The organism is Pseudoalteromonas sp. R86517 (genome assembly GCF_042466295.1).
GTDB classification, from domain to species: domain Bacteria; phylum Pseudomonadota; class Gammaproteobacteria; order Enterobacterales; family Alteromonadaceae; genus Pseudoalteromonas; species Pseudoalteromonas atlantica.
This window is the reverse complement of the sequence record NZ_JAXHCB010000001.1, coordinates 1,795,141-1,887,500: the sequence shown is the minus strand read 5'-3', so window position 1 is coordinate 1,887,500 and position 92,360 is coordinate 1,795,141. Positions and strand designations below refer to the sequence as shown.

Below are 92,360 nucleotides of genomic sequence, written 5' to 3'. Positions count from 1 at the left end.
AGGTGGCTGGGACTGTTTATTAAAAACACAGCACTGTGCAAAATCGCAAGATGACGTATACGGTGTGACACCTGCCCGGTGCCGGAAGGTTAATTGATGGGGTTAGTTTTCGGACGAAGCTCTTGATCGAAGCCCCGGTAAACGGCGGCCGTAACTATAACGGTCCTAAGGTAGCGAAATTCCTTGTCGGGTAAGTTCCGACCTGCACGAATGGTGTAACCATGGCCACGCTGTCTCCACCCGAGACTCAGTGAAATTGAAATCGCAGTGAAGATGCTGTGTACCCGCGGCTAGACGGAAAGACCCCGTGAACCTTTACTACAGCTTGGCACTGAACATTGAACCTACATGTGTAGGATAGGTGGGAGACTTTGAAGCAGCGACGCTAGTTGTTGTGGAGTCGTCCTTGAAATACCACCCTTGTAGTTTTGATGTTCTAACGTTGGCCCCTGAATCGGGGTTACGGACAGTGCCTGGTGGGTAGTTTGACTGGGGCGGTCTCCTCCCAAAGAGTAACGGAGGAGCACGAAGGTTGGCTAAGTACGGTCGGACATCGTACGGTTAGTGTAATGGTAGAAGCCAGCTTAACTGCGAGACAGACACGTCGAGCAGGTACGAAAGTAGGTCATAGTGATCCGGTGGTTCTGAATGGAAGGGCCATCGCTCAACGGATAAAAGGTACTCCGGGGATAACAGGCTGATACCGCCCAAGAGTTCATATCGACGGCGGTGTTTGGCACCTCGATGTCGGCTCATCACATCCTGGGGCTGAAGTCGGTCCCAAGGGTATGGCTGTTCGCCATTTAAAGTGGTACGCGAGCTGGGTTTAGAACGTCGTGAGACAGTTCGGTCCCTATCTGCCGTGGGCGTTTGAGAATTGAGAGGGGTTGCTCCTAGTACGAGAGGACCGGAGTGAACGAACCGCTGGTGTTCGGGTTGTCATGCCAATGGCATTGCCCGGTAGCTACGTTCGGAACTGATAAGCGCTGAAAGCATCTAAGCGCGAAGCAGGCCTCGAGATGATTTCTCACTAGACTTTTAAAGTCTCTGAAGGGCCGTTGAAGACTACAACGTTGATAGGCAAGATGTGGAAGTGGTGTGAGCCATTAAGCTAACTTGTACTAATTACCCGTGAGGCTTAACCATACAACGCCAAACGCGTTTTGTGACAGAAACAAGCGACAGAAGTTAATAGCTAAAGTAGATAAATACTTAGACTTAAAAAATATTATCAGAATTTTCCAAATTTATGAGGTGACTCTTAGCGCGTAGCGTTAACATTGAGGCACCTTGCGCAAAGGAAAAAGAAGCACTACGTGCTTGTCCTTACTCCTTTGCACCTAATTTGCTTGGTAACCATAGCGTTTTGGACCCACCTGACCCCATGCCGAACTCAGTAGTGAAACGAAACAGCGCCGATGATAGTGTAGCATTTGCTATGTGAAAGTAGGACATTGCCAGGCTCCAAATTCAGTCGAAGGACTTAAAGCTTAATAAATAAAAATAAGAAAATTGAACAGAATTTTCTTGGTAACCATAGCGTTTTGGACCCACCTGACCCCATGCCGAACTCAGTAGTGAAACGAAACAGCGCCGATGATAGTGTAGCATTTGCTATGTGAAAGTAGGACATTGCCAGGCTCCAAATACAAGAAAGCCCGACTCGAAAGAGCCGGGCTTTTTTACGTCTGCAGAAAAGTGAAATGCGGACAATTAATGCACACTCATCTACTTCTAGAATGTAGGTCGGGCGAGCGTAGCGACTCCCGGCTCAATGATAATGTGCATTTGCTATGTGACTCTCTACCGCTGTGGGCACTACGACATCGCCAGGTTCAAAATACAAGAAAGCCCGACTAGCAATAGTCGGGCTTTTTTACGTCCGCAGACAAGTTAAATACATGTCTTTACGTAATATCACCACCTCCGTAGTGTGGGTTGAGTATCACGAAACCAGCGGATAAGGCTCGCCTCACCAATAACAATCCATTTTACATATAGCTAAGTAGCAGTTTGTTTCTGTATTTAAGCTTTAAGATAAACAATATTTATTCAACATAGCTAGATTACAAATATAATTTTGCTTTGTTACTGGCTTTGATTTAGGATCAAAATAGTTTAAAACCAAGAACTAATAGCCAGTGTATAGATTATTAATTAGTGCCATATCATTTATATTTTGTTTCTCTGTGTCGGCAGTTGAAGTAACTGATCTGTATCAAGATATATTAAAAGTCGATGATAAAAGTCGAGACACGCGTTTAGCCGCTAGCCGCAAAGCATTACTCAATGTTTTAGTAAAGGTAAGCGGGGATGAATCTGCTGATCAAAATAAGCTTGCTCAAAAACGCACCAAAAACATTTCAGATTACATGCTCAAGTTTGAATACGACGAAAAAGCAAATGGACAGCTTAATCTAGTTGTTAAATTTGAAGCGCGTAAAATAAATGAATTAATTAAAGAATTAAATTTACCCCTTTGGGGCGTCCAGCGCCCATTAGTTGCTATTTGGTTAGGTATTGAAGATAACTGGCGTAGAGAGCTTGTTACACAAGAAAGCTATCCTCAGTTAGAGCAGCTTATATATGACAAAGCGGGTCGACGTGGTTTACCCGTTGTAGTGCCACTATTAGATTTACAAGACAGACGTTTGGTTGGCATTCCTGAAGTATGGGGTAATTTTTCAGAGCCTGTTGAAGAGGCGTCGCGCCGTTATAGTGCAGAGCGAAGCATTACAGCAAGAATGTATCAAGAACCCGACAGTGAAACCTGGATTTTAGACTGGCGTTTTACTAATGACGATTTATTTGATTCAAACCGCCTTGAAGGTGATAAACAACAAATAGTAGGCCAGATGATAGACAGCTTAGCGTTGGGATTAGCCAATGAATACGCTATCGACCCTAACGCGTATTATGAACAGGCTGCGGCTACGCTCACCTTAAAAGGCACTCAAAGCTTTGTCGATATTGAACTTGCAAAGCGTCGTCTACAAAGTTTGAGTGTAGTGACGCAAGCAACAATAATGCGCAAAACCCCAGAATTTGTTGAGTTTAAGCTTAACCACACCGGCAGTGTGGGCGATCTTAAAAAAGGCCTTGGCCTTGATAGTGCCTTTAGAGATTATGTTGACCCTCGCGCATTTTACCATGTTGTAGACAAAAACAGTCTTGAGTATCAGTGGGTCGGTGAGTAATGCTAAGTGCTGAGCCAATGCAAATGGCACTACCAGTCACCTTACCTGACGATGAAACATTTGCTTCTTATTTTGGTGGGGAAGACTCTTTAGAGGTAAACCACCTTAAAGCGAGCTTTTCAAAGCTTGCCAACAAATTTCAGTACACTTATTTGTGCGGCTTAGGCGATTCTGGTAAATCCCATTTATTGTACGCAACCTGCATACAAGCCCAAGAGCGTGGGTTGTCAAACATGCTGTTGTCTATGCGTGAAGTTATCGACTTTGGCCCTATGGTTTTAGATGGTTTAGAAGCACTTGATGTATTATGTATTGATGATGTGCACTTAGTCGCTGGCAATGACGCATGGGAAAAAGCCCTTTTTAACTTTTTCAATCGCTTTAACGAGCCCGGAAAAATGTTAGTGGTTACGGCCGATTTGCTCCCTGACATGCTTAATATCACCTTGCCCGACTTAGAGTCTCGGCTAAAGTGGGGGACCACCTTTCAAATTCGATCAATGAGTGATGATGATAAAGCACAAGCACTGGTTAAGCGAGCGCATATGCGTGGGCTTGAACTAAGCGATGAATGCGCGCGCTTTTTATTGACTCGCTTGAGTCGTGATATGCGTGCTTTATTAGACGTATTAGACAAATTAGATCACGCATCAATGGCCGCTCAACGAAAATTAACAATTCCCTTCATAAAATCAACGTTAAAGCTGTAGTAGGTCTAGAATCTAGACCCTGCTTTCAGTTATCATTAGTCAACAAAATTGTAATCACCTTCTGTGAAAGATCAGGTATCGAATGAACTTAGAAAATATTTTAGCGCAAGCACTTGAGGCAGTTGCCAGTGCCAGTGAAATCGCGCAACTAGAAGAGATCAGGGTTAATTACCTTGGTAAAAAAGGCGAAATCACAAGCTTACTTAAAACACTGGGTAAAATTGCTCCTGAAGAACGCAAAGAAGCAGGCCAAGTAATTAACCAAGCTAAGCAAGATGTACAAGCTGCCATTAACGAAAAGCGTGAGCTTTTAGCAAGTAAAGCGCTTGAAGAAAAGCTAGCAGCTGAAACAATTGATGTAACTTTACCAGGGCGCGTAATGCCTACAGGTGGCCTTCATCCGGTAACACGCACAATCGAGCGTATAGAAAGCTTTTTTGGCGAGCTAGGTTTTGAAGTTAAATCAGGCCCAGAAGTAGAAGATGATTTTCATAACTTTGATGCGCTAAATATTCCTGAGCATCACCCAGCGCGTGCTGATCACGATACCTTTTATTTTAATCCTAAGTTAGTACTGCGTACCCAAACAAGTGGTGTGCAAATTCGTACTATGGAAACAGAGCAACCGCCACTGCGAATTATTTCGCCAGGTCGAGTATATCGTAACGACTACGACCAAACGCATACTCCGATGTTTCATCAGGTAGAAGGTTTAATGGTTGATACTGATGTAAGCTTCACAGAGCTTAAGGGTATTTTACACGACTTCTTACGTAACTTTTTTGAAGAAGACATGGAAATTCGTTTCCGTCCTTCATTCTTCCCATTTACAGAGCCTTCAGCTGAAGTAGATGTTATGGGTAAAGACGGTAAATGGCTTGAAGTATTAGGTTGTGGCATGGTTCACCCTAACGTACTTAAGTCAGTAGGTATTGACCCAGAAAAATACACCGGTTTTGCTTTTGGTATGGGCGTAGAGCGCTTAACCATGCTGCGCTATGGCGTAAATGACTTACGTGCATTTTTTGAAAATGACTTAAAATTCCTAAACCAGTTCCGTTAAGAGTGAAAATATAAAATGAAATTTAGTGAAAAGTGGTTAAGAGAGTGGGTAAATCCTGCTATTGATACGCAAGCTCTTTCGGAACAGCTTTCTATGGCTGGCCTTGAGGTTGACGCAGTTGAGAGCGCGGCAGCGGATTTTAACGGCGTAGTGGTTGGTGAAGTTGTGGAATGCGCACAGCACCCAGATGCAGATAAACTTCGCGTTACTAAAATCAATGTAGGTGGCGATGAGCTACTTGATATTGTGTGTGGTGCGCCAAACTGTCGCCAAGGCATTAAAGTCGCTGTTGCAACAGTGGGCGCTGTTTTACCGGGCGACTTTAAAATTAAAAAAGCCAAATTACGCGGTCAGCCATCACACGGTATGCTGTGTGCCTTTGTTGAGCTAGGTATTAGCGAAGAAGGCGACGGCATCATGGAATTGCCAAGCGATGCGCCAATTGGTACAGACCTGCGCGAATACTTAGGCCTTGATGACAACATAATTGATGTTGACTTAACCCCAAACCGTGGTGATTGCTTGGGTATAAAAGGCCTTGCACGCGAAGTAGGTGTATTAAACAGCGTTGATGTAAACGAGCTACAAATTCCAGCTGTTAGCGGCACTATTGACGATGAAGTATCTATTGAACTTGTTAATTCTGACGCGTGTCCGCGTTACTTAGCGCGTGTAATCAAAGGCATTAGCCTTGATGCAGAAACACCGCTTTGGATGGTTGAAAAGCTTCGCCGTAGTGGTATTCGCTCAATTGACCCTGTTGTTGATGTTACTAACTATGTATTACTAGAACTTGGCCACCCAATGCATGCATTTGATTTAAATGCAATTGAAGGCGGCATTAAGGTTCGCAGCGCCAATGCAGGCGAAGAGTTAGTATTGCTTGATGGCAATACTGCAAAACTGAACGAATCAACACTTGTGATAGCCGATCATAATAAAGCACTTGCGATTGCCGGTATTTTTGGCGGTGAGCAATCAGGTGTAACAGAAAAAACGTCTGATATTTTATTAGAAAGCGCGTTTTTTAACCCAGTCGCAATTGCAGGTCAAGCCCGTAGTTACGGCTTACATACCGATGCATCACATCGTTATGAGCGTGGCGTAGATTTTACCCTGCAACACGATGCAATGGAGCGCGCAACCGCTTTATTACTTGATATTGTTGGCGGTGAAGCAGGCCCTGTTGTAGAAGCTGTGGCTGCTGATAAACTACCAAAAGTGACAGAAGTACGCCTACGTCGTGCGCGTTTAGACCGTGTAATTGGTCATCATATTGACGATGAGAAAGTGACTGATATTCTGACTCGTTTAGGGTTAGACGTTAAGTTTGAAAACGACAGCTGGAGCGCTGACATTCCAAGCTACCGCTTTGATATTCGTATTGAAGAAGACTTAATTGAAGAAGTTGCTCGTGTTTATGGGTACAACAGTATTCCAAATGTTGCGCCAACCGCAAAGTTAAAAATGACTACACATGACGAGTCAACAATTGCGCTAAGTAAGTTTCGCAATACGTTAGTGACACGTGGCTACCAAGAAGCAATTACATACAGCTTTGTAGACCCTAAAGCACAAGCTATTATACACCCACAAAGTACTCCGCTTATACTGCCGCACCCAATTTCAATTGAAATGTCGGCTATGCGTGTAAGCTTAATGCCAGGGCTTTTAGCATCGGTTGCGTATAATCAAAACCGTCAACAACCACGTATTCGTTTATTTGAGCATGGTCTTAAATTTATCAGCGACGACAGCGCAGAAAATGGCCTGCAGCAAGTCCCTGTCATTGGCGGTGTGATCACTGGCCTTGCACACGGCGAGCATTGGGTTGAGCAAAAACGCAACGTTGATTTTTACGACCTAAAAGGTGATGTTGAAGCCTTATTAGCAATCACCAACGATACAAGCCGTTTTGAAATTAAAGCAGAGCAGTCAGACGGTTTACACCCAGGCCAATCAGCAGTTATTTATGTTGAAGGTAAAAAGGTAGGATTTTTTGGTGCTCTTCATCCTCAAGTGCAAAAATCGTTAGATATCAATAACGCAACTTTTGTATTTGAAATAGAAATGTCTGCAATAGAAAAAAGAAATTTACCGCAAGCTGTAGGGGTTTCAAAATTCCCTTCAAATCGCCGCGACATCGCGATTTTAGTGGCTGACAGCGTTAATTCAGGTGATATTTTAAGCACAATAGAAAAAGTTGGCGGAAATCAATTGGTTGACCTAAACTTATTCGATGTGTATAAGGGCAAAGGTATTGAGCCAAATTATAAGAGTTTGGCGATTGCTCTAACACTGCAGGCGGTTGATAGAACACTCGAAGAGAAAGATATCAATCTGGTAGTTGATAACGTGGTGGCCACATTGGCCGAAAAGTTTAATGCATCGTTGAGGGACTAGATATGGCGCTTACTAAAGCCGACATAGCTGAACACCTATTTGAAAAGCTCGGGATCAATAAAAAAGATGCCAAAGATTTAGTTGAAGCGTTTTTTGAAGAAATCCGCTCAGCGCTTGAAAAAGGCGAGCAGGTTAAGCTCTCTGGATTTGGTAACTTTGATCTTCGTGATAAAAAAGAAAGACCAGGCCGTAACCCGAAAACAGGAGAAGACATTCCTATTTCGGCGCGCCGCGTGGTGACCTTTAGACCAGGTCAAAAGCTTAAAACCCGTGTAGAAGTGGGCACAAGCAAAGCAAAATAAAAAAGGGCAGCGTAAGCTGCCTTTTTTATTTAAAAAACCATCTGGCATCATGTTTTAAAACACATTTATTGCCAGCAGGTTTTGCTTACCTAAAATTCTCGCGGCGATACAAACTCACCGTTTTGTATTTGCTCATACGTTTGTTGAGCAAGGGCATCGAGCGCATCTAAATTTTTACCATCGCTCATCAGTTGGTGCTCAATGGGTAGTAAATCTATATTCTCAATGCCAGCGCTTCGCGCCACTTTCGAAAAAATGTAAGCGTGCTTATATTTATCATGTTTATAAAACAAGCTGATTAACGAGGTATACACTTCAGGATTTGGCTGTTGGCCTTGTTTATTTAGCTCAAGCGTTTTATATAGCAAATCAATTGTTTTTTCGTCATCAAACTTAATGTAATAAGAGGCTAGATAAAACTGCATTTCTGCACTATTGGTTACGCTTTCATCATTTTCCATTGCAAGTAAACGAGTCAGCGCACTTTGCTCATTGTTACGTGACCAATGATAGTAAAGCAAACCTGGGTGGTTAGTGTTTTTTGTGTCTTGATAAAGTCGGGTCATCTCTTTAATGCTAGTAAGCTGACCTTCAATACGCGATGTTGTTTTAGACTTTAGTTTAATATGTTCTATTTTTGCGGCTAAAGTAATACATTGATTATACGACTCAAATCCCTTAAGCAATTGGTATTTGTTTTCATCTGTGGGTTTTTTATATTCTATATAGCGTTTTAAAATAACCTCTGAGCGCTCATTTTTACAATGGCTATCTTTATTTAAATCACTACAAAAGCCAGGTGTTTCTTTACATACCTGAGCGAGAGTCAGTGGTTCTTCGCATCCTGTTAACGCTAGCATTGTTAGTATTGCGCTTGCTCTTAAAACCATCCCTTAACCTCAAATGAATATATACATTACTATTCTAGCGCAATCATTTGTGCGCTAACAGTAGAGAATAACTTTAGATTAACTTAGAATAGCCCTGCCTGAAGTGCATTACTCTCAAAATCTAATGCATTTTTAAAGGCTATCCGTTCAAAATGATTAAATTAGGTAAATAAAATGACCTCATCTCACGAATTAGAATATACAAATAGTTGGCAAGAACGCCAAGATTACGCTGAAAGCATGCAACCTATCATTGGTAAGCTTTATCGTAACCGTGGCATAGAAATCGCTGTATATGGCCGTCCTCTCGTTAATGCCAGTACTATCGATATTATCAAATCACACAAAACTGTAGCGCAATTTGAAGGCACTAAATTACGTTTACGCGAGAGCTTTCCGTTTTTAGAAGCCATTAGTAAAATGGAGCTAAACTCAGCACGTATTGATATTGGTAAACTTGCTTATAGCTATTTGTACAGCGATGCTGCTAATGGCCGCACAGTTGATGAATTTGTTAAAGACGAATTAGCCGAAATTGCAGACTCACCAGCCAAAGAGCCGCGTGATGTTGTATTGTATGGCTTTGGTCGTATAGGGCGTTTGTTAGCACGTTTACTAATCGAAAAATCAGGCCCATATGCCGACTTACGTTTACGCGCAATTGTGGTACGTGGCGGTAAAGAAGGCGACCTTGAGAAACGTGCAAGCTTACTGCGTCGGGATTCAATTCATGGTCCATTTAATGGCTCAATCACAATTGATACGCAGCGTAATGCAATTAAAGCGAATGGCAGCTACATCCAAGTGATTTATGCTAACTCGCCAAGTGAAGTTGATTACACCGCTTACGGTATCGAAAATGCACTCGTAGTCGATAACACTGGTATTTGGAAAGACGAAGCAGGCCTTGGTCAGCACTTAGAGTCTAAAGGGGCTGCAAAAGTACTATTAACAGCACCGGCTAAAGGCAACATTAAAAACATTGTTTATGGTGTAAATAACCAAGACATTAAGCCTGAAGATAAAATCGTGTGTGCAGCAAGCTGTACCACTAATGCGATTACGCCAACCCTTAAAGCATTAAACGATAAGTTTGGTATTAATAACGGCCACGTAGAAACCGTACACTCATACACAAACGATCAAAACCTTATTGATAACTATCACAAAGCAGAGCGTCGTGGACGTGCTGCTGCACTTAATATGGTAATTACCGAAACAGGCGCAGCTAAAGCGGTATCTAAAGCGCTTCCTGAGCTTGAAGGTAAGCTAACAGGTAATGCGATTCGTGTGCCTACACCTAATGTATCGCTTGCTATATTAAACTTAAACCTTAATAGCAGCACGTCTGTTGAAGAGCTAAATGCGTTTTTACGCGAAACAGCACTGCATTCAGAGCTGCGCGACCAAATTGACTACACCGCATCAACCGAAATCGTATCTACCGATTTAGTCGGTAGCCGCTACGCAGGTGTTGTAGACTCGCAAGCAACAATTGTTGAAGGTAACCGCGTTGTTTTATACGTATGGTACGACAATGAATTTGGCTACAGCTGCCAAGTAGTTCGTTGTATGCGTGATATGGCTGAAGTTGCTTTCCCAAGCTTACCTCGCTAATTTAAACGCAATTATACTAAGCCAGCTTTTTTGCTGGCTTTTTTAGTCGCGTTATATTTTTAAAGTGTACCCTGTGTGGTAGGCTTTAATTATTGAAATGCTTATTTGATTTCGTTCAATAATGCATTTTACTATTTAACCTGCAATCTGCTTGAGATAGCTTAATCATCCACAGTACAGGTTTTAAATAGTGTCAGTTCTGCACTTTTAGGCCGCTCTTTTTTGTAATTTAGTAACCAAAAATAGAGTCAATTTAATCCAAAATATCAACGTGCCTAACAAAGCAGATAAACTTATTCTACCTTAAGGTTTTTTCATGAAAATCAGCAGCAATTTTGATAGTGGTAACATAAAGGTTATCGAAGCCAACGATCCGTTGAATATTCAATTAGAGATAAACAACGATCACCAGTCTGAATTTTACCAGTGGTTTCACTTTCGTCTAGAAACAACGCCTTATCAACTGCATAAGTTAAACATTAATAATTTAGAAAACTCTGCCTACCCAGATGGATGGGAAGGCTACCAGGCTGTTGCCTCATACGACCGTCAAACATGGTTCCGTGTACCTTCAAATTACGAAAATGGCACGCTTACCTTTGAACTAGAGCCTGAATGCCCCAGTGTATATTTTGCTTACTTTGCGCCATATAGCTACGACCGTCATTTAGATTTATTAGCCTGGGCGCAAAGCGAAGAGCTTTGCCAATTACAAACATTGGGTGAAACACTTGATGGCCGTGATATGAGCGTGCTTAAAATTGGTCAGCCTAGTGAAGATAAAAAAACAATCTGGATCACCGCGCGCCAACACCCAGGCGAAACTATGGCAGAATGGTTTGTAGAAGGGCTATTACACAAACTACTAGATGATGAAGACCCGCATGCCGCTGCTCTTTTATCAAAAGCTGTATTTTATGTAGTACCAAACATGAACCCAGATGGCAGCGTACGTGGTCACCTTCGTACTAACGCAAAAGGCGTTAACTTAAACCGTGAATGGCAAACGCCTAGCATGGAAAATAGCCCGGAAGTGTATTTAGTACTGAATAAAATGCGCGAAACTGGCCTCGATATGCATTTAGATATACACGGTGATGAAGCTATTCCTTATAACTTTGTGGCAGGCAGTGAAGGTATTCCAAGCTACGATGACCGCTTAAAAGACTTAGAAGATAGCTTTAAAGCAGCGCTACTTACTATAACGCCAGAGTTTCAAGATGAGCACGGTTACGATAAAGACGAGCCGGGCAAAGCTAATTTAACAGTTGGCTCATCTGCAACGGCAGAAGAATTTAAAGCACTTACTTACACAATTGAGATGCCTTTTAAAGACAATAACGACTTACCAGACCCAGATTACGGCTGGTCAGACCGCCGCTCGTATCAATTTGGTCAAGATACTTTAGCGGCAATCGTAAATGTCGTTGATAAATTAAGATAAATTAGTATAAGGTAAGGGCAACATTAAAATGTTGCCCTTTTTTATTACAAAATTAACAAATAATAAAAGTGCGCAATAGCTTAGTTATCGTATTACCTAGCTCTGAGTAAGTAATAAACAATCAACAGTCTCAAATAAAATAATAAGAGGTATTTAGCGTGGATGCATTCGGACAACTTTTAGATAGCCTAGATGGCATGTTAGGGGGCGCAGTTTGGTTTCCCTATGTGCTGCTAGGAGTCGGTCTATTTTTTACTATTTATTTAAAGTTCCCACAAATTCGTTATTTCAAACATGCGTGTAAAGTAGTTACAGGCAAATTTGATAAAAAAGGCACTGAGGGTGACACAACTCATTTTCAAGCACTGGCTACTGCGCTCTCTGGTACGGTAGGTACAGGTAACATTGGTGGGGTAGCCTTGGCTATTTCTATTGGTGGCCCCGCGGCATTATTTTGGATGTGGATGACGGCATTTTTTGGTATGACCACCAAATTTGTAGAAGTTACGCTTTCACATAAATACCGCGAAAAAACCCAAGATGGCACCATGGCGGGTGGCCCTATGTATTACATGGATAAACGCCTAAACATGAAGTGGCTTGCTATTTTATTTGCCGTTGCCACTGTAATTAGCTCTTTTGGTACGGGCAGTTTGCCACAAATTAATAACATAGCGCAGGGTATGGAAGCCACATTTGGTTTTGCACCTATGGCAACCGGCGCTGTGTTATCTATTTTACTTGCGTTGGTTATTTTAGGTGGTATTCGTCGTATTGCTGCTATTACATCACGCGTTGTGCCCATTATGGCCGTGATTTATATCATAGGTGCGTTAGGTGTTATTTTTTATAACATTGAAAACATCGGCCCTTCGTTTGCGTCAATATTTGTTGATGCATTTACAGGCTCTGCTGCAGCCGGTGGCTTTTTAGGTGCCTCTTTTGCGTATGCATTTAACAGAGGTGTAAACCGTGGCTTGTTCTCAAATGAGGCCGGTCAAGGTTCTGCACCCATTGCCCACGCATCGGCAAAAGCTGATGAACCTGTGTCTGAAGGAATGGTTTCAATTTTAGAGCCGTTTATCGATACCATTATTATTTGTACATTAACAGGCTTAGTTATTTTATCGTCGGGTGTGTGGAATGAAAAATTCGAAACACATTTTGAACGATCGTCAATGAGCATTATTAAAGGTGACTACTCTGAAACCAACGAAGCGCAGCGCCAAGAGCTATACAATTACCTAAACGGTAATGATAGCAAGGTAGAGCTATTCAACGGCAACATTGATGTAGTTAATGGCGAGCCAACAAGTAATGGCTTTACCGTATTACATTCACGCTCAATTGGTGAAGACATACGTTTTGGTATTACCGACAAACATAAGTACACAGGGATTGTTGAAGTTAAAAACGGTATGCCAACCGACGACAGCATTAGTTTAATAGGTAAATCGTTAGTGCACTCAGCAGAGCTGACAACTAAAGCGTTTACCCGAGGCTTTTTTGGCGATAGCGGCCAATACATAGTATCGATAGGCTTATTGTTATTCGCGTTTTCTACTGCCATTGCGTGGTCGTACTACGGTGACCGTGCCATGATTTACTTACTTGGTAATCGCTCAGTTATGCCGTATCGCGTATTTTATGTTGCTGCGTTCTTTTGGGCTTCGTTTGCCGATACCACTTTAGTATGGAAATTAGCAGCCGTTGCAATTGTCGTTATGACCTTGCCTAACTTATTTGGCATTATGTTATTGCGCAAAGAAATGAAACAATCCGTAGATGACTACTGGGTTAAATTCAAAAAAGACAACGAGCAATAAAACAAGTACAATAAAAGGCGCCGCAAGGCGCTTTTTTTATGCGTAGTATGGAGAGTAGTATGGCGATTATTCATTGCCCCAAATGTGCAAAATCAATTTCAGATAAACATCAGCAGTGTCCGCATTGCAATAGTAACATTGGCGCGCTTAACTCTGAGCAGGTACAACAGCTTCAGCGCGAACAGCGAATTAAAAAACAGCAAATGTTTATGAACCATTCTTTCTTGGCGCTCATACTATTTTTAGGTAGCTTTTTTTGTTTATACTTTTTACAACCCGCAAAAGAAACCCTGCAATGGTACGCGTATACAGTAGCGATTGGTGTCGGCTGTATTTGGTACTTAGTAAACCGCGTTATTTTAGTGACTCTAAAAAAGAAAAGATGACATGAATATTGACAACCTTGTACAAAATATAACCCCAGAATTATTTGAGCGTTTACAGTACGGTGCTTCAACCGGTAAATGGCCCGATGGCACGCCGCTCTCTGATGAGCAAAAGCAACAAACGGTGCAACTTGTTATGCTTTACCAAGCTAAAATAGCGCAATCAAACGAGCAATTTACCATTGGCGCTAATGGCGAAATGATCCAAAAGACAAAAGCACAACTACAAAAAGAATTTAAATCAGAAAACGAAATAGCTAGGTTTAGTGAACATGATCTTTAAACACCTTTTTACACCTAAGTGGAAACACCCAAAGCAGCAAGTTCGTCTAGACGCAATTGAAAAACTTGATGTAGAGCGCGACGCATCAATTTTAAGCACATTAGCGCTGGAAGATAACTCAGCCGAAATACGCCGCAAAGCATTACAAAAAGTAAATAACTTACCACTGTGGTGGAAAGCCTATAAACAAGATCACGCGCTAAAAGATGTAGCCGAAATACAAATTTCAAACGCAGTGTTAAACAACGAAAGCGCACTGAGCACGCAAATTAAAAGTGAGTATATAGACCGTTTTGCACCGGTTAAAACACTAGAAAAACTCGCCTTTGCAGAGAAAGAACTGCAAGTACGCGTTAAACTTTTAAAGCGCTTAGCTAATCCTAAATTAATTGAAAAAGCGTTTAAAGAGGGCAGCGAAGAGCTTCAAAGCCAACTTGTAGAGCTCGTTATAACGCATCAACTTATTAAGCCATTAGTAAAGCACGCTAAAGGCGATGCTAAGCAGCAGCTTGAGCAACACATTGAAAACGAACGCTTAGCGATTGAAATGCCCGCTCAGGTAGAGAGCGCAACACGCGTTATTTTAGCTAAGCTAAATGCCCTGCGAGATAAAAACGATTACGCCATAGTAAACCCACAAGCCGGCGAATTAATGGCGCAGTGGCAAGCACTTGAACTTAAATGGTTAAGCGAAGAGCACGTTAAAGAGCTAGATAAAAAATACATCAGCATTACTGATAAACTCGATGCGCATATTGCTACGTTAAAAGCTCAGCACGAGCAACAACAGCAGCGTTTAGCCGAGCAACAACGCCAATTATTAGCCCTGGCAACACTTGAGGCATTGAGCGAAGAAATAGAAAACGCGTTGCAATTAGGCTTAGAAACCCCAGAGCAAATTCAGCAAGATTGGTTAGAGGCTAAAGTAGCGCAAGCTAAGCAAACGTTAACCGATGCCCAACACGGCGATAACGCACAAACTAAGCAAGTTATTACAAAGCTTGAAAAACTATTCAATCAGGTGGCTAAACTACCAGAGCTTAGTAGCGCAATTGCACAGTATAAAATTGCTTTTGAACAGCTTAAAGCAATTGAGCCTGCGCAGCAGCTAGCTGATTACGATGATGTTTTAACTCGTTTTAATAACGCATTTAAACAAACTCGTAGCCATTTAAATGTGGTTGATGGGGCATTGCAGCAAAACTTTAAATCGCAATTAAATACGCATAAAAAGCAGTTTTTAGCGCAAATGAGTGAGCTGACAAAACCGCTTGAAAAAAACCAAAGCACAGCCAAACGTAAAGCACGCGATGTAAAACGCCTTATTGAGCAAGGCCGCTTTAATGTTGCTTTTGGTGTATTTAAAGGCTTTGAAGAGTTGTTTGATAAGTTAACACCGCAATTTCAGCAGCCACTAGTAAATTTAAAAGCCGATTTAGAAGCACAACTTGCAGAAGCAAAAGATTGGCAAAAATACGCAGCCGCGCCAAAACGCGAAGCCTTACTTGAAGAAGTGGCCGGGTTAGTCGACCAGCCGTGTGACGACCCACAACAGCGTGCTGAGCAAGTTAAAGCCTTTCGTAAGCGTTGGAACGAGCTTGGCCGTTTAGATACAGAGCAAGAAAAGCAACAAGGTGAGCAGTTTGATAGCAACATAGAGCTGTTGTTTGCACCGTGTCGTAGTTACTTTGCCGAGCAAGAAGTGGCGCGCGAAGCTGCAAAAGCCCAGCGTGAAGTACTGATAAACGATATGCAAGCACTAAGCGAGCAAGACACCGCTATTGAAAGCTTTGATTGGAAGCAGTTTGAAAGCCAATACAACCGTTTAAATAAAGCGTGGCGTAGCGTGGGTAAAGTTGACCCTAAAACATACCGCGTATTAAACGAAAGCTTTAAAACACAGCAGCAGAGCGTACTTGCTATATTAAATGCATACCATAAAGGTAACGCAGCACAAAAAAATGCCTTAGTGGAGCGCGCCTCAGCGCTTTCGCAAAGTGAAGATTTAGCTGCAGCATGCCAAGAGTTAAAGCAATTACAACAGCAATGGCAAAGTATAGGTTTTGCAGGTTTAAAAGCCGAAAATGCGCTGTGGCAAAAGTTTCGCCAATATAACGATGAAACCTTTAGCAAACGTAGCAGTGAGTTTGAGCAGCAAAAGCTGGCTCAAAACGAAACAGATAAACAAGCTGCAATAGAACTGGCTGAGCTAGAAAGTGCCCTTGAGCAAGTAAATCAAAAAGCCCAATTGCACGACCTAGAAACCAAAGTAAAAGGCTACGCGCAATATAAATCGCTTGCGTCAAAAGTGGCAGCATTACTAAGTGCTATTGACGAAAAGCTAGCTTTACTTACAAGCCAAGCGCAGCATGCGCAATTTGAAGCGCTGATCACTGCACTTGAAAACAACGATGTAGTGCCAAGCCAATTTCAAGCTCCGTTAGCGACGTCGCTTAGTAGTGAACAGCTTATTACAAGAATGGAAATTCTTGCCAATGTAAGCTCGCAAAATGCAGCGCTTAGAATGGCAGAGCAAGTCGCCATGCTTGATGATAAACACCGTGGTGAGCATGCTGATTTAAACTATTATTTAAAGCAGCTATTAGCGCTCAGTAAGGGTTCAGTTGAGCCTGACACACTAGCTAAAATTAAAACTATTTTTACAGCATAATATGTAATTAACTTGTATTAAATACAGGTATTGCATAATAAAAGCCGCTGTTTAAGCGGCTTTTTTATAATTACAACGAGGATAAAGGTTAGCATGAGAATTTTATTACTGTTTTTAACCACACTATTTTTAAGCGCATGTAATTCTACACAAGGCGTGTCTGTTTACTCATTTACCAGCTCAGAAGTAGAAAGTGTGCTAGGTAAACAGTTGCCTAAGTTAAGCGAAAAGGTGAGCTTAATGGGGCTGCCAGTGCAGTTTGATGTAAACGATTTAAGTGTAAATATTGGTCCAGATAGCCGTGATGTAGTAGTACTTGGTGCAGACTCAAGTGCAGAAATAAATGCATTTGCATTAAAATACCCAGTACGCTTAAAGCTGCAAATTGAAGGTAGCCCGTTTTACGACAGTGAAAAAAAAGCCGTGTTTTTACGCAATGTTAAACTACTAGATTCGAGTGTGGATGCAGGTGGCTTTAAAGGTAATTTAGCGGCGCTTGATAATGAAGCGATGGAAGTAATTAATGCTTTTTTAGCCCTCAACCCTGTTTATACGTTAAATATGGATGACCCTAAAATGATGCTGCTAAGCAAATTACCCCTTGATATGAAAGTGGTTGAAGGGGCAATTAAATTAGTACCGCGCCTTTAATGTACAGCACACTGCTTACGCTAGTTTTATTACCAAAACGTTTGGTTAATTAGATCGAGCCCAGTAAAATATACGTATTAATTAGCCTGTTTCTCAGGCTAATTAGGTTTTTATAATGGCAGCTTCGCGCAGCATACCTACCTCAAGACTCTCTCGATTTGCAAAGCTTGGCTCCTTAGCCAGTGGTGTTGCAACCAACATGCTTATAGATGGCACTAAAAGTGCGCTCTCGGGTAATGGTTGGAATAATAAAGCTTTACTCTTACAACCTAAAAACATAGAAAAACTAGCTGTTCAGCTAGCACACCTTCGTGGTGCTGCCATGAAACTAGGGCAATTACTGTCTATGGATGCTGGCGAGCTATTAAGCCCTGAACTTACTCAATTACTCGCATTGCTTCGCGCAGATGCAAACCCAATGCCGCACAATCAATTAGTTAAGGTACTTAAAAGTGAATGGGGTGAAGACTGGCTTAATCGTTTTTCGCATATTGAACTTAGGCCATTTGCAGCGGCGTCTATTGGCCAAGTGCACTTAGCTTATCAAGAAAATGGTGAAAAGCTGGCGGTAAAAATTCAATACCCAGGTATAGCGCAAAGTGTACATAGCGATGTAGACAATGTTATTGCACTATTAAACATTGCGCGGTTAATCCCTAAAGAGCTTGATATACAGCCACTAATAAATGAGGCTAAAGCGCAGCTACTTGCCGAGGCTGATTATGAACGCGAGGCACATTACCTTAACAGATACGGTGAGTTGCTAAGCCAGCACGTTAATTTTAAAGTGCCTAAAGTATATGGCGTTCACAACACTAAACGCATTTTGGCAATGGAGTATGTACAAGCAACGCCTATAGAAGCGCTTAGCAATTTACCTCAAGGTGAGCAAAATAACATTGCAGCTAGGCTCATAGATTTATTTTTTAAAGAAATGTTTGAGTTTAAGCTAATTCAAACCGATCCTAACTTTGCTAATTTTCATTATCAGACTCAGAGTAAGCAAATTGTGTTATTTGACTTTGGGGCAACCCGAGAGATCTCGAGTAAATTGAGCAAGGCTTACCTGTCACTATTTATTGCAGGCACTGAAAACAATAGGGCGGGCGTGTTAAGCGCAGCACGAGAAATAGGTTATTTTAAAGATACCCTACTAGATTCTTACAAAAGCCATGTTATTGATTTGTTTCTAATGGCGTGTGAGCCGCTAAGAACCACTGGCGAGTTTGATTTTAAAAACAGCCCCTTAGCAACGAATATTAAAAATGCAGGGTTAGAGCTAAGCGCACAGTCGCAGCAATGGCATACACCGCCCGTTGATGCGTTGTTTATACATCGTAAGCTAGCTGGGCTTTATTTAATTGCGGCAAAGTTAAATGCAAAAATAGATATTAACGCTTTATTTAAGCCTTATATTAAAGGCCACTTTATTTAACTGTTTAGCGCGTCACTTTATGGCATAATAATCGTGATATTTCGCGAGGATGATGCAATGATAAAACAATTTTTAAATGACCCCAAACTTTTACTTAATGCAGTAGGAGAGGGCATTTACGGCTTTGATTTATCGGGCAATGCGGTGTTTGTTAATCCAGCCGCTGAACGTATGACAGGCTGGAAAGCCCAAGAATTGTTGGGCAAAAAAATACACCAATATCATCATCACAGCCACGCCGACGGCTCTCCTTATCCAGCCGATGAATGCCAAATATATTGCACCATGTTTGATGGCAAACGCCGCGAGGTTAAAAACGAAGTATTTTGGCGCAAAGACGGCACCTCGTTTGCAGTAGAATACACATCAACCCCCGTTTACAGGCAAGGTGAGTTAATTGGTGCGGTCGCGGTATTTCGCGATATATCGGCGCAGCAGCAAACCCAAAACGAACTTAAGCAAGCGCTTGAGCAAGTTAAGCATTTAAGTGAGCAGCTGCAAGATGAAAATAACTACCTAATTGCAGAGCTTAACGAAGACTGGCAAGACTCAGGTTTAGTTGGCCAAAGCCATGTTTTTCAAGCTATGTTGGCGCAAATTAAACTCGTTAGCGAAACCGACAGCACAGTATTAATTTTAGGTGAAAATGGAACAGGCAAAGAGCTGGTGGCGCGTAACTTACACCGGTTAAGTAAACGCAGTAATCAAGCTTTTATAAAAGTGAACTGCGCAGCGTTTACGCCAAGCTTGTTAGAGTCTGAATTATTTGGCCACGAGCGCGGTGCGTTTACCGGTGCAAACGAGCGACGTAAAGGCCGCTTTGAACTGGCCGACAAAGGCACGCTGTTTTTAGACGAAGTTGCTGAGCTGCCATTAGAAGCGCAAAGTAAATTGCTACGGGTATTACAAGAGCAAGAGTTTGAACGGGTTGGCGGTAGTACTACGCTTAAGGTAAATATTAGAGTATTGGCAGCAACCAATCGCGATTTATGGCAAATGGTGCAAAAAGGCACCTTTCGAATTGATTTATATTACCGCCTTAATGTGTTTCCTATTAAAGTGCCTGCGCTTAAAGAGCGCAAAGAAGACATTCCTTATTTATGCACCAATTTAATTACTCAACTAAATAAACGCTTAGCAAAGCAAATAAAAGGGGTGAGTAAAAAAGCGATTAGCCAACTACAAGCTTATGATTGGCCTGGTAATATTCGCGAGTTACAAAACGTACTAGAGCGCGAAGCTATTTTAACTAAACATACTGTCCTTAAACTGAGTCAGCCATTGCATGGCGATGCAAGCACGGCTGTAAATACATCACTTACGCTTGCAGAGGCGCAAAAACAGCACATTATTGCGGTGCTTGAATTATCACAGTGGCAAATATCTGGCGATAAAGGCGCTGCTTGCAAATTAGGCCTGCCCGAGAGCACTTTGCGCTCAAAAATGCGCAAACTAGGAATAAGCAAAAATACGTGATATATCGCGGTATTCGTTAAATATCGCGAATGAATTTTATTGCTAATTTATAAATTTATTTAATATCAATTACTTAATTAAAGTTTCAGCTTGGTCTGAAAGTTGCAAAAGTAGCATTAATACCGTCACTATTAAGTAGCTACTATGAAGTTTGATATTAAAGAAGAAGATATGATCATCAAGCCCTATAACACACCAGGGCCTATTTATATTCGTGAGCAAAAAGGCTTTTACCAACAAATACGCCGTAACCTTGGTTGGTTACTTATGCTTATGTTTATTGCCATTCCTTGGATTCAATACAAAGGTGAGCAAGCCGTACTACTTGATGTAGCCACGCAAAAGTTTACTATTTTTGGTTTAACCTTACTGCCGCAAGACTTTATGATTTTAGCGCTGCTATTTATGGTAGGCGCGTTTGCTTTGTTTTTTGTCACGAATTGGCTTGGCCGCGTGTGGTGTGGTTATACCTGCCCCCAAACAATCTGGATGTTAATGTTTAGTTGGGTTGAGCAACGTATAGAAGGTACTCGTAATCAGCGTATAAAGTTAGATAAATCACCATGGAGTGCATTAAAGTGGCGTAAAAAAATAACCAAACATGCTGCGTGGCTTGTTATATCGCTGCTTACTGCAACGTCGTTTATGGCGTATTTTATACCCGCTAAAAGTTTATACCTTGAAATGTTTACCTTACAGTGGTCGGGCATTACCAGCTTTTGGGTGTTTTTATTTGCATTTTGTACTTATGGAAATGCCGGCTTTTTACGCGAAAAAATGTGTAACGTGGCGTGTCCGTATTCTCGCTTTCAATCGGTGATGTTTGATAAAGATACATTGGTAGTGAGCTACGATGCAAAGCGCGGCGAAAACCGAGGCCCTCGTAAACGCAAAGCTGATCCTAAAGCCCTTAATTTAGGCGACTGCGTTGATTGTAATTTATGTGTAGAGGTATGCCCCGCGGGCATAGATATACGTAATGGCTTGCAATACGAGTGTATAAATTGTGGCTTATGTATAGATGCCTGTGACGACACTATGGATAAATTTGGCTATCAAAAAGGGTTAATTAAATACGCCAGCGAAAAACAGCTAGAAGGTAAAAAAACCAATCCATTTAGGCTTAAATTAGTGGGGTATGGTTTATTAACAGGGGTATTAATTATTTCTATGGTTGCGTGGGTATTGCAACGTACGCCAATAGAGGCATCGGTACTGCGCGACAGAAACGCTTTATACCGTGTAAATTATGAAGGCTTGGTAGAAAACCCATACACACTCACTATTATCAATAAAACCCAGCAGCCATTGCACTACGGCGTAGCCATTGAAGGCCTACCTGTGGCCACACTTAGTGCGCCAAGCTCTATTTTGGTATTGCCAGGAGTGATGAAAAAAATTCCGGTTACAGTCACCGCCGATGGCTACGACATAGCAACAAAAGTGACCCCAGTTAGCTTTGTTATTACCGCTGTAGAAAACCCTGATATAGCGATTACTAAAACAAGCCAGTTTTATAAAAACTAGCAATGGCTTGGGCTAAAATTAGCTCACGCCATTATTTAATTGCGATGAAATAAAACGTTTTGCAGCATCTAGGTTATCAAATAAACATTGGTTAAAATCTACATCGCGTTTAGCGTTTTGCATTATTCGCTGCATTTGGCTTATAGCAATAGGGGAGGTGAGGACAAATGCACTTATCAAGCAGTTAGTGTGCTGCATATGTGTGCTTATGGCGACCATTTCTTGCTCTGCATCGGGCGTAGCTGCAAGTACACACGATGAGTCGCTTATGTAACCCCATTGCTTACCTTCAAATTCAGCCACTGTATCAAAAAGGGCAGTTTTAAAGTTGGCCAATAGCTCTAGGTCTAAATTTCCGCTAAATTTGGCAATAACTATATTGCCCTCAACGGATAAAGTTACCTCAGCATGCTTATTTTTATACTTCATCGTAGGTTCCTAATTTCAATTAGTTTATAACTTATACCAATTTGCATAATTAAGTTAGCTATCTTGAGGCTAGAAAAACGTGTTGATAGCTTGTCAAAAAATCCGCTATTCAGTTGTTCTTGGCAATTGCTCCTGCATTGCTCTCCCTTCTGCATCCATGCAGTCTTAAATGAAAGTTTTTTAACGAAGGTAGCGACACGTTTAGCCCCAAAAAATGATTACGTATTATTGCACATGGGTATTTAAAGCCCCTAAAGCGACTTTAAATAATCTAACGCGCCGGTAATAACAGCAACTTGCGCTTGAGTACACTGCTCATCTGAGGCAGTTGGGCTATCTGGGTATACTTCGGTTGTCGTTACATAAGGGGCATTGGTAAAGCCCATGCATAAGCCCAATTCGCGTGCTGCGTAATTGATAACGCCAAATTGTTCCTGCGGTACACCAATTAATTGATTGTTTTCATCACTGGGGGCAATGTGCGTCACCTTCTCAACACTATTTAAAATGGCTTTTTGAAACTCAGGTGCTGGTTTTTTGCTATCAGCCACTAAATAAAAACCATCTGGTATGTTCCAGTTGGTGTTAATTTTACCATCGCGAGCCGCCAAAGCAGGTCTAAATTCACTGTTGTCTGTGTCTGTGGTTTCGTGCAGATCAATATGCGCAACTAACTCAGTGTTTAGCGAGGCTACATATTTCATAATAGCTGCAGATTCTTGAGCAGGGCTGTTATCGTAAAAAGAGCGATTTGGATCAATAGCTTCTGGGTTCCAGCGGTTTATGGTTTCAAAACCCCACGGGCTAATACAAGGTGCTATAATAAAGTTAAAACGCGTTGTATAAGGTGCAACAGCGGTTTGAGCAAATGCCAGCGCACCCATAACGCCACTTGTTTCGTAGCCGTGCACACCCCCAGTAATTAACACGGTAGGGCGATCACTTTGCCAATTTTTACTTTTAAATAAATAAAGTGCAAAGCTAAGCGGCGAATAATTTAATTCGCCGTACTGCTCAACATCTAAAAACTCATTAGGCTGGGTAATTTTACTTACTACGAGCTGGTTATAATCGCGCTTTTTTTGTTGAAGTTGTAACCATGCTGCTTTATCACTGTCGTTCCATGGTTTATTAGGGGTACCAATTGGGTATAAAGTGTCGCTCATTGTGTGCCTTTAACTTGTCGCTTTATAAAGGCGTTAGCTTATCGCTGCAATTAACGGCCTGCAACTAGAAATGCTCAGTTACACCTGCCGTGTTTTCGTACAAGGTGGCGTTTTCACGTTTATGTTTTTCAAATAAATACTCACGTAATGCCTCTTTACCACTTTTGATACTGACAATTTTTGCGGCATAGCCTAAATTAGTTTTACGGACTAAATCTATAAGCAGAGTGACTTTTTTCTTATTGGGTAGTTTAAACGTAATATGTTGCGCGTGGGTAAGGCTATAGCGATGATCGCGCGGCTTTAATAGCACGCCACTGCTTGAGAGCGAAAGCACATAAAAGCGCTCGCTTTGTAAATGCAGGTCTGAATAACGCCAGCTTCTGTCTACACCTTCGGTATCAATTACCTCAGGCGCACTCAGTACGGGGTTCAAGTAGCCGTCATCGTTGAGCTTAAACTCAAGCGGAAGCCACAACTGATAATGGCCCACCTCAGCTAACATGGTTAATTTAGCGTGAGACAACAAACCTTTTAGTGTATCTGGCAAAGCCGTTTTTAAGCTAAGCTGCGAGTTATCGTTTGTATTGTCCTTGTTACTGCCTACAACAGACGAAATAAAACTTAACTCTTCCTTAGTTAAATCCATATTATTTCTCGTTTAATAAAAGCTTCACATTAAACTAATAGTGCAATTTGTTCAATATTCAAACGTAAAGTTTAAGCAAGTTTAAACACCTGTTTAGAGTAAATACTTAAGGCCTGTTGATTGTTTTAGGAGGAGTTTACCGCAGTTTAAACACCCAATGTACACAGCCTTTGGGCTATTTATGAGGCCTGCTTGTACATGCTTTGGTTAACCAGGCTGCCACTTTTAAGGCGCGGCGCGCCTTGGCGTTTAAACTGTGATAAAATTTATTTTTAATTTTAGTTTATTCAAGGTTTTATGGCGCAGTTTATTGCCACTCCAAGCTGGTTAGGACGTTTTTTTACGCGTATTAGCACCGTTACTATTAAGCAAAGTTCACTCGTTATACATTTTAAAAATAATACTTCACGCGCCTATTTAATTAGCGACTTTACTAATTTTACCCAATTTAAAAAAGGCCTGTTTAGCGCGAAAATAACCCTCAACCATAATAAAAAAACGGTAATTAGCTTTTTAAATAAACAGCAGGCTCAAACGCTTAGTGAGCAGCTAAACAGTGTTTTTGCCAATCACCTAGAAGAAAAAGTGAATACAGCAAAAACGCTTGTAAAACGTTATGCAACAAACGAGTATCTTCGCGACTCAAACGTGCCGTTATTAAAATCGGCGGTGTTTTCACTGGCACAGCAGTACGGCGCAATACCTGCACTATGGCAGCAGCATTTATCGGCCATTAATATTAAGTTTTTAACTATTTTAAGTAGCTCACCAACAGTAGCGCATGCCACAGAGCAGCTACGTAAAAGTTATGAGCAAAAAACACTAACGGCAAGAGCCGACTTTTATAATGTGGTTGAATCACACCCGCTTACACACGAGCAACGCCTTGCTGTTATACGCAATAACGACAAAAATTTAGTGCTAGCGGCCGCAGGCACTGGCAAGACCTCAGTAATGGTTGCAAAGGCACTGGATTTAATTGCTCATGGTGGTGTAAAACCCGAGCAAATATTGATACTTGCTTATAATAAAAATGCAGCAAACGAATTAAATCAACGCTTTAATTTAAGGGCGCAACAAGCAAACTTAAACGTTACGCCGCCTACTATTTTAACCTTTCATGCGCTGGGGCTTAAGTTACTGCAAAGCGCTAATAAAACACGTAGTTTATCGCCTTTTGCAAACGATGCTATGGCGCTTAATAAATGGTTTACACAGTGGCTTGGTAATACCCTAAAAACAGACTCACGTTTTTGTAAAACTTTTGTTGAGACCCTGTATGAACCTACTGATAGCCTCAATACGGTAACTAAAACCGCAACTAAAACCGCAACTAAAACCGCAATAAAAGCACAAACCTATCACACCCTATCGGGGCTAAAAGTAAGCAGTTATCAGCTCTTATTAATTGCCAACTGGCTTTATATGTATGGTATTGAACACACTTACCAAAATGATGACACTGCCGATTTTTACTTGCCACAGCACCAGGTTTACTTGGCACATTTTGTGACAGATAGGCAAGGTAATTCAGTGCAGCATGCACCTAACTTGCACAATAGCGAGCATATAAAATATGTACGCGCGCACCATAAAAAACATGGCCATGCGTTGGTGCAAACATTTCACTACAATTGGCAAGAAGCTCAGCTTGAGCAGCGTTTAAAAGCACAACTACAAAAACATAAAGTGAACATTAACCCCTTAGATAACCAGGCAGTGTACGAGCGTTTATCTGCAACAGGGCTGTTAAAGCAAAATATAAACAAATACTTAAACTGCCTAAGCGCAATACGGGGTGAGCAACTATCTAACGCTCAAATTGCAGCGCGAATAGCTAAAAGTGGCATTATAAATCATAAAAGTTATGCAACATTATTGGTGGCAATGCAGCGTGCATACTACGAAAAATTAAAAGAGCAAGATGCTATTGATTTTGACGACATGATTGCAAGCGCAGCTCAGGCGGTTAAATCGGGGGAGGTAAGTGTACCTTGGCGCCACATTTTAGTTGATGAGTTTCAAGATATTTCATGCGCACGCATGGCGTTTTTAAATACATTAATAAAGAGTGGCCCGCAACCTTGTTTTACTGCGGTTGGCGATGATTGGCAGGCTATTTATCGGTTTTCAGGCGGTAATTTGGCGCTCACCACGCAGTTTAACGATTTAATAGGCAGTCACTCACTCACGTTATTGCAAAAAACGTTTAGATATAACAACAGTATTAGTGAGGTAGCGGGGCGCTTTGTAATGCAAAACCCTGAACAATATAAAAAGCACATCACCACACATACGCAAGTAAGCACCCCTCAAGTTGTGTTACTTGACGACTTAAACCAAGGTAAAAAGTCAGTAGCACTAAAAGTGCAGCAAATCATAGCCACAATTAATAAAAATAATAGCACGGCCAGTATTGCCGTATTGAGCCGCTATCGGTTTATGCTTAGTGAGGTAGAGCAGCATTTAGCAGGTAACAACGTTGCTAACCCACTGCACTTTTGGACACTGCATGGCTCAAAAGGACTCGAAGCCGATTACTGTATTATTATAGGTTTTGAGCAGGGCAAGTTAGGTTTTCCAAGCGATAACTCTGGTAATTTACTTGTTGAGGCATTATTGCCCGCACAAGATACCTTTAATCATTCAGAGGAGCGACGTTTATTGTACGTAGGGATAACGCGCGCTAAGCATAAAAGCTATTTAATTGCTCCGCCATCTGCGTGTTCTGAATTTATTAGCGAGCTAATAAATGATAATTACCCTATTGATATAGCCTCTAATTTGTTTGTAAAACAGAGTAAGCCTAATAAGTAAGGTTAATGATTAAATGTAAGAGTATTGGCTGCGTAAAACGCACATCGCGCTTTTGTAACTAGCTTTATACACTAATGCCATGTGTCGCAAACATTGACGATTTACATTTACTATTTAGCCTGCCATTACATGCTGTTAAACTTAACGCCTATTTAGATCATTTTTGAGAGCGTTATGCGTACCCGTGCTTTTTTTACTAAGCGAGTGAGCTTTATATTCGTTTTATTTACTTTTTTTTCATTTAAAGGGGCTGCCCAGCAGCAAGAGCAAACCCTTATTTTAGCCGGTAGTACAATTAATAGTTGCAGTGCTAATGCGGCGCAAAGTTGCAATACGCAAAATAACTCAAATTCACAAAGCGTGTTTAAGGTAACCAATACTAATATTGAGCAAATAAAATTAAATTGGCCGACTAACAATACAAATAACCAAGCAAATGTTTTAAATACCTTACGTGCGCTTAGTAGCAAAAATGCAAACGCAGTCTCTAAAAGTGAGCTGCTTTGGCAATGGCGCGATATAAACAACGAGCAACTTAATAGCCTAACAAAGCAAGAGTTTAACTTTGTGTTTGATATGCTTGAACAACCTCATGCAAACACCACCCCAAAAGCTGAGCCACCAAGCAACGGCATATTGCAATTTATAGCGGGGAGCTTAAAGGTTGCTAACCCAACACCCTCCTTATTAATTATTAGCGCAGCCCAGCGCGACCCATACGCACAGGTAGAGGCGCTTAAAGCGCTTTTACCAAAAGGTGTAACCAGCCAATGGTTGCCGCTTACACCAGCACTTGCTAAAGCAATTACTAACAATACCTGTAGTGATTTACCGGCGCTGCGTCACTCACAAATGAACCTGTATAATCGCAGTAATGTATACCCCGAGCTCACAAAGGCTGAGCAAACACTTTGTAATAATGGGGTTGAGGCGTTAGTTAATTTAATAAACACCAGTACCGGTGTTTTATTTAGCGACGGCAAGGCTAAAAATGCTTTAAAAGCACTGTATGATGAAAATAATACTGCCTACCCCTGGACGAATGCGCTTAAAACTCGCCAAGTTATTGTAGGGCTAGGTGCAGGAAGCAAAATACAAAGTGAAAACGTCTATCTCTCACAGCACCAAAGCGAAGCGGTATTAAAAGCAAAGCTTGCTCCACAGGCTACTTCACTTAACGGGTTAAACACGTTTACCTATGGCCCACTGAGCACCCGCTTTAGTGAGCAAAATCAAACGTTAAACCTAGCGGGTACATTAAATACCGCAAAGCAAAAAAACGGTGATATTAAGCACGGTTTTGGTATTGATGAAAACACAGCCCTCGTTGTTATTAAATCCAACAAAGGAAATTTAATGACCGTAATAGGGCAAAGTGGCGTTGCGTATTTAAGTACGCAGCAAAAAGCAAGTAGCTATAACTACTCGTACTGGCCTGCTCGCAGTGTAATAGATATTACTAATACCGGGTTTGAACTTAGCGAGCGCACCATTAGCCAAGCATTAGCGCCTGTTAAAATACCGCCTTTACCGGTGCAGCGTTTTGCCAATATTTTAACCGATTCAAAACTACGCTCGCTTACGCAAGCTATGTGCCTAAGCCAAGAGCAAAGTGCGGTAGGGCAACAAGATGACCTTTTAATAAATTTAACTGCCACAAAAAATACGGATTATTACCGCATTAATACCCAGCCGTATGGTTGCGCATTAAGTAATTTGTCACTGAATGTAGAGCGCTTTTAACCTTAAGCGCTAGTACTAAATATACTTAATAACCCGATACAAAGGTTTATGTTTATTTTAATGGGCTTTAAAATAGCGCCCAAGAAATTTATACCTATTCACTTAATTTAGTGGTTACGTTTTGCGAATAGGCATTAACCAAGCAGATTTACAGAGAGCAGTTTATGAATAATGAGCACGACATAATCGACAACCTAGCAGAGCTAGAGAACTTTTTAGTTATGGTAGAAAACGGCGGCTTAGGCTTAAAAGGTGTATCGGGTGTAGGTATGGCTACAAGCAATAAAGACGGCAGCCATTTTGTTGCAGTATTTGACGACAAACAACAGTTATTACTGGCGCGTGGCATAACAGCCGAAGTATTTGAAAATGGCAAAGACATGGTGCGTAACGGCGTAGGGCGTACACACTAATAAAAACTTTAAAAGCGCCGTATGGCGCTTTTAACTGCTTCAAACTAACTCTAATATATTTAAAGCCTGGCGACTTGTTTTGAACTAATACTGGTCACAATATTATTTTCAAAACGGAACAATACAATGTACATCCCACCAATCGAGCCTTTTAGTTTATAAGTAAACTCTTCTGTTTTAACTAATTTGTCGCCATTACCAATATCAACAGCTTCATTAAGCACATCTTTATAAAGTGGTGCGCCCACTACAGCTACAATGTCAGATTTAGTTTTACCCACACTTAATAGATTTCCGTTTTTAAGTCGAAAACTACCTTGGGCAAACGCAAAGCTTGAAATAAAAAGAGATAAAAGCAGGGGAAACACAATACGCTTTTTCATAAGTCATCCTTAAACACACAGTATTTAATGCTAGGTATACAAGGTAATACAGAAAAATGACAGTGAAAAAGAAATAAAGAGGAGGTTAAATGGTCGGTATGGCAGGATTTGAACCTGCGACCCCTGACACCCCATGACAGTGCGCTACCAAGCTGCGCTACATACCGACGTTGTTTGCAATAGTACGTATATTTTATTAAAAATCAATAAGTGATTGTTTGTTTGCGTGTTTATTGTGCAAATGAGCTGAAAAACTTTAAGCTAAGGGCGTATCGCCCTTAGTAAGCACATGCCGTGCAGCGCATGTTAAGCCACCAAACAACACGCCCTAATCTTTATTTAGCCATTGATTGATCGAGTCGTACATTTCATCGCGTATCAGCGGTTGTGCTTCTTTATTTGGATGTAATTGATCTCTTTGCATTAAGTTTGGCTTATCTGCCACATTAAGCATAAAAAAGTTAAGTAAATGAGCATTTGTTTTTTCACTTACTTGTGTAAAACTGTCAGTGAACATTTTACTGTAACGCGGCCCGTAATTAGGGGGAATATAAATTTCCATTAACGCGACCATGGCATTTTCAGCTTGGCTTTTTTCGATTAAATCCGTTAAGTTGGCCTGCATTTTTGTTACCGGAAAACCACGTAAACCATCATTAGCACCAAGCTCAATAAGTACATGGCTTGGTTGGTATTGCGCCAGTAAGGCATCTAGCCTGCGTAAAGCGCCACCGGTAGTCTCGCCACTAATACTGGCATTAATTAGCTCTATATTACGCTGCTCTGCATCGTATTTATCTTGTAACAATTTAACCCAGCCTTGCTCTTGTTTAAGCCCATAGGCTGCACTTAAACTGTCTCCAAGTATTAAAATCGTGTTGTCGGCCGCCGCACTAAGTGGTTTGATAACTAAAAATAAAACGAATACAAAACGTAGGATTGAATGAGTCATATGTCAGCGCTTTCTCAATTAAATATTATTCAAGTAAATGGTTTGTCTAAAGTAGTTTCTACCTTCGAAGGTGAGTTGCCCATCCTCAGCGACATCAGCTTTAATGTCAAGCATGGCGAGTCAGTTGCTATTGTTGGCACCTCTGGCTCAGGAAAATCCACGTTATTAAGTTTATTAGCGGGGCTAGATACCGCCAGCAGTGGTGAAATTACCCTTGATGGCGAGCCGCTACATAAATTAGATGAAGAGCAACGCGCGGCATTGCGTGCTGAAAAAGTAGGTTTTGTATTTCAATCTTTTATGTTGGTACAAAGCTTAACCGCACTTGAAAACGTGATGCTGCCGGCAGAGCTTGCTGGCGAAAGCGATGCCAAAGAGCAAGCTCTAGCCCTATTAGAAAAAGTGGGGCTGAGCCATCGTATTGACCATTACCCATCGCAACTTTCTGGTGGTGAGCAGCAACGTGTAGCCATTGCCCGCGCTTTTATTGGCACACCTAAAATTTTATTTGCCGATGAGCCTTCTGCAAATTTAGACAGTAAAAACGGCAAAATGGTGGAGTCACTATTATTTGATTTAAACCAGCAGCACGGCACAACGCTAATTTTAGTAACTCACGATGAAGCACTCGCGCAAAAGTGCCAGCATATTGTACAAATTGAAGCGGGCTGCTTAGTTAAAAACTCAAAAGAGGACGTAGCGAATGTGGGCTAAGTTAGCGCTTAAATTATTTGCGCGTGAATTTCGCCGCGGCGAACTTACGGTAATTAGTGCCGCCATTGCGCTGGCGGTGTTAACGGTGCTTACACTGTCTATGGTCACTGAGCGAATAGCACAAAGCATAGCGCAAAAAAGTAGCGCGTTTATTGCCGCAGATAGAGTATTGGCAAGCGCCCATGAGCTAGATACGGCGTTTATTAGCAAAGCCAAACAAGAAAACTTACGAACTGCGCAAATGATCTACTTTGACACCATGTTATTTGCCAACGACGAGATGCAATTTACCTCGGTAAAAGCGGCGTCTAACGAATACCCGTTAAAAGGCGAGTTAAAAGTAAAATCATCATTGCTTGGCGAAACACAAGTAGCGCAAGGCGGCCCGAAGCCTGGCAATGTGTGGCTAAGCGAATCAGTTTTTTACAGCTTAAATATTGATATTGGCAGCCAAGTAGAGCTAGGCGCAGCAGTATTTAATGTAGAAAAAGTGGTGGTTGAAGAGCCAGATGCGCCGTTTAATGTATTTTCGAGCAGCCGCAGAGTGCTTATAAATATTGCTGATGTAGCAAAAACTGAGGTTATTCAACCTGGCAGCCGCGTAAATTACCGCCAACTCTACGCAGGCGATGAATCAGATATAACCCGGTTTTATGAATGGTTAAAGCCGCAAATGGCTGAAAACCAACGTTGGTATGGCGTAAAAGATAGGCAGTCGCCCATATCAAATAGCTTAAACCGTGCCGAAAGCTTTTTATTACTGGCCGGTTTGCTGGGCATTATTTTGGCTACGGTTGCTATTGCTGTGTCGGCAAAGCGTTATTGTGAGCGCCAATACGACCCCGTAGCAATGATGAAAACACTTGGCGGAAGCCGTGCATTAATTCGTAAAATATATTTTATGCACTTACTCATGGTGTGTGCTTTAGCGGTTATTGTGGGTTTAGCCATAGGCTACGGTTTACAAGAAATAGCCACTGGTTATTTAGCAAAAAGCATGGATATGAGCTTACCTGCCGCCGGGTTTAAACCTTGGCTGGTGGCCATTAGCACAGGGGTTATATGTGCAGTTATGTTCTCTATTAAGCCACTGCTTGATTTATTTGATATTCCACCGCTTAGAGTATTGCGCCGTAATTTAGGCGACAGACTAGCGGTAAGCCGTGTGCACCTAGGTTTAAGCGCGCTTACGGTGTTTTTATTAATGTGGTTATTTAGTAATAACATTAAAATAACGCTTATTTTATTTGTCTCTACGCTTGCTTTGATTGCGGTTTTGTTTGTTATTTCAAAACTAATATTTGGCGGTGGTCGTAAATTAGGCTTAAAACCAGGCAACAGTTGGTCGTTAGCTATTGCTTCTATACAAAAGCGTGCCAACGTAAATGCGGTGCAGCTTATTAGCTTTTCATTGGCGATAAAATTGCTATTGTTTTTGATTGTGCTTAAAAATGACATGATCTCAGATTGGCAGTCTCAATTACCCGCCGATGCACCTAATGCATTTTTAGTTAATATTACGCAAAACGAACTAGAGCCTGTAAATAATTACCTAGCAGAGAACGATATTTTAGTTTCGGATTTTTATCCAACCATTCGTGGGCGTGTAAATGCGGTAAATGGCGAGCTTGTTGCACGTAAAGTGTCGTTGCAAGATAACGAGAAAAAAGATGAAGAAGCGCGTTCAGGCATCGGCCGTGAGCTTAACTTAACCTGGCTTGATAATGTGCCAGCCCAAAACGAAATTGTGCAAGGCCAGTGGTTTGGTGAAGACGCAGTGGGTGAGGCATCGGTTGAGGAGTCTATGTTAGAGCGCCTAGACGTAGAAATAGGCGACACCTTAACATTTTTAATTGGTGCGCAATCATTTGACGCCAAAATTACCAGTGTGCGTAAAGTAAATTGGGCTACGCTAAAACCTAACTTTTTTATTATTTTAAGCCCCGATGTGCTAAAAGATTTTCCGGCAACGTATATTTCATCTGTGCGTATAGAGCCAGAGCAAAAGAAAGCGTTTAGCCAGTTACTGCGCACTTATCCAACCATTACCGCCATCGATGTAGATAACTTTGTTAAGCAAATACAATCAACCATTGAGCAGGTGTCGTTAGCTATTGGCTTTGTGCTTGCTATTGTGGTGTTGTGTGGCGCATTAGTGCTTATATCTCAGGTGCAAGCGAGCCTTGGCGAGCGAATGCAAGAAATAGTAATACTGCGAACGTTAGGCGCCAAAGGGCGGCTAATTAAAAATGCGACGCTTTATGAGTTTTTGCTATTAGGTGGCTTAGCCGGGTTTGTAGCTGCATTATTTAGTGATGTAGCCTTGCTGATTGTTCAGCAGCAAATGTTTGACTTAGCCGGTAAGTTGCACCCAACAATTTGGCTAATAGGGCCTGTGTCGGGCGGGGTGTTTGTAGCCGCGCTTGGCTACTTTATGATTGCCCGTAAACTTAAACAAAATACCCAAGGCTTAGTACGTGCTTTAGCCTAAGCTATACTTTTAACGCTAAACGCCCGCACTAAGTTGCGGGCGTTTTTGTTTTTACTAGCCACTGGTAATTTATACAGTGCTCTGGCATTATTACCGTTATTGAAAAATAACAATAATGAGTGTGCTGTTTGGCCATTATTTTAGGGATAGACCCAGGTTCGCGTTTAACCGGTTATGGTGTGGTTGCGCATCAAGGCGCTAAATTTACCTATTTAGGAAGCGGGTGCATTAAATTAGCCGAGCATGAGTTCCCCATACGATTAAAAATGATCTACCAAGGGATCACGCAAATAATAGAGCAGTTCTCCCCCGAAACCTTTGCCATAGAAAAAGTATTTATGGCGCATAACCCGGATGCCGCGCTAAAACTTGGCCAAGCCCGAGGAGCCGCCATAGTGGGAGCCTCTATGGCCGACTTACCCGTATTTGAATACTCAGCACGGCAAATTAAACAAGCCGTGGTAGGCAATGGCGGCGCCGATAAGTCGCAAGTGCAACACATGGTAAAAAATATTTTAAAATTACCTGGCACACCGCAAGCCGATGCGGCTGATGCGCTTGCCATTGCAATTTGCCATGCGCACTCAGAACAAAATTTAATAAAACTAGCGGGTAGCGCAAGCAAAACCGTTAGAGGACGTTTAAGGAAATAAATATGATTGGCCGTTTAAATGGCATTTTAGTTGAAAAGCAGCCGCCCGAAATTTTATTAGAAGTAAGCGGCGTAGGCTACGAAGTACAAATGCCCATGACCTGTTTTTACGACTTACCCAATATTGGCGAAAACGCCATAGTGTACACGCACTTTGTAGTACGCGAAGACGCACAACTATTATTTGGCTTTAATAATAAAACCGAGCGTGCGCTTTTTAGAGAACTATTAAAAGCAAATGGTGTGGGCCCCAAACTAGGCTTAGCTATTTTGTCGGGCATGTCGGCGCAGCAATTTGTTAGTTGCGTAAACAACGAAGATGCCACAACATTGGTTAAATTACCGGGTGTGGGTAAAAAAACCGCTGAGCGTTTAGTGCTAGAAATGAAAGACCGCTTAAAAGATTGGGGTAACGATTTATTTACGCCATTTAGCGATAATGCCGTTATAGAGCCTCCTAGCGATGCAACAATTGCCAATAATGCTGCAGACGATGCCGTATCGGCACTTGTCGCGCTTGGTTATAAATTGCCACAGGCGCAAAAAGCAGTAAAATCGGTAAGTAAACCCGATATGTCTACTGAGGTTCTTATTAAAGAATCTTTAAAATCAATGTTGTGAGTAACCCATGATTGAAGCTGATCGTTTAATTGACGCGAGCGAAAAAACCAACGAAGACACCATAGACCGCGCAATAAGGCCCAAGCTTTTAGCCGACTACAAAGGTCAGCCGCATGTTAAGCAGCAAATGGAAATATTTATAGAGGCAGCACGCAGCCGCGGTGAAGCGCTCGATCATCTATTAATATTTGGCCCGCCGGGCTTAGGTAAAACCACGCTTGCTAATATTGTTGCCAATGAGCTTAATGTAAGTATTAAGACCACTTCAGGCCCAGTACTTGAAAAAGCCGGCGACCTTGCTGCATTGCTTACCAATCTTGAAGAAGGCGACGTGCTGTTTATTGATGAAATACACAGACTCAGCCCACAAGTTGAAGAAATACTTTACCCCGCAATGGAAGATTACCAACTCGATATTATGATTGGTGAAGGCCCCGCTGCACGCTCTATTAAATTAGACTTACCGCCGTTTACGCTTATTGGCGCGACGACACGCGCAGGCTCACTTACCTCACCACTAAGAGACCGTTTTGGTATAGTGCAGCGCTTAGAGTTTTACTCAGTAGCTGACTTATCACATATAGTGGGGCGCTCTGCACATTACCTAGATTTACAAATGTGCGACGATGGCGCTACCGAAATTGCAAAACGCTCACGAGGCACACCGCGTATAGCAAACCGTTTATTACGTCGTGTGCGCGATTACACGCAAGTAAAATCAGATGGTACAGTAAATGCCTCCGTTGCTGAGCTTGCCCTTGATATGATTGACGTAGATAAAAGCGGGTTTGATTACATGGACCGTAAATACTTACTTGCCATTATCGAAAAATTTATGGGTGGGCCTGTAGGGCTAGATAATTTAGCCGCCGCCATAGGCGAAGAAAAAGAAACCATTGAGGATGTGATTGAGCCGTTTTTAATTCAACAAGGTTTTATACAGCGCACACCGCGCGGGCGAATTGTGTCAGACAATGCGTATCATCACTTTGGTTTACTCCCGAAACAAGATTAACCCCTCTTTAGCCTGTTACAGTAAATGTAGCGGGCTACTTCCTCTGCTAAATGTAATACCAATTTGCAATAACACTTAATCATTTTGCGAGGCAAACGTGTCGCTACCTGCGTTAAAAATTCTCATTTACGACTGTATGCAGAAGGTATAGCAGTGCAGGAGCAATTGCCAAGAACAACGAAATAGCGAAGTTTTTGCCTAGCTATCAACACGTTTTTCAAGCCTCAACATAGCTCACTTAATTAAGAAAATTAGTATAGTTTTTTAAAACTTACTCAGCTTTCATCCACTTTGTTGCAAATGTAACCAATAAATTAAAATCGTTTTGTAATTCACTTAACGTTAAGACTGGCGTGGCTATGCTGCGTACCATTAAAACCAGTTAGCTTTAAAACAGTAGCAGCATAAGAGATTAGACGTGGCGCTAATTGTGTTAAAAAATTTTACCTTGTTATAAACATGCTTTTTACTGAAAGTAGATAATTTAATGATACGAATTGGTAAAAAAAGATAGTAAATACACCGTTGGTAATTAAACAGATTGTGTAATTTATACCGGTTGTATGCCAAGTTAGCGGTAAAATTTAGGCAAAAAAAAGCCCGCATATAATGCGGGCAAACAACAAGTTGAAGGAAGTAATCCAGGGAACTACGTTTTACTTAATCAGGTTTTATCCAAAAAGAGTAAAACAATGTAATACGATTAAAAATCCTATTACTAAGAACTTGGCTTAATGAAAAATGTTTCATTCAGTGCGTAAGCTCGGTATGGGAGAATAATACGGAATAAGTATTTTTTGTTCAAACTAGAAAATTTAAAATTTCAGATAAGAAAAACTAATCTTATGAATTTTTTTGTTGTTCGAATCTTGTACGTTAATTATTCGTTAACTTTATAAGTGATTGAAAATTAATAAATAACTGGTCTGAGCTGTATTGTTACAGTATTAGTTATATTAGTACATGCAATGTGGCGTGAATTACTTTTGCGTGCTTATGCACTTTTTATGAATAAACGGTGCGTTTTATTAAGTTTACTGCGTATATTTACGCACTTTTGTAGTATTAAGTTGTGTTTTACTAAACGCGGTAGTCGCGTTTTAGAAACAAACAAGCGATTAAGCGTATGTTTAACGTTTTTTGTTGCCAATTCATAGCAATATCGTTGTCAGTAAACCCTTGACTCGATACACTAGATGCAACTTATGGCCGTTACAATGGTCTTATTTACACAAAATAACCAAATTGACGTTTTTTGAAATTATTTAGGAGTTTAACGTGGGATCAGGGCTTAATTTTTTAGATCTAATTCTAGAAGCCAGTTTGCTTGTGCAGTTAGTAATGCTAGCGCTAGTAGCAATGTCTGTTATGTCATGGGCAATTATTTTTCAGCGCAAAAAAGCAATTAGCGACGCCTTGTCTGATGCAAAAAAATTCGAACAAAAATTTTGGTCAGGTATCGACTTAAGCAAACTATACAACGAAATCTCATCACGTAGCGGTCAATCTCATGGTATTGAAGCGTTATTTACATCTGGCTTTAAAGAATTTGCACGCCATAAAAAGAGCACCTTTCAAAGTGCTGGCATTGTAATGGAAGGTACGCATCGCTCTATGCGTGTGGCGCTGTCGCGTGAAATTGAAAAACTAGAATCGAGCTTATCGTTTTTAGCAACAGTGGGTTCGATTAGCCCATATATCGGCTTATTCGGTACGGTGTGGGGTATTATGAATGCCTTTATTGCACTTGGTGAAGTGAAGCAAGCAACATTACAAATGGTAGCGCCAGGTATTGCTGAGGCACTTATTGCAACGGCAATGGGCTTATTTGCGGCTATTCCGGCTGTTATTGCGTATAACCGCTTTGCTAATAAAGTTGAAAAACTAGAATCACACTACATCAACTTTATGGAAGAATTTGCCAATATTTTACACCGTCAAGCAGCTACCCAAATAGAGGCTAAAGCGAATGTATCAGCGTAAGAAGCGCCGTCCGGTCGCAGAAATTAATGTAGTACCTTACATTGATGTAATGTTGGTATTGCTAATTATATTTATGGCAACAGCACCGCTTATTACTCACGGTGTGAAAGTTGATTTACCAAAAATGGAAGAGTCGGATTTAGTTGATACTAAAGACACGCCACCCATTATTGCCTCGATTGACTCGGCAGGTAAGTACTATGTAAGCATAGGCACTGATCCAGAAGAGCCAATGGAAGCACTTGATGTGGCCGCGGTTATTAAGCTACAGCTAATGAAAAACCCTGATGTACCAGTAATGATTAAAGGCTCTGGTAAGGTTTCTTACCAAGAAGTGTTGTTATTAATGGACTTTTTAAAGAATGCTGGCGTACCATCTGTGGGTTTAATGACAGAATCCTTTGAGGGGACACAGTAGTAACATGAATAGTTCTATAATCAAGTCAGTACTTTTACATTTAGGTTTAGGGGGCTTTTTGTGGGCAACTGCAAATATACATCCACCGGCACCTAAAGTAATGGAAGTGACTCTTAATTCGGCTATTCCTGAGCCTGATAATGCGGTTTCGGCGGTCACGGTTGATCAAAAACAAGTTGAGCAAAAAATTGCTGAGCTACAAAAAAAAGAAGATGCTAAAAAACGCGCTGAAGATAAACGCATTCGCGACTTAGAACGCAGAGCCGCCAATGCACGTAAACAACGTGAAGCTGAAGCGCGTAATATTAAAAAGCTAGAGCAACAGCGCAAAGCAAAAGAGAAAGAAAAAGCACAAGCTGAGGCTGAAGCTAAAAAAGCGCGCGAAATTGAACAAAAAGAGCGTGCTAAAGCAAAACAAGCTGAAAAGCAAAAGCAAGAAGCTGAAAACGCTGCTAAAGCTGCTGCAGATAAACGCAAAGCAGAAGAAGAGGCACTGAAAAAAGCCGAAGCAGAGCGTAAAAAGCGTGAAGCAGAAGCTAAAGAACGTGCAAAAGAAGCCGAGCGTAAACGTCAGCAAGCGCTGCAAGAGCAAATGTTACAAGAACAACTTGCTAAAGAGCAGGCTGCACGTAGTAAAATACGCCAACAGCAAGTAGTGAGCGAAGTTGATAAGTATCGTGCTTTAATTATGGCGCGCATTCAGCAAAACTTACTGATTGATGAAAAAATGAAAAACCAACAGTGTCGAGTAAATATTCGTCTTGGGTTTAATGGTTTAGTAACGCAAGTTAAATCGTTAGGGGGTGATAAGCTAGTGTGTGAAGCTGCACTGAGAGCTGTGCGCATGGCCGATACATTACCTGTATCTAAAGACAAAGACGTATTCGAGCAACTTAAGAATATTAATTTAACAATCAAGCCAGAATTTTAAAGGAATGATATGTTCAGCAAAATTAAAATAGCCTTTGTAGTTATATTATTAGGGTTTCAGGGTGTAGCAAATGCGGCACTTGAAATTGTAATAACTGAAGGTGTAGACGGCGCACGTCCTATTGCCATTGTGCCTTTTAAATACAACGGTGTTGGCCCAATTCCACAAAAATTGAGCGATGTAATTGCTGCCGATTTAATGCGCAGTGGTAAGTTTAAACCGGTAGATGTATCACAAATGCCACAACTTCCTAATAAAGACGGCGACATTGACTACGCAGCATGGGTAAACCAAGGTGTAGAAGCGGTTGTAGTAGGCGAGGTAGAGCAACAAACTGATGGGCGTTACTTAGTACGCTACGAATTAGTTGATGTTATTCGTGGGCAAATTACCGGTGGCCAAACTCAAATGATGAGCAGCGGTAAACTAGTAAAAAGCCAAGACCATATTTTAGAAGCGCGCGAAAGCGTAATTGGTGAAAGTGGCTTTCGCCGATATTCACACCGCATAAGCGATGTAGTATATGAAAAGCTAACCGGTGAAAAAGGCGCGTTTTTAACTAAAATTGCTTATGTAATTGTACGTGAAGACCAAGCTAAGCCATACCAATTAGTGGTTGCCGATTACGATGGCTTTAACGAGCAAGTATTATTGCGCTCAAAAGAGCCGTTAATGTCGCCAGCTTGGTCACCAGATGGTACTAAGCTTGCGTATGTTACGTTTGAAAACCGCCAAAGCCAAATTTACATTCAAGACCTATACTCAGGTAAGCGTGAGCTGATCACTAGTTACCGCGGTATTAACGGTGCACCGCAGTTTTCACCAGATGGCAAAAAAATGTTATTGGTGCTTTCTAAAGATAAAACAGGTGCAACCGAAGTTTACGTTTTAGATTTAGCAACCCGTAAAGAAACACGCCTTACACGCCACCGTAGTATAGATACTGAACCATCTTGGTATCCAAATGGCCAGGATATTGTGTTTACATCTGAAAGGGGTGGTAATGCCCAGATTTATAAGTTAAATTTAAGAACTGGTAGGTCACAACGATTGACCTTCGACGGCGATATGAACCTAGCGGGTTCTATAACGCCAGACAGTAAAGAATTAGTGATGGTTAACCGTACCAACGGGCAGTACCATCTTGCTAAGAAAGAGCTGGCTACAGGCGCGTTTCAAGTATTAACGCGAACTCGCCTTGATGAATCACCGAGCATAGCGCCAAACGGTTCGATGATCATTTATAGCACGCTTCATAATAATAAACAGGTACTCGCGCTGGTATCGATGGACGGTCGCTTTAAAGCACGTTTACCCGTGCTAGACGGACAAGTAAAGGCACCAGCTTGGTCGCCATATTTACAGTAATATTTGCTGGTTTACTCAAAAATAGGAATCTACTCAATGCAACTTAACAAAGTACTTAAAGGCCTGCTAATCGCTGTGCCAGTAATGACATTAGCCGCTTGTAGCTCATCTTCAGATATTGATGAAGGCGCAGCTAACCAATCAAATCAAAGTGCAGTTGAGCAATCAACAAACACGGATACAGTTGAAGTAGCAACAATTTCACCTGAACAACAAGCAGAAGAGCAACTTCGTCAAAAGTATGAAGCGCTTCGTCAAGAACAAATTATTTACTTTGACTTCGACAAAGCAACTGTTGAGAACAAGTACGCAGAATTACTTCGCGCACATGCTGAGTTTTTAGTTCAGAACCCTTCAGTAAAAGTATTAATTGAAGGTCACGCTGATGAGCGCGGTACGCCTGAGTACAACATTGCACTAGGTGAGCACCGTGGCCAAGCTGTAGAAAAATACCTACAAAGCTTAGGTGTTTCTGCTAGCCAAATGTCAGTAGTTAGCTACGGTGAAGAGAAGCCAATGGTTAAATCTCGCACTGAGTCAGCTTTCGCTAAAAACCGCCGTGCGGTACTAGTTTACTAAGATAAGAGATATTATGAAGCCGAAAATTATTTTGGCAGCCATGATATTGAGCGGGAGCACCCAAGTTTTGGCTGCTCCCGCTCCTGTTTCAGAAGCTGCAAGTTCACAGTCGAGCATAGAGAAGCGTTTAGCGTCACTAGAAAACATGATGCAGTCGCGAAACTTATTACAAGTTGAATTACAGCAACAACTTAATCTACTTCAAGATGAAGTAAGCCAAATTCGCGGTGTTACTGAAGAGCAAAGTTATAAACTTGAAAAAGTACTTCAGCGCCAGCGTGAGCTTTATCAAGAAATAGAAAACCGCGTAAGCCAAGCGTATACACAACCCACTGCTGCGCCTGCAACCGATTACACGCAATCGAGCGACGCACAAACCTATAGCAGTGACTTATCTGAAAACGAAGCGTATGAGCGTGCAGTAGCGCTAATAATGAAAGATAAACGCTACGACCAAGCTATTCCTGAGTTTCAAACATTTTTAACAACCTATCCTAATTCTGTGTATGCCTCTAATGCACATTATTGGCTTGGGCAGTTGCTGACTATTAAAAATGATGGTGTAAAAGCAAGTGAGCACTTTAAAGTTGTGGTTAATGAGTTTCCAAACTCAAATAAACGACCAGATGCCATGTTAAAGTTAGGCACGCTTTTACAAGAGCAAGGCCTAAATCAAGAGGCACAAAAAATATTGGGTGATCTAATTAACCAATATCCAAGTACAACTGCTGCAAAACTTGCAACCGAGCGTCTAGCTAATTAGCACGCATTTAAGCGGTGTATTTAAAGCTCAAACTACATAGAAATACTCGGCGAATCTTGTATTTGCATGTAGTTTGAGCACAAACGCTTTAATTTTGCTCACCTAGGCATAAAAACTGAAAAAAAGAGACATTTTCGGTTGCACTCATTTTATAAATAAGTATTATAAGCGCCCGCAGCAAACGAATGGTTACCCCACTCAAAATGCGGCAAAAAGAGCGGGTCATTAGCTCAGTTGGTAGAGCAGTGGACTTTTAATCCATTGGTCGATGGTTCAAGTCCATCATGACCCACCATTCTTTATTAAGGTAAAGATTGGTTCAATCGGCGGATTTACGCAGCTCACTTAAATAGTAAGCACACAGAGCGGGTCATTAGCTCAGTTGGTAGAGCAGTGGACTTTTAATCCATTGGTCGATGGTTCAAGTCCATCATGACCCACCATTCTTTATTTAAGTAAAGATTGGTTCAATCGGCGGATTTACGCAGCTCACTTAAATAGTAAGCACACAGAGCGGGTCATTAGCTCAGTTGGTAGAGCAGTGGACTTTTAATCCATTGGTCGATGGTTCAAGTCCATCATGACCCACCATTCTTTATTAAGGTAAAGATTGGTTTAATCGGCGGATTTACGCAGCTATCTTAAACAGTAGCACACAGAGCGGGTCATTAGCTCAGTTGGTAGAGCAGTGGACTTTTAATCCATTGGTCGATGGTTCAAGTCCATCATGACCCACCATTCTTTATTTAAGTAAAGTTTGGTTCAATCGGCGGATTTACGCAGCTCACTTAATAGTAAGCACACAGAGCGGGTCATTAGCTCAGTTGGTAGAGCAGTGGACTTTTAATCCATTGGTCGATGGTTCAAGTCCATCATGACCCACCATTCTTTATTAAGGTAAAGATTGGTTTAATCGGCGGATTTACGCAGCTATCTTAAACAGTAGCACACAGAGCGGGTCATTAGCTCAGTTGGTAGAGCAGTGGACTTTTAATCCATTGGTCGATGGTTCAAGTCCATCATGACCCACCATTCTTTATTAAGGTAAAGATTGGTTCAATCGGCGGATTTACGCAGCATGTTAATTCTACAATGAATTTAGAGCGGGTCATTAGCTCAGTTGGTAGAGCAGTGGACTTTTAATCCATTGGTCGATGGTTCAAGTCCATCATGACCCACCATTCTTTATTTAAGTAAAGATTGGTTTAATCGGCGGATTTACGCAGCATGTTAATTCTACACAGAATTTAGAGCGGGTCATTAGCTCAGTTGGTAGAGCAGTGGACTTTTAATCCATTGGTCGATGGTTCAAGTCCATCATGACCCACCACTTCTAAAAAATCTCAACTCTCCCCTTATTTTATTTAAATCAGTTTCTTATTTTTATTTATAAACAGCATGCCCAGATAGCTGTTATTTGCCCGTGTATTCTCGTATAATTTGCCGTAATTAATGCACTGTAGATGAAGTGGTCGAGAACATGAGTCTAGCTCAAACTATTATGCCTGAAGGTTATATCTTTCCTCCTAAGCCAGCGCCGTTAACTAAAGACGAGCAAGGCGAATATAAAGCACGTATTAAACAACTACTGCAAGATAAAAATGCAGTGCTGGTAGCCCATTACTACACAGATCCTGAAATTCAGGCACTTGCCGAAGAAACAGGGGGCTGTGTTGCCGACTCATTAGAAATGGCACGTTTTGGTGCTCGCCACGATGCAGACATGATCATCGTTGCAGGCGTACGTTTTATGGGTGAAACCGCTAAAATTTTAACGCCAAACAAAACGGTTGTTATGCCAACGCTAGAAGCAACGTGTTCGTTAGATATTGGTTGCCCTATTGATGAGTTTTCAGCGTTTTGCGATCAGCACCCTGATCGTAAAGTTGTAGTGTATGCAAATACCTCTACAGCGGTTAAAGCCCGTGCAGATTGGATTGTAACCTCATCGTGCGCGCTTGAAATTGTAGAGCACCTAGATGAGCAAGGTGAAAAAATTATTTGGGGCCCAGATAAACACCTTGGTAGCTACATTCAAAAAAATACTGGCGCCGATATGATCATGTGGAACGGCGCATGTATCGTACACGATGAATTTAAAACAAAAGCGCTTAAAGATATGAAAGCCCTGCACCCAGACGCAGGTGTATTGGTGCACCCAGAGTCACCTGCAGAAATAGTGGCACTAGCAGATGCGGTTGGCTCAACCAGTCAACTAATAAAGGCTGCGCAAACAATGGATAACGATAAGTTTATTGTAGCGACAGACCGCGGTATTTTTTACAAAATGCAGCAGCTATGCCCAGAAAAAGAGTTTTTTGCAGCCCCAACAGCGGGTGAAGGCGCGTCATGTAAAAGTTGTGCACATTGCCCGTGGATGGCAATGAACGGCTTAAAAGCGATTGAAGAAGCTCTGATAGACCCTCGCGGTAAAGAAGTGTTTGTAGATATGGACTTACGCGAAGGCGCGCTCAAGTCACTTAATCGCATGTTAGACTTTACAGCTAGCATGGCTAAGTAATTAGCCTAATGCATAAAAACGGTTAAACCTTAAGGTTTAGCCGTTTTTTTATGCCTAAAGTAAATTGCTGATTGATTATTAGACACTTAACAGCACAAATTTAAAAAGACCTTGCACCTGTGTAACCTATTTCATACTATAACGCGCTGTTGCTAAGCAACACCGTGGAGGAATGGCTGAGTGGCTGAAGGCGCACGCCTGGAAAGTGTGTTTAGGTTAATCCCTAACGAGGGTTCGAATCCCTCTTCCTCCACCATCATTCTTGACCCCAGTTATTGAATATCAATAACTGGGTTTTTAATGCCTGCTGCCCAAACCTTAGTTATACGCTAATAGGCATGTATTTAGTGGGTAATCTCAATCGGCCCTTAAAGTCGCTCCATTAAATACATGACATGGTACAAGTCCCGAATTTATTGGTACTCAAATAACGCGTTTTCCCATTCTTGAATGATTATTTGGCGCTTCATCTGATCGTCTATCACTAATATTTCTATGCCAAGGGGGACGGGGCGCAGCTGACCCTCTGATATATCAAGTAAATGTTTTTGCTTAATTCTTACTTCGTTATTTATTGGCTCAAAATTAGTAAAGTTGGCCATGTCTGTTTGCCCTTGTACAGACACTAAGTAATCAATAAATAGCTGTGCGCCAATTACATTTTTAGCATGTTTAGGAATAATGGCGCTGCGCATAATAACCGAGGTGTAGTCTTTAGGTTGCACCACAATAATATTAGGGTGCTGCGCCGCCCATGTGCGCGCATAAGAGCTTAATATGTTATAGCCAACAGTGAGTTCACCCGTTGAAAGTGCCTTGAGTATGTCGGCGCTGCGTCTAAATACACGTGTGCTGTGATAGCCAAACGATTCAAGCATTCGGCCATAGCTTGAGCTTTGCTCGCGGTCATGAGCCCATAGCAAATAGCCTATGCCCACTTGAGTAATATCATAAATGCCAATGCGGCCTTTAATTTGCTCACTGCGCCTACGAATTAGCTCTAATAATTCGTTGCGGCTACTTGGTGCGACCTCTTCGCCTAAAAATTCTTTATTAAATGCAATTACTGCTGTTTCATAGGTAAAGCCAAATACTTCATTTCGCCATTTAGCCCATGCAGGAAGCTTATTTGTTTGCTCAGAGCTGTAAGGCTGTGCGTAACCATCGTTAACTAACTTTACCTGCAAGTTCATTGCTGAACTTAATAACACGTCGGGCGGGTTTTTAACGTCGGCTAAAAATTCGCTATACACTTCGAAAGTACTCAGCTCGTAGTAATCAATTTGTACAAAAGGGTATTTTTTTTGAAAGGCCGATAAAAAAGGGGCAATTTCCATTTTGTCAGCGCCGCCATATATTTTAAGCACGGATTTATTTTCGCTTTGTGCCGGAAATACTAAAGGGGTTTTTGCTGCAACGAATGGCGAGCCTACAAAGCACGTAAAAACAACGGCAATATAAATCAGCGATAAAAGTTTCAATGTTCGTCCTCGGTCAGCATTAACGGAAAGTTTATTTCAAAAATAAGCCCCGACGGGGTGTTATCAAGCAGCTTAATAGCAGCGTTATGATGCTCTGCTACCTCCTTTGCAATGCTTAAGCCTAGACCACTGCCGGCACGTGGGTCGCCTTTACTTTTGTAAAACCGCTCAAACACATGTTGTTTTTGCGCATCGGGTACACCTACGCCTTGATCAGCCACGCATAATCGGGCTATGTAACCACTGTCTGTACTGTGAAGCTCGGTAGACACATTAACTTCTTTGTTTTGCGGGCTAAATTTAATCGCGTTTTCTAAAATGTTGCGTAGCATTTGGCTAAGTGCAAACGAATCACCATTGATCATTAAATTATCATCACCTTGATATGTGATGATCACGCCGCGTTGAATCGCCGATACCGCTACATCTCTACACACAGACTTTACCAGCTCCGGCAACGAAAGCGTTATTAAAGGCTGGCTATGAAAGCGGTGCGCAAGAGTGGCTTGGTTTAACAGTTGCGTAACGGTGCTGTCGAGTAAATCTGTTGAATATAAAACACGATTTAACTGCTCTGTTCTTATTTTTTCATCGCTTTCTTCAATGGCATTTTGCGCCTGGCTTTTAAGGCCTGCTAGGGGCGTTCTTATTTGATGGGCGACTTCGCCGGTAAAGCGCTTTAAATGATTAAGCGAGACTTCTAATTGCGATATAAAATGGTTAATGGTTGAAATTAAATCGGCCATTTCTTTAGGAACCGACATATCAATAGGGCGTAGATCAGTGGGGGAGCGCCGACGTATTTTTTTATTTATGCTGTAAATAGGGCGCAAAATTTGATTTACTCCCAGTAATATAAGCACAATAGCTATTACAAACGTTAAAATAACCATTTGTATTACATTTAAATTCATTTCATAGGCGAGCTGATCGCGAGCTTGGGTGGTTTGGCCTATTAAAATATTTACATCAAACGATTCGCCCACTTCATAAAGCTTATCTGAGAGTAGAATAAAGCGGTAGTTTTCGCCTTTGTAATCACCTTCCCAAAATTGTATCAGCAGGTTATCTCGCGGGTCATATTCTGCACGTTGCCACTGAGTGTCGGCTTTTTGCAAAATGTGTTGATATAAGCCATTGTAGCCGGTTAAGTGCTCCCCTTGATTTTGTGTTATTTGATACACCAATCTGTCATTTGAGGCCATCGAGAGAGTTTCGAATGTAGCGCTGGGTAAATCAACAATAATTTCGTGGTAATCAATGTGGGTATTTTCAAAAATTTGTAAAGCAGCACTGGCAAGTAGCCTATCGTATGAAATTTGGGCGGCGTTTTTACTGTAATTATTAGCCATAAAATAGGTTATAAGTGTAATTATAACCATTAAAGCAATGGTTATTGTAAGCAGCTGTCGGCGAATTGAGGGGAGGGTTTTGCTACTCATTCGGCTCTGCTAAAAGATAGCCTAAACCACGCAGTGTTTTTATATCAACACTGCTATTTACAAGCTTTTTACGAAGCCTTGCTACGTAGGTTTCTATGGCGTTGGGGCTAGGTGAATCATCAAACGAATATAAGTGATCGAGTAACTCATCTTTATTAAGCACTTTGCCTTGATGCGTTAAAAATATTTCTAGCAACCTAAACTCTCGTTGTTTTAAGTCAATAAGTTCTTTAGCAATAGTGACCGTGCATGATTTTCGGTCAAAATCGAGGTTGCCATAACTTATAATGTCTTTACCTAGGCCTTGGTTACGCCTAAGTAGGGCGCGGCAACGGGCTTCTAATTCGCCAAAATCAAAGGGTTTAGTGAGGTAATCGTCGGCGCCTAAGTCGAGTAATTCTATACGGTGCTCTACTTGAGCGCGTGCCGTTAAAATTAATACAGGCGTATTTGATGAGCGAGCCCTGAGCTTTTTTAATATTTGCTCACCGTTTAAATTGGGCAAGTTTAAATCAAGTAAAATAAGGTCGTACTCATGGCGTTTTAACAGCGAATTAGCCACATCACCACTGGTTACAAGGTCTATACCTTGGCCCATTTTGGTGAAGCGTTGGCAAATTGCTTCTCCTAACACTTCGTCGTCTTCAACTGCTAAAATTCTCATTAAGCACACCCGCAAAGTCGCAATTAAAAAATATAATTTTAAGTTGTGCAAGACACTAAACAATTACTGCAACGTTTACAATACGCAAATGCCTTCGTTTATAGCAAGATAAGCTATAGTTTTAATTTAATAGCCAAAAAATACAATTGCCTAAAATGTAATTATCTTGTGACAGGTTTGTGACAGGTTTGCCGTGTAAATTGCAACATGAATAAACTGATACACACTACACACAACTATAAATTTAATTAAACAAGGTAGCGGAGACAACTATGGCTCAACGGTTCTCTAAAATATTTGCAGTAACAGGCGCAGTATTAACTTGTGTTTCTATTCCTTCGTACGCTTCTTTTAATGGGCTTACAGAGCAAGACGAATTTAATATTAAGCTAAGGTCAATTTACTTTGACCGCGATTACGATAACGACGCCAGCGACGACTCAACGTTTGCACAAGGCATAGAGCTCAATTATCAATCGGGCTATTTTAATGACTTAATTAGCATGGGTGTCTCTACTTATACGGTACTTAATTACAACTCAACCGGCAGCGCACAAAACAATATTTTACCCGCAGGGGATGAAAAAGGCGGCGTTGACGATAGTTTTTCTAAATTTGGTCAATATTTTATCGACGTTAAACTTGGCGACAATGGCCATGTAAAAATAGGCGGGCAAAAAACCAAAAGCATGTTGTTAAAAAGCTCAGGTAGTCGCGCAATTCCCAATACTTTTAGAGGCGTATTTGGTGACTACAAGTTTGGCAATACCAAAGTATATGGTTACGCCTACGATAAATGGAGCCGCCGCCACGACGACAAGTGGGAAGATTTTTCTACCGACCAGTCAGATAACGGCGCAATTAGTGTTATTTGGGGTGTGGGCGCAAGCTACAAAAAAGATGCGCTAAAAATAGACGCAGAATATTTAAATTCTCATGACTACTTATCAAAGCTTGGGCTTAAAGGCAGCTACGCTATTAAGCTCGATCAAAGTAAGTTAACCCTTTCAAGTGGCGTATTTACCTCACAAGACGATGGCGATTTATTTGTAACCGGCGCAGAGGGTGGTGATTTAGATGATGAAGATGCACTCGGTGCGGTTTCAGGCGTTACTAAAAGTGAAAACGATGGTTTTGCCTATTACCTAGATGCCAATTGGAAAAAAGATATTTGGACACTAGGCGCCGCATTTACCAAAGTGAACGATGCTTGGATTGAAGATAACTTTAGTGGCGATCACGGGACTAACCCGTTTCCCACGCGCTCATTAATTGGTGCCGATTTAACAAACCAAAATGAGTCAACTTGGCAGGCTCGCTTAGGTGTTGACCTAAAAGCAGTGGCACCGGGTTTAACCACAAAGTTTTATTACACCAGCGGCAGCGATGCAGAAAATTCAAGCTTAGGTAAAGCAGGTGGCACAGCCGATGAAAAATATTGGGCTATTGATACACGCTACAAAGTAGCGGCTGTAAAAGGCTTAAGCCTACGTTGGTTATTTTTAGATTACACCACAGATGAAACCGGCAGTGTTGATGGTGTAAAAGGAGACAGAGCAGATCACCGTGTATATGTAGATTACACCATTAAGTTTTAAACGCCCCTTCGATTGGCTTTTAACGCGCAGCATGAAAATGCTGCGCGTTTTTTAATTTTTAAAAGTTATTTTTTAATCAATTTTTATTTCGTGACAGGTTAGTGACAGTTTGGCTCCTTACTCTTAAAAAAAGGGCAACGTTTTGATAACGACGTTACTTGTTTTTAATTGCATTGAAAGGGCGAAACGATGAACTCAACACACGCTACACCTCAGTTAAAACCTACGCCGAGAGCCATTCACTTTCGTGCAAATAGCCACCAAACAGCCACGGCTGCTAGTGCAACAAGTAATACTAATTTTGCCCCTCAATCTTTGCAAAGTAAGCAAGAGCAAGTGCAAGAGTGCGTGGTTATTTTAAGTAATAACTAACCCGTTACTGCTCATTTAAATTGATTTAGAAGCTGGATTATTATGACTATTCAAAAAAAAATACCTTGTGTCATTATGCGCGGCGGAACGTCTCGCGGGACTTATTTTTTAGCCAACGATTTACCGAGAGAATGGGATAAACGCAAAGAAATTTTAACTGCAGCAATGGGCTCAGGCGATCCGCTGCAAGTAAACGGCGTTGGTGGAGGAAACTCACTAACCAGTAAAGCGGCCATTATTTCACGCTCAACAGACCCCGATTCAGACATTGATTACTTATTTGCGCAAGTTGCCATTGAGCAAAATGAAGTCGATATAACCCCTTCGTGTGGCAATATTTTATCAGGTGCAGCACCTCTGGCAATTGAATACGGATTGGTTACTGCAAACGACGGTGAAACAACGGTACGGGTTAAAAATGTAAATACCAATACCCTGATTGAAGTTGTTGTACAAACGCCTAACGGATTTGTTGAATACGAAGGCGATGCCACCATTGATGGCGTACCAGGCTCTGGGGCGCCTATTTTACTTAAGTTTTTTGATGTGTGTGGCACTAAAACCGGTGAATTACTGCCTACAGGCTCTGTACGCGATACCTTTGATGGCGTAGAGGTAAGTTGTGTAGATGCTGCCATGCCAATGGTACTCATACCTGCTCCATCACTGGGTGTAAAAGGCTCTGAAACTAAACAAGAGCTTGATGCAAATACAGAGTTACTGCAAAAAATAGAAAGCATTCGCCTGCAGGCGTCACTAAAAATGGGCCTTGGCGATGCAACCGGAAAAGTCATTCCTAAAGTCGGTTTACTGTCGGTGCCGCAATTTGGCGGTACGATAACTTCTCGCTACTTTGTGCCGCAAAATTGCCATACCAGCCATTCTGTTACTGGGGCAATTTGCGTGAGTGTTAGTTGCATGTTGCCAGGCAGTGTGGCGTACGACTTAATTACCCCACAAAGCTCAGAGCAGCAAAATATAGTGGTTGAACACCCAAGCGGTAAAATAGATTTACTACTTGAGGGGCGCTTTGAAAACGACACGCTAGATATAAAATCGGCGGGGTTAATGCGCACCGCCAGAATGTTATTTAAAGGTGAAGTACACATACCTGCAAAAGTATGGGATGAAAGCAAAATAGCTTAACTTATACCAATGGGCAAAATAGCTCACTTAATTAAGCGAATTGGTGTTAAGCCTTAGTAAACCAACCGAAAATGCGATAGCAGATTGTTTGTTATCGCTTTTTTTATGTTTTAAAATAAAAATAAGTTTATTTTTATTTTAAAACAATGACTTATGAATAATTTCAAATTAATGGATAGTTTGGCATCGATGACAGGTAGATGACAGTTTCGGCTATTAGTCTAGCTGTTGTTAACTCCTTTTAACGAAATACTTTCATCTACGTAATAGATGCAATGACGTTATTAGGACCTATTTAAATAATTGCAGCGAATAACAGAGGTCAAATTATGAAGATTAAATTAAGTACTTTTGCACCTAATCGACTAAAAGCAATGCTTGTTGTGTTAGCAGCGAGCACTTGTATCAGCTCAGCTTATGCAAACAATAACGACGAAGTAAGCTTTGATGGTGAGCGAGTAGAGTGGGTTGTGCCTTTTAAAGAAGGTGGCGGCTCTGACACATGGGCACGTTTTTTTGGTCCGCGTTTTTCTCAGCATTTAAATGGTAAACCTGTGGTTGTGGTTAAAAACATTCCAGGTGGTGGCTCTACCAAAGGCGCTAACCGCTTTGAGCGCCGCGCTAAAGCAAATGGCTTAAATGTATTTAGTACTTCTGCCTCTACACAAATCCCTTACTTACTTGGCGACTCACGCGTTAGATACGAAGTAAAACGTTGGAACGTGATTATGGCCACACCGACAGGTGCGGTGGTATATGTGCGCCCAGAGCTGGGTATTAAAAACGCATCAGAGCTTGCCAAATTGCAGGGCCAAAAACTTAAATTTGGTAGCCAACGCGCTGCCTCAATGGACTTAGTTGGGTTATTAGCCTTCGACATGCTTGATTTAGACATACACGCCATTTTTGGTATGAAGGGCCGTGGCAGTGCACGTTTATCGTTTGAGCGTGGCGAGGTGGATATCGACTTTCAAACTACCTCTGCCTACTTAAAAAAAGTACAGCCGCTAGTTGATGAAGGTAAAGCGATTCCGCTTATGTCGTTTGGTGTACTTAATAAAGAAGGCAAAATTGTACGCGACCCAACGTTTCCTGACTTACCACACGTAGGCGAAGTATACGAAATGATCCACGGTAAAAAGCCAACAGGCGTTGAATACAACGTATGGAAAACCTTTTTTGTAGCCGGTTTTGCCGCGCAAAAAGGGCTGTTTTTACCTAAAGGCACCCCTGATGACGTTATTGCAGAGTGGCGCAATGCAGCACAGCGCGTCATTGATCAAGACAACTTTAAAGAAGAGTCTGAATTAGTACTTGGCCAATACCCACAACTTGTAAACGAAGATGCAGTAAACACACTGAGCTCAGCACTGACAATTTCTGAAACTGACAAACAATGGGTAAGAAATTACCTAACCGAAAACTACAACGCGCGTTTTTAAAAACCCATGTTGATTTGTTGTACACACAGTGGCTCGCATTTAGTGAGCCACTTTTTTAATCTAAGGAGAGCAGTATGTTAGATGCATTTTTAATTGCGCTACAAACTATTCTTACCCCCACACACTTAATGTATTTATGCGGCGGCGTTTTTTTAGGCTTGCTGATTGGTATTTTTCCGGGTTTAGGCGGCATAGCGGGTTTATCGTTATTACTGCCATTTTTATATGGTATGGACCCAATTTCAGCGCTTGCTATGCTTATTGGCCTAGTCGCGGTTATTCCAACCTCTGACACCTTCACCTCTGTATTAATGGGTATTCCAGGCTCCAGTGGCTCACAAGCCACAGTGCTTGATGGCTTCCCACTGTCTAAAAAGGGTCAAGCAGCCCGTGCGCTTTCAGCAGCGTTTGCTTCGTCATTATTTGGTGGCCTTTTTGGCGCCATTATTTTAACGCTGTTTGTACTGATTGCCCGCCCCGTTATTTTAGCGTTTGGCTCGGCCGAATTATTTATGCTTACTTTGCTAGGTTTAAGCATGGTGGGTGTATTGGCCGGTAACAGCCTAGTAAAAGGCTTAAGCGCATGTGGCTTAGGTTTATGTTTAGGCTCACTTGGCGGTGCTCCTGCAACCGGTGAATACCGCATGGTATTTGATAACGGTTACCTTATGGATGGGATTCCGTTAGTGGTTGTTGGTTTAGGTATATTTGCATTACCAGAAATTATCGATTTACTGCGTCAAAACCGCTCTATTTCAGAAGCATCCGAGTTGGGTAGTGGATGGTTTGAAGGCGTAAAAGATGTTGTTAAAAATAAATGGCTAGCTACGCGCTGTGCTGCCATTGGCTGTGTTGTTGGCGCACTACCTGGCCTAGGTGGCAGCGTAGTTGATTGGATCTCTTATGGTCATGCGGTACAAACCTCTAAAGACACCGAAAACTTTGGTAAAGGCGACATACGCGGTGTTATTGCCCCTGAGTCATCAAATAATGCCAAAGAAGGCGGTGGCTTAATTCCGACCTTATTATTTGGTATTCCAGGTTCTGGCAGCATGGCTGTATTTTTAGGTGGCATGGTATTAATTGGCTTAGAGCCGGGCCCTGCGATGATCACCACTGACCTTGATGTTACTTACACCATTGTATGGTCACTGGCACTTGCTAATGTAATTGGCGCGGGCGCGTGTTTACTTATTTCTAAATGGGTAGCAAAAGTAACAACTATTCCTTACACGCTCATGGCACCATTTATGGTTATGGTGATCTTTTTTGCGGCGTTTCAGGCAACCCGTGATTTAGGTGATTTAGTCGCACTTATTGGCATTGGTATTTTAGGCATATTAATGAAGCGCTTTGGATGGCCTCGCCCAGCATTTTTAATTGGTTTTGTACTGGCAAGCGGCATGGAAACTTACCTTTATCAAGCTATTCAGTTTGACGGCATAGAGTTTTTATTAAAACCGGGCGTGATTATTATTGGTGCATTAACCGCGCTTTCTATTTTCTTTGCAGCACGCCACTCTATTAAGGCTGCTAAAAAAGAAAAAGCCAATAAAAACACGGCTAATGCTGAGCTAAAACCAACTAATCTTAAACCACAAATCGCGTTTTCTGGCTTTGTTTGTTTAGTGTTTGCATACGGTTTGTATGACTCGTTCCAACGCACATTTTTAGGAGGAGTATTTCCTGCCGTGGTGTGCTCGTTCATGTTAATACTCTCTGCTGTTGTGCTGATCAAGCTGCTACTTAATAAAGTAGACGATGCTGTAAATTACGATAATGAGGTCTCTGCGGGGTATGTAAACGACTCAAGTGTGACTGGCCTTTGGCATTATGTATTTTGGCTGTGTGGCTTATTAGCTGGGTGTTTTTTACTGGGCTATGTGATTTCGATAGCGTTGTTTTTCATAATATTTTTACTTGTAAAAGCACGTATATCAATTGCTAGAACATTAACACTGACAGTGTGTGCGTTAGCATTCTTACTTACTTTATCGCACTTTATGGTATTAGATTTACCAAGCGGTTACCTACAAGAAGTGGCAAGCTTTACGCAGCTGTAAACGCCGCCGTGCTAAGCAAAACAAGCAGCGCTTAGCACGGTTTACATTCGCTCTAAAAGGCACTGGCTTAAGAAGGATATAATTATGATTTCACCTAAGCTTATTTTAATGCCGCTTTCTACAAGTGGGCATGTAACAGAGCGCTTAAAAGGGGGCTTAGCCGTTGCTAAGTATTTTAATGCGCACCTTGATGTTTATCACACGCACTTAGACCCAAAACGCTTTTTGCCAACAGGGCAGCTTGGCTTACCAACTAAATTGGTAAAAGAGTTAGACTCTGTAGCAGGGCGCTTTGCAACAACCGAATCGGCAAATTTAAAAACCGAATTTGTTAGTTTATGTGCCCAGCATCAAGTTAAATACACTGACGACAGCGCAGAGCATCCCACGCACCCAAGCGCTTCATGGCATATTAATATAGGTGTGCGCAGCGAAATAATTGCAGAGCAAGGCAAAGTTGCTGATTTAATTATTATTCCGCAGTCTAAAAGTGGTAAATCAACCTCGACCTTTGAGGCATCGGTAATGCGAAGTGGTAAACCTATATTACTGGTACCACGGCAAATGACCCACTTTGATATAAAAACAGTGGTGATTGGCTGGAACGCCAGTACCGAGGTATCGCGCGCGCTCACTTACAGTTTACCGCTTTTAAAACAGGCTAAAAAGGTTGTTATTTGCACCAGCGCAAGTAGCGCCGATAAAATGCCAAACGGCCATGAAGTGGTTAAATATTTAGCCCAGCACGATATTAAAAGTGAGTTTGTAACATTTAATAATGGCAGGCAATCAACCGCTAAAGCGTTTATGTCGGTAGCGCAAATGCATAATGCAGATTTAGTGGTGATGGGCGCATTTACTCACAGGCGAATCCATGAGCAAATTTTTGGTGGTATGACTAACTACATGCTAGCAAACACCACCTTGCCAATACTTATGGCGCGATAACACTTAAAGCTTAAAAACTAAATTTTACCCAAAAGCCGATATTTACGTTCAATATCGGCTTTTTATTAAAGCTCAATGTGATAAAACTAACCATTACAATAATAAAAGTTAATGGGTAGCAGCCTATGTATACGCTTTCACAGTGGCAATCAAACGGGCAGTTTATTGATATAAATGCCCAGCAAATTTTTACTCAAACAGCGGGGGATGCTAATAACCCCGCGCTCCTTTTGATACATGGCTTTCCAAGTGCAAGCTGGGACTGGGAAGGTATGTGGGATGAGCTCAAAAAACACTACTTTTTAGTTACACTTGATATGCTGGGGTTTGGCCTTTCGGATAAACCAATAAATGCTGCTTATAACATTACAGAGCAAGCTGATTTATACACGCAATTTTTAAAGCGTTTAAATATTACCAATGTACACCTATTAGCTCATGATTATGGCGATACCGTGGCTCAAGAGCTACTAGCAAGGCAAGTTGCTGGTCAAAGCGACATACGCATACACAGTGTATGCTTTTTAAATGGCGGGTTATTTCCACACATACATAAACCTTTATTTATCCAAAAGCTGCTACTTTCAAAACTCGGTTGGCTAGTACCTAAGCTAATGAGCAAACAAAAGTTTGCTAAAAGTTTAATCACTATTTTTGGTAAAAACACGCCACCAGCCCCTATGGTAATTGATACCCTTTGGGCGTTGTTAATTTATAACAAGGGTTTACGTGTAATGCCCAAGCTAATTAAATATATTACACAGCGAAAACAAAACGAGCAGCGCTGGGTTGGGGCAATGATTAATAGCGTTATACCGCTTACGTTTATTGCAGGTGAGCAAGACCCAATATCGGGTAAACACATGCTTGAGCACTATAAAAAAACAATACCTAATGCGCGCGTACAAGGGTTTGTTGAGCTTGGGCACTACCCACAAATAGAAGATGCCAAGGCTATAACTGAGGCTTATTTAAATTTTAGAAAGTAGATATAAAAAACGCGGCTATTTTAAGCCGCGTTTATAAACTAAATAACGTGATGCTGGCTACTTAGTACTTTCTTTTTTTAGGGATTTTTAACTGGCTTTCAAATTCATCAGGAAAAAGCACCGTGCCGTCGTCCTCTTCGGTAGGGAACACCGCAATCAGTAAGTCGTCTTCTTCAAGGCCGGGTGTCCAGCGGCTAAACCAATCTTTAGTCGGAATGGCTTTTGGGGTACAGCCTTCCCATTCGCCCGTGGCCCAAGCTTGTGCAAAATCGCGGGTTGGCCACACTGGTACACAGTCGTCATCTTCGTTGGCAAGCATTACGCAGCCATCATCGTCGTTTAAAATCCATACTTGTTTGTACTGTTGTACGGTTTCAAACATAAAAGCGAGTCGTTTTTTTGCCCCTAGCCCTAAAATTACGGTTTGTTCTTCAGTCGCATTTGCAGTTGTCATAATTGGCTCACTCTTTATTGCTTCAAATTTGAATTTTACTGTTACAAGTATATCGAGTTATGTGACAGTGTGTTGAAAAATTATTATTTAACCTGAACTCTGGATAATAAATCTATCTCTAGCAGTTATTTTAAGCGCTAACTGCGTTGAATTTACTTGCAATAGGCTAGCTATGGACGCGTAAATTCGCCTTGTTTTTACTGAAAATCTCTGGCTAGAGATAAAATAAGCTTAACTATCATCATGATAAAATATGTTAGTAAATCTCTTAACCAGAGTTCAGGTTATTTAATTTTGTAATTCAGATCTGTTTTGGTACTCCCTAAGTATATTTTGAGCGAGCATTCAAAATTGCCCTTGAATGTTGTTAAAAAGGCCGCATCTCATATGCATACTCATAATGAAGGATTTAACAATGACCACAGATTTACTGGCTCCGTATACATTAAACGACTCACTTGAACTTAAAAATCGCGTTTTTATGGCGCCTTTAACCCGTTGTATGGCTGATGATAATTTAGTACCTACGCAAGATATGGTCGAATATTATGCGCGCCGTGCCGATGCCGGCTTAATTATTAGCGAAGCCACTATCATTCGCCCAGATGCACAGGGCTACCCAAATACACCGGGGTTATTTACCAGCGAGCAAATTCAAGGTTGGAAAAAAGTAACCGACGCCGTACATGCAAACGGCGGTAAAATGTTTGCACAGCTTTGGCATGTTGGCCGTGTTGCTCACCCTCATTTTTTTGACGGCGAAGTATTAGCGCCATCGGCAATTGGTGTTGAAGGCTCTGTACCACGTATGCGTGAACTGACGTACATTACGCCAAAAGCGGCCACTAAAGAGGATATTAATTCACTGATAGCCGACTTTGCTAAAGCGGCCGAAAACGCCATTGAAGCAGGTTTTGATGGTGTAGAAATTCATGGCGCAAATGGTTATTTAATTGATCAGTTTTTACATTACGCTGCAAATGAGCGCACTGATGAATATGGCCAAACACCTGAAAATATGGCGCGTTTTGCAATAGAAGTGACCGATGCGGTTGTTAATGCAGTAGGTAATGAGCGTACGGCAATTAGGTTATCGCCAGGTGCTTATTTTAATATGGAAGAAGATAAGCGTGATAAAGCGGTATTTGATTATTTATTAGCGCAGCTAGATGACAAAAAACTGGCTTACATTCATGGTGGTATTTTTGATGACAGCACTCAATTTGACTCTTTAGAAGGTAAAACAACCTCGCAGTATTTGCGCGCAAACACTAAAACCAGCCTTGTAGGGGTAGGTAGTTATAGTTTTGATGATGCAAAACAAGCAATAAACGATGGCCAGTTTGATTTAATTGCGATTGGTCGTCCATTTATTGCTAATCCAGATTACATTAGTAAAGTGGCTAATAATGAAGAACTTGTTGCTTATAGTGACGAGATGTTAGCTAAACTATTCTAATTAATTAGGGCGTGTTGACCTTTGGCGTTTGAATTTGCAGCAGTATGTTTGGTTTTTAGGCAAGGCAGAGCCTATGAAGTGTGGTTACTCCCCATTAATAGGCGATAACGCAGCATAAATGCCAAACATGCGCTGCCCTTCGGGTTCTGCCTAGGGGCGATAAACTCTTTGTTGCCTACATGGATGTAGGTAAGGGGCGTGAGCAGGACGCGGAAGCTTTACTCGGTTTTTACTTAGCCCACTAGGTTACAAACCTCGTGCCGCGATTTAATCACCCCTAGATTGAACAAATTTCAATCCGCAAAGATCAACACGCCCTAGTATTTATATATAAATCAGCCTAGGTTTTTGTGCTTAGGCTGACTTACAAATGACATAACAAAGCCATAAAAACCCCACATTTTTTTAACACCCCTGTAAATAAACTTCATTTTTGTTGTCATAATTCGAAATCATACTGTGCCCGCTTTCATAATTACTTTAGATAATTAAAACCAAACGGGATCACAATGTACGCTTTAAATAATAAATCGATTTTGAGCATGGCAATTGCTATGGCTGTATCAACGTCAGCTTATGCAAATGACAACGAAATAGAAGAAATAACCGTTACTGCAAAACCAACCAGTTACGCAAATAATGTGATTGAGCCTGCAATGCTTGATCAACAAACAACGGTTTCGAGTGTGTTATCGGTTATCGATAACTTACCTGGCATTAGCATAAACGAAGGCGATGCATTTGGTGGCGATGACTGGTCTACCACAATTACTATGCGTGGTTTTAGTATTGACTCGAACCAGCAGCAATTAGGGATGACCGTTGATGGTATTCCTAACGGTGGCTCAAACTATGGTGGTGGCGCTAAAGCAAACCGTTACCTAGACACTGAAAATTTAGCCACTGTAGAAGTAGGCCAAGGCACCTCAGATATTAAATCGGCATCGCTTGAGGCACTAGGCGGTACATTTAACTTTGTAAGTAAAGCGCCAAGCCTTGATAGCAGCACCACTTTTGCTTACACCTCGGGTAGTCATGATGCGACCCGCTTTTACGTTAAGCACGAAACGGGTACTTTATTTGATAATACACAAGCGTATGTAAGTTACTCGCAAACTGATACTAGCCGCTGGATTGGCTCGGGTAGCAACGGCGGAAAAGATAATCAACACGCAGAGCTTAAATTTGTAACAACGCTTGCTGATTTAACAATTACAGGGCGTTTATCTTACGATGATGTAAGCGAGACTAACTACAACAGTGTAAGTCTTGCGCAATTTGAACAAACGCCAGAGTGGGATCAGTTAACGTGGAACTGGACAGGCGTTCCACATTATGACCAAATGTTTGCTGAGGGCTGGGGTACACTGCGTGAAAATACGTTAGCGTATTTAAAGTTTGAATATGCGCTTTCGCCAACATCGCTTATTACAGTGAGCCCTTATTATCATAAAAACTCGGGCCGTGGCGATTGGATCCCACCGTATTTAACAACTCCAGTAGATGAAAACGGCAACCCGACTACAGAGGGCGGCGCTAACGCAGGCTCTTACGGTTTTGTAGATAGCGCAGGTAACGCACTGGCACCAAACGAAGGGTGTACGGCAAGTTTAAGCTGGCCGTGGGAGTCGGGCCCTGGTTTAAATCCAGCATGTTACGATGATACGGCAATACCTGTAATGTCGTATCGTCATACGCATTACAAAAAAGACCGCTTAGGGGTCACTGCCAACTACCAAGCTACGTTTGGTATGCACGACATAGAAGCCGGTTTTTGGTATGAGCAAAGCGACCGTGACGAGTCTCGCGATTGGCACAAAGTAATTAATGCCAGCATTTACCACCACTTTGATAGCACGCCATACTGGACCCAGTATAAAAACACCTTTGAGACCGACACCCTTAAATGGTACGCGCAGGATTCAATGGCCCTTGGCGATTTCACGCTTAACGTAGGTGTTAAAAAGTACCTTGTTGATATTGAAAAGTACGACCATTATCAAAATGCCACAACCGCTAAAGTTAATAGTGACTCTGATGTGTTATTTAGTGGTGGTATTTTGTATCAGCTAAATAACTCAATCGAGCTATTTACCAGCTACAGCGAAAACTTTGCTGCTATTAAAGACGGGGTGCTTGAGCGCGACAGCTCTGATTTATCAGCCATTGAAGCTGAAACCGCTGAAAACATCGATTTAGGTGTTCGTTATCAAAATAACGCGCTAAACCTGACCGCAACAGCGTATTCAATTGAATTTGATAACCGTATTACGTTCATTGCCCCAGGTAGTGACACTGGCGGTATTGATTACACCATAGGTACAAATGGCTCTTACTTAAATGTAGGGGGTATTGAATCGCAAGGTTTAGAACTGTCGGCAAGTTACATGCTAAGCCCACAATGGAGTGTATATAGCTCGTACACGAATAATGACTCAGAGTACAAAGGCGATGCACCCGGGTTTGAAGCCGGTGAAAAAGTAACAGACTCAGTAGATGACTTATTTGTGCTATCGACCGATTACTTTAGCGGTGATTTCCGCTTTGGTTTATCGGCTAAATACACCGGTGAGCGTGGCGAAGTTGATGGCTATACCGTGGTTGATTTAAACGCAGGTTACGCAACCGATATAAACGCAGGACCATTTAAAGCTATCGATGTTGCCTTTGTTGTTTATAACGTTACCGATAAAAGCTATTTAGCGGGTGGTACGGGCAATGGCAGCACTTACTTTATTGGTGCACCACGTACAGCAGCACTGACGTTATCGGCTACGTTTTAATAGCCATAATGTACAGTAAATAATTAAAAGCCCATCTTTGATGGGCTTTTTGTTAAATGTACACAGTAATTAGGTACACAGTAATTATGAACTCAATTATAAAAGCCACGGTATTTAGCATCATTGTATTAATCAGCAATACCGCAAGCGCAGCGCAAAATGTAGTGCTAGTGACCCTTGATGGTGTGCGCTGGCAAGAGGTGTTTGGCGGGGCAGATAAAAACCTCATTAATAATGCCGATTTTGTTAAAAACCCAACGCAATTAAATAAGCAATTTTGGGCGCCTACCGCCAATAAGCGCCAGCAATTACTCATGCCATTTTTAACTCAACATGTGGCTAAAAAGGGCGTAATTGTAGGTGATAGAGCAAAAGGCTCTAATATGTCGGTGAGCAACCCTTGGTATTTTTCATACCCTGGGTATAACGAAATTCTCACCGGCGAAGTAGATGAAAAAATTAATAGTAACAATAAAGTATTAAACACGAATAAAACCATTTTAGAGCGCCTAGATGAGCGTGCAGACTTTAAAGGTAAAACCGCTTTGTTTGGGAGCTGGGATGTATTTCCTTACATTGTGAATACCCAGCGTAGTAACGTGTATGTGAATGCGGGTTTTATGCCCATAGAAAACGATTTATTTGCCGATGCTAAGCTTTTAAACGCGTTGCAAAATGAAATTCCGAGCCCATGGGAAAACGTACGCTTGGACAGTTTTACTTACCGATTTGCTAAAGCGTATATGCTGGCAAAAACGCCGCGCTTGTTAGTTATTAGCTTAGGTGAAACCGATGACTTTGCTCACGATGGCCATTACGACCAGTATTTAAAATCTGCAAGGCAAAGCGATGCGTTTTTAAAAGACTTATGGAGCACAATTCAAACTACACCGGGCTATAAAAACAACACAACGCTTATTGTTACCACCGACCACGGCCGCGGGAGCAGTGCAAGTGACTGGCAACATCATAGCTCTAAACGTGCGTTGGCTGAGCTGCATTTAGCGGGTAATAAATTTCCTGAGGGCATTGTCGGCTCTGAGCATATTTGGCTTGCTGCCATTGGCCCTGCAATAAAAGGGCACGGCTTAATTACAACACAAAATGAGCTTAAACAGGCGCAGGTTGCAGCCACTGTTTTAAGCGCATTGGGTATAAACCCAAAACACCTAAATTCAAACATGGCATCGCCAATAAGTGAGATTTTAAAATGAAGCAGTTAGTAAAACCTATTACACACGCCGTATTAGCATTAGGGTTAGCGTTTAGCGCAAATACTATGGCAGCCCCTTCAAAAATTTTATTTGGCTCGTGTGGGCATCAAGATAAAGACATCCCAATATTTGACACCATTAATAAAGAGCAGGGCGATTTATTTATATTTTTAGGTGACAATATTTACGGCGACACCAACGATATGACGGTACTTGCCAATAAATACCAAAAATTAGGTGCAAAACCAGGCTTTAAAACACTAAAAGCGAATACGCCAATCATTGCGATGTGGGACGATCACGACTTTGGTCAAAACGATATTGGTAAAGACTACCCACATAAAGAGCAGTCTCGCCAAATTATGCTCGATTTTTGGGGTGAGCCTAAAAGCTCACCCAGACGCACCCGCACGGATGGCATTTACACGTCGTATATGTATGGTGAGGATGAGCAAACCGTACACGTAATAATGCCCGATTTACGCTGGAACCGTGATGCACTTAACCACGTAAGCGAGCTTGAATATTACACTAAGCGTAAGCTTAATAACCAAGGCCCGTATAGCCCAACAGAAGTGAAAGGCGCCTCTATGCTAGGTGAGGCGCAGTGGCAATGGCTTGAGCAAGAGCTTAAAAAGCCTGCGGCTATAAAGCTAATTGCCTCAAGCTTGCAGTTATTACCCGATTTTACAGGGTGGGAGTCGTGGGCTAATTTCCCAGAGGATCGTAACCGTTTATTTGCGTTAATTAAAAAGCATCAAGTGAATGGGGTTATTATCATCAGTGGCGATACGCACTGGGGTGAAATATCAAAGTATCAACAAAACCTTGATTACCCTTTAATAGAAATGACCAGCTCAGGCCTCACTGAAAAGTGGAAAGACGTAAGCCCAAATAAACACCGTGTAGGTGATTACACCCACAATGTTAATTACGGCGATTTAAGCATAGATTGGCAACAAGCAGATCCAGCCATCTCACTTAAGCTTAAAGGGATAGATGGTAAAGTGATTATGCAAAGCGCATTTAGCTTATCAAGCATTAGCCCTTATAAATAAAATGGCCTGACAAATAAAACGCACAGTGATTAAAATTAACGCTGTGCGTTTAAACTCCCTGCTAACCCGCTGATTTATTAGTGCCAATTTGCTGATTGCGCTACCCCTATAAATGAAAATATCTTAAACTGGTTTTACTTCAAGTAAGGACTCCAGTTGTATGCTCAATATTATTCAATCAAACCGTATGGAAGCGCTGCAGGCTCAGTTTAATCAGCTATTAAAAGTAAACCCGCTGCAAAGCCCATTCGATAAAGAAGTGGTATTAGTGCAGTCGCCGGGTATGTCGCAGTGGCTTAAAATTGGTTTAAGCGAAAACCTAGGGTTAGCCGCGCAGGTCGATTTTCCGCTGCCATCGAGCTTTATATGGCAGTTGTATCAGCAGTTATTGCCCAATGTGCCTAAAGAGTCGGCATTTAATAAGCCTAACCTTGCTTGGAAATTATTTGCAATACTGCCCAGCTGTATTGATGAACCGCTTTATTTGCCGTTAAAAACCTATTTAGAGGGCGACCTAGACGGGCAAAAAACCTTTGCCCTGTGTGAAAAAATTGCCGATGTGTACGACCAATATTTAATGTACCGCCCGCATTGGATTGCCACTTGGGATAGCGGACAAGACGAACTTGACGATGTTGATATAAGCATTGCCCCGTGGCAAAGCGATTTATGGCGAAAGCTGGTGGCGCACAGTAAAGCGCTTGGGCAAAGCCAATTTCATCGTGCCAATATGCAAGGGCAGTTACTCGCCGCCCTTGAGAATATGGATAATAGCTTACTACCTAAGCGCATTAGTTTATTTGGTATATCGGCGATTGCGAGCTCGCAGCTTGAGGTGTTTGAAGCCTTGAGCAAAAAAACAGAGGTTTTTTTATTCTTTTTTAATCCTAGCGAGCATTATTGGGGCGATGTGGTTGATGAAAAAACAGCAGCCAAAATAAATGCCAAATACGCCAAAATGCCGCTTTTAGAAGCGCAGCAAAAAAAACAAACTAACCCTGATGAAGAATACTACTTTATAGGTAACCCGCTTTTATCGTCATGGGGAAAACTAGGGCGCGACTACTTTGAGCAACTCGTACAACTTGATGCGCGTTGGATTGATGGCTTTATAGATGCGTTTGACGATAGCTTGCTGGGCCAAATTCAAAGCGAGATTTACCAACTGGCATTTAAAGGTGAGTCGCTTACCGATAATAAGCAGTGGTTTATAAATGATGAGGGTAAATTGCCCATTAGCGACAGCGACACCAGCATTACTTTAAGCGATTGCCACACACCGCTTAGAGAAGTTGAGCGCTTGCACGACTATTTACTTACTTTGTTTAATCAAAACCCGTCGCTCACTCCCAAAGACATTATTGTAATGATGCCTGATGTAGGTACGTACAGCCCGTATATTGAAGCGGTGTTTGGCGGCGCGCAAAACACCAGTCGCTTTATTCCTTATGCATTGGCCGATTTAGCCATAGAGCAAGAAAAACCGGTGCTGAGCTCGTTTGCCAGCTTAGCTAATTTGCCGTTTTCGCGTTTTGGTGTTTCGGATATTCTTGATTTACTGCAAGTAACACAAATTGCCGAAAAATTTGCGCTAGAGGCGCACGAGTACGAACAAATTCAATATTGGCTTGAGCGTGTAGGGGTTAAATGGGGTATAAATGCTGAGCACAAAAGTAGCTTTGATTTACCCGCAATAGATTTAAATACCTGGCAGCATGGTTTAAACCGTTTACTGCTAGGCATAGCCCAGCGCGATGAACAATGCCCATTTAACGGCATTTATAGTGCCGATGAAGTAGAGGGCATGGCGCTTGATACCCTTAATAAACTGGTGCATTTTATTGATGTACTGCAGCGCTTTAAAGATGAGCTAACCCCTGATGATACCCTTAGCAATAAAGCGGATATTTTATCTGAGCTAATAAATGCTATTTATTACAATGAAGGCGACGACAGTTGGGATTTACTGGTACTGCAAAATGTTTTAGAGGAGCTTAAAAAGCACCACGATAATGGCGATTACGATAAACATGTATCGCAACGAATTGTAAGCTACCTGATAAAACAAGGCATTCAAGAAAAAGGCGTAGGGCAGCGCTTTTTAGTGGGGCAAGTTAACTTTTGTACACTAATGCCTATGCGCGCCGTGCCGTTTAAAGTGGTGTGTATGCTTGGCTTAAACGATGCCGATTATCCACGTACGGTGCAGCCAATAGGGTTTGACTTAGTGCCGTATTCTAAAAAACAAAAAGGTGACCGTTCACGTAAATTAGATGACCGTTACTTATTTTTAGAAGCCCTCCTGAGTGCCCGCGAAAATTTATACATAAGTTACATTGGCCGCTCATGTTTTGACAATCAACCACGTATGCCCTCGACCTTAGTAAGCGAGCTTTTAGAGTACATAGGCCGCAGCTTTACGTTAGCAAATAACAGCGAAAAAACGCTGCCTGAGTGTTTAATTTATCAACAGCACTTACAGCCTTTTAATCGTGCGTATTACACAGCAGATACTGAAGCTGAGGCTAAGCTGAGTAATCACAGTTTTAATCCTATTTGGCTACCTAGTGAGCGCGTAGACGCGCAGCCACTAACAGCCATTGATGTAACAGCGCCCGCGCAATTAGAGCTTGATGTATTTATTCGCAGTGTGTGCAACGCACAAGAGAGCTTTTACCAGCAAACATTAGGTTTACGCCTACCTGAATTTAACGAAGTAGCAAAAGATGAAGAGCCTTTTAGCCTAGATGCGCTGCGCCGCTACTTTTATTTAGACGAAATACTGCAAGCCAACATTAATGAGCAACCTTTAAGTACAGAGCAAATATTGCAACGGGGGGAGCTGCCACAAGCCAATGTGGGCAATTTAGTGTATGAGAGCATGGCGCACCGAGTAGATGCACTTGCCGGGCAAGTAAAAGAGCATATTAAAAGCGGCAAAACCGACCCGCTTGAGGTGTCTTTGCGTATAGAAAATACCACCATTGAGGGCTGGCTTAATCATATTTACCTTCAAAAACAAGTGTTTTACCGAAGTGCCAGTATAAAGGCCAAAGATTTAATTAAGGGCTTTATATATCATCTTGTTGCACAAAGTATGGAACAAAATGTTGAAACCCTATTACTGGGGCTTGATAAGCAAATTAGCTTTGCACCGCTTAGTAAAAATGAGGCCGATGCCTTACTCAGTGATTGGTTTTCGTTATACCAAGCCTTGCGCAAAGAGCCTGTGGCATTTTATCCGGTAAGTGGCTATGAATACGTTAAAAGTGGTGGCGATATTGGTAAAGCCATTAGCAAGTTTAACCCACAATACATAGGGCGCGGCGAGGGCGAAAACCCGTATATTCGTTTAACAGTGCAATCGCTCAATGACTGCCAAGAAGAATTTATTAAGTGGAGCGAAAAATTACTCTCCCCATTACATGCACATGCAAAGGAGAGTGACCATGCAAGCGCTTAATCCGCTAACAATGCCATTAAAAGGGCAAAGTTTAATAGAAGCCAGTGCGGGTACAGGTAAAACCTACACCATTACCGGGCTTTATTTACGTTATTTATTAGGCTTGCAAATACCAGGGGAGATAAACACCCCGTTAAGCGTTGAGCAAATACTTGTGGTGACATTTACCGATGCTGCAACGCAAGAAATTAAAGACCGCGTACGCAGCCGTATTATTGCTGCGCGCGATGCATTACTTGGCCAAAACCCAAATGATGAATTAATAGAAGGCGTAATAGCCGCAGTAGATGATAAACATCGCGCCTTTGATTTACTCGATGCCGCCGCTAAATCTATGGACGAAGCCGCTATATTTACCATTCATGGTTTTTGCCAACGCATGTTAAAGCAGCATGCGTTTGAATCAGGTGTTGCCTTTAACCTTGAATTTATTTTAGATGAGCGCGACATACTGCTCGACACAATTAAGGATTTTTGGCGCGCCTTTGTATACCCACTTAATAAAGAACGCACTGATGCTATTTTAGGGGTGTTTGCAGCCCCTGAATCGCTATTTAGCCAAGTCAGTAGTGTGCTAAATAAAGCCAATGCGAACATAGTGCCGCAAATAAACTTAGATGACGTATTTAAAGCTCGCGATGAGTACATTGCTAAAGTACCCGCTTTTAAAAAAGCAGTGCTGGAGCAAGAGTTTATAGCTGCAATAAAGGGCTCGGGTTTAAGTGGCTCTAAAACACCTGGGCGAAAAGGCAGTTTAACGGCCCTTGAAGGATTTTGTTTAGGTGATGAGTTATTTTTTGAATTTGGCACCAATAAATACTCGTTTGAGGTGTGGAGCAGCGAAAACTTAAGTGATGCCAGTAATTATAAAAAAAATCAGCCATTATTTAGCCACCCTCTGCTTAGCCTGTTTGATGAGCTTAGTGCACTTAATACTAAAATTAATCAGGGCCTTAAAATTGCCGTTGTACAAACCGCAGCTCGGTGGGTTAAACAGGCAATTGTAAAACGCAAGCAAGAGCAAAGTGTGATCACCCCAGATGATTTACTGACTAATTTACACAGTGCTTTAAATGCTGAGCAGGGCGAGGCTTTATCGCAAAAAATAGCGCAGCTATTTCCTGTTGCCATGATTGATGAGTTTCAAGATACCGATCCGATTCAGTACGGAATTTTTAGCAAAATATACGGCCAAGAAAAAACGACGCTTGCCATGATAGGCGACCCAAAACAGGCTATTTATGGCTTTAGGGGCGCTGATATTTTTACCTATATTGGCGCAAAAGAGTCGGTAGAGCCTGAGCAGCAATTTACTTTAGGTACCAATTTTCGCTCAAGCACCGATATAGTAAGCAGTGTAAACAGCTTGTTTTCTAAACATGCAAATAGCTTTATTTATAACGATGCCATACCGTTTAACGCAGTAGCAGCAAAAGGCAAAAAAGCCGATGAAACATTTACAATAGATGGCACACCTGCCACCGCGTTTGAATTTAATGTATTTGTAGATGAAGCTGCAGATGAAAAAAACAAACCCACCAGTAAAGGCGTTGGGCAAGGGCATTTGGCGAGCTATTTTGCCAATAAAATAGTGACATTGCTTGAGCAAGCCGAGCAAGGGCGAGCGTGCATTGGTAAGCATAAGGTGACCGCTGCCGATATTTGTATATTGGTGCGCGACCGTTTAGAAGCGCAAATAATGAAAAAAGCACTCAGCAATGCCAATATTGCTAGCGTGTATTTATCGCGCGACAGTGTTTTTAGCCAAGAGCTTAGCCACCATTTACTTAACTTTTTAACGGCATTGCATGGCCAATACAACGAGTCATTACTGCGCGGCGTATTAGCTGGGCCGTTATTTTGTTTAAGCTACAACGAAATTTACGCCCTTGCTGATGATGAAAATAAGTGGCAAGAGCACTTAAACTTTTTTGCTCAACTTAGCCATATTTGGAACAAGCAAGGCGCAATGGCGATGCTTGAGCGTTTGTTAAGTCATAATCAGCTGAGCGCTAAGTGGCAAGGGCTTGGCTATAACGTTGAGCGCTGGTTAACCGACTTTAGACACTTAGGTGAAATACTGCAGCAAAAGCAAATAGAGCTAGAAGGCACTTTGCGCTTGCTGCGTTGGTTTGCACAAAAGGTTAGCCAGCAAGATGGCGAAACCGTGCAAGTACGCCTAGAGAGTGACGCCAACTTAGTTAAAATTGTGACTATGCATGCCTCAAAAGGGCTCGAGTATCCGCTGGTATTTATGCCTTTTGCCAGTGGCTATCGCGAAACTAAAGAAGCGCTTTATCATCAAAACGGCCAGCTAGTTTACGATTTAAGTAAAAACGAAGACGCCTTAGCACAAGCCGAGCAAGAACGCTTAGCTGAAGACTTACGCTTACTTTATGTTGCCCTTACCCGTGCGGTACATTTTTGTGCACTTGGGGTGTATAACATAGGGCAGGGGCAAAGTAGTCGCTTGGCTATACAAAGTAGTGCATTAGGGCATGTGTTATTTGCAGGGCTTGAGCTTACAAGTAGCCAAACGTGGCGTACCCACTTAAGTGAATTTTGCGACGATCACACCGAAATGCACTATCAGCAATTTACGGCTGAGCAATTGGCCGAACAAGGCCAATTAACACTTAATAGCGCAGTGCAGCAAAGCCAAGCGTTAAGAGTTAATACGGTTACAGCCAACATAGAGCGAGATTGGCGAGCAACCAGCTTTAGCGCGCTGAGCTTTAAAAAGCACACCGATCATATTGAGCCTGGGCGCAGCGATGAAGATCATGAAAAAGATGAATTTGCTAACAGCCAAGATGAAATACCATCGCCTTACAGTTTCCCCAAGGGGGCGAAGCCTGGAAGCTGTTTGCATGAAATATTTGAGCAAATAGACTTTACCAGTGCGCAAGTACACCCTACAAATCCAGAGCAAAATTTAGCAGAGGTAGTTAAACATGCACTGGATAAATACCATATTAGCGAAAGCTGGCAACACGTGACCGAGCAATGGGTGCTTGATTCGTTAACCTGCCCCTTAAACAATGAGGGATTAAGCTTAAGCCAATTAGCCCCGACAGACTGCCTAGTCGAAATGGAATTTAATTTACCTTTAGATAGTTTAAGCGCGCCTAAATTAAACGAAATACTGGTTAAGCATTTTGGTTTTACCCAAAGCAAACTCGAGTTTTCTCATGTAAAAGGCCTGTTAAAGGGATTTATAGATTTAATTTTTTGCTATCAAGGGAAGTATTATATTTTAGATTATAAGTCTAATTACTTAGGCAATACGCCCGCTGATTATGAAAGCGACCTGCTAGAGCAAGCCATGAATAGCCATCAGTATCATTTACAGTATTTAATTTATAGCGTTGCGCTGCACCGATTACTCAAACAACGCATTAGTGAATATGCAATAGAAACCCACTTAGGCGGGGTTTATTATACGTTTTTACGCGGCATGCCGGCGGGCAAAGGGGTGTATTTTAATAAGCTTAGCGCAGAGCAAATCACACTATTAGATGGCTTATTTAGCCAAGGAGCCATGTTATGAGTGACTACCCTATGCAGCAAAGCCTGTTTGATGAGCCGCCAGCACCTGCCCAACCATTAAATACGGTGGAGCTGCTTGACTACTTATTAGATGAAAAACGCATAAGAATGGTAGATGTAAAGCTTGCCTTAATGCTGTGCGATAACCAGCAAAACGACGTGTTTTATATAGTGTTATTGCTGTGTTTAGCACAGCAAAGCCAACATAGCTGTTTAACATTAAAAGAAGTCGACTGGCAAAACCCGTTTAATTTACGCCAAAGCGACTTTACTAAAACCGAGGGCAATGTACCAAATATTACATCGCCTTTTAACGAAGCCTTTAACTACCTCGATGCGCTTAGCTGTTTAAGTGCCCATAACAGTGTGGGCGAGGCCAAACCCTTACAGTTATTTAACGAACGGCTTTATTTTGCGCGCCTAGCTGATTATGAGCACACCTTAGCTATACGTTTACTTGCGATGAGTGAGCGCCATTTAAATATAAATACCCAGTTACTCAGCCAATTATTAAATGACTACTTTGTTGATAATTCAGCACTTGCGATTGATTGGCAAAAAGTAGCTTGTGCTATTGCCGCAACAAAAGGCTTTAGCGTTATTACGGGCGGGCCAGGGACTGGTAAAACCACCACCGTGACTAAGCTATTAGCTATTTTACAGTCGCTTTATAAAAGTGCACCTTTAAGCATTAAACTGGTGGCGCCTACAGGTAAAGCCGCAGCCCGTTTAAGTGAATCAATTTTAGGGGCAAAAGAGCAACTTAAAAATATTCCTGAGGATATAAAGGCCTTAATCCCCGGTAGCGCGCAAACCATTCACCGGCTTTTAGGGGTTAAACCCTTTACTAATAAATTTAAGCATAACAGCACCAACCCGCTGCATTTAGATGTACTTATTATTGATGAAGCCAGCATGGTTGATTTATCGCTCATGGCTAAATTAATAGAAGCACTGCCTGCGCATGCGCGTTTAATATTGCTTGGCGATAAAGACCAACTTGCCTCGGTAGATACCGGCAGTGTAATGAGTGATTTATGCCAAGGGTTAGCATTGGGTGAAACGCCTAATTACTCGCAAGCACGATGTGATGAGCTCAATGCTTTATGTTTTAAAGGAAAGGCTAAATTAGCGGCGCCTGGGCATAGCGAATTTAAACTAGCCGATTGCATTGCGTTTTTACAACACAGCTACCGGTTTGATGCACAAAGTGGCATTGGCCAGCTTGCACTGGCGGTTAATACTAACCATAACGGTATTTTAAAATACGTAGAGCAACAAAGCACACAAGGGCAGTTTAACGATGTTATTTTAGAATATGACTTTGTTGCAAAACCCATAGAAAAATTAATAAACAGTGCTGCTAAGCATTACGCTCATTATTTAAATTTAATCGCCCAAGGGGCAAGTGTTGCAGATGTTCACGCGGCGTTTTCTCAATATCAATTATTAGCGGCCGTACGTGAGGGTGATTACGGCGTAAATAGCTTAAACAGTCGCATTGAGCGCGCACTTGTGCAGCAAGGGTTAATATCGGTAAGCCCAAACCAGCGCCATTACAGTGGTATGCCTATTATGGTGAGCCAAAACGATTATCAACTTAAGTTGTTTAATGGTGATATTGGTATTTTAATGCCCGATGAAAGCGGGCAGTTAAAAGCATTATTTATTGATGAGCAAAGCACGGTTCGGGCGTTTTCACCTGCGCGCCTGCCTGCTCACGATAAAGTGTATGTAATGACCATACATAAATCGCAGGGCTCGGAGTTTAGTTATACAGCTATGGTTTTACCGCCGCTTAAACACGCCAGTATGGGTGTAAATAGGCAGCTGGTGTACACAGGCATAACACGTGCTAAAAACACCTTTGAGCTGGTGGCCGATAAAAAAGTACTGCAATTGGCCATGAGCAAAAGCGTATCAAGAGCCTCAGGATTGTATGAGCGCTTAAAATACTAATACCTGTTTATATTTATAGGTTTAACTAATTACTAAAAACCTAACGTATTTTTATGCGTTAGGTTTTTTAGCTTTAGTACTGCCGACTACTAGGTGTGTGTAAATAATACTAAATATTGCAATTATTTGAATTTAAGTAATTGAATATAAAGTCAATATAGATTTAGCAGAATTTAAATGATAATAAATTGTTGCATTTTTGAGCGTTGTTCCTAATACTGGTCAATGCATGTGCGCCTGCACATGTGTAAATGAATACCTTAAGTACATAGGCATAAAAATAAAACACTGAACACATTAAGGATTTATATGAACAACTCTAAACGAACACACACACTTAAATATCTACTTTTTGCCAGCGCTGCGTTTTTAATGAGCTTTACTGCACTGAGTAAAGATCACAAAATTATACTGATCCACGGCTTACAGGTATCGCAAATAACCAATAAGTCGGGCAGCGATGTAATAAACGACGGTGAAACCTATTGGCAAACCTATTGGAATAACCGTGCTGATGAACGTATTGATTGGCCTGCCTATGAGCGTATTGAAGGTAAAATTGCGACCGATTGGGTATGGCCTAAATTAAAGCAAATATCGCGTTCTAACTTATGTGCTGATGGCTGTGTGCTAGTAACGCATTCAACAGGCGATTTAGTTGCTCGCCATATTATTGATAACCAAGCTAATTGGCTTGAAAATGCAGGCCTTACACCACTTAATATTGTGGCGACCTTTGATTTAGCGGGAGCAGGGGGCGGCAGCGAGCTTGCCGATATTGCTGTAAGTGCTTTAACTGGCGCAGCATGGAACTTTGCAGTGGATGCAGCACTCAAATGGTGGTTAGGCAGCGATGTGACAGAAGCGGTGGGCGTATTACACGATTTAAAAGTAAATAACGCACGCAAAATTTCGCCGTTTCCAGATGCGCGTACGCCGCGTTTACGTTTTGTAGCCGATGGTAATGAGTACCTAGGTTTAACGGGCGGATTTTTAAAAGGGAATGATGATTCGGTGGTGGCATCGCATTCATCGTGTGGAGCAAGCGCGGCTAAATCGTTTGGTAGTTGTAGTAGCACTATTGATACTAATGGCCAGTTAAAATCGCAAGGCGATGCCGTTAATAGCTTTATGCCGCACCATTATCCAATGATGATGAGCGACAGTTACAGCCACAACGAGATCCATAATGCGCAGCGCAAAGGGAATGTCACAATTGCCATGAACAACATAAATGTAGATGGTCAAAATGTTGGCTTTAACACATTTGATAAAACAACGGGTACTTGGTTTTGGAAAAAACACTACCGCTATATTAAGGATTCAAACACGCAAAGCGCCTCGGCACTTATTTATAACGTGATCCCTTAATAAGTACCTAAATTTTATAAACGCGTTAGGTATTAAACGCTAGAGCGTGTAGTTATTTGCTGCACGCTTTTAAAGGATTGATGCAACATGAAAAAGTTTTACATTGGTGCCGCTGTAGTCAGTATTGCGATGTTTTTACTGTGGTTTACAAATAAAAATGAAGTTAAAACGCTTGAGCCTCCCGCTGCACTGGCAATAAAAAACAAGACAGATCCAGCAAGCCCAGATAAAAACACCGTAATAACCATTGATGTGCCAAAACAAAAACAGGCAAAAAGCCCTCCCAAAATACATTATGATCAGCACTTGGCCCGTGCCGCTGAGCATGTGGCAATGCAATACCAAAGCGCACTAAAATACCCGCCTTATTCGCAGCCCTTAAGCGCACTTGATGAAGACCGTTTAAAGCCCAATCAGTTTTACCCAGTTACAAGCCCCATTGACGATGCGGGTAATGCCCTCGTTGTTAGTTTAGATAAATATCGGTTTGTATACCCGCAAGAAATAACCATTAATATTGCTGCGCAAAACCTAGCAGAGGTAAATGTAGTGCTAAGCAATACCGATACTAAAGCGTCAATCAGTTCAAAAACCACCACAGCTCAGCAGGGTGAAGCCACGGTGCGCTTTAAAGCCAGTGAAGACTACCCGCGAAATTTACAGCTATTTGTAGAGGCAAATGTTGCAGGTAAAAAGGTGCCTGTAGTTGCGCAAATACAGTATATGCCACCCAGTGCGACGCTTATTGATTTTGATAATGCCTATGCACAAAACGAAAACATGATAGCCACAGCCCATTTAAAGGTGCTTAAAAGCGGCTTATATAGAATTAGAGCTAATTTATACAGTGATACGACCCCACTTGCACATTTGGTGACTAAAAAGAAACTTTCACAAGGCAGTCAAACGGTGGATTTAAAGGCGCATTGGTCGGTATTACCACAAGGGGTGGCTAACATGCGTTTAAGTGACTTTGTGATAGAGCGCATGTCGCCAAGCCCAGGTGAGCGTAATAGTTTTGGTAGCAGTGACATTACTGAGTTTGAAATTACAGATTTTGCCTACGATAGTTTGCAACAGTTGCCTTATCAAGCAAACGAGCAAGAACGAATGAGCTTAGAGTTTTTAAAAGGGTTAGCTGATAAAGGTGCTTAGCAGGATTAATGAGTATAAAAAAAGGGGCGAGTAGCCCCTTAACTGTATTTTTAAAACCGTTAGCTTAGCTTAGGTTAATAGTAACCACATCAGCTTGTTGCTGTTGGTTTTCATCTTCATCGCTGACAGGCGCGTTAGGTATATCTGGTTTATCGAGTGCTATATCGCCGCCATCAATAACGTCGCCGGTTTTTAGGTTTTCAAAGTCAAATAGTTCTGTATCGGCTAAATGCGAAGGCACCACATTTTGCATTGCAGTAAAAATACTCTCAATACGCCCAGGGTGGTCTTTATTCCACTGCGCTAGCATGTTTTTAGTGTGTTTACGTTGCAGGTTTTCTTGTGAGCCACATAAGTTACACGGAATAATAGGGTAGCCTTGGCTAAATGCGTATTTACTTATATCGGCTTCTTTACAATAAGCGAGCGGACGAATAACCATATGCTCGCCGTTATCGCTCATTAATTTAGCCGGCATGCTTTTAAGCTTACCGCCGTAAAACATGTTTAAAAAGAGTGTTTCGATCATGTCATCGCGGTGATGGCCAAGGGCAATTTTAGTTGCGCCCATTTCTTTGGCTGTACGGTACAAAATACCACGACGTAGGCGTGAGCAAAGCGAACACGTGGTTTTGCCCTCAGGAATTATATCGGTAACAATGCTGTAGGTGTCTTCTTCTACAATTTTGTATTCAATATCTTGTTTATCAAGGTACTCAGGTAAAACGTGTTCAGGAAAGCCTGGTTGTTTTTGATCGAGATTAACAACAAATAAATCAAATTTAATAGGCGCCACACGCTTTAAATGTTTAAGCATATCAAGCATGGTGTAACTGTCTTTACCACCCGATAGGCATACCATTATACGGTCGCCTTCTTCTATCATGTTAAAGTCCATGACGGCTTGGCCAGTAAGACGGCGTAAACGCTTTTGTAGCTTATTTAAGTTGTATTGAGCTTTGGCTTGAGCTGAGTGAGACACTACGCCCCCTTATAAAACAATGCGGCAAATTATTTGCTGAAAATAAAGGGGCGTATTATATACCCAAGTACTATGGGTATTAAAGCGCTAGTTAAGGCTTTGTTTAACTTTTGGCAAGCGGGCTTACGTAGCCATCAGGTTTTAATGCCAAGACATCGCAATCTAGGCTATCAATTACGTGCTCGGCAGTGTTGCCAACCAATGCGGCACTTAGCCCCGTACGCCCTACGGTGCCAATCACCACCAGTTCGCTATTTAAGCGATTTGCTACATCGGGGATCACATCCTCCGGTAGGCCTTCTTCTATAAAGCATTGCTCATTAGTTAAACTAAAGGTTTTAGCAAGCTCGTTGGTAGATTCTATGTGGTGTTTTTTTACAGATTCGTTATAAAGCCCAGGGTTAAATTCTGGTATCTCTATGGCAATATTAATGGGTGTAGCAGGGTAGGCATTAACTAAGTTAAGTTTAGCGTTGGCAAGTTCACATAAAAATTGTGCATCTTTAATAATGCGTTTATTAAGGGCTACATGCTCATCGTTTTCACTAACCGCATTGACCGCGGCTAAAATATTACCTTGCTCAGGCCAAGCCATTTCTTTTACAAATAACACAGGTGTGGGGCATTTACGTACTAAGTGCCAGTCTGTAGGGGTAAAAATAACCGATTTTAGCGCACCATGCTGATGGGTACTTTTAACAACTAAATCGTATTCTTGTTCAATAACGGTATTAATAATGGCTTCAAAAGGGCGGTTATGCCAGACCACCTGGGTGGTGATATTTACATCTGGGTAGGTAGAAATTATATCCTTAAGCCATAATTCTCTATCGTTTATAACGGCTTTTCGCATTGCTTCGCGCTCTTCAAACGACAACATGGTGGTCATTTCGTAAGAAAAGTCGTAAACAGTCATAAAGGCGGTAATACTGGCGCCTGACTTTTTGGCTAAATCAATCGAGCGAGCTAAACCGTGATGGTCATCCTTAGTGGGATCAATAACGGCTAAAATACGTTTAATAGTGTTCATATGCTACTCCCTTTTTAACTTACTTTCAGTGTAACGTAAATACACAGCAGTTAAAGGGGTAGCACACAAATTGTTGTTCTAAATCAAAGTTACAACAACTATTAGCTTAGCAAGGCTTAATTATTGCTGCCGTTTTGGCGAGTGCGTCACTGTCTAAAATAGTAATAAATTTACCTTCTACCTTTATTAAATCGGCTTTTTGAAAACGACTTAATAAGCGGCTGATGGTCTCAACGGTTAGGCCTAAGTAGTTACCTATTTCACCACGAGTCATGGTAAATCTAAACTCTTTACGCGAAAATCCGCGCTCGCCAAAGCGCTCCGAAAGGTTATAAATAAAGCTCGCTAGGCGCTCTTCTGCCGATTTTTTATTAAGAAGTAGCAGCATTTCTTGATCGTAGGTAATTTCGCTACTCATTAAACGCATAATTTGTTGGCGAAGTTTGGGTAATTTACCTGCTAACTCATCGAGTGTATCAAACGGGATTTCGCATACCATTGATGTTTCAAGTGCTTGCGAAAAGCTCTGATGAGCCATTTTACTAATAGCATCAAAGCCGACTAAATCGCCGGCTAAGTGAAAACCGGTAATTTGCTCATCACCTTGCTCAGACAATGTGTACGATTTAAATGAGCCTGAGCGTACTGCATAAATTGCATTAAGCGCAGCACCGGATTCAAACAAGTAGTCGCCTTTGTGCAGGGGCTTTTTGCGCTCAATGATTTCGTCAAGTTTATCCATTTCTTGGCCATTTAACGAAAACGGCAAACACAATTGGCTGATGCTGCAGTTGTTACAGCTAATTGCACAATTACTTTTAGCGCGACTTTGAGAGAAATCCATAATTTAATCCGTTTTAATTTTTATACACAGCAGTGAAAATAAACCGAGTGGCTTAATGCCGCTAACGATTAATGTACTAGTTTGTCGGTGGCAATGATCAACAGGTACATACCATACCAAATTATAATACTGCCTAACACAATTCGCGTCCATGGGTGGTTAATAACACTATTAAGTTTTTGGGCGGCCAGGCCTAAGGTGATCATGGCCGGAAAGGTGCCAAGCGCAAAACAAAGCATCACTAGGGCACCATCAAATGCACTAGGGCTGGTCATTGCCCATGTGAGCGCTGAATAAACCAAACCACAGGGTAGCCACCCCCACAACGCGCCGTAACCCAATGCTTTAGCCGTTGAATCTACCGGCATTAAATATTTATTAAGCTTAACAATATGCTGCCAAATAAGTGTTTTGCCTATTTTTTCAAGCCATTGCAAAGTGGGGCCTACGCGCATTATATATACGCCTACCAGCAGCATAAAAATAGCCGCAATGAATGAAAGGGTTGTAGAAAAAAACGTATTTTGCTTTGCAAATTGGCTACTTATACCCGCAACGAGTGCGCCAGCCAGCATGTAGCTACACGCTCGGCCAATGTTATAAGCAAATGAATAAATAACAGATTGGCGCTTGTTACTGGCCAATTGCAATGAGCTGGCAATACCACCGCACATGGCAAGGCAATGCCCGCTACCAATTAAGCCCATTAAAAAGGCGCTGGTGTAAAGTGGGTCAATCATTACTTTTGTTGTGTTGTTCTTTATCATCTTCAAACAAAATACTATGACCTTGTTTGTTTAAATCAGAGAATTGCTCGCTTTTAACGGCCCAAAAAAACACGCCAATGGCAATAATCACAAATAATATGGCAATCGGGATTAAAATATAAATTATGCTCATAACTTTAAAAGCCTTAGTGAATTACTAATCACAATAATTGAGCTGGCAGACATACCAATAACGGCCATCCACGGGGCAACAAGCCCAAGCGCTGCAAGCGGTAAAATAGAAGCATTATACAACAAAGACAGCGTCAGGTTTTGCTTAATGATTCGCCTGGTTTGCTTAGCAACATTGAGTAGGTGCGCAATTGAGGCTAAATCACTGTTTAACAGCACTACATCGGCACTGTTTTTAGAAATATCAGCGCCGGTTTCCATTGCAATGGATAAATGAGCACTGGCAAATACTGGGCTGTCGTTAATGCCATCGCCTATCATGGCAACTACTTCGTTTTGTGATGACCATTGCTCTACGGCGGTTTGTTTATCTTTAGGCGACAGGGCGCTTTGGCTGCTGTTGAGCTTTAATTGTTTTGCTATTTTTTGCCCTGCGTCTGATGCATCGCCTGTGAGCATATGACAGCTTAAGTTTTGTGCTTGTAAGGTACTTATAAGCTCACTGGCACCGGGTTTTACTTTATCTATAAAGTAAAAACGAGCAACTACGCGTTTATTTATAAATAGGCTTGCTTGGGCATTTGTTTTTTTACTGTCAAACCAGCCGCTTTTACCAATAGCGTAATGTTTATCTGCGCTTTGTGCACTAATGCCCATACCTGGGTGTACAGTAATGTTTGTAAGGGCAAGCTCGGTGGTGGCGTATTTATTAAATGCGCTGGCTATGGGGTGCTCAGAATAACGCTCTAACTGGGCTGCAATATTAAGCGCTTGCTCTTTAGAGATTGTGTCATCGAGTATATCAATAGCATCTAAGCTAAATTTACCCTGTGTGAGGGTGCCTGTTTTATCAAAGGCAAACAGTGTTAATTGCGAGAGGGTTTCGAGCACATGTGCTTGTTTAATTAACACCCCTTTGCGGGTGAGCGTGGCTACAGCGCATGTTAATGCGGTAGGTATAGCAAGGCTAAGCGCGCAAGGGCAAGTGGCAACCAATACAGAAATAGTGATCCAAAACGCGTGCTCTGGGTCAATTTGGTACCAGCCAATGGCCGTTATAGAGGCAAAAACTAGCAAGCAGGCAATAAACCACTGGGCAACTTTATCGGTAATTTCTACCAGTTTAGGGCGCTTGGTAAGCGCAGTGTGTTGTAAGTGTATAATTTGGTTTAGTAGGGTGTTTTGGCCAATTTTATTTATTTTTATTTCTATTACGCCATCATGATTAACACACCCGGCATACACATTGTGGCCAATAAACTTATTAACGGGCTGATGCTCACCGGTCATCATCGACTCATCAACGCTTGTTTGCCCCTTGATAAGCTCTCCGTCAGCGGGGATAGTTTCGCCAGCTTTTATGAGTACAACATCATTCAGCTTAAGTTTTTTTGCAGCAATAATATGCTCTTGGCCGTTATCATCAAGGGTGCGGGCGGTTAAAGGCAGCAGCTTTTGTAAGTTGGCGGTAAACTCGCTGGCTTTTAATCGGGCTCTAAATTCGAGGTATTTACCTAATAATAATAAAAAGGTGAACATACATACCGATTCAAAATACACTTCGCCTACTTGCATAAATGTGGCATAACAGCTGGCGCTATACGCACCAAAAATAGCCAGCGAAACGGGTAAGTCCATATTTAACTGTTTTGCTTTTAAGCCATTAATAGCATTAGTTAAAAAGGGTAATGCGCTGTATAAAATAACGGGGGAGGCAAGTACTAGGCTTATCCACCTAAAGTATTGCTCAAAGTTATTATCCATACCCGAGAACATGCCAAAGTACATGGCAAAGGCAAACATCATCACTTGCATGGTCATCAGCCCTGCAACACCTAAGCGGCGTATATAGGCTTTTGCTGTTTGTTGCTTTTGTTGGGCTTCGTCATCGGCTTGAAACGGGTAAGCTTTATAGCCAATTTTGGCTAAGGAAGTAATAATTTCGCTTAGCGGGGTTTGGGTTTTATCCCATTGGATCATGGCACGGTTAGTTGAGGTATTAACATCAACGCGCTTTACCGTTTTTAAGCTAAGTAATTGCTTTTCGATAAGCCATGCACACGCGGCGCAGGTAATGCCTTCAACACTTAACAGTACTTGGGATAAGTTATCGGTTGTGGCTATAAACTCATCTTGTATGTCTTCATTGTCGTAGCTTTTAATAAACGCGAGTTGCTCAGGGACTAACTGCTCTACTTTACCAGCGCGTACGGTGCGGTATTTGTAATAGTCGGTCATGCCTTGGTCAACAATGTTTTGCGCAACTGCTTGGCAGCCAATACAGCACATAGGCTGTGGCGTGTTATCTATTGTTACGGTTGCGCGAAATCCATTTGGCACACTTTCAAGGCAATGAAAGCAAGAAACGCTCATAGTGGTGGCTACTTATAATTTGGGGTAACTAACAAAGGCTGCTCTGTAGGAAGAGTAATGTTTTCTTTTAACTTCCAACTACCATCCACCGGCTCTATAAATACAGAGTAAGCACCTGGTGTGTAGTTATCTAAAAGGGCAGTAAATTCTTTATTTGCATTAGGGGTAAGCGTTGCTTCAAAGTCATGCGCTTTGATGGTGCGATGATAAAAAGACAGCTTTAAAGCGTGTACGTTACTATAATCGCCTTTGGTAAAGGCAAAACTGGCACGCTCGTTTGTAACATTAAGCTTGCCATGTAAAAACAGTGCTTTGGCTTTTTCAAACTTAGTAAGTTCTAAGTTTATTGCTTTGCCTTTTTTATAGTAATCATCAACCACCATATCTGGGCCGTTGCCCACAGCAGTAATAATTAAGGTTATGCACCCGATAATGGCCGCTAGCGGAAAAAAGATTAAAAACCAAGGCCAAAAATTTTTATACCACGGAGTAGGTTGCATAGTTGCTCTAAAATTAGTTTAGGTAGGGCTATTTTATAGCAAATATTTGTAAAAGACTAAAAAAAAGCCTCCGACTGGAGGCTTTTTTGATCTGGATTAATCTGTTGAAATAAAAAGATTAATTAATAGTTAACTCGGTGTTTATTTATCTTGCGATAAACTGTAAACATAGGCAGTTAACAGGTGAATTTTATCTTCACCTAAAATGTCTTTCCATGCTGGCATTACACCGGCGCGGCCATGGTTAAGGGTTTCTTCAACAGCGCGTTGAGAGCCACCGTATAACCAAATGTTATCTGTAAGATTTGGTGCACCAAACGGTAAGTTATGTGCAACAGAGCCTTTACCATCTGCACCGTGACACGCGGCACACATTGCAAACTTAGCGGCACCCGCAGCGGCATCTTTTTGGTTAACAGTACGACCAGACAAGCTAAGTACGTGCGCTGTCATTTCTTTAACGCCTTGCTCACCAAGTGCTGCACTCCAAGAAGGCATTGCTGCTACACGACCATAAAGAAGTGTTTCTTTAATTTTGTCTGGTGAACCACCGTATAACCAATCTTTATCAGTTAGGTTAGGGAAGCCAGTTGCACCACGTGCATCTGAACCATGACATTGCGCACAGTTTTGCGAGAATAAACGCTGACCAATTTCAAGTGCTAACTGGCCGTCTGTTTGTTCATGCTTTTCGCCATTTTCAAGGGCTACTTGCTGCGCTGCATCACCTTCAAATTTAGAGTTAACTAAATCTAATACTGGTACTTGTGCAAGCTTGTTAAAAATAGGACCAAAGCGCTCTTGTGCTGCTTCGTATTCTTTATCAAGCTTTACATAGCGGCCTTCTTCTTTTGCTTTAGCCGTGGCTTCTTTAGATTCCGCTAAAGAGGTAATACCTTGGTTAGAGCTTGTCCATTTACCTAAGCCTTCCCAGTTACCCAAACCTGGATAGGCTGCTAAGTAATATACCGACCAAATAAATGTTGCGAAGAACATGTACGTCCACCATTTTGGTAGTGGATTATTTAGTTCGGTAATGCCGTCATATTCATGTCCGCAGTCTTCACCTTCTTTTACGCCAGCATAGTTTTTAAGGTTCCAAACTAATAAGCTAAAAATGATGATTAAGCAGGCTAGGGTTAATACAATAACCCAAATACTCCAAAAGCTAGTCATTTTTCAGACTCCTTTTCCTCGTTAGAGAGTGTGTTGTTATGTTTTTTTTCATCTTCGAAAATGGCATTAGCAGCGTCATCAAAACGATTTTTGCTACGCTTGCTGTATGCCCATACAACAATCACAATAAACAATACTAAAATTACCAGAGTCAAAATGCCTCTGTATGTTCCGTAATCCATAATAATTACTTCAAGTGGGTGCCAAGTTGCTGTAAATACGCGATTAGGGCTTGCATTTCTGTTGCGCCTTCGCCGTTATTCATAGCGTTAACTTTATCAACATCTGCTTGTAGCTCTTCGTCGCTGCCATAACCTAAACCCGGGTGTTTAGGGTTTTCTGGGTTAATAGCAAAAGTATCACGGAAAATTTGTAGTTTTTTCAGAGTCAGGCTGGTATCAACCTTAGTCTCTGCTAACCAAGGAAAACCTGGCATGTTCGACTCAGGAACCACGGCGCGTGGGTCAACTAAGTGTGCATAATGCCAATCGTCCGAGTAACGGTTACCTACACGTGCAAGGTCAGGACCAGTACGTTTAGAGCCCCATTGGAAAGGGTGATCCCATACTGATTCGCCCGCTACAGAGTAGTGACCGTAACGCTCAACTTCATCACGAAAAGGACGAATCATTTGTGAGTGACAGTTATAACAACCTTCACGTACATAAATGTCACGACCTTCCATTTCAAGCGCGTTAAGAGGGCGCAAACCTTCTACAGGTTTTGTTGTATCGTCTTGGAACATTAGCGGAGTAATTTCAACTAATGCACCAAAACTAATAGCAAAAACAGTCAGAATAGCCATTAGGCCAACGTTCTTTTCTACTATTTCATGTTTGTTTTGTGAATTTTTATTGCTCATCATCTCACTCCGTTATGCTAATTGTGCTTGCGCGTCTAACTTCAGTGATTCTTTCTCAGCTGAAATTGTACGCAGAACGTTGTAAGCCATAACTAACATACCTGTAACGATGAATACACCGCCTACAAAGCGCATAATGTAGAAAGGATGTGATGCTTCTAAAGACTGAACAAAGCTGTACATTAATGTACCGTCAGAGTTAACTGCGCGCCACATTAGACCTTGCATAACACCTGAGATCCACATTGCAACAATGTAAAGTACAACACCTACAGTGTGTAACCAAAAGTGCGTGTTAACCAATTTAACGCTGTACATACGACCTTGTGCGAATAACGCAGGAATAAGGTGGTAAATAGCACCAATTGAAATCATCGCAACCCAACCTAGTGCACCTGAGTGTACGTGGCCAATAGTCCAATCTGTGTAGTGAGATAATGCATTTACAGATTTAATTGCCATCATTGGGCCTTCAAACGTAGACATACCGTAGAAAGACAATGAAACAACTAAGAAACGCAGTACTGGGTCGGTACGTAGCTTATGCCAAGCGCCAGAAAGCGTCATTATACCGTTAATCATACCACCCCAAGACGGTACAAACAGGATAATAGACATAACCATACCTAAACTTTGCGTCCAATCAGGAAGTGCAGTGTAGTGAAGGTGGTGAGGACCTGCCCAAATGTAAAGTGAAATAAGTGCCCAAAAGTGAACTACCGATAAACGGTAAGAGTAAACTGGGCGACCGGCTTGCTTTGGTACAAAGTAGTACATCATACCTAAGAAACCAGCCGTTAGTAGGAAACCTACAGCGTTGTGACCGTACCACCACTGAACCATTGCATCTACCGCACCTGCGTAGATTGAGTATGATTTAGTTAACGACACAGGCACTGCCATGCTGTTTACAATGTGTAGCACTGCAACAGTAATAATAAAGCCAGCGTAGAACCAGTTAGCAACGTAGATGTGCGATACTTTACGTTTGATCAGCGTACCAAAAAATACGACTGCGTAAACTATCCATACTACCGCGATTAAAATATCGATTGGCCACTCAAGCTCTGCATATTCTTTAGAGCTAGTAATACCCAGTGGTAATGTAATTACTGCTAATACAATAACAAGCTGCCAACCCCAAAAAGAGAAAGCGGCGAGTTTGTCTGAGAAAAGGCGCGTTTGACAAGTACGTTGAACGACGTAATAAGACGTCGCAAAAAGTGCACTGGTACCAAATGCGAAAATTACTGCGTTCGTGTGTAACGGACGTAGTCGAGAGTATGTTAACCATGGTGTATCAAAGTTAAGTGCTGGCCAAGCTAATTGGGCAGCAATCAGAACCCCAATACTCATGCCAACGATGCCCCAAATCACTGTCATAATAGCGAATTGGCGTACAACTTTATAGTTATACTCAGTTTGTGATGCTACTGTTTGGCTCATTTTCTGGCTTCCGCTGCAATAAATGCGTTTAGAAATGAATTACCCACCGTTTAAAGTGGGGCCTACTATTTTCCCCAAGCGTATTACCTAAAACGTTCAAAGCCTGAATGCTTCAGAAAACAAACTCGAGAAACCCTTATTTTTTGCGGGTGAAATGATAAATTTTTTGGCCTAAAAAAGATAGGTCAATTACATAAAATTATGACATCAATCAAAGTTTGTGAGTTTGTTGTTTATTTTTTGATACAGATTGTACCTATATTAACCAAGCAGCACACTGGCTATTGTTATTTCAAAGCATGCTAATTAAGATTTGTTTTTATTTAGCGCGGATTTGTTATGCATATATATAGATTATCTTTGTTTTTAATGCTGTTTTTTGTATTAACAGGCTGTGACAATGCCAACCAAAAAGATCAAAAAGCACTGTTAAAAGCAAATTGTGACACGAATCAGCGCTGTATTTATAATACCGGTGTTAAAGTATGGTTAAGTGATAAAAATATTACCCCCGAAACCCCCTTTAGTATTTACCTTGATTTACCCGCCCACCTAAAAATAGATAACGCTAAGCTTGAAAGTATAACCATGTATATGGGTTTTATTCCGCAAAAGTTCACTAAAGAAGCAACTATTTATAAAAGTGACACTATGGTGGGCATATGCTCTGAGAAAAATATGCTGTGGCAACTGGTGCTTAATTTAAGCAATGTTCAAACTGGTGAGCAAATCACTCACTTTTATAATTTTTATGTAACGTATTAAGGTACCTTTTTCCTGCTAATCATTTTTTAGCTGGCGCATAACAAAAGTCAGCTATTAATAAGGTATTACTATAATAAGGCATTACTATTTAGCGGTACGTCTTATATATGGCAATAGCAGGTGTATAAAATTGTATTTAAAGCACTAACACATTTAAACCTCTTTGCTGCCTTGTTTATTAATCTATTTCTTCATTCTCATTTGTTTTATGTTGGTGTGCTTGCTCGTTCTTGTTATGGAGTGAATTGCCTTACGCCAATAGGGGGGCTCCGTCATGTTTATAGTAAAAGCGTATTACTTGCATTACCGGGCATGTAAAAAAGTAAATCCTGCTTAGTTTCATGATAACTATTTTAATAAAGTTAAACGCCCTCAAATTAAGACCCTCTAATGATTTGCTAAATCAAATAACGCCTCCCGATCCGAGCAAACGTTGAAGTCTCGCTGAACAAAAAATATTACCAAAAAAACGAAATAAATAGCTTAATAAGACTATTTAAGCGGTAAATCTGCATATTTATGGTTATTAATTTTATTACAGCTTTACGGTTTTACTAATGCGCTGTGATTAATATGTTAATTTTTCTAAAAAGGGTATATTTATACGCTAATTACATTTAATTACAATCTGCATAACTTTGATTTCAGCTGTGTTTTAATTGCTTCGCTTTTGTGTTATCTCAATGATTTTTAATTGTTTTTTTTAGTTAACACTGCAACAAGTTATAACCTTTGTACCTTTTTTGGTTATTCTTTTTTGGTGTTGTATATATAACGACCTTTCATTAAGTTTTTGTTCAGTTAACTCAGCCTAAGTTGCCCCCCTGACTCACAATTCTTATAAAAAGTGAGCATTACCAATCAAGGTAAATTTCCAACAAGTAGGGTTTATTCATGAAAAAATCAACTCTTGGTTTAGCTGTAATCGCAGCAATCCCAATGTTCTCAAGTATGCAAGTAGTAGCGGCCGAAGATGGCGCAAACGCTATTGAAAAAATTCAAGTAACGGGTTCTCGCATTAAGCGCGCAGATATGGAAACCGCTAGCCCAGTTACTTTAATCGGTGCAGATGACATTGCTGCAACCGGCGCAGTTTCGGTTGATGCCGTATTACAAAAAATGACTGCTACTGGTGGTGCAATGACCAACCCAGGTATCAATAACGGTTCTGGTGGTAATGCTTCTATCGATTTACGTGGTTTAGGTTCACAACGTACACTAGTACTTGTAAATGGCCGTCGTATGATCAACTCAGGCACAGGTGCTGCCTCTACTGTTGATTTAAACACTATTCCTGTTTCAATGATCAAGCACATTGAAGTACTTAAAGATGGTGCATCTGCAGTATACGGTACTGATGCGGTAGCAGGTGTTGTAAACATCATCTTAAAAGATGACTTTGAAGGTTTAGACTTAAATGTTAAATCTGCAATCACTACAGAGGGTGATGCTGATGAAACGTCTTTCGATATCACTATGGGTGGTAGCTTTGGTCGTGGTAACGTTGTAATTGGTCTTCAGTACACTGACCGTGGTGACGCATCTCAAGCAGATCGTAGCTTCTCTGATTGTCCATTAACAGAAGATGGCGACGGCAGTGCACCTTACTGTTCTGGTTCTTCATACACGCCAAATGGCCACGTATGGTCAGGTGATGAATCACTACAAGGTCAAGCAGACAACGGTTGGCATGACTTTGGTTCTGATGATGCGTACAACTACTCATCAGACAGCTACCTATACACGCCTATGCGTCGTTTAAACCTTACAGGTATCGGTAGCTTCGATTTAACAGATGACACGCGTTTATACTCAGAATTTACATACTCTAAGCGTTGGTCAGAGCAACAAATGGCGCCACAGCCAGTATGGTTTGACTTTGATTACACTGAAGAAATGGGCGATTCACTAACAAGCCACAATATTAACTACGGTGATGAAGTTTCTTACGGTCGTCGTATGACAGACACAGGTACTCGTGATTTCTCACAAGTTGTTGACACTGTGCGAACTGTAGTAGGTGCTGCAGGTTACCTTGACAGTGGTTACGATTGGGATGTGTCTGTAATTTTTGGTCGTAACGATTCAGTTGACCGTTTAAGCAACCTTCACAACATGGGCTCTATCCAAGATGCAATCGAAGCGGGTGACTTTAACCCACTTATGCAATCTTCTTGGTCTGCTGAGAACTTAAGCGACTACGTTTACACTGAGCAAAACTCAGGTGGTAGCCAATTACTAATGTTCACTGCATCATTAGCTGGTGAAGTAATGGAACTTCCTGCAGGTTACGTAGGGTTTGCTGCTGGTGTTGAGCGCCGTGAAGAAAAAGCATGGTACATCCCAGATTCAATCACATCACAAGGTCTTGCAAACGACCCACGTGTTGAGCCTACAAGCGGTCGTTTTGACGTAAACGAAGCGTACTTAGAGCTTGCAATTCCTTTAGTTAGCGATGCGTTCTTAGCGCAAAACGTTGAACTAAGCACTGCAATCCGTGCTTTCGATTACAGCACTTTTGGTTCTGACGAAACATGGAAACTTGGTTTAACTTGGCGTGTAAACGACGAAGTAATGCTACGTGGTGTTCGCTCTACAGCATTCCGTGCGCCTACAGTAGCTGAGCTATACTCAGGTAATTCACCTTCGTTTGAACAAGTTAGCTTCCCTGGTGCACAAGACCAAGCAGAAGTAACTGTAGGTGGTAATGACCAATTAACGCCTGAAGAAGCTGATACGCTAACAGCGGGTATTGTGTACGAGCCAGAGTGGTTTGAAGGTTTCTCAATGACGTTAGATTACTACGACATTGAAATTGAAAACGCAATTGCTACTGTTAACAACCAATACATTGTTGACTCTTGTTTAGCAACAGATGGTTCATTAGCTAACCAAAGTACTGCGTTATGTAGCTCTGCTGCGGTATCGTTTAACCAAAGCACTGGCCGTATTGCTTTTAATAACCAACTACAAAACGTAGGTTACGAGCAAACTAAAGGTTACGACTTAAACTTAAACTACACATTTGATGCAGCTGGTCTTGCGTGGAATACATCACTAGATGTTACTTACCTAGACGAGTACTTAGTAGATGTTGTTGAATCAAGCATTGATTACGCTGGTTTAATTACTTCTGGTATCGGTGGTTATGCAGATGTTAAGGCTAACTTTGAACTAACTGTGAAAGGCGACGCTTGGAACGCAAACTACAAAGCACGCTACATTGCAGGAATGGATAGCTACAGCTGTCAAGGTGATGAGTCATCATGTTATGCGCCTACAACGCCTTCAGTTGTATACCATGACATAAGCGGTGCTTACATCTTTAACGAGACTGTGTCAGTAACAGCAGGTGTTAACAACTTATTTGATAAGCAACCTCCTTACTACACAGGTAACAACGATTCTAACACTGACCCGTACACATACGATGTACTAGGTCGCCGTGTATTTGCTGGTGTAAACGTTAAGTTTTAATTAGCACATTAATCGTATTAAGGCTCAGTGTTTACTGGGCCTTTTTTATTGAACAAAATTAAGGAGACCAGTACACTTATACACTCAATAAAAGGAGAGTTGTTTGATAAAACAAGACGAAAATTTATCTTTTGTCATAGAACCAGAGTTATCCCCTCGCTCTGAGCAGCGTATCGACCTGTATTTTTCTATACCCAATGAAATGGGTATAAACGTGCAAACCCTCAGTGAAGAGTCTTATTTTAATAACCACTTTAAATCGCACTTAGCTTATAACGCTAAAAACATACACTTACCCTTAGTGCGTAGCCGCTTTGTTAGTAAAAACAAAGGTGAGCAACAAGATTACCGCCAAAACCTTAATTTGTACTGTTATCAGGTGCGTTTAGCGCTCGACGCTGATATTAAAGATGCATTAAAGATTCAAGAAGTGGATGCTTTTTATGCCCGTGCACAAGAGCTGTTTGAGCAAAGTGAAGGGCTGCTAAAAAAGCTACGCAGATATACCCCCGATGATGAAAAGCTGGTGCCGTTTTACACCAATGCCGATAACTATTTAAGTTGGCATGTTGAACAGTCGTTTTTAAAGCTATTAGATGAAGGCCCACGCAGCAGCGACTTTGCGAAAGAGCGCAACGACTTACTGCAATTTTGTAAAAACGAAAATACATACCGGTTTGAGCAAAATTACAACTCAGAAACCACGTTGCAAGATGGTAACCGCATTACAAATAAAATGCGTTTACTGCAGCGCCTAATAGAGCACGGCGTTATTTTGCATCGCAATACGCGTTATTTAAATAGTTACCTAAAGCGTTTAGTAAAAGGCACGGTTACAGCTGTCATTATGGCATTTGTAATGGTGGTTATACTTAACGCGCGCTCAACCTTTACCGAAGTGACCGCTACCCTTATTTTAATATTAGGGGTTATTTACGGCTTGCGTGAAATATTTAAAGAAGACATTACACGGGTAATTTGGCGCGCTATTGTGCGCGGGCGTCCTAAATGGCGGTTTGTATTTAAAAACAGCATCACTAAAGACCGCGTTGCAAGTCAGTTTGTGTGGCTTGAGTACATGCGTTTTAAAAAAATCCCTAGTGAAGTAAAAACAATATTTTCAAAAAGGCGTCAGCAAAACAAGCTAGCCGCGCAGTGGCTGCATTTTGCCAGTGAAACACGTGTTTCAGCTAAAGAGTTTTTACCAGGCTACGATACTCTACAGCAAAGTATGCGCTTTAATTTGGCGCCCTTTGCACGGTATTTAAAACGCGGCGAGGGAAAGCTGTATCATCTAGATGTTAATAAAATATCAAAGCAAGCGGTTGAAAGGCGCTACCAGTTAAATTTGGTGATGGTATTAAAAGATGAGGAAAGAACTTTATACCAGCGTTACAAAATAACCCTTAATCGCAGTAAAATAGTTAATATTGAACTTATTTACTCTAAAAAATAGAAAATAAAAAAGGGATAGCAACGGCTATCCCTTAGTGTCATGTAAATTTACCTAATTTAGCGCAGTATTACTGCGTTATACCGTGCTTAGAATAAATAGTTACCTTGTCTGAAACGAGTGTTATTTCAATGTTTTTAGACTCATCACCCCATACACAATTAGTATGTAGGGTTTTTTCTACGCAGTTATCAGCAGAGCCTAAAATAGCTTCTACTTCGGCTTTATCCATGCCAACTTCAATTTTTTCGTAGTTTTCTAGGCTTACTTTTGAACAAGCTGCCAGGCTTAGCGTTGCTGCGATGATCAGGAGGTTTTTCATTGTTATGTCCTATTGATTTAGTGTTTATACTTTCGTATTTGTACAATCATGCCCATACGAGGATGATCAAAGTAATGGATTTCACCACTAATTACACGTTTAAATTGTGAAAAGCGGGCCGATTCTATATCCCCATTAGGTAGTTTTTCGTTTACGTCAAAATCAGCGGTTATGTAAAGGTAGTGGCGTAAATGTATTTTAAATAAACCATCTAGCTCCCAATAGCTTAGGGGCTGCTCTGAGGTATTAAATAGCTGTGGCTTACTTTGTACTAGGCTAATAAAGTCGGGATTTGAATAATTAGGCGTAGTGTTAACGTCGCGTTTTATATGATCCCCAGAAATTAAATGTATGCTTGGCGCACGCGATTTACTTGCCCCTTCAAAGCGCCAGCCGGTATGTAGTAGCGGGGCTAAACCTTTTCTGTCTAAAGCGCGGCGCTGGGCAGTAAATTGTAATTGCTCAGGTGCGAGTAAATAGGGCTCATCCATCGTATCTTGTGCCGGTGCTAATGGCGTAACGGGCAACTCGTCGTAACTTTTCATAAAGTCGATACTGTTATCACACACACCCGATTGTGGGTTGGCATTAACTAAAGAATCGGTAAACGAGCGTTTTTGAAAGCGACTATCGCCATCTATACATGCCTGCATAGCTTGCTCTGTGTATAAAGGGGTGAGTAGCTCTAACGTATTTTTCGCCTTAATGGGCTCGTGCTTTAAGCTAAAGTCTTCTTGTAAATAGGGGGCAGGGCGCTGTTTAAATACCAGCACTTCTACTTCAAACCAACGTTCTGCAAATGCGGTGCTGCTAAATAAGCAACATAACACGATAAGCGATTTTTTTAGCAACATTAATGGCTAACCTTTTTTTCGAAATCTGCAATCATTGCAGTGACCATTTTTAAGCGTTCACGAGGGTTTACCTCATTAATCGCAAAGCGCAATTTATTTGCGCCATCCATTTTGTACACATGGGGTGCACTTTGTATCAAGCCTATGATGAAGCTAGGATTAACCTTCGTATTTTGGCTAAATTCAAAGTAGCCCCCTTTAGGGTTTGCCTCTATTTTTGTAATTCCTAAATCGCTAGCACGCATTTTGAGTTGCTGCATACTAAATAGGTTTTTAGT

73 protein-coding genes, 10 tRNA genes and 3 rRNA genes (2 of these 86 only partly in view) are annotated in these 92,360 nt (G+C 41.6%); 61 read left to right on the top strand and 25 right to left on the bottom strand.

Annotated elements, in window-relative coordinates; translation table 11 throughout:
* The 8 genes from SJY38_RS08445 to ihfA form a co-directional block, all read left to right on the top strand.
* A 23S ribosomal RNA gene (locus tag SJY38_RS08445) occupies positions 1 to 1,146 on the top strand; it begins 1,741 nt to the left of the window's first position.
* A 202-nt stretch (positions 1,147 to 1,348) separates the two neighbouring features.
* Positions 1,349 to 1,463, top strand: a 5S ribosomal RNA gene (rrf, locus tag SJY38_RS08440).
* A 63-nt stretch (positions 1,464 to 1,526) separates the two neighbouring features.
* Positions 1,527 to 1,641: ribosomal RNA gene (rrf, locus tag SJY38_RS08435) — 5S ribosomal RNA — on the top strand.
* A gap of 500 nt (positions 1,642 to 2,141) precedes the next feature.
* On the top strand, positions 2,142 to 3,197 hold the full coding sequence (locus tag SJY38_RS08430; protein ID WP_377109612.1) for a DUF2066 domain-containing protein: 1,056 nt from the start codon (positions 2,142 to 2,144) through the stop codon (positions 3,195 to 3,197).
* A complete protein-coding gene (hda, locus tag SJY38_RS08425) occupies positions 3,197 to 3,907 on the top strand; it encodes a DnaA regulatory inactivator Hda (RefSeq protein ID WP_004587231.1) in 711 nt (236 codons plus the stop codon). Before SJY38_RS08430 ends, hda begins: the two co-directional genes overlap by 1 nt.
* Before the next feature lie 82 nt (positions 3,908 to 3,989).
* On the top strand, positions 3,990 to 4,970 hold the full coding sequence (gene pheS, locus SJY38_RS08420; RefSeq protein WP_004587232.1) for a phenylalanine--tRNA ligase subunit alpha: 981 nt from the start codon (positions 3,990 to 3,992) through the stop codon (positions 4,968 to 4,970).
* A gap of 15 nt (positions 4,971 to 4,985) precedes the next feature.
* Positions 4,986 to 7,373 carry a phenylalanine--tRNA ligase subunit beta gene (pheT, locus tag SJY38_RS08415; protein ID WP_377109611.1) on the top strand — a complete coding sequence of 796 codons (2,388 nt, stop codon included), beginning with the start codon at positions 4,986 to 4,988 and terminating at the stop codon, positions 7,371 to 7,373.
* A gap of 2 nt (positions 7,374 to 7,375) precedes the next feature.
* Positions 7,376 to 7,675 carry an integration host factor subunit alpha gene (gene ihfA, locus SJY38_RS08410; protein WP_002960690.1) on the top strand — a complete coding sequence of 100 codons (300 nt, stop codon included), beginning with the start codon at positions 7,376 to 7,378 and terminating at the stop codon, positions 7,673 to 7,675.
* 89 nt (positions 7,676 to 7,764) lie between these two features.
* On the opposite strand, the gene SJY38_RS08405 is transcribed toward ihfA, so the two are convergent.
* On the bottom strand, positions 7,765 to 8,565 hold the full coding sequence (locus tag SJY38_RS08405; RefSeq protein WP_286938201.1) for a DUF2989 domain-containing protein: 801 nt from the start codon (positions 8,563 to 8,565) through the stop codon (positions 7,765 to 7,767).
* 174 nt (positions 8,566 to 8,739) lie between these two features.
* Between SJY38_RS08405 and SJY38_RS08400 the strand changes: the two genes are divergently transcribed.
* The 10 genes from SJY38_RS08400 to ccoG all read left to right on the top strand — a co-directional run bounded on the left by SJY38_RS08400 (position 8,740) and on the right by ccoG (position 21,881).
* The gene (locus SJY38_RS08400) at positions 8,740 to 10,182 is read left to right on the top strand and encodes a glyceraldehyde-3-phosphate dehydrogenase (RefSeq protein ID WP_004587235.1); all 1,443 of its coding nucleotides are present in this window, start codon (positions 8,740 to 8,742) and stop codon (positions 10,180 to 10,182) included.
* A gap of 316 nt (positions 10,183 to 10,498) precedes the next feature.
* Positions 10,499 to 11,626: a M14-type cytosolic carboxypeptidase gene (locus SJY38_RS08395; protein ID WP_004587236.1), complete on the top strand. Its 1,128-nt coding sequence runs from the start codon at positions 10,499 to 10,501 to the stop codon at positions 11,624 to 11,626.
* A gap of 158 nt (positions 11,627 to 11,784) precedes the next feature.
* A complete protein-coding gene (locus SJY38_RS08390) occupies positions 11,785 to 13,452 on the top strand; it encodes a sodium:alanine symporter family protein (RefSeq protein ID WP_004587237.1) in 1,668 nt (555 codons plus the stop codon).
* 59 nt (positions 13,453 to 13,511) lie between these two features.
* Complete coding sequence (locus SJY38_RS08385; protein ID WP_377110202.1) at positions 13,512 to 13,838, top strand: hypothetical protein; 327 nt, start codon at positions 13,512 to 13,514, stop codon at positions 13,836 to 13,838.
* 1 nt (position 13,839) lies between these two features.
* Entirely contained in the window at positions 13,840 to 14,121 is a 282-nt protein-coding gene (locus SJY38_RS08380) for a YeaC family protein (protein WP_004587239.1), read from the top strand.
* Entirely contained in the window at positions 14,111 to 16,792 is a 2,682-nt protein-coding gene (locus tag SJY38_RS08375; protein ID WP_377109609.1) for a DUF349 domain-containing protein, read from the top strand. Before SJY38_RS08380 ends, SJY38_RS08375 begins: the two co-directional genes overlap by 11 nt.
* 93 nt (positions 16,793 to 16,885) lie before the next feature.
* Positions 16,886 to 17,443: a DUF1439 domain-containing protein gene (locus SJY38_RS08370; RefSeq protein ID WP_248451114.1), complete on the top strand. Its 558-nt coding sequence runs from the start codon at positions 16,886 to 16,888 to the stop codon at positions 17,441 to 17,443.
* 115 nt (positions 17,444 to 17,558) lie between these two features.
* The gene (locus SJY38_RS08365) at positions 17,559 to 18,878 is read left to right on the top strand and encodes an ABC1 kinase family protein (RefSeq protein WP_377109608.1); all 1,320 of its coding nucleotides are present in this window, start codon (positions 17,559 to 17,561) and stop codon (positions 18,876 to 18,878) included.
* Positions 18,879 to 18,935: 57 nt separating this feature from the next.
* Positions 18,936 to 20,354 (top strand): sigma-54-dependent Fis family transcriptional regulator, encoded by a 1,419-nt coding sequence (locus SJY38_RS08360; RefSeq protein ID WP_024032193.1) that lies wholly within the window; start codon positions 18,936 to 18,938, stop codon positions 20,352 to 20,354.
* A gap of 144 nt (positions 20,355 to 20,498) precedes the next feature.
* Positions 20,499 to 21,881: a cytochrome c oxidase accessory protein CcoG gene (gene ccoG / locus SJY38_RS08355; RefSeq protein ID WP_377109607.1), complete on the top strand. Its 1,383-nt coding sequence runs from the start codon at positions 20,499 to 20,501 to the stop codon at positions 21,879 to 21,881.
* A gap of 18 nt (positions 21,882 to 21,899) precedes the next feature.
* Here the strand turns inward: ccoG and SJY38_RS08350 are convergent, their stop codons facing one another.
* The 3 genes from SJY38_RS08350 to SJY38_RS08340 all read right to left on the bottom strand — a co-directional run bounded on the left by SJY38_RS08350 (position 21,900) and on the right by SJY38_RS08340 (position 24,125).
* Complete coding sequence (locus tag SJY38_RS08350) at positions 21,900 to 22,310, bottom strand: hypothetical protein (protein ID WP_377109606.1); 411 nt, start codon at positions 22,308 to 22,310, stop codon at positions 21,900 to 21,902.
* 251 nt (positions 22,311 to 22,561) lie between these two features.
* The gene (locus tag SJY38_RS08345; RefSeq protein WP_024032190.1) at positions 22,562 to 23,476 is read right to left on the bottom strand and encodes a M14 family metallocarboxypeptidase; all 915 of its coding nucleotides are present in this window, start codon (positions 23,474 to 23,476) and stop codon (positions 22,562 to 22,564) included.
* A 64-nt stretch (positions 23,477 to 23,540) separates the two neighbouring features.
* Positions 23,541 to 24,125, bottom strand: a complete 585-nt coding sequence (locus SJY38_RS08340; RefSeq protein WP_377109605.1) for a hypothetical protein — start codon at positions 24,123 to 24,125, stop codon at positions 23,541 to 23,543.
* Positions 24,126 to 24,422: 297 nt separating this feature from the next.
* Between SJY38_RS08340 and SJY38_RS08335 the strand changes: the two genes are divergently transcribed.
* From SJY38_RS08335 to SJY38_RS08325, 3 genes are all read left to right on the top strand, one after another.
* Positions 24,423 to 26,942, top strand: coding sequence for a UvrD-helicase domain-containing protein (locus SJY38_RS08335; RefSeq protein ID WP_377109604.1), 2,520 nt, complete (start codon positions 24,423 to 24,425; stop codon positions 26,940 to 26,942).
* Positions 26,943 to 27,116: 174 nt separating this feature from the next.
* A complete protein-coding gene (locus SJY38_RS08330) occupies positions 27,117 to 28,685 on the top strand; it encodes a cyanophycinase (protein ID WP_377109603.1) in 1,569 nt (522 codons plus the stop codon).
* 164 nt (positions 28,686 to 28,849) lie between these two features.
* On the top strand, positions 28,850 to 29,098 hold the full coding sequence (locus SJY38_RS08325) for a hypothetical protein (RefSeq protein ID WP_004587250.1): 249 nt from the start codon (positions 28,850 to 28,852) through the stop codon (positions 29,096 to 29,098).
* 59 nt (positions 29,099 to 29,157) lie between these two features.
* Here SJY38_RS08325 and SJY38_RS08320 read toward each other — a convergent pair whose 3' ends face one another.
* The 3 genes from SJY38_RS08320 to SJY38_RS08310 all read right to left on the bottom strand — a co-directional run bounded on the left by SJY38_RS08320 (position 29,158) and on the right by SJY38_RS08310 (position 30,433).
* A complete protein-coding gene (locus SJY38_RS08320) occupies positions 29,158 to 29,481 on the bottom strand; it encodes a hypothetical protein (RefSeq protein WP_377109602.1) in 324 nt (107 codons plus the stop codon).
* A gap of 90 nt (positions 29,482 to 29,571) precedes the next feature.
* Positions 29,572 to 29,648 (bottom strand) — tRNA-Pro (locus SJY38_RS08315).
* 161 nt (positions 29,649 to 29,809) lie between these two features.
* Positions 29,810 to 30,433, bottom strand: coding sequence for an arylesterase (locus tag SJY38_RS08310; RefSeq protein WP_024032180.1), 624 nt, complete (start codon positions 30,431 to 30,433; stop codon positions 29,810 to 29,812).
* Here SJY38_RS08310 and SJY38_RS08305 point away from each other — a divergent pair, their 5' ends adjacent.
* The 21 genes from SJY38_RS08305 (at position 30,434) to SJY38_RS08205 (ending at position 44,745) form a co-directional block, all read left to right on the top strand.
* Positions 30,434 to 31,147: an ABC transporter ATP-binding protein gene (locus SJY38_RS08305; protein WP_004587268.1), complete on the top strand. Its 714-nt coding sequence runs from the start codon at positions 30,434 to 30,436 to the stop codon at positions 31,145 to 31,147.
* Complete coding sequence (locus SJY38_RS08300; protein WP_377109600.1) at positions 31,137 to 33,638, top strand: ABC transporter permease; 2,502 nt, start codon at positions 31,137 to 31,139, stop codon at positions 33,636 to 33,638. The genes SJY38_RS08305 and SJY38_RS08300 overlap by 11 nt, the downstream gene beginning before the upstream one ends.
* A 128-nt stretch (positions 33,639 to 33,766) precedes the next feature.
* Entirely contained in the window at positions 33,767 to 34,291 is a 525-nt protein-coding gene (ruvC, locus tag SJY38_RS08295; protein WP_004587270.1) for a crossover junction endodeoxyribonuclease RuvC, read from the top strand.
* Positions 34,292 to 34,293: 2 nt separating this feature from the next.
* Complete coding sequence (ruvA, locus tag SJY38_RS08290) at positions 34,294 to 34,911, top strand: Holliday junction branch migration protein RuvA (protein ID WP_089347320.1); 618 nt, start codon at positions 34,294 to 34,296, stop codon at positions 34,909 to 34,911.
* A gap of 7 nt (positions 34,912 to 34,918) precedes the next feature.
* Positions 34,919 to 35,926, top strand: a complete 1,008-nt coding sequence (ruvB, locus tag SJY38_RS08285; RefSeq protein WP_004587272.1) for a Holliday junction branch migration DNA helicase RuvB — start codon at positions 34,919 to 34,921, stop codon at positions 35,924 to 35,926.
* A 1,278-nt stretch (positions 35,927 to 37,204) separates the two neighbouring features.
* Positions 37,205 to 37,909 (top strand): protein TolQ, encoded by a 705-nt coding sequence (gene tolQ / locus SJY38_RS08280; protein WP_377109599.1) that lies wholly within the window; start codon positions 37,205 to 37,207, stop codon positions 37,907 to 37,909.
* Positions 37,896 to 38,327, top strand: coding sequence for a protein TolR (gene tolR / locus SJY38_RS08275; protein ID WP_004587274.1), 432 nt, complete (start codon positions 37,896 to 37,898; stop codon positions 38,325 to 38,327). Before tolQ ends, tolR begins: the two co-directional genes overlap by 14 nt.
* Before the next feature lie 4 nt (positions 38,328 to 38,331).
* Positions 38,332 to 39,258 (top strand): cell envelope integrity protein TolA, encoded by a 927-nt coding sequence (gene tolA / locus SJY38_RS08270; protein ID WP_024032176.1) that lies wholly within the window; start codon positions 38,332 to 38,334, stop codon positions 39,256 to 39,258.
* Positions 39,259 to 39,267: 9 nt separating this feature from the next.
* The gene (tolB, locus tag SJY38_RS08265; protein WP_377109598.1) at positions 39,268 to 40,626 is read left to right on the top strand and encodes a Tol-Pal system beta propeller repeat protein TolB; all 1,359 of its coding nucleotides are present in this window, start codon (positions 39,268 to 39,270) and stop codon (positions 40,624 to 40,626) included.
* Positions 40,627 to 40,662: 36 nt separating this feature from the next.
* A complete protein-coding gene (pal, locus tag SJY38_RS08260; RefSeq protein ID WP_004587277.1) occupies positions 40,663 to 41,205 on the top strand; it encodes a peptidoglycan-associated lipoprotein Pal in 543 nt (180 codons plus the stop codon).
* Positions 41,206 to 41,218: 13 nt separating this feature from the next.
* A complete protein-coding gene (ybgF, locus tag SJY38_RS08255; RefSeq protein ID WP_377109597.1) occupies positions 41,219 to 41,968 on the top strand; it encodes a tol-pal system protein YbgF in 750 nt (249 codons plus the stop codon).
* Positions 41,969 to 42,187: 219 nt separating this feature from the next.
* Positions 42,188 to 42,263, top strand: a tRNA-Lys gene (locus tag SJY38_RS08250).
* 72 nt (positions 42,264 to 42,335) lie between these two features.
* Positions 42,336 to 42,411 (top strand) — tRNA-Lys (locus tag SJY38_RS08245).
* A gap of 72 nt (positions 42,412 to 42,483) precedes the next feature.
* Positions 42,484 to 42,559: transfer RNA gene (locus SJY38_RS08240), tRNA-Lys, on the top strand.
* Between the two features lie 71 nt (positions 42,560 to 42,630).
* A tRNA-Lys gene (locus SJY38_RS08235) sits at positions 42,631 to 42,706 on the top strand.
* 71 nt (positions 42,707 to 42,777) lie between these two features.
* Positions 42,778 to 42,853 (top strand) — tRNA-Lys (locus SJY38_RS08230).
* Between the two features lie 71 nt (positions 42,854 to 42,924).
* A tRNA-Lys gene (locus tag SJY38_RS08225) sits at positions 42,925 to 43,000 on the top strand.
* Between the two features lie 73 nt (positions 43,001 to 43,073).
* Positions 43,074 to 43,149, top strand: a tRNA-Lys gene (locus SJY38_RS08220).
* Between the two features lie 73 nt (positions 43,150 to 43,222).
* Positions 43,223 to 43,298: transfer RNA gene (locus tag SJY38_RS08215), tRNA-Lys, on the top strand.
* Positions 43,299 to 43,448: 150 nt separating this feature from the next.
* Positions 43,449 to 44,489 carry a quinolinate synthase NadA gene (nadA, locus tag SJY38_RS08210; RefSeq protein WP_004589501.1) on the top strand — a complete coding sequence of 347 codons (1,041 nt, stop codon included), beginning with the start codon at positions 43,449 to 43,451 and terminating at the stop codon, positions 44,487 to 44,489.
* A gap of 166 nt (positions 44,490 to 44,655) precedes the next feature.
* Positions 44,656 to 44,745: transfer RNA gene (locus SJY38_RS08205), tRNA-Ser, on the top strand.
* A gap of 157 nt (positions 44,746 to 44,902) precedes the next feature.
* Here the strand turns inward: SJY38_RS08205 and SJY38_RS08200 are convergent.
* Genes SJY38_RS08200 through SJY38_RS08190 form a run of 3 tightly spaced genes read right to left on the bottom strand, consistent with a single transcriptional unit; the run spans position 44,903 to position 48,076 of the window.
* A complete protein-coding gene (locus SJY38_RS08200) occupies positions 44,903 to 45,970 on the bottom strand; it encodes an ABC transporter substrate-binding protein (protein ID WP_029774042.1) in 1,068 nt (355 codons plus the stop codon).
* Positions 45,967 to 47,412, bottom strand: a complete 1,446-nt coding sequence (locus tag SJY38_RS08195; protein ID WP_096739796.1) for a sensor histidine kinase — start codon at positions 47,410 to 47,412, stop codon at positions 45,967 to 45,969. Before SJY38_RS08195 ends, SJY38_RS08200 begins: the two co-directional genes overlap by 4 nt.
* The gene (locus SJY38_RS08190; RefSeq protein WP_029774040.1) at positions 47,405 to 48,076 is read right to left on the bottom strand and encodes a response regulator transcription factor; all 672 of its coding nucleotides are present in this window, start codon (positions 48,074 to 48,076) and stop codon (positions 47,405 to 47,407) included. The genes SJY38_RS08195 and SJY38_RS08190 overlap by 8 nt, the downstream gene beginning before the upstream one ends.
* A 272-nt stretch (positions 48,077 to 48,348) precedes the next feature.
* On the opposite strand from SJY38_RS08190, the gene SJY38_RS08185 reads away from it, so the two are divergent.
* The 7 genes from SJY38_RS08185 to SJY38_RS08155 all read left to right on the top strand — a co-directional run bounded on the left by SJY38_RS08185 (position 48,349) and on the right by SJY38_RS08155 (position 56,634).
* Positions 48,349 to 49,674: an OprD family outer membrane porin gene (locus tag SJY38_RS08185; protein WP_377109596.1), complete on the top strand. Its 1,326-nt coding sequence runs from the start codon at positions 48,349 to 48,351 to the stop codon at positions 49,672 to 49,674.
* A gap of 189 nt (positions 49,675 to 49,863) precedes the next feature.
* Complete coding sequence (locus SJY38_RS08180) at positions 49,864 to 50,046, top strand: hypothetical protein (RefSeq protein ID WP_024032566.1); 183 nt, start codon at positions 49,864 to 49,866, stop codon at positions 50,044 to 50,046.
* A 42-nt stretch (positions 50,047 to 50,088) separates the two neighbouring features.
* Positions 50,089 to 51,192: a 4-oxalomesaconate tautomerase gene (locus SJY38_RS08175; protein WP_377109594.1), complete on the top strand. Its 1,104-nt coding sequence runs from the start codon at positions 50,089 to 50,091 to the stop codon at positions 51,190 to 51,192.
* A gap of 329 nt (positions 51,193 to 51,521) precedes the next feature.
* The gene (locus tag SJY38_RS08170) at positions 51,522 to 52,634 is read left to right on the top strand and encodes a tripartite tricarboxylate transporter substrate binding protein (protein ID WP_024032569.1); all 1,113 of its coding nucleotides are present in this window, start codon (positions 51,522 to 51,524) and stop codon (positions 52,632 to 52,634) included.
* A 74-nt stretch (positions 52,635 to 52,708) separates the two neighbouring features.
* Entirely contained in the window at positions 52,709 to 54,697 is a 1,989-nt protein-coding gene (locus SJY38_RS08165) for a tripartite tricarboxylate transporter permease (RefSeq protein WP_377109593.1), read from the top strand.
* Positions 54,698 to 54,781: 84 nt separating this feature from the next.
* On the top strand, positions 54,782 to 55,645 hold the full coding sequence (locus SJY38_RS08160; RefSeq protein WP_126006573.1) for a universal stress protein: 864 nt from the start codon (positions 54,782 to 54,784) through the stop codon (positions 55,643 to 55,645).
* A gap of 125 nt (positions 55,646 to 55,770) precedes the next feature.
* On the top strand, positions 55,771 to 56,634 hold the full coding sequence (locus tag SJY38_RS08155) for an alpha/beta fold hydrolase (protein ID WP_377109592.1): 864 nt from the start codon (positions 55,771 to 55,773) through the stop codon (positions 56,632 to 56,634).
* Between the two features lie 61 nt (positions 56,635 to 56,695).
* Here SJY38_RS08155 and SJY38_RS08150 read toward each other — a convergent pair whose 3' ends face one another.
* Positions 56,696 to 57,088, bottom strand: coding sequence for a DUF2750 domain-containing protein (locus SJY38_RS08150; RefSeq protein WP_004588808.1), 393 nt, complete (start codon positions 57,086 to 57,088; stop codon positions 56,696 to 56,698).
* Positions 57,089 to 57,503: 415 nt separating this feature from the next.
* Here SJY38_RS08150 and SJY38_RS08145 point away from each other — a divergent pair, with 415 nt between their 5' ends.
* The 9 genes from SJY38_RS08145 to SJY38_RS08105 all read left to right on the top strand — a co-directional run bounded on the left by SJY38_RS08145 (position 57,504) and on the right by SJY38_RS08105 (position 75,099).
* Entirely contained in the window at positions 57,504 to 58,547 is a 1,044-nt protein-coding gene (locus tag SJY38_RS08145; protein WP_377109591.1) for an alkene reductase, read from the top strand.
* Positions 58,548 to 59,056: 509 nt separating this feature from the next.
* Positions 59,057 to 61,330, top strand: a complete 2,274-nt coding sequence (locus SJY38_RS08140; RefSeq protein WP_377109590.1) for a TonB-dependent receptor domain-containing protein — start codon at positions 59,057 to 59,059, stop codon at positions 61,328 to 61,330.
* A gap of 86 nt (positions 61,331 to 61,416) precedes the next feature.
* Complete coding sequence (locus SJY38_RS08135) at positions 61,417 to 62,544, top strand: alkaline phosphatase family protein (RefSeq protein WP_377109589.1); 1,128 nt, start codon at positions 61,417 to 61,419, stop codon at positions 62,542 to 62,544.
* Positions 62,541 to 63,602, top strand: a complete 1,062-nt coding sequence (locus tag SJY38_RS08130) for an alkaline phosphatase D family protein (RefSeq protein WP_064386492.1) — start codon at positions 62,541 to 62,543, stop codon at positions 63,600 to 63,602. The genes SJY38_RS08135 and SJY38_RS08130 overlap by 4 nt, the downstream gene beginning before the upstream one ends.
* A 160-nt stretch (positions 63,603 to 63,762) precedes the next feature.
* Entirely contained in the window at positions 63,763 to 67,065 is a 3,303-nt protein-coding gene (gene recC / locus SJY38_RS08125; protein ID WP_377109588.1) for an exodeoxyribonuclease V subunit gamma, read from the top strand.
* Complete coding sequence (gene recB, locus SJY38_RS08120; RefSeq protein WP_377109587.1) at positions 67,052 to 70,615, top strand: exodeoxyribonuclease V subunit beta; 3,564 nt, start codon at positions 67,052 to 67,054, stop codon at positions 70,613 to 70,615. The genes recC and recB overlap by 14 nt, the downstream gene beginning before the upstream one ends.
* Entirely contained in the window at positions 70,612 to 72,573 is a 1,962-nt protein-coding gene (gene recD / locus SJY38_RS08115; protein ID WP_377109586.1) for an exodeoxyribonuclease V subunit alpha, read from the top strand. The genes recB and recD overlap by 4 nt, the downstream gene beginning before the upstream one ends.
* Before the next feature lie 309 nt (positions 72,574 to 72,882).
* Complete coding sequence (locus SJY38_RS08110) at positions 72,883 to 73,944, top strand: hypothetical protein (RefSeq protein WP_377109585.1); 1,062 nt, start codon at positions 72,883 to 72,885, stop codon at positions 73,942 to 73,944.
* 87 nt (positions 73,945 to 74,031) lie between these two features.
* Positions 74,032 to 75,099, top strand: coding sequence for a hypothetical protein (locus SJY38_RS08105; protein WP_377109584.1), 1,068 nt, complete (start codon positions 74,032 to 74,034; stop codon positions 75,097 to 75,099).
* Positions 75,100 to 75,163: 64 nt separating this feature from the next.
* Here SJY38_RS08105 and ttcA read toward each other — a convergent pair whose 3' ends face one another.
* The 11 genes from ttcA to ccoN form a co-directional block, all read right to left on the bottom strand.
* Positions 75,164 to 76,081: a tRNA 2-thiocytidine(32) synthetase TtcA gene (ttcA, locus tag SJY38_RS08100; RefSeq protein WP_029774533.1), complete on the bottom strand. Its 918-nt coding sequence runs from the start codon at positions 76,079 to 76,081 to the stop codon at positions 75,164 to 75,166.
* A gap of 103 nt (positions 76,082 to 76,184) precedes the next feature.
* Positions 76,185 to 77,111 carry a universal stress protein UspE gene (gene uspE, locus SJY38_RS08095; RefSeq protein WP_024032584.1) on the bottom strand — a complete coding sequence of 309 codons (927 nt, stop codon included), beginning with the start codon at positions 77,109 to 77,111 and terminating at the stop codon, positions 76,185 to 76,187.
* Between the two features lie 106 nt (positions 77,112 to 77,217).
* Positions 77,218 to 77,955, bottom strand: a complete 738-nt coding sequence (locus tag SJY38_RS08090; protein ID WP_024032585.1) for an FNR family transcription factor — start codon at positions 77,953 to 77,955, stop codon at positions 77,218 to 77,220.
* 68 nt (positions 77,956 to 78,023) lie between these two features.
* A complete protein-coding gene (locus tag SJY38_RS08085; RefSeq protein WP_029774532.1) occupies positions 78,024 to 78,695 on the bottom strand; it encodes a sulfite exporter TauE/SafE family protein in 672 nt (223 codons plus the stop codon).
* Complete coding sequence (gene ccoS / locus SJY38_RS08080) at positions 78,688 to 78,855, bottom strand: cbb3-type cytochrome oxidase assembly protein CcoS (protein WP_002963071.1); 168 nt, start codon at positions 78,853 to 78,855, stop codon at positions 78,688 to 78,690. Before ccoS ends, SJY38_RS08085 begins: the two co-directional genes overlap by 8 nt.
* Positions 78,852 to 81,227 carry a heavy metal translocating P-type ATPase gene (locus SJY38_RS08075; RefSeq protein WP_377109581.1) on the bottom strand — a complete coding sequence of 792 codons (2,376 nt, stop codon included), beginning with the start codon at positions 81,225 to 81,227 and terminating at the stop codon, positions 78,852 to 78,854. Before SJY38_RS08075 ends, ccoS begins: the two co-directional genes overlap by 4 nt.
* Before the next feature lie 8 nt (positions 81,228 to 81,235).
* Positions 81,236 to 81,727, bottom strand: coding sequence for a FixH family protein (locus SJY38_RS08070; RefSeq protein WP_004588822.1), 492 nt, complete (start codon positions 81,725 to 81,727; stop codon positions 81,236 to 81,238).
* Positions 81,728 to 81,868: 141 nt separating this feature from the next.
* Positions 81,869 to 82,903, bottom strand: coding sequence for a cytochrome-c oxidase, cbb3-type subunit III (gene ccoP / locus SJY38_RS08065; protein ID WP_054982343.1), 1,035 nt, complete (start codon positions 82,901 to 82,903; stop codon positions 81,869 to 81,871).
* Complete coding sequence (locus tag SJY38_RS08060; protein ID WP_004588824.1) at positions 82,900 to 83,085, bottom strand: CcoQ/FixQ family Cbb3-type cytochrome c oxidase assembly chaperone; 186 nt, start codon at positions 83,083 to 83,085, stop codon at positions 82,900 to 82,902. The genes ccoP and SJY38_RS08060 overlap by 4 nt, the downstream gene beginning before the upstream one ends.
* A gap of 5 nt (positions 83,086 to 83,090) precedes the next feature.
* Positions 83,091 to 83,765, bottom strand: a complete 675-nt coding sequence (gene ccoO, locus SJY38_RS08055) for a cytochrome-c oxidase, cbb3-type subunit II (protein WP_004588825.1) — start codon at positions 83,763 to 83,765, stop codon at positions 83,091 to 83,093.
* 12 nt (positions 83,766 to 83,777) lie between these two features.
* On the bottom strand, positions 83,778 to 85,211 hold the full coding sequence (gene ccoN / locus SJY38_RS08050; protein ID WP_004588826.1) for a cytochrome-c oxidase, cbb3-type subunit I: 1,434 nt from the start codon (positions 85,209 to 85,211) through the stop codon (positions 83,778 to 83,780).
* A 339-nt stretch (positions 85,212 to 85,550) separates the two neighbouring features.
* Between ccoN and SJY38_RS08045 the strand changes: the two genes are divergently transcribed.
* The 3 genes from SJY38_RS08045 to SJY38_RS08035 all read left to right on the top strand — a co-directional run bounded on the left by SJY38_RS08045 (position 85,551) and on the right by SJY38_RS08035 (position 90,909).
* Positions 85,551 to 85,976: a hypothetical protein gene (locus SJY38_RS08045; protein ID WP_377109580.1), complete on the top strand. Its 426-nt coding sequence runs from the start codon at positions 85,551 to 85,553 to the stop codon at positions 85,974 to 85,976.
* 894 nt (positions 85,977 to 86,870) lie between these two features.
* Positions 86,871 to 89,453, top strand: coding sequence for a TonB-dependent receptor (locus SJY38_RS08040; RefSeq protein ID WP_029774528.1), 2,583 nt, complete (start codon positions 86,871 to 86,873; stop codon positions 89,451 to 89,453).
* Between the two features lie 103 nt (positions 89,454 to 89,556).
* The gene (locus SJY38_RS08035) at positions 89,557 to 90,909 is read left to right on the top strand and encodes a hypothetical protein (RefSeq protein WP_377109579.1); all 1,353 of its coding nucleotides are present in this window, start codon (positions 89,557 to 89,559) and stop codon (positions 90,907 to 90,909) included.
* A 67-nt stretch (positions 90,910 to 90,976) separates the two neighbouring features.
* Here the strand turns inward: SJY38_RS08035 and SJY38_RS08030 are convergent, their stop codons facing one another.
* The 3 genes in view from SJY38_RS08030 to mfd are tightly spaced (at most 17 nt apart) and all read right to left on the bottom strand, a layout consistent with a single transcriptional unit that may run on beyond the window.
* Positions 90,977 to 91,228 carry a DUF3862 domain-containing protein gene (locus SJY38_RS08030; protein WP_377109578.1) on the bottom strand — a complete coding sequence of 84 codons (252 nt, stop codon included), beginning with the start codon at positions 91,226 to 91,228 and terminating at the stop codon, positions 90,977 to 90,979.
* A 17-nt stretch (positions 91,229 to 91,245) separates the two neighbouring features.
* On the bottom strand, positions 91,246 to 92,082 hold the full coding sequence (locus SJY38_RS08025) for a peptidoglycan binding protein CsiV (RefSeq protein WP_024032592.1): 837 nt from the start codon (positions 92,080 to 92,082) through the stop codon (positions 91,246 to 91,248).
* Positions 92,082 to 92,360: the final stretch of a transcription-repair coupling factor gene (gene mfd, locus SJY38_RS08020; protein ID WP_377109577.1), read on the bottom strand. Its footprint extends 3,195 nt past the window's final position; 279 of the gene's 3,474 nt are visible here — the last part of the coding sequence; its start codon lies off the right edge, out of view; it ends in the stop codon at positions 92,082 to 92,084. The genes SJY38_RS08025 and mfd overlap by 1 nt, the downstream gene beginning before the upstream one ends.

What these genes read in the sequence shown, in the direction of transcription:
- hda (WP_004587231.1), top strand. Translation starts at nt 3,197, where the DNA reads ATGCTAAGTGCTGAGCCAATGCAAATGGCACTACCAGTCACCTTACCT.
- pheS (WP_004587232.1), top strand. Translation starts at nt 3,990, where the DNA reads ATGAACTTAGAAAATATTTTAGCGCAAGCACTTGAGGCAGTTGCCAGT.
- pheT (WP_377109611.1), top strand. Translation starts at nt 4,986, where the DNA reads ATGAAATTTAGTGAAAAGTGGTTAAGAGAGTGGGTAAATCCTGCTATT.
- ihfA (WP_002960690.1), top strand. Translation starts at nt 7,376, where the DNA reads ATGGCGCTTACTAAAGCCGACATAGCTGAACACCTATTTGAAAAGCTC.
- SJY38_RS08405 (WP_286938201.1), bottom strand. Translation starts at nt 8,565, where the DNA reads ATGGTTTTAAGAGCAAGCGCAATACTAACAATGCTAGCGTTAACAGGA.
- SJY38_RS08400 (WP_004587235.1), top strand. Translation starts at nt 8,740, where the DNA reads ATGACCTCATCTCACGAATTAGAATATACAAATAGTTGGCAAGAACGC.
- SJY38_RS08395 (WP_004587236.1), top strand. Translation starts at nt 10,499, where the DNA reads ATGAAAATCAGCAGCAATTTTGATAGTGGTAACATAAAGGTTATCGAA.
- SJY38_RS08385 (WP_377110202.1), top strand. Translation starts at nt 13,512, where the DNA reads ATGGCGATTATTCATTGCCCCAAATGTGCAAAATCAATTTCAGATAAA.
- SJY38_RS08380 (WP_004587239.1), top strand. Translation starts at nt 13,840, where the DNA reads ATGAATATTGACAACCTTGTACAAAATATAACCCCAGAATTATTTGAG.
- SJY38_RS08375 (WP_377109609.1), top strand. Translation starts at nt 14,111, where the DNA reads ATGATCTTTAAACACCTTTTTACACCTAAGTGGAAACACCCAAAGCAG.
- SJY38_RS08370 (WP_248451114.1), top strand. Translation starts at nt 16,886, where the DNA reads ATGAGAATTTTATTACTGTTTTTAACCACACTATTTTTAAGCGCATGT.
- SJY38_RS08365 (WP_377109608.1), top strand. Translation starts at nt 17,559, where the DNA reads ATGGCAGCTTCGCGCAGCATACCTACCTCAAGACTCTCTCGATTTGCA.
- SJY38_RS08360 (WP_024032193.1), top strand. Translation starts at nt 18,936, where the DNA reads ATGATAAAACAATTTTTAAATGACCCCAAACTTTTACTTAATGCAGTA.
- ccoG (WP_377109607.1), top strand. Translation starts at nt 20,499, where the DNA reads ATGAAGTTTGATATTAAAGAAGAAGATATGATCATCAAGCCCTATAAC.
- SJY38_RS08350 (WP_377109606.1), bottom strand. Translation starts at nt 22,310, where the DNA reads ATGAAGTATAAAAATAAGCATGCTGAGGTAACTTTATCCGTTGAGGGC.
- SJY38_RS08345 (WP_024032190.1), bottom strand. Translation starts at nt 23,476, where the DNA reads ATGAGCGACACTTTATACCCAATTGGTACCCCTAATAAACCATGGAAC.
- SJY38_RS08340 (WP_377109605.1), bottom strand. Translation starts at nt 24,125, where the DNA reads ATGGATTTAACTAAGGAAGAGTTAAGTTTTATTTCGTCTGTTGTAGGC.
- SJY38_RS08335 (WP_377109604.1), top strand. Translation starts at nt 24,423, where the DNA reads ATGGCGCAGTTTATTGCCACTCCAAGCTGGTTAGGACGTTTTTTTACG.
- SJY38_RS08330 (WP_377109603.1), top strand. Translation starts at nt 27,117, where the DNA reads ATGCGTACCCGTGCTTTTTTTACTAAGCGAGTGAGCTTTATATTCGTT.
- SJY38_RS08325 (WP_004587250.1), top strand. Translation starts at nt 28,850, where the DNA reads ATGAATAATGAGCACGACATAATCGACAACCTAGCAGAGCTAGAGAAC.
- SJY38_RS08320 (WP_377109602.1), bottom strand. Translation starts at nt 29,481, where the DNA reads ATGAAAAAGCGTATTGTGTTTCCCCTGCTTTTATCTCTTTTTATTTCA.
- SJY38_RS08310 (WP_024032180.1), bottom strand. Translation starts at nt 30,433, where the DNA reads ATGACTCATTCAATCCTACGTTTTGTATTCGTTTTATTTTTAGTTATC.
- SJY38_RS08305 (WP_004587268.1), top strand. Translation starts at nt 30,434, where the DNA reads ATGTCAGCGCTTTCTCAATTAAATATTATTCAAGTAAATGGTTTGTCT.
- SJY38_RS08300 (WP_377109600.1), top strand. Translation starts at nt 31,137, where the DNA reads ATGTGGGCTAAGTTAGCGCTTAAATTATTTGCGCGTGAATTTCGCCGC.
- ruvA (WP_089347320.1), top strand. Translation starts at nt 34,294, where the DNA reads ATGATTGGCCGTTTAAATGGCATTTTAGTTGAAAAGCAGCCGCCCGAA.
- ruvB (WP_004587272.1), top strand. Translation starts at nt 34,919, where the DNA reads ATGATTGAAGCTGATCGTTTAATTGACGCGAGCGAAAAAACCAACGAA.
- tolR (WP_004587274.1), top strand. Translation starts at nt 37,896, where the DNA reads ATGTATCAGCGTAAGAAGCGCCGTCCGGTCGCAGAAATTAATGTAGTA.
- tolA (WP_024032176.1), top strand. Translation starts at nt 38,332, where the DNA reads ATGAATAGTTCTATAATCAAGTCAGTACTTTTACATTTAGGTTTAGGG.
- tolB (WP_377109598.1), top strand. Translation starts at nt 39,268, where the DNA reads ATGTTCAGCAAAATTAAAATAGCCTTTGTAGTTATATTATTAGGGTTT.
- pal (WP_004587277.1), top strand. Translation starts at nt 40,663, where the DNA reads ATGCAACTTAACAAAGTACTTAAAGGCCTGCTAATCGCTGTGCCAGTA.
- ybgF (WP_377109597.1), top strand. Translation starts at nt 41,219, where the DNA reads ATGAAGCCGAAAATTATTTTGGCAGCCATGATATTGAGCGGGAGCACC.
- nadA (WP_004589501.1), top strand. Translation starts at nt 43,449, where the DNA reads ATGAGTCTAGCTCAAACTATTATGCCTGAAGGTTATATCTTTCCTCCT.
- SJY38_RS08195 (WP_096739796.1), bottom strand. Translation starts at nt 47,412, where the DNA reads ATGAGTAGCAAAACCCTCCCCTCAATTCGCCGACAGCTGCTTACAATA.
- SJY38_RS08190 (WP_029774040.1), bottom strand. Translation starts at nt 48,076, where the DNA reads ATGAGAATTTTAGCAGTTGAAGACGACGAAGTGTTAGGAGAAGCAATT.
- SJY38_RS08185 (WP_377109596.1), top strand. Translation starts at nt 48,349, where the DNA reads ATGGCTCAACGGTTCTCTAAAATATTTGCAGTAACAGGCGCAGTATTA.
- SJY38_RS08180 (WP_024032566.1), top strand. Translation starts at nt 49,864, where the DNA reads ATGAACTCAACACACGCTACACCTCAGTTAAAACCTACGCCGAGAGCC.
- SJY38_RS08175 (WP_377109594.1), top strand. Translation starts at nt 50,089, where the DNA reads ATGACTATTCAAAAAAAAATACCTTGTGTCATTATGCGCGGCGGAACG.
- SJY38_RS08170 (WP_024032569.1), top strand. Translation starts at nt 51,522, where the DNA reads ATGAAGATTAAATTAAGTACTTTTGCACCTAATCGACTAAAAGCAATG.
- SJY38_RS08165 (WP_377109593.1), top strand. Translation starts at nt 52,709, where the DNA reads ATGTTAGATGCATTTTTAATTGCGCTACAAACTATTCTTACCCCCACA.
- SJY38_RS08160 (WP_126006573.1), top strand. Translation starts at nt 54,782, where the DNA reads ATGATTTCACCTAAGCTTATTTTAATGCCGCTTTCTACAAGTGGGCAT.
- SJY38_RS08155 (WP_377109592.1), top strand. Translation starts at nt 55,771, where the DNA reads ATGTATACGCTTTCACAGTGGCAATCAAACGGGCAGTTTATTGATATA.
- SJY38_RS08150 (WP_004588808.1), bottom strand. Translation starts at nt 57,088, where the DNA reads ATGACAACTGCAAATGCGACTGAAGAACAAACCGTAATTTTAGGGCTA.
- SJY38_RS08145 (WP_377109591.1), top strand. Translation starts at nt 57,504, where the DNA reads ATGACCACAGATTTACTGGCTCCGTATACATTAAACGACTCACTTGAA.
- SJY38_RS08140 (WP_377109590.1), top strand. Translation starts at nt 59,057, where the DNA reads ATGTACGCTTTAAATAATAAATCGATTTTGAGCATGGCAATTGCTATG.
- SJY38_RS08135 (WP_377109589.1), top strand. Translation starts at nt 61,417, where the DNA reads ATGAACTCAATTATAAAAGCCACGGTATTTAGCATCATTGTATTAATC.
- SJY38_RS08130 (WP_064386492.1), top strand. Translation starts at nt 62,541, where the DNA reads ATGAAGCAGTTAGTAAAACCTATTACACACGCCGTATTAGCATTAGGG.
- recC (WP_377109588.1), top strand. Translation starts at nt 63,763, where the DNA reads ATGCTCAATATTATTCAATCAAACCGTATGGAAGCGCTGCAGGCTCAG.
- recB (WP_377109587.1), top strand. Translation starts at nt 67,052, where the DNA reads ATGCAAGCGCTTAATCCGCTAACAATGCCATTAAAAGGGCAAAGTTTA.
- recD (WP_377109586.1), top strand. Translation starts at nt 70,612, where the DNA reads ATGAGTGACTACCCTATGCAGCAAAGCCTGTTTGATGAGCCGCCAGCA.
- SJY38_RS08110 (WP_377109585.1), top strand. Translation starts at nt 72,883, where the DNA reads ATGAACAACTCTAAACGAACACACACACTTAAATATCTACTTTTTGCC.
- SJY38_RS08105 (WP_377109584.1), top strand. Translation starts at nt 74,032, where the DNA reads ATGAAAAAGTTTTACATTGGTGCCGCTGTAGTCAGTATTGCGATGTTT.
- uspE (WP_024032584.1), bottom strand. Translation starts at nt 77,111, where the DNA reads ATGAACACTATTAAACGTATTTTAGCCGTTATTGATCCCACTAAGGAT.
- SJY38_RS08090 (WP_024032585.1), bottom strand. Translation starts at nt 77,955, where the DNA reads ATGGATTTCTCTCAAAGTCGCGCTAAAAGTAATTGTGCAATTAGCTGT.
- SJY38_RS08085 (WP_029774532.1), bottom strand. Translation starts at nt 78,695, where the DNA reads ATGATTGACCCACTTTACACCAGCGCCTTTTTAATGGGCTTAATTGGT.
- ccoS (WP_002963071.1), bottom strand. Translation starts at nt 78,855, where the DNA reads ATGAGCATAATTTATATTTTAATCCCGATTGCCATATTATTTGTGATT.
- SJY38_RS08075 (WP_377109581.1), bottom strand. Translation starts at nt 81,227, where the DNA reads ATGAGCGTTTCTTGCTTTCATTGCCTTGAAAGTGTGCCAAATGGATTT.
- SJY38_RS08070 (WP_004588822.1), bottom strand. Translation starts at nt 81,727, where the DNA reads ATGCAACCTACTCCGTGGTATAAAAATTTTTGGCCTTGGTTTTTAATC.
- ccoP (WP_054982343.1), bottom strand. Translation starts at nt 82,903, where the DNA reads ATGACTAGCTTTTGGAGTATTTGGGTTATTGTATTAACCCTAGCCTGC.
- SJY38_RS08060 (WP_004588824.1), bottom strand. Translation starts at nt 83,085, where the DNA reads ATGGATTACGGAACATACAGAGGCATTTTGACTCTGGTAATTTTAGTA.
- ccoO (WP_004588825.1), bottom strand. Translation starts at nt 83,765, where the DNA reads ATGAGCAATAAAAATTCACAAAACAAACATGAAATAGTAGAAAAGAAC.
- ccoN (WP_004588826.1), bottom strand. Translation starts at nt 85,211, where the DNA reads ATGAGCCAAACAGTAGCATCACAAACTGAGTATAACTATAAAGTTGTA.
- SJY38_RS08045 (WP_377109580.1), top strand. Translation starts at nt 85,551, where the DNA reads ATGCATATATATAGATTATCTTTGTTTTTAATGCTGTTTTTTGTATTA.
- SJY38_RS08040 (WP_029774528.1), top strand. Translation starts at nt 86,871, where the DNA reads ATGAAAAAATCAACTCTTGGTTTAGCTGTAATCGCAGCAATCCCAATG.
- SJY38_RS08030 (WP_377109578.1), bottom strand. Translation starts at nt 91,228, where the DNA reads ATGAAAAACCTCCTGATCATCGCAGCAACGCTAAGCCTGGCAGCTTGT.
- SJY38_RS08025 (WP_024032592.1), bottom strand. Translation starts at nt 92,082, where the DNA reads ATGTTGCTAAAAAAATCGCTTATCGTGTTATGTTGCTTATTTAGCAGC.